The sequence below is a fragment of the Bradyrhizobium sp. HKCCYLRH1034 genome (assembly GCF_051168375.1).
In the GTDB taxonomy this organism is placed as follows: Bacteria; Pseudomonadota; Alphaproteobacteria; order Rhizobiales; family Xanthobacteraceae; genus Bradyrhizobium.
The window spans coordinates 56727-168754 of record NZ_JBNPUW010000002.1 but is presented as its reverse complement, the minus strand read 5'-3'; the positions used below and the strand labels follow the sequence as shown (position 1 = coordinate 168754).

Sequence of the window (112028 nt, the reverse complement as noted above, 5' to 3'; positions counted from 1 at the left end):
ATAACAAAAAACCGCGTGCCGATCCCAGGAGGATAAATGCCCGACCCCCACAGCCGGCACTTGGTGACATTCGAGATAAACGGATCGCGCAAGACGGTTTTCGTTGAAGCGCGAAAGTTGCTGGTCCATCTGATCCGGGAGGATCTTGGCCTCACCGGCACCCATGTCGGCTGCGACACCTCCCAATGCGGTGCCTGCACCGTCGAAATCGATGGACTGGCGGTCAAATCCTGCACGGTACTGGCCGTGACGGCGGACGGCGCGTCGATCACCACAGTCGAGGGATTGACCGATACCGGTGGCGAACTAAGCGCTGTTCAGGCCGCCTTTCACGAACATCACGCGCTGCAATGCGGCTTCTGTACGCCGGGCATGGTGATGAGCGTACGGCAGCTCCTGAGGGATCATCCCAATCCCGGCGAGCACGACATACGCCATGGACTTGCCGGCAATATCTGCCGCTGCACCGGCTATCACAACATTGTCCGCGCTGTCGAAAGCCTCGCAGCGAAGGAGCAGCAGCCTTGAACGACACGCCTGCGATCCGCCATATCGGTCGGCCCTTAAAGCGGCGCGAAGATTTCAAGCTGCTCGCTGGCAAGGGCCGCTACGTCGATGACGTCAGGCTGCCGGGCATGCTGCACATGGCGGTACTGCGATCGCCGCACGCCCACGCCGAGATTAGAAGCGTCGATCTCTCTGCAGCAAAAGCCGCACCAGGGGTTCGCTTGGTCCTTTCCGGGATGGCGCTCGCCGGCAAAATTGGCCCGATTGTTCCGAACTGGGTTCTTCCGGGCAGCAAGGTGCCGTTCCGCCCTGTAGTCGCGACCGACCGCGTCCGCTTTGTCGGCGAATGCGTAGCGCTGGTAGTGGCGGAAACGTTGGCCGAAGCCTACGACGCCGTCGGGCTGATCGACGTCGATTACGAAGTGCTGCCTGCCGTGGTCGACGAAGAGACCGCAATCCGGCAGGACGTGCCGCAACTTCATGACAACGTTCCCGGCAACGTCACTACGATCTACAAGGTGCGCGGCGGCGACTACCAGAAGGCCGCCCACGAGGCCGATCAGGTCATCGGACTGCGCGTCGTCAACAACCGTCTGATCCCGACCTGCATGGAAACGCGCGCGATCGTTGCCACGCCGGAGCCAGACGGGACGCTGACGGTCTATATTGGCAGCCAAGTTCCGCACATGCACCGGCGCTGGATCGCCGAGACGGTTCGCATTCCCGAGCATCAGTTGCGGGTGATCGCACCTGATATCGGAGGTGGGTTTGGCGCCAAAATGCACCTCTACCCCGAAGACTTGCTCTGCCCCTATCTCGCACGCGAGCTCGGCGTGCCAGTCAAATGGTGGGAAAGCCGCTCCGAAAGCCATCAATCGACCAGCCACGGTCGCGCGCACACGGAAAATATCGAGATCGCGTTCAAAAACGACGGCAAGATCCTGGGCCTGAAAGTCGAGACGCTTGGTAATGTCGGCGCCTATCTATCGAACATGGCGAGCGGCGGTCCCACCGTGAACACCGTCAACTTCGGTACCGGAACCTATAAGATCGATAACTACGAGGCGATATCCCGAGTCGTTGTCACCAATACGGTGCCGGTGGATGCCTATCGCGGCTATGGACGGCCAGAGGGCGCCTATATCGCCGAGCGGGCGATCGATGCGGTCGCGCGTCACCTTCATCTCGACCAGGTCGAGGTGCGGCGGAAGAATTTCGTTCAAGCAGCGGAATTTCCGTATCGACCGTATGGCAGCACGGGCGTGATGTACGACAGCGGTAATTATCAGGGACTGCTGGACAAGGCGCTTGCCGCCTTCGACTACGAAGGGCGCCGAAAGGAATGTGATGCCTTGCGGGCCAGCGGTGTCTATCGCGGCGTCGGCATCGCCGCTTATACGCATATGTGTGGCATGGCGCCGTCGCGGCGGCTGGCGCTCAGCGGATTTGATCGCGGCGGCTGGGAAAGTGCGCGGGTCAGCATCGATTCCAGCGGCCGGGCTACGATCTATTCAGGCTCGATGAACCAGGGTCAGGGCCATATCACGTCGCTGTCGCAGATTGCCGCGGACGTGCTGCAGATTCCCGTTGAGGACATCGACATCGTGCAGGGGGACACGCGGCAAGTGCAGGCCGGCCACGGCACGTTCAATTCCCGCTCGATGGCGGTCGGCGGATCCAGTGTGCATGTGTGCTCGCAGCGCGTCGTGGCCAAAGCAAAGAAGATTGCGGCGAGCATGCTGGAAGTGGATGAGAAGGACGTTTCCTATTCCGCCGGTGCGTTCAGCGTGCCTGGCACGGATATCGCGCCGTTAACGTTCTCGAAGGTGGCCCGCATGGCTTATGTCGGCCACAAGCTGCCGGATGGCGTTACACCGGGCCTGGACGAAACGGAGTTTTACGACCCGACCGGTATGGGCTCGCCGTCAGGCGTCCACCTCACCTACGTCGAGGTCGATCCTGAGACTGGCATCGTCGACATTCTCGACTATGTCGCGGTTGACGACGTCGGCACCCTGATCAATCCACGTCTCGCGGCGGGCCAGATTCATGGCGGCGTCGTGCAGGGCATCGCGCAGGCGCTCTATGAAGAGGTCAGCTACGATCCGGACAATGGACAACTCCTGACCGGCTCGCTGCTCGACTATGCCGTTCCGCGCGCCGAGCACGTGCCGAACATCCGCTCGCAGTTCCAGGAGACGCCCTCGCCGACCAATCCGATTGGCGTCAAAGGCATCGGCGAGAGTGGCTCGATCGCGGCGCCGCCCTGCATGGTCCACGCCGTACTCGATGCGTTGTCACCGTTCGGTATCAAACATCTCGATATGCCGCTGACGCCGCCGCGAATCTGGAAGGCGGTACAAGAGGCGCGCTCGGGAGAACTCCAATGATCCCGGCAGCCTTCAACTATGTCCGCGCGGCTTCGCTCGCCCAGGCCATCGATCTGCTGCGGGAAGATCCCGACGGAACGAAGCTCCTGGCCGGTGGCCATACCTTGCTTCCGGCCCTGAAGCTGCGGCTGGCGTCGCCCGAACTTCTGATCGATATCGGAGGCATCACCGAGCTCAAGGGCATCGAGATCGGCAAAACCGGAGTCAGGATCGGCGCGCTGACGCGGCACGCCGACCTGCTTGCATCAGAGACGCTGTTCGAGGAATTGCCCATCTTTCGCCAGGCGGCGAGTCTGATAGCCGATCCCCAGGTGCGCAACCGTGGCACGATCGGCGGCTCGCTTGCGAATGCCGATCCGGCGGCTGACTGGCCGGCGGTCGTCGTCGCGCTGAAGGCAGAGATCGAGATCGCCGGCGCGAACGGCCACAGACGGGTCGCGGCGCAGGATTTCTTTGTCGATATCTTTTCTACCGTGCTGGAACCGGACGAGGTTCTCACCAGCATTCATATCCCGCGGCCGACAACCGGCATGCGCTTCATATACCGAAAGATCCGGCATCCCGCGAGCGGCTTTGCTGTCGTGGGCATTGCGGTCGGCGTGCGCATGCGAGACGGCGTGGTGGCCGAGGTTTCCCTCGGCGTGACAGGCGCGGCGAACCACGCTTTCGCCGGCCAGGCCGCTGCCGATTTCCTGAACGGAAAGACGTTGTCGCGGGAGAATATCGACCAGGCGGCCACATTGCTGAGCGAGACCACCGAATGCCTCTCGGATCGCTACGCTTCGGCGGAGTATCGGGCGAATCTGATCCGGACCGAGACCAGACGCGCGCTACTTGCGCTTTCCTCGTGAGACGGAATCCGTGATGCGCCGAGTCGTCGTTACGGGATTGGGATTGGTATCGCCGGTGGGTTGCGGCAGCGAGCTGGCGTGGTCACGGCTGCTCGCGGCCCGTTCGGGGCTTGCCGCCCTTCCCGAGTGGGCGGCGGCCCTGCCGGCGCGGGTCGCAGGAATGGTGCCGACAAGGGCCAAAGATCAAGAGGGTGGATTCGATCCGGATCTGACCGTCGCGCCTAAGGATCAGCGAAGGATGGATCGCTTCATCCTGTTCGCGCTTGCCGCCGCGGCCGAGGCCATTGCCCAGGCGGAATGGACTCCGTCCGATGCGCATTCGCTCGAGCGCACGGCAACAGTGATCGCTTCCGGCATCGGAGGCTTTCCGGCGATCGTGGAAGCGGTCCGCACCACAGACCAGCGCGGGGTCCGGCGTCTCTCGCCTTTCACCGTGCCGTCCTTTCTCGCAAATCTCGCGGCTGGCCACATCTCGATCCGCTACGGCTTCAAGGGTCCCATCGGCGCGCCGGTCACCGCCTGCGCCGCGAGCGTGCAGGCAATCGGCGATGCCGCACGCCTGATCCGATCTGGAGAAGCCGACGCCGCGGTTTGCGGCGGTTCGGAAGCCTGCATCGATCTCGTGAGCCTGGGCGGGTTCGCCGCTGCGCGTGCGCTTTCGACCGGCTTCAATGAAACGCCCGCCCGCGCTTCCCGTCCCTTCGACCGTGATCGCGATGGCTTTGTCATGGGCGAAGGCGCGGGCGTCCTGGTCATAGAAGAGCTGGAGCATGCGATCCGCCGCGGCGCAAAGCCGATTGCGGAAATCGTCGGCTACGGAACGACGGCAGATGCGTACCACATCACGTCAGGGCCCGAGGACGGCGACGGTGCGCGCCGCGCCATGGAAGGCGCATTGCGGCAGGCCGGCCTCAAACCCGGTGACGTCCAGCACCTCAACGCGCATTCCACGTCAACGCCAGTTGGCGATGTTTCCGAACTGGAGGCGATCAAGGCGGTCTTCGGCCGCGAGGGGCAGATTGCCGTGAGTGCCACCAAATCCGCAACTGGCCATCTGCTCGGAGCGGCCGGCGGAGCGGAAGCAATCTTCACGATTCTGGCGCTGCGCGATCAGGTCGCGCCACCTACTCTCAATCTCGAAACTTGCGATGCCGCCGCGGCAGGTGTCGACCTTGTCGCCGGTCATGCCCGACCCATGACGATGGAGCATGCGATCTCCAACGGTTTCGGCTTTGGAGGCGTCAACGCGAGCATCATCTTTCGGCGCTGGCAGTAGCGGGGCTCAGCTCCGGTAAAAGCGGAGCGGGCCACGGCTGCTGCGTTCCGCCGGCCGCCTTAGCCACATCTTGGCAAGCCGCTACTTCCGCTTTCGTCTTTGGGCGCTTGCCCTCACACCAGCCGAGGCTTCCGCAGAAGCCGTGCCACCAAATCGCTTGCGATTGAAGGGAACGGCGCCCGAGCCCGGCACCACTTCGACGTCCTCGAGCCGCAGAGGCTTGCCGCTGGACGTCCGCAGTACGGGAAATTCAATCGGGCGCCCAGCGACACGATCGCGGAAGACGACCTGCGGTCCCTCAGGCTCTGCGAGCCAATCATCGCCCCACTTCTTGAGAGCCAGGTAGGCCGGAAAGAAAGCGCGCCCCTTCTCGGTCAGCACGTACTCGTATCGTCCGGAATGTTCGGGCAGCGGCACGCGCGTCATCACACCAGCATCGACGAACTTCCTCAAGCGATTGCTCAAGATATTGGGAGCAATGCCAATGTAGTGTTCGAACTCATCGAACCGCTTCACGCCATAATAGGCTTCACGGAGAATCAGGATGGACCAGCGGTCGCCGACCACCTCCATGGCACGGGCCATGGAGCATTCCTTATTGGCAAGACGGCTCTGCTTCGCACCGGACATCGTTTTCCTGAGCTTCGAATTCAGCTCATACCATATTGAGCGGAATCCCAGTATGTCCAGTGCCGGCTAGGGGGTTGCAAACCTTCGCAGCCGAATGGTTCTCTCGTATCTCAGGCCGCACGGCCCGACTCGGCCGGCGGCTTGACGCCAATCTCGGGCTCCAGAGCGCGGGGATGCGTGACCAGCACACCCGCTTCGCTCAAGCGTCTCAGTTCCTCCTGGCTCACGCCCAGTTCGCTGAACACCTCGAAATTGTGCTCTCCCTGGAACGCAGGTGCTCCGATCGGCTTCAACTCCTCCGCCGAGAACCGCCACGGCCGACCCGGCAGTCGATATTCGCCGCCGCTGCGGTCCGGCACGTGCTGCACTGCGCCCCAATAATCGCTCCATTCCGACGCGCTTAGTTCCTTGATCGAGCGGATCTCGCCCATCGCGATCTTGGCTTCGTCGAATTGGGCATCGAGCGTCGCCATGTCGGGGAAGGTCAAGATCCACGACTGGATGATCTGGTGCAGCACACCGAAATTCAAGCGACGCGCGGCCGCGCTCGCAAAGCGCGGGTCGTCCATCAAATCCACGCGACGCATCGCGCGCAGCCAGGATGGGAAGGTCCGGCTGCCGATAATGCTCGTCGCAACCGTGAAATGCTCTCCATTAGGTCCGGTAAAGAATGAGCAGTCCGTCGCGCCGAGCACGGCGGGCTCGGCTCCAATATCATCGTCGGAAAGATCGACATGTGCACGTTCGTTGACCGCGAGCAGTGTCGCAGCCATCGCGACATCGATATATTGGCCCTGACCTGTCCTTTGGCGGCTATTCAGCGCGCCAAGAATCGCGATGGTGGCCTGCAGGCCGGCGTAGACGTCCGCGTGCGAGAGGCTGTCCGTGCGCGGTTCAGTCAACGCCTCTCCATAGTGACGAATGCTGTTTTCGGTGAAGCCGGCCTCGGCCTGCACGGTCGGCGCATAGGCCATCCGGCTGCGCCAGGGTCCGCCCTGGCCATAGCCGGTGATCGAGGCATATACCAATCGCGGATTGCGCTTGGACAGGGTTTCATAATCAAGGCCGAAGAAGCCAAGCGTGCCCGCGCGGAAGTTTTCCACGACGACATCGGCGGTATCGCAGAGCTTCAGTGCGAGTTCATAAGCACCGGGAACATTGAGATTGATGCTGACGTTGCGTTTACCGGCGTTCTGCTGCGCGTAATAGCCCGACATCCCGTCGGTTGAGGGAAACGCGAAGCGTGAGACGTCCGGGCTTGGCGGCTCCACCTTGATGACCTCGGCACCGAGATCCTGCAAGGTTCGCGCGCATAAGGGGCCTGCCAACACACGGGAGAAGTCGACGACACGGATTCCGTTGAGAGGACCGCCCATGTCAGCGCCCCGCGAACTTGGCGAGACCCGGGCCGTTCTTGCGGAATGACGCAAGACCGGTTTTCAGATCTTCCGATGCCCAGATCGGCGCCTGCACTCTTGCCATCGCTTCGTCTGCCGCCACCACACCGTCGTTGACCGCAATATGCACAAGCTCCTTGGTCGCCGCGTGCGCTACCGTCGGCCCCTGCGCGAACTCCTCCGCGATAGACATCGTCGCCTTTTCCAAGGATTCCTCGGGCACGGTAAGATTAATCAGGCCCCACTTCTCCAATGTCGGCGCATCGTAGCGCCGTGCCAGCATCGACATCTCTTTGGCTCGCTGTGCCCCGATCCGCTGAACTTGCCGCTGGATTCCGCCAAGTAGCGGATGCAACCCAAGCGTCGCCTCGACCGAGCCGATCTTTGCTGACGAAGCCGCGATGACATAGTCGCATGACAGCGCGAGCTCGAGCCCGCCGCCGAGGCAAACGCCATGAACGCTGGCGATCAACGGAATCGGCAATAATTCCATGAAGCGGAGGAACTCGACGCCGCTCAGCAGCCGATTTTCACCGCTCTGATCAGATGTGCCCGCCGCTACGCGCTTGTCAAAGATGTCCAGGTCGGCGCCGGCAGAAAAGTGGCGCAATCCGCTTCTGATCACGATGGCACGGCTACCCGCCTTTCGCGATGCTTCCACCTGCTCCACGATAGCGTTGATGAGCTTCGGGCCGAGCAGATTGTACGGCCGGTAAACCATCGTCAAAACGGAGATATTGCCACGCTCCTCGCGCGCAACCATCGCTTCCTCGGACAAAGTTGCCTCCTGTTTTCCGGCCCCGCACCTGCAGATGCACACTCCGGCCCTTGCAGGCACAATACATGATGACTTGCGTTTTGCCAGTCGTCATCGATATCAACCAGTCCGGCGTTCCACGCGGTTCTTCAGGATGCCGATCTTCTCGACTTCGAGCTCAATGCTCTCTCCATGCTCGAGGTACCAGCCGAGTTCGAGGCCGCAGCCATTGCCAACCGTGCCGGACTCGATGAACTCGCCGGGCATCAACGTCTCATCCAGGGTGACGTGTGCAATGATTTCCTCGAACGAGAAAAGCACGCCTTCGCTGGTACCTTGAGAACGAAGTTCTCAGTTCACGCGAGCTTCCATCCTGAGTTTGTAGGAGTCGTCAATTTCGTCAGGCGTGACGATCCAGGGTCCCAGCACATTGCCCCCATCAAAGCTTTTACCCTTGGCCGGCCCGAGCCGGCCTGCCATCTCTATGAGCTGGACATCTCGCGTGGAAAAATCATTGAAAATCGTGTAGCCAAATATGTGATCGCGCGCCTTCGCAGCCATGTTCGCGCCTTTACGCTTAGTGACGAATCCGAACGCCAGTTCGTAGTCCATCACCTTCCTGCACCGTGAAGCGGAGCATAGGCCACGGCTTGCAATTGCACGTCATGACGCTGAGAAATTTCAGGTGCCCACGGGCCCGCCTCCCATGAATGAGGCACCGGCTTGACGGCGATCACCACCTTTCCTGGGAGGTACGGACATCAACTTCAAACGACCATGCTCGCGGTGATTGCCGGTAGAGGAACGCAAATGCGTCGACTATGCCCTCGATACTGACCAGGCTGTTCTCCCGCTGGGCTGCGTCGGGTATGCGCTTGAAGATCTTGTCACCGGCGATGGCTCCGTCGACAACGACGTGCCCTACATGGATCCCTTCGCTGGCATATTCCTTTGCCATGGCCTGCGCGAGAATCCGCAGGCCAGCTTTCGCCGAATTGAACGCGCCATACCCCGCTTTTCCGCGCAGCGAAGCACTGGCGCCGGTAAACAAAAGCGTGCCGGCCTTGTTCGGCAGCATGCGGCGAACGGCCTCGCGGCCAAACAGGAACCCACCGAAGCAGACGACACGCCAGCTTTGCTCGAAGTACCCCGCTTCCATCTCCAGAATACGTCCGGGTGTGTTGTTGCCCGCATTATAGATCGCCAGATCGAGTTCATCGCCGGCTCTGTCGAACATTGCTACTACATCGGCTTCGTTCGTCGCATCCGCCACTATCGGGAGAGCCTGTCCGCCCGATGAGGTAATGTCATTTGCGATCGTCTCGAGCGCGAGTTTCGTACGGCCGGCGACTATCACCCTCAAACCTTCAGCGGCGAATCTCTTGCACAACTGGGCCCCCAGTCCCCGCTCTGGGCCCACTCCGATGACAATTGCTGTCTTCATGGAATGCCTCGAAAATCAGGCGCGCGCTTCTCGATGAACGCCTTTACGGCTTCAGCATGCTGTGCAGTCTCCGCCGCCATGACCATGTTTTTGGCTTCATGGTCCAGCGATGTCACAAAATCTGTCGACAGCGCCAGATCGAGATTGTCTTTGATCGCTGCATACGCATGGGCCGGACCATTCGCGAGTGTTCTTGCGATGACAAACGCTTCGCTTAGCAGATCTGCATCGGGTACTACGCGGTTGACAAGGCCCAACGCCTCGCAGCGGCGGGCATCGATCCGTTCTGACAAATACATCAGCTCTCGCGCGCGCGCCGTTCCGGCCAACCGGGTCAGCAGCCAGGAAATTCCGTAGTCTCCGGTCAATGCAATCTTGGCATAACCAGTAGTCATTAAGGCAGATTCGGAGGCAATCCGGATATCGCAAGCAAGCGCGATGGCAAGGCCGGCGCCGGCGGCCGGCCCCGGAAGCGCCGCGATCGTTGGCTTGCGGACAGAAACAAGCGCCCCGGTCAGCGTCCGCTGCCCTTCCAGCAGGCGTACGACCTTGTCTCCATAGGCCATGGGCCTCGTGGACGACTTTGTGCCCATACCCTTGACATCACCGCCGGAGCAAAACGCGGTGCCGGCGCCGGTGATCAGCAGAGCGCCGACATCAGGATCGCTGCCAGTTTGCCTGATCATCCGGCGCAGCGCCGGCGTCAAGTGGTCCGATAGTGAATTCCGCGCTTCGGGCCGGTTCAGCGTGATAATGGCAACGCGATCTCGGACCGAACAGAGTAGTTCGTTCGTTCCAGTGTCGATCGAAATTGATCCATCGGTCATGATACGCAGCCTCCCGGCCCAGGACCATCAGCAATCCGCCACCTCGTTAGCGGACGTCTGTCGCCTCAAGCCCCCTTTCGGACGGAATTTTCGTCGGCGTCGAGGAAGCCGGTTAGTCGCTGACGGATGATCGCATCCGCATCGGTCATGATGCGATCGATCAGTTCCTTCACCGTTGGAATGTCATGGATGAGGCCGACGACCATGCCGCAGCTCCAGGCCCCGGCATCCATGTCGCCATCGATCATGACCCTGGGGTAGACGCCCGCGACCTGGTCGAGGATGTCCTCGATCTTCAGGCTCTTGCCCTTTTCACGCTCGATCTCCAGCAGGCGATCGACGCCCTTGTTCTTCAACACACGCTCGGTGTTGCGCAAGTTGCGCATTACAAGGCGGGTGTCGAGTTCGGTAGCTTCCAACAGCGCGTTCTTGACGTTGTCGTGCACCGGCGCTTCCTTGGTAGCGATGAAACGCGTGCCCATATTGATGCCTGCCGCGCCCATCGCCAGCGCCGCGACCAGGCTGCGGGCATCCGCCATGCCGCCCGAGGCCACGAATGGGATCGACAACTCATCGGCGGCGCGCGGCAACAGGATCATGTTGGGCATGTCGTCTTCGCCGGGATGACCGCCGCATTCGAAACCGTCGACGCTGACGGCGTCGCACCCGATTTCCTGGGCTTTGAGCGAATGCCGGACGGACGTGCACTTGTGGATCACCTTGATGCCAGCCGCCTTGAGCGCTGGCATGTATTGCTCGGGACTGCGGCCCGCGGTCTCGACGGCCCTGACGCCGCCTTCGGCGATGGCTTGAATGTATTCGGGATAGGGTGGCGCCGAAAAGGTCGGCAGGAAGGTGAGGTTTACGCCGAACGGCTTGTCCGTCATATCGCGGCAGCGCGCGATCTCCTTGGCCAACAGCTCCGGCGTCTTCTGCGTCAAGCCGGTGATGATGCCAAGGCCGCCGGCGTTGGACACCGCTGCAGCCAGTTCGGCAAAGCCGACATAATGCATGCCGCCCTGAATAATCGGATGCTGGATGCCAAATAGTTCAGTGATAGCTGTCTTCACGTAAGCCTCCAGTTTCCGATCAGTGCACGATCTCGAAAAGTCCGGCCGCGCCCATACCGCCGCCGATGCACATCGTCACCACGCCGAATTTCGCTTTGCGGCGCCGGCCCTCGATCAGGATATGGCCGGCCAGTCGCGAGCCCGTCATGCCATAGGGGTGGCCGATGGCGATCGCCCCACCATTGACGTTCAATTTGTCCGGATCAATGCCCAGCTTGTCGCGGCAGTAGATCACCTGAACCGCATAGGCCTCGTTCAGCTCCCACAGATCGATATCGTCGATTCGCAAGCCGTGCCGTTTCAGCAAGCGAGGGATCGCGGCCACCGGCCCGACACCCATCTCGTCGGGCTCGACACCCGCGGCGACGAAGCCGCGGAAAATGCCAAGCGGTTGGATTCCCTTCTTTGCAGCAATCTTGTCGCTCATGATTACGCAAGCCGACGCGCCATCGGAGAGCTGGCTGGCATTGCCGGCGCTGATGGTCTTGCCTTCGAACACCGGCTTGATCTTGGCCAAGCCCTCGGCCGTGGTCTCCGGGCGCGGACCTTCGTCTTGTGCCAGGGTAACCTCGTGGTAGGAGATCTCCTTGGTGTCCTTGTCGACGACAGCCATTTTCGTCGTGATCGGAACGATCTCGTCACTGAAGCGCCCACCCTGCAGCGCGGCTCCGACGCGACGCTGGCATTCGAGCGAATATTCATCCTGGCGGTCGCGCCCGATCTTGTAGCGCTCGGCGACCACTTCGGCGGTCTCCAGCATCGACATGTACATTTCCGGCTTCATCGCCATCAAATCGGCGTCGACAGCGTGAAACTTGTTCATATACTCGTTCTGGACGAGGCTGATGGATTCGATGCCGCCTCCGATGGCGACATCGACGCCGTCAAGCATGATCGAGCGCGCGGCGACCGCGATGGCCTGCAAGCCGGATGCGCATTGCCGATCAATGGTCGTGCCGGCAACCGTCACCGGCAATCCGGCACGGATCGCGCCTTTGCGAGCGACGTTCATAACCATGGTACCCTGCTGCATCGCGCAACCCATCACGATGTCCTCGACTTCGCCGGGCTCGATCTTGGCGCGCCTGACGGCTTCCGCGATCACATGGCCCGCCATGGTCGGTCCGTCGGTGTTGTTCAACGCCCCGCGGTAGGCCTTCCCGACCCCGGTGCGCGCGGTCGATACGATGACTGCTTCTGTCATATTTTGCCTCTGATTTAAGCGGCCGCATCGGTCTGCGCATAGCGCAGAACATGGAATGCGGGATCGCCGTACTGGATGTTGATGGAAGAAATCCGCTTGAAGTAGTGGCCGACATTGAGCTCGTCGCTCATGCCCATGCCGCCATGCAGTTGCACGGCCTGATCGGCCACGAATCTAGCGGCGTAGCCGACCTTTGCCTTGGCTCCCGACGCCAGTCTCGATAGGCCCGATTCGTTTGCCGCCAGACCTAAGTTGAGATGCTGCATCAGGGACACCGCTTCCTGATGCGCGATGAACATGTCTACCATCCGATGCTGCAAAACCTGGAAGGTGCCGAGCGCCACGCCGAACTGCTTTCGCGTCTTGGTGTATTCCAGCGTCGCCGAGTTCAATTCGGCCATCGCGCCGACGGCCTCGGCACACAGCGCGCCAATGACGCGTTCGGAAATCGCCTCTAGCGCGCCAGCGCCCCCTCCTTCTTCGCCTAGCAAGCTATCGTTGCCGACGCGCACGTCCTTGAGGCTGACCTCGGCCGCTCGGCGGCCGTCGATCGTCTTGAAGCCTTGCAGGTGAAGATTGGCGGCGCGACGATCAACGATGAACAGACTGACGCCTTCCGAATCGAGACGGTGGCCCGAGGTGCGTGCTGAGACGATCAGGTAATCCGCCCAGGGGGCCGCGATCGCGACCGCCTTTTCGCCGTTCAGGACATAGTCACTACCTTCGCGGCGCGCCGTTGTGGTGACGTCAGCGAAATCGTAGCGCGAGCCCTTTTCGGCCCAGGCCAGCGCCCAGATTGATTTCCCGGAGATGATGTTGGGAATGAACTGATCCCTCTGTGCAGGCGAGGCTTCACTCTCGATCAGGCCGCCGGCCAGAACGACCGTCTCCAAAAATGGCTCGACCACGAGGTGACGGCCGAATTCCTGCATCACGATCATGGTCGCCAGGGGGCCACCGCCGAGGCCGCCCGCATCCTCCGAAAAAGGTGCGGCAAGCAGGCCGAGTTCGGCGAACGAGGCCCAGTGCTTGCGACTGAAGCCTTCTTCGCTGGCTACGATCTTGCGACGCGCTTCGAAGTCGTATCGATCCCGCAGAAGCCGCTGCACGCTGGACCGCAATAGTTCCTGCTCTTCCGTGAACTGAATATCCATCCGATCCCCCGTACTCCGCTCGGCCTAAAGTCCGAGCACGGCCTTGGCGATGATGTTGCGCTGGATCTCGTTCGATCCGCCGTAGATCGAGAGCTTGCGTGAATTCAGGTACTTCTCGGACGCAGTATGACCGTAGGCCGGGCCCGGCATGAAGTGGTTGGCACTGACGGGATGCTCCCGGATCGCCAGACCGTAATTACCGATTGCCCGGTGCGTCAGCTCGGTGATGTTCTGGAAGATCTCGGTACCCCGAATCTTGAACAACGACGCGGCGGCGCCTGGATCGATCCCGCGGGCCATTTGTGCCACCACGCGAAGCTCGGTTGCTTCCAAGGCCAACACGTCCAGCTCGATCCGTGCGATATCCCGCACGAATTCGAGATACGTCGGATCTTCTTCGGGAATCTCGGTCTTCACGATTTGCTTCAGCCGATCCAGGTAGCGCGTCGAACGGCCGATGCCGGCCATACTGGTGCGCTCGTTTCCGAGCAGGAATTTTGCGTAGGTCCAGCCCTTATTCTCCTCACCGATCAGGTTTTCGATCGGAACGCGGACATTTTCCAGGAAGACGTCATTGACCTCGTGGCTGCCGTCGATGGTGATGATCGGGCGCACGGTCACGCCGGGCGATTTCATATCGATCAGGAGAAAGGATATGCCGGCCTGCGGTTTAGCCGCCGGGTCGGTCCGCACCAGGCAAAAGATCCAGTCGGCGTGCTGCGCCAGCGTCGTCCAGGTCTTGTGGCCGTTGACGACGTAATGGTCGCCATCACGTACGGCCTTGGTTCTGACCGACGCAAGGTCCGATCCTGAGCCGGGCTCCGAATAACCCTGACACCACCAGTCCTCGCCGGAGAGAATGCGCGGCAGGAATTTCTCCTTCTGCGCCTTGCTACCGAAAGTGTAGATGACGGGCCCGACCATGGTGACGCTGAATGCCAAAGGCGGCAGCGTCCCGGCTCGGCTGGTTTCCTGCTCGAAGATGAAGCGCTGCGTGATCGACCAGCCGGGCCCACCATATTCCTTCGGCCACAGCGGCGCGATCCAGCCCTTCTTGTAGAGGATGCGATGCCAAAGGAGCGTCTGCTCCTTGGTCAGGTCGGTCTCCGGGTTCGGCACCCGCATTTCCTGCGGATAGTGCTCCACGATGAATGCACGCACTTCATCGCGGAAAGCAGCATCCTCTTTCGAAAGCTTAAGCTCCATCGAAAGGCCTCGTTACCACTTTTCGCCGAACGGTCGAATTTCCATCTCGAACGTCCACGCGCTGCGGGGCTGTTGATAGAGCTGCCAATACGATTCTGCGACGGAAGCTGGGGGCATCAGCAGGTCGGGATTGTCCAGTGCATTCGGCCCAAGCGCCTCGATCCGTCTCTGGCGAACCCATTCGGTATCGACGCCGGAATCGATGACGAGGTGCGCGACGTGGATGTTCTTGGGGCCCAATTCGCGCGCGATCGCCTGCGCAACCGCGCGAAGGCCAAACTTTGCGCTGGCGAACGCCGCATAGCCCGTTCCGCCGCGGAGACTGGCGGTCGCGCCTGTGAAGAAGATGTTGCCCTTGCCGCGGGGCAGCATCAGCCGCGCGGCTTCGCGCCCCGCGAGAAAACCGGAATAGCACGCCATTTCCCAAACTTTGCGGAACACCCGTTCAGTGGTGTCGAGAATGGGAAAATTGACATTGGCGCCGATGTTGAAGATGCAGACCTCGAGCGGAGCGTGCTTGTCGGCATCGCCGAGGAATGAAACGATCTCATCTTCCTTGCGCGCGTCGAGCGAACGCGCATGAATCTCGCCCCCTGCCTTCTCGATTTCCTTGACCAAGGGCTCCAGCTTGTCGCCGTTGCGGCGACCTGCGAAGACCGTGAAGCCTTCCGAAGCAAATTTCTTCGCGATCTCCGCACCGATATAGTCACCGGCGCCGATCACAGCGACGGTCGCGCTCCGCTTTTGCATGGCTCTTCCTCCGATCAGGCTAGATCTGGCGTCTTTGGCTTAGCGCCGGCAGCCCGCTCAGTCACCGCATCTAACGAGGATTGAACGTTCTTTTTTAGAACTAGTCAATCGACATTTTCAGATTGATTTACCTGGCCTGTGCATCGAAACTAGTTCTTTCACTCGCAGACGCCGTTTACAGCATCGTCGACACAGTCTATTTACACAGTTTCAAATACGAACTTATGGGGGAGGAATTGAGATGGCGAGAGCCCGCGGAGTGGCGATACTTGTCGGCGCTGGCGACGCGATCGGGGCGGCCGTCGCCCGCCGCTTTGCGAAGGGCGGATATACCGTTTGTATCTGCAGGCGAGAGGCAGCAAAATCGCAGGCGCTTGTGGCGGAGCTGAGAGCGGCGGGTCACAGGATTCACGCCTTTAGTGTCGATGCTCGCCAGGAATCCGGGGTTCAGGAAATATTCGCGCGCATCGAGAAGGAGATCGGGCCAATCGAGGTCTGCCTTTTCAACGCCGGATCGAACGTCAACAAGCCTTTACTGGAGACAACCGAGAAGCTGTTCTCTAAAGCGTGGGAACTCGCCTGTTACGCCGGATTTCTGGTCGGCCGCGAGGCCGCACGCTACATGGTATCGCGCGGTCGGGGCAGCATCCTGTTCACCGGCGCGACCGCCAGCCTCCGCGGCGGAGCGGGCTATGCGGCCTTCGCCAGCGCGAAATTCGGTCTACGCGCTGTCGCGCAGTCAATGGCCCGGGAATTGGGCCCAAAAAATATCCACGTGGTGCACCTCATTATCGATGCCGGCGTCGACAGCCCGGCGATCCATGCCCGCATGAAGGCGGCTAAAGGCATGGAGGCGAGCGAGATTCCACCGGACAGCCTGACGAAAACATCATCGATCGCGGAAGCCTATTGGTTCGCGCACGAGCAGACCCGAGATGGCTGGACCCATGAACTCGACCTCCGTCCTTCCGCGGAGAAATGGTGAGATGGACACCATGCCGAATCTGACGCTGTGGGGAGCAGGCACCAGCCGGACCGTACGGGCGCACTGGGCGATGTACGAGCTCGGTCTCGCCTACACGAGCAAGCCGATCGGGCCGCGTACTGGGGAAACCAAGACGGCGGAATATACCGCGCTCAATCCGCGGCAGAAGGTCCCGCTGCTACAGGACGGCGATTTCTGCATCGGCGAGAGTGCCGCTATCGTCGCGTACCTGTCACGCACTTACTCCACGCGGGACCGGGCGCTGATCCCAGAAAAGCAGCGCGACTATGCTGCCTGGCTGGAATGGTGCTTCTTCATCGTTGCAGAGCTTGATTCCACTAGCCTCTATGTAATGCGGCGCCATCGGGCAGATGGGCTTGGCACCATCTACGGCATTGCTCCCGAAGTCGTCGCCAGGGCAGGCGAGTATTTCCGCGAGCAATTGCGCCATGTGGAGGTCGCGCTTGCCGATGGACGCCGATACCTGATGGGCGATCAGTTCACCAGCGCCGATATCCTGCTGACCACGTGTCTCGAATGGGCGATCACCTATGAGGTGGGCGTCTGCGATAACGCCCTGCCCTATCTGGAGCGCATCCACGCCCGGCCTGCCTATCGGCTCGGCCAGGAAGCTAACATTCCGCTCGTTCCAATTACGCCGGTGCTGCCAAAAGCTCCGCCGGCTTAACCCAAGATCCGGACCGATTTTTCGGTCGCCATCTTCTCGATCGCGGCATTGTCATAGCCGAGCGCACCCAGGATCTCGCGCGAATGCTCGCCGATTCGGGGGGCAGGGCCACCGATCGCAGCCGGATTGACTTCGAAGCGAGCGGCCGGCTTGGGCTGTCGAATGCGACCAACACTGGGCTGGTCCAACTCGGCAATGAGATCGCGCGCAATCACCTGCTCGTTGTGAATGATCTCCCCACGGCGCAGGATCGGCGCGCAGGGGACGTCCGCTGCATCGAGCCGTTCCAGCCATTCGGCGGTGTTGTGCTGCGCGATGTATTCAGCCATCTTGTTGATGCGAGCAGTCGCATTGACGGAACGCGCCGCCGGCGTCGCAAAACGTGGGTCGGTGCCAAGCTCCGGATCACCTGTCGCCCGACAAAAGCCCTGCCATTCCGAGTCCGAGATGGTACCGCAAGTGATGTAGCCGTCGCTGGTCTTGAACACGAGGTCGGGGCGATCATTGGGATCGGCCGCAGCAGCCTCGGCGCCCACCACAGTGTATTGCATCATACCTTCTGGCCAGAGGTAGGAGATCATTGCATCCAGCATCGCGACCTGGATGTGATCCCCTTGTCCGCTCTTCTCTCGCGCATAGAGCGCTGCTGCAACCGCTTGTGCCGTCATGACGGCCGTGGTCTTGTCGCAAACGATGGTTCTGATCATCTGTGGCCGGTTGGTCACGGGCTGCGACTGGATGTCGGCGAACCCCGAGAGACCCTGAATGATCGGATCGTAGACGCGCTTCTTGACATAAGGGCCGGTTTCGCCGACGCCGCTGATGGAAACGTAAATCAGCCGCGGATAGCGGCCGCGCAACTCGGCGGCCCCGAGCCCGAGGCGTTCCATCGTGCCGGGCCGAAAATTCTGCACCAGCACGTCGGATTGCGCGACAAGTTTGGCAAGCACCTCGCGACCGGCCTCGCTCTTGACGTCGAGCGCAAGCGAACGCTTGCCACGGTTTGATGAGATGAACAACGCCGAGAACTCACCGCGCTTGTCGATGGTGGCGCGGCTGCGGCGGGTGATGTCGCCACCAATGGGCTCGATCTTGATCACGTCGGCGCCCTGATCGGCCAAAAACATCGTCGCGAACGGACCTGATACCACACCGGTCAGATCGAGCACACGAACTCCGCTAAGCGGCCCTGGCATGACGTTTCCCCTCTCCTGGCTGGTTCTTCCGGCCTTTACGCCAACTCCTTCGGCCAGGCGCATTATCTCGTGCTGCGTTTCGAGTCACGCAATGCTGGCGGCAGGCTGTCGCATCTGCTCGACGATCGATTCCTCGACGTCCCGGAGCTGGTCCTTGCCGAAGAACATCTCCTTGCCGACGAAGAACGTCGGCGAACCGAATGCTCCGCGGTTGACCGCATCCGTGGTCAGGTCGATGAGCCTCTTCTTGACGTCGTCCTGTTGAGCTCGTGCCATCAGCCTGTCGATGTCGAGCCCTGAGGATTTGAAAGCCGCGCGGAACACCTCGACGTCGTCCATCTTCTTCGGATCCTCCCACATGTGATGGTAAGCGGCCCGGAAATACGGCTCGAACATACCCTCGAACTGAGCGGCGACCGCACCGCGCATCAGCATCAGCGTATTCACCGGGAAAAACGGATTTTGCCGAAATGTCGTGATGTTGTGGCGACGGATGAAGCGCTGCGTCTCGAGCGCCATGTATTCGGGCTTGTTCTTGATGCCGTGCAGCGACTCCGCCGGGGACATGTTGCCGGTCGCCTTGTAGATGCCGCCGAGAAGTATCGGCACATAATCAAACTTCACGCCTGTCCGTCGCTCGACGCCAGGTATTGCGCGTTCCGCCAGATAGGCGTTGGGACTGCCGAAATCGAACTGGAATTCAACCTTCAGAGCTGTCACGCCGGCCTCTCCCGCATAGGCATTGTTGAAGTGGTCATGTTTGGTCCGCACGAACCCTATCGCCAACTCTCATACAGTTCTAAAAACGAACTGTCAATAAACTGGCAGTTTCTGCTATTTTGGCCCAGATCGGTTAGAGGTTGTTTGGAACGTAGTCCCTATCTAGAATGGTTCTTGAAAAGACGGTTGCGTCGGCGATTCGAGCGACCCGTCGCTGGAAGAGTGGAGAAGTACGAATGAAGTGGGATGCCCTCGAGGAAGAGCCATGTTCACTGGCGCGAACCATAGGTGTAATTGGCGACCGTTGGACCCTTCTGATTTTACGCGAATGCTTTCTGCGCACCCGACGATTTGAAGGCTTCCAGTCTGCGCTCGGGATCACGCGCCATCTGCTTGCCGAGCGGCTGAAGAAGCTGGTGCGGAACGGCGTGTTGCGGCGAATTCCTTATCAGGATTCACCCAAGCGCCATGAGTACATCCTGACGCAAAAGGGCCTCGATCTCTATCCGATCATGATGGCGCTCGTCCATTGGGGCGACACGCACATGGTCGACGAACGCGGGCGACCTCTGCTGCATGAGCATAAGAAATGCGGCAAGGTCTTCGATCCCGTAATGGTGTGCTCGGAATGCGGCGAACCGCTGTCGGCGAAGGAAGTTCATACCCATCCGGGCCCCGGCGCGCGCGGGAAGCTCGAGAAGGCCTCTCCCGAACAGAAGCCGAGCAAGGCAAGGACGCGCAGACAAGCAGCGTGATCCCGGGCGTTTGCCTTTCGGCGGGGACTGGCGACGGCTCGATGAGGTTCGCATCACGATGCGTTGCTCTGCGCTGAAGTGCCCTGTGGCACTCTTGCACTGTCCCCTCGCGCTGGCGCGGAATAATGCCCTGAGAAGCGTTGGCGTAGCTCCATCTTCTGGATCTTGCCCGTCGCGCCATAGCTGAGCGCGTCAACGAAGACGATATCGTCAGGCATCCACCATTTGGCGATTTTGTTGTCCAGATAGGCCCTGATCGATTGCGCCGTTACGGTCGCTCCGGATGTCGGCACGACGATAAGCAGCGGTCGCTCCTCCCATCTCGGATGAGGAACGCCGATCACGGCCGCCTCCGTGACTCCCGGGCATCCCTTCGCCAGGTTTTCCAGGTCGATGGACGAAATCCATTCACCGCCTGACTTCACAACGTCTTTGGCGCGATCGGTCAGCTGGATGTAATTATCATCATCCATCACAGCGAGATCCCCGGTATTGAACCAGCCGTCCTCCAGCAGGGGCTTGTCCTCCCCGTAGTAACCGCTGATGATCCACGGTCCACGCACCATCAATCGGCCGCTGGATTTTCCGTCGCGTGGCATCTCACTGCCCCGCTCGTCAGCGATCTTGATGTCGACGCCGTAGATCGGCTGCCCCTGGCTGGTCTTGCGTCGAAGCCGATCCTGCGGGGAAAGGCTCGCCGTGCGTCGCGACGGCTGCGAAGACGTACCGCAAGGACTCGTCTCAGTCATGCCCCACAGATGGTTGACCGAGACGCCCAGGCGCTCAAGACCCTCGATCAGGCTAGGCGCGGGCGCCGAACCGGCAACTATGATGCGCTCGAGCGTCCCAGCACCGGTACCCCTGGACTCTAAGTACTGGAGCAGGTTTGAATAGAGTGTCGGGACCCCGGCGGCCATGGTCACGCCTTCCCCGTCGATCAACTCCGCAATGGCGGCGCCGTCCATTTTGGGTCCTGGCAGGACCATCTTGGCACCGACCATGGGAGCTGCATGGGTCAAGCCCCAGGCCCCGTTGGCGTGAAACATCGGGGTCATCGGCAGAAGCGTGTCGCGCGGCGCAATGCCCATTGCGTACGCACCGCAGATGCAGAGGCAATGCAGGATATCCGATCGATGCGAGTAGAGAACGCCCTTGGGATTGCCTGTGGTCCCCGACGTGTAGAACAGGGAGGAGGCCGAAAGTTCGTCGAATACCGGCCATTCAAACTCCTCCTTTCCCAAGTCCACGAATTCCTCGTAGCACAGCAAATTCGGCAGCGTCGTCCTTGGCATGCCGGCTCGATCCGCCATCAGGACAAACATCTTCACGGAGGAAAGCCCGGCCGCCAGCTTCTCCACGAGGGGAAGAAACGAGCTGTCGAAGAACAGGATTTTGTCTTCGGCGTGATTAGCAATGTAGCTGATCTGATCCGGGATAAGCCTCGGGTTGATCGCATGCCATACTGCACCGATTCCCGTGACGCCATGCTCGATCTCGAAATGCCTGAACGTGTTCCAGGCAAGAGTTGCGACACGATCGCCCTGCAAGATGCCATGGCGGGTCAAAGCATCGGCAAGCTTTCTGGTGCGACGCGCCGCATCCCCATACGTATAGCGATGAATCGAGCCCTCCCCGGTGCGCGAAACGATCTCCGTCCGCGAATGGAAGCGCTCCGCATGCTTCAAGAGCGAGGACAGTAGCAAAGGCTGATTCTGCATCAATCCCTTCACGATAACCTCATTTCAGCTGCAGCGATTGACGCCACCGGCGTTAGCGAAACACCACCAACCTCATCACTCCGAGCTGGCATCGAGAACCTCGCTGAATTGATCCCACCGCGTTCCGGTCCAGCGCTGTAGCCTCATTTGCGTGAAATTCATGTTGATCTTGTCGCTTGTATTGACCGTGATCCCAGGCAGCAGCGTGGGAAGCGCGACGTTCTTGAGGTTCTTGGCCTGCCCGATGATGTTTTCGCGCGACAGATCGTCCCCACACTGCTTGAGCAGGCGTTCGAGCAGCATGCCTTGCGTATACCCGAACAGATAGTTCGTGTCGGCGATATCGATTCCGGGCAAATACCGCGCGACAAATGCTCGAAAGTTCTTCATTCCGTCGTTGTTATCCCACTGCGAGTCGGTCGGGTCCATCGCCACCGTTCCAACGATGACGCCTATTGAATTATCGAGACCTGCGGGCTTCAGCGTGGCGCCAACCGAGCTTGATGGGTAGTTCAGTACGATCATCGGTTTCCAACCGATTTCCGCAGCTTTGCGGATTGCCTGCGCCGCGAACTTCGGGGTACCAGCCACCAACAATGCCTCGGCGCCCGAACTCTTGAGACTCACCACCTGCGAATCCACCGTCGGCTCGCTGACCTCGTAGGCAATTGCGACGACCTTCTTGTCGAACTCGTCTTTAAGGACCCCCTTGAAAGCGTTGAGGTAGTCTTTTCCGAGATCATCGTTCTGATACAGGATCGCGTACTTCGCGTTCGGCAGCGTCTTGGTCAGGAACCTGGCGTAGATTTTCCCTTCGGTGTCGAAGCTGACCAGACTGGTCGTCGTCAGCGGAAACTCCGCCACATTCGTGAACTTGTTCGATCCCGAGACGATACCGATCGCCGGCACGCCCCTCGACTTCAGATACTTTGCAGTGGCCGAGTTGCCGGGCGTGCCGAGCTGGCTGAACATGAAGGCCACTTCATCGCTTTCGACGAGCCTTCGTGCATGCTCAACCGCTTTTGGTGGGCTATAGGCATCGTCATACGCAATGTAGTTGACCTTTCGGCCGTTTACTCCGCCGCGGTCGTTAATCGACTGGACATACGCGAGAAGCCCTCGACCAACGAGACCGATCGACGAAGCAGGACCGCTAAAGGGAAAGATGCCCCCGATCCTGATCTCCGTTGGCGTGATCCCCGGCATATCAGCAGCAGAAGCCGATGACCCGAACGCCAGAAGCAGCACCGCGAAAGCAGACCTGAAGAGCCCCAGCATCACTTCCTCCCAAAAATGAGGATTGCATGCCCGAGTGGCACGATCCAACAAAGCGCGGCCTTGATCGACCGTCGTTCCTCGCCGATCTAACGTTCTTTTTTGGAACTAGTCAAGCCACTCGAGTCTTCCCCTCGATCGCCAGAGCGGGACGCATCTGCTCAAGCTCACGACCACCTAGGCGCACGCTCGCTTCGGCTGAAAAAGCACAAAATGAGGTCATTTTTGAACTATTTACTTGTTGCAGCCCGCGACTATGCGTGCGCTGCCCCCTGACCCACCGTACCTCCTGGAGGCTCGCCTTCGAAAGCTGATTTCAATTCTTTTATAGAACTAATTCGGGTCCGACCGGTGGCGAGCAGACGTTCACGCTTTACGCGCCGCAGCCAAGCCACATCTCTCGATCTTGATCGTCCATACCGACTTCGGTTGGCTACTTCGGACGACTAAAGTCGCCGCCGAAAAGCTCGCCCACGATATGAGTTCCCCTCAACGACCATGCGAGGGCTCGGCTCAACTACTACGGACGGGCCGGCGCCGCGCGTTCATCTCCGATCGTGCACGCAACGACCGCCGGCTCTGCTGCTGGGACCTACTGCCGCCGAACGGTTTCGACGCAATATTCGATCCTGTCAGTCCGCCGTCGCATGAATGACAGCCTTGGTCTCGAGGAATTCACTGAAGGCGAGTTCGCCCCATTCACGACCGTTACCGGACATTTTGTATCCGCCGAAAGGAGCTTCGGTATCTTCTGACGCGCCATTAATATAGACCATGCCCGCTTGAAGTCGGTCAGCGACAGCCCGGGCCTTTTCAATGCTCGCCGATTGCACATAAGCGCCGAGCCCGTACACGGTATCGTTGGCGATTGTTACTGCGTCGTCGACGTCCGTGTAGCCGATGATGGCGAGAACAGGTCCGAAAATTTCCTCACGCGCGATGGCCATGGTGTTTTCAACGTCCGCAAACACCGTGGGCTTGACGTAGTATCCGACCTTCATATTTTCCGGGCGCCCCATACCGCCTGTAACGAGCGTGGCGCCCTCATCGATCCCCGTCTTGATCAACCGCTGGATTCGATCCCACTGGCGTTCGGAAACGACGGGACCCATGTACACGTCCGTTTTTGGGTCGCCATAAGTGATCGACGCCACGACCTGTTTTGCAATTTGCTTGGCTCCTTCCATCTGGTTCTGGGGAACCAGCATCCGGGTCGGCGCATGACACGTCTGCCCCGAGTTGAGCATCAGTCGATAAATATTCTCTGTGATCGCGGTTGCGAAATTGGCGTCATCCAAGATGATGTTGGGCGACTTGCCGCCCAACTCCTGATGCACACGCTTCACGGTGTCAGCCGCGCGTTTCGCAACATCAATCCCCGCCGCAGTCGATCCAGTGAAAGAAACCATGTCGACACCGGGATGCGCGGATATGGCGGCTCCGACGGTCGGCCCATCACCGTCGACCAGATTATAGACGCCCTTCGGAACGCCGGCTTCGTGGAAGATCTCCGCGAGGACATGAGCAGTGAACGGGGCAACCTCGGAAGGCTTATGCACGGCGGTGCACCCAGTGGCCAGGGCCGGAACGACCTTGACCATGATTTGGTTGATCGGCCAGTTCCAAGGCGTGATCATTCCGACCACCCCAATAGGCTCACGGCGCACCACTGTGCGCGGTCCCTGCGGATGCTCGAACTCGTAATTCTTCAGGGCATTGATTGCGGTCTGGAGATGCGCAAGGCCAACGCCGGCCTGCAATTCCATCGCGAACTTCGTGGGTGCGCCGAGTTCTTCGGTAAGAGCGGCGCCGAGATCGGCATGGCGCTTCGCGTACACGTTCAAAATGCTGGAAAGGATATCGATCCGCTCCTGGCGGCTGCTGCGGGAGAAGCTGGCAAATGCCGTTCGCGCGGCCTTCACAGCGCGATCGACGTCCGCAGCTGTTCCTAGAGTGATTAATCCTGCCGGCTGCTCGTTGGCGGGATTGATCACGTGGATCGCGTTGCCACCGAGTGGTTCCACCCAGTCACCGTCGATGTAGAATCGGGTATAGTTGCGCATTGAAGACCTTCCCTGATTGACATTTTCGCGTATCGAATCGCCAGCCTCTTGCAGGCAGTCCGAGCGCTATTTGCCGACGGGCTAACCGCGGCACGGGCGTTGCCGCCCTTCTTTCAGTTGCCCTTTGTCTGCGGTCCCACGGATTGCATGAAATCGCGATCCGCTGCCGGCAGATTGGCTGTCCACGCCGGTTCATCGCCGGCCTCTGGCAGTACGCGACCAAATTCGATCATCTGCCGCGCTGGAAGCTCGCCGACATATACCCATACGCTGCGGTGATCCGCGGCAGAGGCGGCAACCGCGACGGCCTCTGCCATCAATTTGATCATTCGTGTCTTGTCGATCGCAGCGCGCCCGCCTCGGATGTGACCGTAGACAAACACCTGGTCATGCGTCAGTGGCGCGCCGCCCATAAAGTAGTTCTCAGCTTTCACGTCTTCGAAAATGACTTGCGCGAAGTAGGTCGGCGCTCCCGTCACCTCCGCATGGATCCGCGTGATCTCAGCCGCAATCGCACTCTTCTGCCTGCCCGAAAGGCGTCCCTCGATGCTGGAGCAATAATAGGTTGGCATTGACATCACTCCTTTTTGTAGGTGGCCTCTCCCATCAGGAGAAACCCTCTGGTTATCGCACCAGTTGGACTCGTGGGGTCGGGCTCCGCACGTCACGGCGCGTGGGCGAGGAGGACTCGTCCCCGCCCTTGATGGCCACCGCGGCTCCGGTTTCAGCGAGCCAGTCTACTTTGGGTTGCTTGTCCATAGGCCGCGTAGATGAAGGCGCCCATTATCGCCACCAACCATTGGCCAGCGAGGGCCAGGCGGAAGATGTGGCCCTCCCTCGCCCACTGCGCGTCAAATCCGGACGCGCCCATAACGGGCAGTAGAAAGTAGAAGGTGGGCGTAGCCGCGATGCAGGCGAGGACGAATACGCCCCATTCCTTGACCCAGGCCACCTCTCCGCGGCGCAAGGCGAAGGCAAGCAGAACCGCGAACAACAGAGTGGCGGCTCCTCCAATCATGTGCATCGAACCGCCTGCAAGGGTAGCGAAGCTCGGCATACCCATCCGCAGGCCCCAGTACATCAATACAATTCCCGCGACGGCGCCGGAGAACGCCAACGCCCAGGACGACGCAACCAGAACACCGTCCGGTTGCCGTCGGACGAAGGCGATCCACAGCAGATGCGCTCCGCTCAACAAACCAACTAACGTCGCCAGAGCAAACGTCGCGCGGCTTACGACATCGCTTGCAATCACGGTGTCATGAAGGTGGATGACACCCGCCGGGACCAGTTCTCGGGCGCTGAAAGCCTGCTCCAGCGCGGGGGTCACCATGTAGTATTGAACAACAATGGCGGCGGCTGCGACGAGGGCGGGGAAACTCACGAGCGCGAGGTTGCGTGCAAGACGCGCGCGCTTTTCGGAAGCCGCAGTCATGCTTGCGGACTCGGCCCGTCGAACCGGCTGCACCCAGCGGTTGATCGTAAACAGAAGGTAGCCGACCGTCAAAGAAAGGGGGATCAGCACCCCTGTGACGGCATAATTTGCTTCGGTAAAGCGGATACCCGGATCCAGCGCGCCAAAAAGCAGCCAGCCGTAACGCTGGATGGGTGTGCTCAGCAAGAGCCCGTAGCTTATGCACATCCAGGCTTGGTGGTTAGCAATCTGCTTGCGCCACAACGCATGTACGGCCATCCAGAGGCTGAACGATATGCCCAGGGCCAGCCCCCACAGTCCCACGTAGAAAAACAGATGATCCAGCGTGTCGGCAACCGACGTGCGCACAAGATGGATCATGGCGGTGATCATCGTGCCCTGCAGTACGACGATATAGATGCCACCGGATATGCGGTGCCACTTGGGAAAGCGGCGGCGAAAAGCGGGCCAGAATTGCAGGCCGCCGAAAAGCATGCATACGCCGCCCAGCAAGGAATGGACCATGAGCATTGCGGCCTTTTCCTTGCTCATGACATTGTAGACGAGGAGATGCTCGGCGATGCTCTCCTTGCCATAAGCATAAGTGGACGAACTGACCGATCCCACCAGCGCGACCGTGCTGCCAGCGTACTCCTCGACTTTTGAGGGAGTATCCACGGCTTGGCCGGCTTCGGCGGCGTTCAGCAGCGCGATGCGCTTTGCAGCAATCTCAGAATTCCCGGCTCCTTTGTAATACGCGATCCCCGCCATAATCGCCGCGAACCCATCAAGGGACGCAGCCAGGAGGAGCGCCAGCGCGATGGCGCGGAGCAGCCAGATGCGCAACGGAATTGCTGGTAGCCGAACAAGCGGCGTCGACCGGCCCTGAGGCGAATCAGGCAGAACTGATACAGCCATACAAATCCTCCCTCTGTTACGAGCGCCAGTTCAGATGCTGGCGTCACTGCTTGAGCAGCTATAACGATGTTATTAACCGACAATAACATCGTTATAGTGCAGACGCAAGGAGTGCTGAATGTCCCTATTCGTTTCAGGGAACGGGCGTAAGGATCAACAGAGAGCGGATGCCCTCACCTGACGCATGGCGTCATGGAGGTGACGGCGCGTTCCGGCGTGTCGCCGAGGCCAACCAACATATTTATTGCCATCGGGAAAAGGATCTGTTCGACGCTGTCATCAAAGCGAGCCAAGAGGCCAGCCAATTCGAGGGTAATGAACCCGTGAACGAAGCCCCACAGCTGTACCGCGATGACATTCGGATCATCGTCGCGGATCCGGCGAGCCTCGATAAGACGAGTCGCGGCTCGAACCACATGGCCAAAGGCTTCTTGAAATGCAGGGGATTCCGAGCGAGACAGCGGAGTAGGATCATACTCGATCGCCCGATAGGCGCCTCGAGTTGATAGCCCGAACATGAGATCGTAGAGGTGCGGGTTCTGCCGGGCCACGTCGCGGTAACACAACGCCAAACGGAAGACGTCTGTAACGGGATCATCGGTCTTCGGCGTCCCCTCAAAGGCAGAGGCCAGATATCGGAACCCTTGATCGGCAACTGCGCGCAATAGCTCCGGCATGCCTCCGAAATGGCTGTAAACAGCCATCGTAGAGACGCCAGCCTCATTGGCCACGGACCGAGCTTGAACGGCCGCCGGACCTTGCTCGGCCAGCAGCTTGATCGTGGTATGAATCAACTTGGTGCGGAGATCAGGAAACGCCGTGCCGGTAGCCATAATTGACAGTATTACCACTATCGTTGCGCGCTACAGAAGCTCAAAAGAAAAACCTCAAAAGTGTTATTCGGCGTGCATCACAACGAACTTCTGGCACACTTCAATCTGTCCCCTCGTATGTCGTCGGGTCCGCCTCGAACGCTTGCTTCCCCTTTGCGGCCCATAGCCGGCTGTTGCTCCTTCCAGGGATCGCAATCGAACGGCTCAGAAGTTGCTACTTGCTGTTCCGCTCTCCGACTACATGCCGCGGAGCCAAAACGCTCAAGGCAAGCGCGATGATAGCGGACGCTGAAGGTGACTGCGCATCAGCTCGGCGGCATCTAGATTACGTCCTGCTTCGAGCAGATTAAGCAGGCGCAAATGCTCCTCGACGTGCCGGCGCATGCCATCTCGATCGGCGAAGCTGCGATAGGCGAACAGGCGGCGGATCGAGTTCACGCGTCGCAGCGACTCGACGAAGAACGGATTGCGGGCGCCGCGCGCGATCTCCTCGTGAAACTCGCAGCCCGACTGATAGACCTCGCCGATCGTCATCTTGTCGAGCTCGCCACCAAGTACGCGCTGCTGATGCTGGCGAAGCTTCGCGATGACGTCCTGCTGAAGCCCGAAGCCGGGCTGCAGAATCGCTGCCGGCTCGATCACGGCCCGGAAGGCCGCAGCCTGGTCCTGGGCTTCTGGGCTCGACAGCGTCTCGGCGAAGCGCCAGCCATAGCCGGGCAGGCGGGCGATCCAGCCCTCGGCCGCGATGCGATCGAGCAGGCGCTGCAGCTCGGTGCGGCTCAGCGCGTAGCGGCGCATCAGCTCGGCCTCGGTGACGTCGGCCTCGATGCGCCGGTCGAGAACGTCGGCCGCGATGTCCACATAGGCCTGCTCGGCGCGGCTCACCGCGGCGAGCGTCGGGCGTGCCGCACCGCTCGTCGGGCTCTGGGTCAGCACGAAGCCGCGATGGGGCTCGCCCCGCGCCAGCCCCGCCGCCTCCAGGGCCTTCAGCCCGAGCCGGATCGGCGCACGCGACACGTCGAGCGCATCGGCCAGCCTTTGCTCGATCAGGCGGTCCCCGGCCTTCATGCCTTCGCGGCGTGCGAACGCCAGGATCAGGCCGGCGAGCTGCTCGGCGCGGTCGGTCGTGCCCGTCCGTGCAGCGGAGGGCGATGCGTCCCAATCGGTCATGATGCCGAGGAAACCTCTTTCAGCTTGACAGATCGTCGATCAGATTGTTCTTTATATGAAAAATATACAATCGAGAAGCGAGCGACGGGGAAGCAACGCCAATGATCCGTGAGCCGGACGTCCATATCTGCGAGGTCGCGCCGCGCGACGGTCTGCAGAACCTCGACATGTTCGTGCCGACCGAAGCGAAGTGCGCGCTGATCGACGCCATCGCGGCCGCAGGGGTGCGCGAGATCGATGCCGGCTCCTTCGTGCCGCCGAAGGTCGTGCCGCAATTCGCTGATGTCGATGCGGTGATGGCCCATGCGCTGTCTCATCAGGCGACGAGGATCGGCGCGTTGGTCCCCAATTTCAAGGGCGCGGAGCGCGCCATCGCCGCAGGCGTGGACACTATCTATTTCGTGATCTCGGCCAGCGAGACCCATAACCGCGCCAATGTCCGCCGCACCGTGGCCGAGCAGGTCGAAGCCTTCCATGCCGTGCGCGCCGCGATCGATGCCCGGCCGGCCGCCGAGCGGCCGCAATTGATGGGCGCGATCTCCACCTCGTTCGGCTGCTCGCTCGAAGGCGATGTCAGCGAGGCGGCGGTCTGTGATCTGGCGCGCCGTTTCGCCGAGGCGGGCGCCGACGAGATCGGGCTCGCCGATACCGTCGGCTACGCGACGCCCATGCTCGTCAAGCAGATCGTTGCGGCCGTCCGGCGCGAGGTCGGGCCGGATGTCACGCTGCGCCTGCACCTGCACGACACGCTCGGCGCCGGCCTCGCCAACGCGGTCGCCGGCCTCGAGGCCGGCATCCGCCGCTTCGATGCCGCGGTCTCCGGGCTCGGCGGCTGTCCGTTCGCGCCGGGCGCACGCGGCAACATCGTCACCGAGGATCTCGTGTTCATGCTCGAGCGTATGGGATTGTCGACCGGGATCGATCTGGACCGGCTGATGCTCACGCGCGAGATCCTGGCCCGTCACATCGCGCCGAAGCACCTCACCGGCCATCTGCACGAGGCCGGCATCCCCAAGGTGCTGCGGAGGGCAGCGTGATGGGCGCGGCCCGAGAGCACGACGCTCCGCTTCGGCCGCTCGAGGGCGTGCGCGTCGTCGAGTTCAGCCAGATGGTGATGGGTCCGAGCTGCGGGCTCATCCTCGCCGATCTCGGCGCCGACGTGATCAAGGTCGAGCCGATCAAGGGCGATCGCACCCGCTCCTTCAAGGGACCGGCGGCCGGCTTTTTCGCCACCTATTGCCGCAACAAGCGCAGCATCGCGCTCGATACCTCGACGGCGCAGGGCCAGAATGTTGCGCGCAGGCTGATCGCGCGCAGCGACGTGCTGATCGAGAATTTCCGCCCCGGGCTGATGAAGCGAATCGGACTCGACTACGAGTCCGTGGCGGCGTTTGCCCCGCAGCTGATCTACTGCTCGCTGAAAGGCTATCTGCCCGGACCTTACGAGAACCGCCTCGCGCTCGACGAGGTCGTGCAGATGATGGGGGGCCTTGCCTACATGACCGGCCTGCCTGATCGTCCGATGCGCGCCGGAGCATCGGTCAACGACATCATGGGCGGCATGTTCGGGGTGATCGCGATCCAGGCCGCGCTGGCCGAGCGTCAGCGCACCGGACGTGGCCGTTACGTGCAGAGCGCGCTGTATGAGAACAACGTGTTCCTGATGGCGCAGGCCATGATGTGCGAGGTCGTCACCGGCCAGCCCTCGATCCCCTATTCGATCAAGGACAGCCCGTGGCCGGTCTACGACCTGTTCGACACCAAGGACGGCTCGAAGCTGTTCGTGACCATCGTCGGCGAGGAGCAATGGGTGGCGTTCTGTCGCGCCTTCGAGCGCACGGAATGGCTGGACGATCCGCGCTTCGCCACCGCGCAGGGCCGGGTCGATCATCGCGGCTGGCTGATCCCCGAGATCGCCGCGATCTTCAGGACGTGGGCGAGGGACGATCTCGCCGCGGTGCTGGAGCGGCTCGAACTGCCCTACGCGCCGGTCAACAAGCCCGGCGACCTGTTCGACGATCCGCATCTCAACGCATCGGGCGGCCTGACCGAGATCCGCATGCCCGACGGCCGTCGCGCCAAGACGCCGGTGCTGCCGGTGTCGCTGGACGGGCAGCGGCTGCCGAACCGCTACGATCCGCCTGATATCGGCGAGCACACGCGCGACGTCCTGGCCGAAATCGGGCTGCTGCCCGACGAGATTGGCGTGCTGGAAGCGGACGGAACGATTTCGCCTACGAAGCCGCCAGGTTGAGCGGTCACGTCGCACATCGTCGAGAACATAAGAACTGCGGGAGGATTCCATGACGATCACACGGCGCCGCGCGCTCGCGTCCGGCGCGGCCTTCGCGGGCGCTTCGCTGCTGCCAGGACGGCTGCTGGCCGAGACGCGGCCTGCGTCGATCGCGTTCGGACCGGTGTCGCCGGTCTACGCGATTGCAATGATCGCGGAGCTGAAGGGCTACTTCAAGGACGAGGGCCTCGATCCCAAGCTCCTCACCGGCAATTCCGGCACCTTCGGCCGCCAGACGCTCGCCGCCGATCAAGCGCTGTTCGCGCATGGCGACGCCAGCCACCCGCTGCAGCTCACGGCACGCGGCAAGCCGTGCAAGATCCTGCTGGCAACCGAGATGGTGTGCTCCTACGCCAACATCGTGGTGCGCCGGGATCTCTACGACAGCGGCATCACCTCGGTCGAGGCGCTCGCCGCCTCCAAGCGCGCCGACGGTGCGAAGCCGATCGTCGCCGCCACGGCGATCGGATCGGGCACCTGGGTCTACGGCACCTATGTGTTCGAGTCGCGCGGCCTGGGCGACAAGGTGAACTGGGTCGCAGGCGGCGGACCGAACACGATGTTTCCATCGCTGCAGACCAAGCAGTTCGACGCCATCATGGCGCCGCCGAGCTGGATCGTCGAGGTCGAGAAGAAGGGTTTTGGCAAGGTGATCTACGACACCTCCAAGCCCGGACTGTTCGAGAAGGATTTCGGCGGCACGGTCCCGGTGCTCGTCATCTACGCCTTGAAGGACACGATCGAGCAGGACAAGGCGCTGGTGCAGGCCTTCGTCAATGCGATCACCCGCGCCATGGCCTGGGTCAAGGCCACGCCGCTCGCCGAGGTGCAGGCGCTGGTGACGCCGAAGTACTTCTCCGGCATCGATCCCGAAGCGGTCAGCGCCGAGCTCGGCTTCGACACTTCAACCTGGGCCTATGATGGCTTTATCGACCAGGCGTCCTATGCGCGCGGCGCCAAGCCCTGGTACCGCAAGGGGACGGACATTCCCGAGATCAAATATGAGGACATCGTCGATCCCAGCTTCCTCGCGGCTGCAAAGGCGAAGACCAAATGATGCCGCCCTCCAATGCAGGCTACGCCACGGTGCGCGGCGCCGAGAGCCCTGCCGCGGAACGCACCCGGATCGCGGTGCAGGGCTTGATGAAGACCTACAGCACCGGCGGAAGCGAATTCGTCGCCGTCGACAACGTGTCCTTCGATGTGCGGGAGGGCGAATTCGTTGCCCTCCTGGGTCCGTCCGGTTGCGGCAAGAGCACGATCCTCAACATGGTCGCCGGGCTGCTGCCGCGCTCGGGCGGGCGCATCCTGATCGACGGCGACACGGTCGAGACCGGCAAGGTGAATCCCAGGGTCGGCTACGTGTTCCAGCGCGACACGCTGTTTCCGTGGCGGACGGTGGAGCAGAACATCGGCTACGGCCTGGAGATCGCCGGCGTGCCGAAGCCGGAGCGCGCGCAGCGCGTCACCGAGGCCATCGGCAAGGCCGGGCTGACCGGCTTCGGCCGCAGCTTTCCGCGCATGCTGTCCGGCGGCATGCGGCAGCGCGTGGCGCTGATGCGCACGCTGATCCTCGCGCCGGAGATCCTGCTGATGGACGAGCCGTTCGGCGCGCTCGATACCCACACCAAGCTCGAGATGCACAAGACCCTGCTCGAGATCTGGGAGCGCGAGCGGCAGACCGTGCTGTTCGTGACCCACGATCTCGGCGAGGCGCTGACGCTCGCCAGCCGCATCATCCTGCTGTCGGCCCGGCCCGGGCGCCTCAAGGACGATTTCGAAGTGTCATTCCCCAGGCCGCGCGATCCCGTGAGCCTGCGTGAGACCGCCGAGTTCGGCCGGCTCTATTCCCATATCTGGCATTCGCTCGGCGAGGAATTCCGCCGCACCAAGGCTGACTGAGAAGGCTGACCGATCATGTCGACCCGTCGCGCCGCCATCCTATTCTGGCAGATCGCCATCCTGGTCATTGTGCTCGTGGTCTGGCAATGGGGCTTCGAGTGGAGCAAGGCGCTGCTGCCGAAGGCCTACGTGCCGAAGATCCTCGATCCCTACTTCGTCGCAAAGCCCTCGCTGATCTGGCAGAGCTTCCTGCGCCTCGGCTGCTTCAGCGATCCCGCCGGAGTCGTCGCCTGCATCGGAGCCACCGACAACAATCTGTGGACCGCGACCCTCGTCACGCTCAAGAACACCTGGTGGGGTTTTCTGTTCGGCGCGCTGACCGGCATCGCCGCCGGCGTGGTGCTCGGGCGGTCGGACTTTCTCGCCCGCGTGTTCGGTCCCTACATCATCGCGCTCAACTCGATCCCGCGCATCGCGCTGGTGCCGCTCGTCATCCTGATCTTCGGTCTCGGCGATCTCTCCAAGATCGCGACCGCATGGCTCGTCGTGTTCTTCGTCGTCTTCTTCAACACCTTCGAGGGCACCCGCGCGGTCGACCGCGACCAGATCGCCGCGGCCCGGCTGATGGGCGCGAGCGAGCTGACCGTGCTGCGCACCGTCGTCGTCCCGTCCGCGCTGGCCTGGGTGTTCGCCTCGCTTCTCCCGGCGGTCTCCTTCGCGCTCGTCGGCGTCATCGTCGGCGAGTTCATCGGCGCCGAGCGCGGGCTCGGCAAGCTGATCATCGAGGCCGAGGCCCGCGCCAATGCGAGCGAGATGATGGTGGCGATCTTCATCATGATGTTCGTCGGCATCCTGCTGGCGCTCGCCGTCCAGTCGCTGCAATCCTACTTGCTCCGCTGGCAGCCGCAGTTCGAGCGCGCGGCCTGACCAAGACGACTGTCCATAGCTCGTCTCGGACTGCTGATCCCGCTCAGCGCACAACCCGAAGGTCAATGAGCTCGCGGCAGAACGTAAGCGCGTAGAGGCCGAGCTTGCACAGATCGCGGCCGGTTCCGACATCGTCACCGTGCACCCGGCGGCGATCGAGCCGGCCGATCATGTCAAGATCTGAGGCCATGTGCAGCGGCCGGACGCTTACATCGGGCGTCTCTCCGCCTTCATCTTCGACGTGATCGTCTCCTCTGTTCGATACTACACGGCTGCACACGAGCGGTCGACAACATAGCATTGGTCCGGCTTCCGTCGTGATCTCGCGGCGATGACATCTGGTGGTCCATCCAGGAGTCCGTGCTCAGCCCCGCCTGGCAAGCGGGCGCACATGTCCTCGTCAGGATCACGGGGCAACACAGACAATTAGCGCGCTCGACGTCTCAATCGAGTTGTCGTCGCCGACAAGATAGCGTGCTCTCCGCATCCGCTTCGATCCACCAAACGTCTCTCCGCCGATCAGCAGAAACTCAGCCAATCTTCTGTCGTCGCACTGTCTGCGAGACGGCGCTCGCCAGAGCGGCGAGCGCCGTCGGGTTGTTCATATTCTGGTCAGCCGCGGGCTCGTCGCTCCGTGCGTCGCAGAAACCTCGCGCGGCGGATCCACCCGCATCGCCACGCCCTTGGGAATCGGGGAGGTCTTCACGACAGCCATTCTCGGCCGAAATCGAACACCCCACCCTTTGCAGATCAATTACTTAGCTCGCCAAAAAATCGCAAAATCCCGATTTGCGAGCGCGCGCCTCTCGCCCGCTCTGCCAAATCTTCGTTGTTCATCGCCGGCCGCGGCCGCCGCCCAGGCCAGGAGGACTGCCGCCGCCCAGGCCGGGAGGACCGCCACCGCCAAGGCCGGGAGGACCGCCACCGCCAAGACCGGGAGGACCACCACCGCCAAGACCGGGAGGACCACCACCGCCAAGGCCGGGAGGACCGCCACCGCCCAGCCCGGGAGGACCGCCGCCGCCCAGCCCGGGAGGACCGCCGCCCGGCACAGTAGCGCCACCGCCCGGGACGTCCGAGCCGCCGGGCGTCGCGCCCGGAGTTTGCTCGGATCTCGTACCTTGGATCGAGTCACCCGGAAATTTGTTGACGGATTGGATGGATTCAACCCGCAAGCCACGGGAACTGTCAAAGGTGGCGTTCACGACCACGCGGGCATTGCCTGAGGATGCGAAGCGACTATCGTCATGCGCGACATAGCCCGAGCCGAATTGCAGATAGCTGCCGATGCGGCGGACATAGCCTTCGATCGACAGACGATTCGCGCCGAAGAAATCAGAAAGGTTGTCAGCCCTTATGCGCGAGATCTGCATCACCCCTTGCGTAACGCGGCCCTCAGCCTGAACACGTTGTCCGACGAGTGCGGCATCGGCGCCGTTGAGTCGCAGCCCGCCTATTCGCAGGCCGCCGCGATCGCGTTCGAGTGGTCCGGAAACCCGCGTTGTCGCGTTAAGGCGTTGCTCGACCAGGCTTGAGACGATCACGCCGTCGATGCGGCGCACCCCGAAGACCGCGACATTGGCGCCCGGATGGCGCCAGCTTTCGTGGCCGGCCGCTATGATCCGCTGGCCCAGCACGGTCATCTCGCCGTCCCTGACGCTTTCGATCGGCCCCATCACCTCACTGACCACGTTGACGCCGCGGGTGATCAGCGAACCGTTCGCCTGCGGCAGCGCCAGCACACGGGCCAGATGTCCGATCTTGAGCGCCTTCGCCGATACCGGTTCGCCATCGATCCGCACCGGAACGTTCGGCGCATAGCTGATGCGTTGGCCGTTGACGAAAATGCTGCCGAAACGCTGAATGACGCCAACAATGCCGGTGCCGCCGATGCCCTGATCGTGGCCACGGGTGATACCGGTGCCGCCGATACCCTGATCGCTGCCGCGGCGCACCTGTGCCCAGGCGGAGGACGATCCGGCAAGCCAGAGTCCCATAAGCAACGAGCGGCGCGAGATGACGGGCTGCCTGGTCATGACGAGCCGCCTTCGTCAGCATCACCATTCGCCGCGTCGTCCGGACCTTCGCTGTAAATGTAGATGCCGAAATTCCAGCGGTGGTCGCCGCCCTTGTCCCTGGCGAGCGCGCGGTTTGCTTCCCGGTTGGCGATCTTCAGGGCGTCCATGGCCAGTTCGCGCGAACGCCCTTCGAGACGTTTTGCGAGCTTGGCCGAAAGACCGTCATAGTGCACCGCGCGTTCGAGGAAACGGGGTGCTGGCCCGGATACGTTTTCGGCGGCTGCCGCGATATGATCATGCAGATTACGGCCGAGATAGTGCCATTTGCGCTCGTCGTCGCCGCGCGGAACGAAGCCGGTGTCCACCAACACGATCTCTTCATCGCCGTTGATGGTCACGAGTTCGCGGTCCAGCCATTCATCCAGCACTGCGCGCGGGCGGACATCCTTCGTGATCGAACTGACGAGCTGCTCGAACGAGGGCGCATCGCCACTGGCCACGCGCGGCAAGGGGAGCGGATCGCCCTTCCCGTCCGTGAACTCCGGAGCGGCGAGCCAGCGTGCCATGATCGCGCTGGTCAGCGACAGAGTGGCAGGCGTTTCATTGACCGGCGCACCGGCGCCGCGCAGCCGCGCAACCTCCTTGCGGTGAATTCCGGTGAGCAGACTCACGCGGCTGTCGGTCTGCTCCTTTCCCTCCAGGGCAAAGTCGTGCTCGGCAACATTGACGAAGAGTTCTCGCAACAGCTGAGCCAGCTCAGGAAATGTCATTCCGCCGCGGATGCATAGCCGAACGAGCGGGCGCAGCAGGCGCGCCAAGGGCGCGCGCAGGCTCGCCGCCGCAATCGGCTGATGTGAAGCCGACTTCGATCTCCGGGATTTGGCGTTCATGGCGAAATTGTAGCGGCGAGTCCCGTGGGATACAATCCCACTTTTCCGTCGAGATCAATTGACGTGTGAAATTTTCCCACATATACAGGAGGCGCTCAGTCATGGAGAGTTCGGCTATGCTCGCTCCCTCTCGGCGCCTCTCGGTGCTTCACATCTTCAATGACTGCTATCCCGACCTGTTCGGCGGAGCCCCGTCGGTGATCCGCGACATATGCGCAGGACTGAAAAACGCGTTCACCGCCTGCGTGCTGGTCTGCTCCAAGTCGAACGGGCAACGGCGCATCGTCGTGAACGGCGTAACGATCGAGCGCGTGCGCTCGTTCGGCGATGTATGTTCGCTTCCGGCCGCGCCGACTTATCCGCTGCGGTTGTGGCGCCAGGTCGCCGATCACGATCTACTCGCGCTTCATGCACCGTTTCCGCTCGCCGATCTCATGCTCGCCCTGGGGTTGGGCCGCGATCGACCTTTGGTCGTGCACTACCATGCGGACATCGCTTCGCATGCTGGACTGAGGTGGTTTGTGAAGCAGCTGTTGCGCCGGACGCTGCGGCGGGCGAACGCAATCATCGTGTCCAATGCCATTCTGCTGTACAACAGCCCGCTGCTGCAGGAATTCGCTGAGAAATGTCACGTCGTTCCGTTCGGCGTCGATGCCTCGAAGTACGATTGGCCAGAGCCGCGCGACAATGACGCTGCCGAACGCGATCGTGGACGGCTCGTGCTGGCTTGCGGGCAACTCGTCCCCTACAAGGGCTTCGATGTGCTGGTGCGAGCGGCGGTCGGCCACCGCTTTGAGGTCTGGATCATCGGCGAGGGTCCAGAACGGGCACGGCTTGAACGAATGATTCATAGCCTCGGCGTCGCGGATCGCGTCCGCCTGCTCGGCTCCGCTCCGAAGGCCAAACTCGCCAGTCTCATGTGTACAGCGGACGTCTTTGTCCTGCCGTCCCTGACCAATGCGGAAACATTTGGCATCGCTCAACTGGAAGCGATGGCGGCGGGACGGCCGATCATCAATACATGGCTTGACACGGCCGTTCCACGCGTGGCGCGCCACGGCATCGAGGCCATTACCGTTCCACCCGGCAATCATGTTCGGTTGGCGGAAGCGATCGAAACATTGCTCCGCGATCCGGAGCGGCGCTGGCGCATGGGCCATGCCGCCCGGCTTCGCGCAACGACGCAATATTCCGTCGACGCCTTCGGGAAAGGAATCGAAACTGTCTATCGCCATGCCGTGACGACTAAGGCATCAAGCCGGTCGACCCTGGCTTCGCGTCCCGGAACAATCGGAACGGGTCCGGAAAATCGATATTGCTGAGACTGATTGTGCTGAAACTCGTCGAGCAGGCTCAGCTCGCGATCACGATCCGTGAATAGTCAGGAAGGAGCTACTTATGTACTCGCAAAGCATACCTCTCGTAGAGAATGCGTGGGACGGGCCTGCGCGCGATCCAAACGCCCGATTCGATCCGCGGATTGGACGGCCCATGAAACCGCCTGGCCGTTCTCCTCGCCCCTCCGGCGTCAACGACGACAATATCGCGAGCGACCGGCCGTCGATTGGCAGGCGAACACTCCACACCCTTGCCCGGTTTGTTATTGCAGTTCTCATCGGTATCGGCGCCACCCTTGCCTGGCAGTCCTACGGTGACGCAGCAAGGGACAAGGTAGTGGCCCGGGTTCCATCGCTGGGCTGGTTGTTATCCGTCTCGACGACGAAGTCGCCAGCCGTTGCTTCAACTGCCCCGGACCCGATGCAGCAGCTTGAGCCCCTGGCGTTCAATCTCGATGTCGTGCGGCGCAGCGTAGAGCAACTCACCGCCAAGCAAGAGCTGATGGCCCAGAACATTGCGACACTGCAAGCTGTCGCAGACGACATCAGACAGAGAATGTCAACAACCCCGCCTTCGTCGCTGTCCCAGCAGCTAGCGGCCCCGATCTCGCAGCATAAACCCTCGCAACCCAGGGCGCAGTCATCGGCTGTGCAGTCGTCAGTGCCTCGTCCGCTGCCCTCTGCCGGACCACCCCTGCTCCCGCGCTGATGGCCCAGATTGCCGGCGGGCTTCTTATTGATGGGACGTAGACGCGCGCGGCATGACGGTGCGTAAGCTGCGCCTCAAGTCGTGTATCGTGAATTTGTCGATACCCGCTTCCCAGCTCTCGGAAAATGCATTGTGTACCAATGATGGCTTCCGGACAACACGAGGTGGCCCCCTGATTGCCAAGTGATCTTAAGGTTTCCTGGAATCGCCCTCTGTTTCAGCCTAGAGAGGATGTTGCCCCCAACGGGCCGCACCAGTCTCGCACCAGAACGATCCGAACAAACCGCAACGAACTCAATCGAAAACGAACGAGAACGCAGCAAAATCAACGAAGCCGATCGATACCTTGCCGCCCATAACGGCCCGGTCGCAGCCCTAGCGTGATAAGGTCTCACGGACGATCAACGCGTTAGCGGGATCAGTACTTACTTCAAATCCTCACGCACCAATATCGAGGCAGTCTGTGAAGCTCCGGCAAACCTGTTCCCGCAATCATACTGGATAATTGAGCTTCTTTTTCTTCGCTGCGGCATCCAGCTCTACGGCTCGAACTTGGCAACCATTCCTCTCTTTTACTCCCGCAGCATAACCATGGGGCATGATCAGCACGATCGATATTTGCGAGGTGTGCTCCGCCGAAAACGACGGAGCTCCTTACGCGTGCAACGTCCTGGAGCACGACCGTGCGGACCCCTGATCGCAAATGGTCCTTGCCGGCGAGTCCAGATAGAGCGATCTTACGTCTCGCACGTGCACTTGCTCGGATAGCAGCGAGGGAAGATCATGAACGCGAGATCGCTTCCCGACGGGAAGAGGAAGACGGCGGCGATTTACGCTCGCTTCTCCACCGACCTGCAAAACGAACGATCGATTGAAGATCAAGTCTCGCTCTGTCAAAGCTACGCGGAGCGCGAGGGCCTCGAGGTCGTCAACATTCACGAAGATCGCGCGCGGTCTGGCGGTTCGGTCATGGGACGCGACGGCCTTCTGCGGTTGCTTGATCAGGCAAGGGACAGATGTTTTGAAGTCGTTATCGTGGAGGCGCTCGATCGCTTGTCACGCGACATGGAGGATCTCGCAGGCATCCACAAGCGCCTCTCGTTTCTCGGTATTGAAATCAGAGCCGTTCATGAGGGTGTCGTGAACACTGTGCTTGTCGGACTGTGGGGATTGGTTGGCCAGCTCCACCGTGAGGACAATGCGCACAAGGTGCGACGCGGTCAGGCTGGCGGAGTTAGTCAAGGTCTCGCCGGCGGCGGCGGAACCTATGGCTACGCGCCTATCGCCGGCAAGAACGGAGAGCGGGCAATCGTGGAGGCCGAAAGCCGAGATCGTGCGGCGGATCTTCCAAGACTATGTCAACGGCCGAACGCCACGCGACATCGCACACGACCTAAACGGAGAACAGGTACCGCCTCCGCGTGGGCGATCATGGAACGCCTCGACTATCAACGGAAACCGCATGCGCTGCTCGGGCATCTTGCAGAACGAGCTCTATGTGGGGGCGTCTCGTCTGGAACAAGGTGCGTATGGTGAAGGATCCGGACACTGGCAGGCGCCTCTTCCGACCAAACCAAAAAGAGCGATTGGAGAACCGTCGAGGTGCCACACCTTGCCATCGTGAGCGCCGACGTGTTTGAGGCGGCACAAAGACGCAAGGGCGAACGCAGTTCCACCCATCCGAGCCATCAGCGCCGTCCCCGCAGGATGCTGTCCGGCCTTCTGCGCTGCGGAGCCTGTGGGTCGGGCCTGTCAACGAATGGCTGCGACAAGTCTGGACGGGTTCGTGTTCGATGCTCGGCAGCCAAGGAAAGCGGTACCTGTCCTGATGCGAAGACTTTCTACCTCGACTCGATCGAGCGGGCGGTTCTTGGCGGTCTGCGTGCCGAAATGCGCTCGCCGAAGGTGATTGCGGAGTATGTGACAACTTACCTGGAGGAAAGGAAGCGGCTAGCAGCCAGCCCTCCGCTCCGCAGCCGATTGCGCTCCACCCCGTCATTCTTAGACGATACGAAGAGCAATTGGCGCGGCTCGAAAATGCGCTCGGCAAAGGTGTGAGCGCAGGCGACGAGGAGGCTGCCGAAGCAATTCGAGATCTTGTGGAGACGGTGACGGTGTCGAGAGATGACAGGCGCCCGGGCGGGGTCTGTGTTGAAATTGCTGGTCGTCTCAACTCGCCGATTGGCGGGGAGGCATACCCAAGCAGAGTAAAGGGAGTGTGAGGAAAGGTGGTAGCGGGGGTCCGCTACATCGTGAAGCCCACTATCGCAGAAGCCCTATTTTGTTACAGGAGAGCAGCCTAATTCGGAAGGTCGGATCTCGAAGACCCGCCCAAAAACCGCCGTTCGTGAGCGATCAGTGGCCGCCAAATGGTCGGCCGGCAAGTCGAGTAGGATAGCGGCCTTAGTCTCCTGGCCAATTGACGGCATGGACCTCGGCCGCAGGACCAAGCGCCGCAGCACCCGATAGGCCGTGAACCGGCTCAAGGCCTTAGCCGTCCGGGGCCTATCGCATTATCAAACATCGATCTTTGCCGCGCCAAGCGGCGAGACCGAGGGTGGCGAGGTAGGCCCTTGGTGAGGATCCGGAGGCGACTTCGGGTGGACGCTAGGGCGCCAGAAGGGTCGCGCTTCGGTCACGACGGAGAAGACGCACAGATTTCCTATCGCGGTACGGAGGCGGTTCAGGTGAAGCCCGTCAGGGCCACGCGTATCAGTTGCCCGAGGTTGTGCAGACGAGATTTACTCTGCATGAGACTTCCGCCCGCGACCCAGAGCCGTCGTTGCGCTTGTCCGGGTTGCCGCTTTGCGATACTTTTAAGGGCGGTGTTCCCGGGCGTGGTGTAACTTGGTAGAGCAAAGCCGTCCGCCCGCGCGCTCTCCCATAGCGCCGTAGCGGGCGGACGGCTTTGCGGTGGTCACCGGTGATTGCCCGGTAGGGTCGGGTTGCTGACACCAACTCGATTCGAGGAACCACCGATGACCGACGAGATGATGAACCTTCGCGCGCTCGTCGAGGAGGCCCCGGACGCGGATCTTCTGCGCGAGATGATCGGCTTTGCCGCCCAGCGGTTGATGGAGATGGAGGTCGCCGGGCTGACTGGAGCCGCCTATGGCGAGAAGAGCAGCTCGCGCGCGCGTGCGACGTTGTCGGTGCAGGCGCCTCGCGCCAGCAGGCCGTAGTGGCGGATGCGGCGGAGGCGAGCACGTGGATGAGGAAGCGGCGAATGAACTCGTCCGTCGCGAGCGTCATCCGCTTTTGACGGTCGCGGCCCTTCGACGCGGTAATCCTTCCATCTGAAGGTGACGCCTTGCTGGCCGCAGGCGAGCAGGCGGCTGTTGGCGATAGCGACGCGGTGGGAATAGCGCGACAGATAGGCCAGCGCTGCCTCGGGGCCACCGAACGGACGCTTGGCATAAACGACCCATTCCATCTTGCCCGACGCTGCCAGCAACGTTGCTAATGATTGTTCTCCGGCGAGGTGGGCGTCGTTGCCGAAGATCAGGCGCCCGGCCTGGTGGAGGGTGGCCAGGCGCTCCAGGAACAGCCGACGGAACAGGCGTGAAAGCGCCCGCACTGGCAGGGAAGAATCCTGGCCGCCAGGACACCCAGCGCTGGCCGTCGGGCGAGATGCCGCCGCCCGGTACGATCATGTGCACGTGCGGGTGGGGTGGGTCATGGCCGCTGGTGGCTGACATCCAACGCTCGGCAAGTTCTCCATGAACCAGCCAATATTGTCGCTGACGGCAATCGTAATGAACACGGAATGTCCTCAGCAATCGCCGAATAACAATGCGCTTGTGGAGACCTCTTCCGCAGGGGCTACAACACGTGCAACGCTCCGGTCTGTCCGCTCGTGCAACAAACTTCGGTGCAGCGGCACAATCAATTGGACTTTTTTGAGAGTACCCGGTTTTCTACCCGGAACAGTTTCCTCTCAATGCTCGCTCATGGTGGGTTTCCTCTCATCGCATCCTTAGAAAACGCTATGGTGCATCTCTACGAGTGTAGATTGCAGCAGCGAGGACAATGACGACGCCCTTGATGATCAATTGGACCTGGACCGGCACGCCGAGCAGCACCACTTCGTTGGCGAGGATGACGATGATGGCGGCTCCCGTGAGGGCGCCAAGGATCGAGCCGCGGCCGCCCCGCAGCGACACCCGTCCGACGACACAGGCTACGATCGAGTCGAGCTCGTACCCCTGCCCGACCCAGTTGTCGACGAGCCCGACATAACCGCTCAGGATCAGCCCGGCGAGCGCCGCAAGGCAGCTCGAGATCAGGTAGCAGCCGATCATGACCGCGTCGGAGCGGATGCCAAACAGGCGCCCCGTCACTGGATTGCCGCCGACAATGAAAATCCTCCTTCCGAAAGCGGAACGGTGCAGGACCCCAGCCAGCAAGACCGCTACGAACAGCAGAACGAGTACGTTATAGGGCACGCCGTGAAATTTTCCGGAGCCGAGCAGCCGCAGTACCGGCGGCACGTTGCCGGACGGCGCGCCCTGCGTGTAGGCGAACCTGAATCCCTGGAGCAGGATCATCGTGGCGAGCGTTGCCAGGAACGGGGACACCTGACGCTTGGTGACGAGAAAGCCGTTGAGCAGGCCAACGCTGACAGCGACCACCAAGGCCGTCGCGACGATGGCGGGGACATTCTGGTCGAGGCCCGAGAAACCGGTCGCGATCACGGCGGCGGTCGCCATCATCGAGGCGACAGAGAGATCGAGGCCGCGAACGATCATCACCAGGCTTTGCCCCATGGCTGCGATCGCGAGCGGCGCGACTTGTAGCAGCAGGTTGGACAAATTACCGGGACTGACGAAGGCCGGTGAGATCACGCCACCAAGCGCGAGCAGCAGCGGCAGAGCGAGGGCTGTGCCATAGCTTTCCATGACGCTGCGGACCGACCAGGACGGGGTGACGGAGCCGGCGATTTCTACGGAGCCTGACATCCTGCTCACCCGATCCTGCGGCGTTCGACATAGATGGAGACGGCAAGGATGATGATGACCGCCTGCGCGACCAATTGATAGTGCTTCGACACGTCCATGAAGTTGAGCAGGTTGTTCAGGAGCGTGATCAGAAAGGCGCCGAACAGCGTGCCGATCACGCCGCCTTTGCCACCGCTCAGCAAGGTACCGCCGAGCACGACCGGAGTGATCGAAGCCAAGGTGTAGTTGACGCCGGTGTAGGGCTGTCCAACGCCGAACCTCGCGGCGAGATAAAGCCCGGTCGCCCCGCAGCAGAAGCCCGAGATGCCGTAGACCAGCATCAGGATGCGCGTCCGCCGCAATCCCACGAGACGCGCGGAATTCGCATCATCGCCAAGGGCGTAGATCTGGCGGCCGAGCGGCAAATATCGCAGCAGCAGCGCGACCAGGATGCCAAGGACGACTGCAAGCGTCGCTCCGATGGGGATGCCCGAGATGCGTCCATAGGCGAGCACGGTGAAGCTGCGCGGCACCCGACCGACCGGTCCCAGTGCGTAGAGCAAGGTCACGCCTTGCAGGACCGCGCCCATGCCGAGCGTCACGATCAGCGGATGAACGCGCAAGGTGACGACCAGGCCGGCGTTGAGCACGCCGACGAATGTCCCGAGCGCGAGCACGCCGAGCACGACCGGAACGACCCGATCCGGATTGCCGTTGATCAGGCCTGATGTCAGGCAGGAGGTGAGGCTGATCAGCGAGCCGACCGAGAGGTCGATGCCGCCGCTGAGAATGGTCAGGGTTTGCCCGATACTGACCAGCGCAAGGTCGGTGGTCTGCTCATAGACATTGAGCAGGTTGCCCAGCGTCAGGAATCGGTCGGAGACCGTTGCGCCAACAAGATATACCGCGCAGATCAGGACGAGCACGCCGGCAAGCCCCGCATTGCTGCGCAGCCACCAAGGCATCGCGAGACGGGCGGCGATCGCGGTCATGCGGCGCGCTCGCTCGTGGCCAGGTACATGATGCTTTCCTCCGTGGCGTCGCATCCCGGCAGCTCGCCGGCGATCCGTCCCTCGCGCATGACAATCACGCGATCGGCCATGCCGATGACCTCGGTCATTTCCGAGCTGATCATCAGGATTGCGAGGCCTGAATCGGCAAGTTCGCGCATGATCCGGTAAATATCGGCCTTGGCGCCGACGTCGACGCCGCGTGTCGGTTCATCGAGGATCAGTATCGACCTGCACAGGCGTGCCCAGCGCGCGATGATCACCTTCTGCTGATTTCCGCCCGACATGGTTGCGACCGGCGTTGCCGGTCCGCGGCAGGCGATGCGGTATCGTTCGATTTCGTGGGCGGCGATCGCCAGTTCGCCCTCGCGATCAATCACTCCGTAGCGGGTGACCTCGCCGAGTGCTGGCCCAGTGATGTTCGCAGCAATGTCGAGCAGCATCGCAAGCCCCTGCGACTTGCGATCCTCGGTGACGAGGCCCATGCCGAGCCCGATCGCCTTGGCGGGCGTCATTGCCGTAAAGCGCTCGCCGGCGATGTGGAGAGTGCCCTTCGAGATAGGAGCTGCGCCGAACAGACCGAGCGCCAGATCGGTGCGTCCGGCGCCGACCATGCCCGCCAGCGCGACGACCTCGCCTGCATGCAGTTCTATCGAGACGTCACGGACCCGGTCGCCGACGCAGATGCCGTCGGTGCGTAGCACGGGTTGATCCGGTCGCGACGCGGTCGAGCGCGGGGGAAACAGCTCGCCGAGATCGCGCCCCACCATCATCGAGATCAGCCGTTCGCGCGTGACGGCGACGGTATCCGTCGTGCCGACCAGACGGCCGTCCTTCAGGATCGTGGCACGATCGCACAGCGCGAAGACTTCGTCGAGCCGATGCGAAATGAAGAGAATGGACACACCGGCCTCGCGCAGCCGGCGCAGGCGCTCGAACAACAGTTCGACCTCGCGCCCGGCAATGACGGCGGTGGGCTCGTCGAGGATCAACAGGCGGACATTGTGCGTCATCGCGCGCGCGATCTCGACCATCTGCTGGTCGGCGACCGAGAGAGAGGCCACCGTCTCGCGAGGGTCAAGGGTGATGCCAAGCTTGCGCATCAGCTCAGCGGCCTCTTTCCGTGTCCGTCCGTGATCGACCAGGCCGAGCGCGTTGCGCCGCTCGTTGCCGAGGAAGATGTTCTCGGCGACGGACAACTGCGAAAACAGCGCGAACTCCTGATAGACGACGTGGACTCCGGCGAGCTTCGCCTCGCGCGGTGACGACCATCTCACGCGTTGACCGGCGAGGGTGATCTCGCCTTCGTCGGGCGCAACCGCGCCGGCGATGATCTTGATCAGGGTGGATTTGCCGGCGCCGTTCTCGCCGAGCAAGCCGTGGATTTCGCCAGGTTTGACGTCTAAGTTTACGCCGTGGAGGGCGCGCACGCCGGGAAAACTCTTGGAAATGGCCTTGAGTGTGAGCATTCGGTCCGTCTTGCCCCTTTGGCGTGCCGGCCTCGCCGGTACGCCATTGTTCCGGGTTCAGTGCGGATAGTCGATCTTGAACGTGCTCGGATTGTAGGTCGGGCCCATGCCGCCGGACACGAGCATGTCGTCGGGACCGTCGGGCACGATGTGCTGCTCCGCATACATGTCAGGCTTCGGAATGGAAGGCGTCTCGTCACCGTGGGTCAGAACGATATTGCTGTTGATGGTATAGACGCAGGGCACCGCGGCGCCGGACAGCACCTTGAGCGCGACGTCGAGCGCCGTGCCCATCATCGCGGGCGGATAGTCGATGTCGAGCAGCGGGAACTTGTTCTTGATAGCCATCTTCATCGGTCCGTTCATGTCGGCCGAGGTGATCGGCGGAATTTCGCTTCCCTTCCAGCCGGCATCGAGAAAGGCCTCGATCGCACCGGGCACCTGCAATCCGTGCGGCGAGAACACGGCATTGATGCTATGGCCGTACTTGGCGATCATGGCCTGCATCACCTGCTTGCCCTTCACCGGGCTCCAGTCGGAGTAGACGGTCTCCAGGATCTTGATACCGGGATAGGCCGAGAACACCTGCATCGCTGGTTTGACACGGTTCTCGTTCGGGCTGGAGCCGGCCTGGCCTCCGAGGATGATCACGTTGCCCTTGCCGTTCAGCTTCTCGACGATCCATTGCGCGAACAGGCGCCCCATCATCGCGTCGGACGCTGTGACGAAGGTGACGAAATTGTCAGAATCCACCCGGCGGTCCACCATCACGACGGGGATGCCGCGTTCGGTCGCCTGGGTGACGGCGGGATCGAGCGCCTGCGACGTGTTGGCGCTGACGATCAGGAGATCGACGCCGCGGGAGACCAGATCCTGGATGTCGGCGACCTGCTTGGCATCGTCATGGCCCGCATCGGTGATCAGCAGCTTCTTCACGACGTCGGCATGGTCGTGCGCAGCTTTCTGAAGCGAGTGCAGGCCAACCACGCGCCAGCTGTCGCCGAGGCCGGCATTGGAGAAGCCGATGGTGTAGGGCGGCGCCTTCTTGAACTTCGCGGTGTCGCGAATGCAGACGTCGAGCGCTGGATTGAACAGGAACGTGCGCGGCGCGCCGGAATATTCCGCCTGGACGGCAATTGGTGTCACCATGGCCAGGCAGGCCAGTGACAGGCAGCTCGCGATAGTCACTCTCATTGGTGTTCCTCCCCTTTGGTTTCACTGATCGTGGCGACTTGAGCGTCGCTCTGGACAATCAACCCTGGTCTTGCCTACGCCGCCTCACGACGGTGCCGCCAGCTGCGTCGACACGAGTATCTTCAGCTTGTCGTTGCTTGGCGCAGTGAGGACGTCGAAGCCTTTCGAGACCACGTCCTCGGCGCGGATACGGCCATCGATGATCTTCGAGATTGGCAGCTTGCCAGACTCGACCAGTCCGATGATGCGCGGCCACATCGTGATCGGGTAACACCAGGTTGCCTCGATGGTGATGTCCTTCAGGGCCCACAACATCGGATCGGTCGAGGCTTTGCCGACGTGCAGGCCGGCCTGCACCACGACACCGCGCCGCCGCACGGCTTCGACGCAGGTGTTCAATGCGCTTTCGTTACCGACGCATTCGATGGCGACGTCGACGCCGACATTCTCTTCGGTCTGCTCCTTGACGCGCGCGACCACGTCCGTCGTCTTGGGATCGTAGACGCCGGCGCAAATACCCCAGCTCTCGATCGTTCGACGCCGCGATGCGTTGGGCTCCGACACGTAGATCCTGGCGGCGCCGGCTGCGTGGGCGCACAGAATGGTCAGCGCGCCGATCGGGCCTGCACCTGCGATCAGCACGGTGCTGCCAGCCTGGACACCGCCGCGGTCGACCGCATAGAGCGCGACCGCCGCCGGCTCGATCATGGCGGCTTCCTCGTCGGTGATGGAGTCGGGCACTTTCGCCGCATTGTAGTCGTTGATGACGGCGAGATCGGACATGCCGCCCCAGGCCCAGCTGAGGCCGATGCAAGCCATCTTTTCGCTGAGATGGTTGAGACCCCGCCGGCTGTAATAGTCGTTCATCGGCATCATCAGCGGCTGCACCGAAATACGGTCGCCGCGCCGCACATGAGTGACGTCGCGCCCGACGTCCAGTACCTCGGCCGAGAACTCATGTCCCAGGATCTGCGGCAAGGTTGCTGCAGTGAACACGTGCGGCGACGCGGGCGTGACGATCGGCCCTGCAATGTATTCGTGGAGGTCCGTGCCGCAGATGCCGGTCCACAGCGGCTTCACCAGGAGCTGGCTGGCGCCCATCTCCTTGGGCTCATCGACGGTTTCGACACGGATGTCCTTCCGTCCGTAATAGCGAACAGCCTTCACGGTGCGCTTCCCCTTCTGCGCGGCAGGTTATTGGCCTCGCACTACCATGTTACCGGTTTGCATTGATCTGATTGAATGGGGAATTTTACTTCCCATGCTGGTGCAGCCAGTTTCAAAAAGGTTAGAATAGGCGCCTTGGAGCCACAATATCCGGTGATTTCCCTTCACTGGGGAACGTATTGCCCCAATGATCGGACCGTTCGTGGCGGATTTGAATGGCCGCGGCTGCAGCTCGGGGCTGTTTCAGGAGGCGCAATGGCTATCGACCGGATGAAGGACATCAGCGTGTTCGTCCATGTCGCCGAAGCCAAGAGCTTCACGGCAGCGGCCGAACGCATCGGCCTTTCGCGATCGGCAGTCGGCAAGAGCATCGTTCGGCTCGAGGACCGGCTCGGGGTCAGGCTGCTCCAGCGCACCACGCGAAGCGTCTCACTGACCGGAGAGGGAGCCGCCTTCCACGAGCGGTGCGTGAGGCTGCTCGCCGATCTCGACGAAGCGGAGATGGCGATGCTCAGTCACTCGCAGGCGCCGCGGGGGCGGTTGCGGCTGGATCTGCCCGTATCCTTCGGCCGGCTGCACGTGCTTCCGGTCCTCAATGAGTTCATTCGCAAATGGCCGGAGATATCCGTCAGCGCCTCCTTCGGCGATCGCTATGTCGATCTCATCGACGAGGGCGTGGATCTCGCGATCAGGATCGGCAGCAGCGAAGATTCTCGGCTGATGAATAGGTTTCTGGCGCGCCATCGCCTGGTGACCTGTGCGTCGCCGGCCTATCTTGCCGAGCGAGGAACGCCGAGAAACATCGACGCGTTGGCGCAGCATAGCTGCCTCGCCTTCGTGCACGGCGGGCGCTCCGTCGACTGGCGATTCAACGAGAACGGACAAGCTCGCGTGATCGCCATCAATGGGCGTTTCGTCGCGACCAACGCTGAAGCCTTGCGCGACGCGACGATTGCGGGTTTCGGCATCGCTCGGCTTGCCACATTCCTGGTCAGCGACGATCTGCGTGCAGGTCGGCTGGTGCCGATCCTCAAAGAGGTCGACGCCGATGGTGCACCCATTCGCGCCGTCTATCCTTCGAGCAGGCACTTGTCGCCGAAGGTGCGTACATTCATCGATGCGTTGATAGAGGCTTGGCGGCCGGAACCGCCCTGGGACAGCGCAGAGACTTCACTGCGCGGACGTCCGACTGAGAGCGACTGACCTGTTTCAACGTCCTTCGGCGGAAATTGCGTGCCGTTCGCGGACGAGGACTGCCAGCAGCGGGAGTACGAATCACGAAAAATCGTAGTTTGGCGCATGAGATAGTAGGATTGGTAGCGAAGTCCGCTGCCAATCCCAAACCAATGGTTCTTCATTCCTATTTTGACGACGGAGCTGCGACATGCAACGGTGAAAGAGTCAGGCTCTTCCAACGACAACTGAGACCGCCATCGCCTCTCGTCTGTCTCCCCTCTGTCGAGAATTTCTTGATTGTAGTGACTAGCGGCAGCTGAAGCTCGAAGGCTGCGTCGCAGGGCCGCGGCCATCCCACGTCGTCCGCTGCGGATAGACGCAGACCGGATAGCTCACGCTGCCATCGCGCGAGGTCAACGTGATCTCGCCCGGCGGCACTCCCTTCTCGACCCAATCCGTCAATGCGGAGAAGAACTGGTCCTTGTCGCGGGTCGGCGTCTGGTTGGCATTGCCCGGCAGTTTCGGCAGCGGCACGGCGTCGTTCTTGCCGGTCACGGTGTACGAGCGGCCCTGCGAGGAATGCGCAGCCCCCGGGACCAGATACATCCGCATGAATTTTGAGACCTCGGCGTCGCCGCCCATCGCAGCAAGCACGCGCTCGTGATAATTGACGTTGCCGGCCGGCGGGATCGCATCATCCGCAAGGCCGCTCCATATGATCACCTTGCGGCCGAGATCGCGCAGCTTCGAGAGATCGGCCTTGTCGGTGATCAGATTGCTGAACAGCGTGGGCTGCAGTTCGACATTCTTGTCGACGCCAGCAGCGAAGGCGGCATAATCGAGCTCGAGCCAGCGGTTGCGCCTTGCGGTCGAGGTGTTGGTGATCGGAATGGCTGAGGTCGCGCTGGCATCAGCGGCGTAGCTGACGTCCTCCATGCCGAGCGCAAAATTGTCAGTCGACGGGCTCGTGATCTGCGTTGAGATCGACGTGCCCTTGGTAAAGGTCCACCACATCTGCTTCACGCCGAGCGCCTTGCCGCTGCGGGCTTCCGCCGTCTGAGCCGGATCGACGCTGCCATCGCGGGTCGCGCCGTACCAGATTTTGTTGAGCGCACCCGCTTCCTTCGAGCTCATGCAAGCTGCCTTGGCGGCGTTGCTTCCGGTGACGCCGTCGCTCGTTTCGCCCGTACAGAGCAGCACCGCGTCGCGGGCGGGATTGTAGTCGCAGGCGAAGGGATCAAGCAGGAAGCCGAGCCCGGCCTTGTCACAGGTTGCAACGGCGCGCTTGTTGGCAGCGTCGACCTTGGCGGCGAACGCGGCAGCCTCCGGCTTGTTGATGGCAGAGAAGCCGAGCTCGGTCTTCATCACGATCTGCGGATAGAGGCTGGTGGTGCCGAACCGCGCGATGTTCGGCGCAGGCTGCGCGATCATGTAGCCGTCATAGAGCTCTGGATATTCCTGCAGGATCTTCAGGCCCTGGCGGCCGCCCTGCGAGTGTCCATCGTAGTAGACGAATTTCGGCGCCTTGCCATAGTAGAGATTGACCAGCGCTTTGGTCTTGATCGCCTGCTCGACCATCGCCCGTACCGAGAAGTCGCGGAGGCCCTCGACGTTAACCTTGCCGTCAGAGAGGAAGGCGAACGAACCGTCCTGATACCACGGCTGGCCGGCATCCGTTGTGCCCGAAGCATAGCCGATATTGGCGTTGACAATTGCCGGCACCTTGCTCCCGATCTTGTCGGCGAAGCGATGGCCGCCGCCGACCCAGCCGCCACCGCCATAGTTACGGATGCGCTCGTTCCAGTTGGCCTGCGTCGGCAGCCAGACCTCGATGCCGATACCTTCTGAATAGGAGCGCGCGTTTTTGTCCTTCTCCGCTGTGACGCCGGGACCGACCAACAGCTTCACGAGGCAAAGATCGGCTGCCGCCGTGATCGGCTTCGGCGCATCGGGCGCCAAAAGCTCCTCACCCTTGTTGACCCGGCGGACCGCGATCACGGTCGTGATCTCGTCGGGATGGAAGGCGGCTTTGATGCCGTCGTCACAAGCCATCGGCTCGGCGAACGCCGATGTCACCTGGCAAGTCGCAGCCACCAGCAGCATTGCCCAAAAAATTCCTCGCGCGATCGGCATCAGTTCTCTCCTCTTGCTTATCGTTCTCTGTTGGCAGCCCGGGGCCGCCTTAGTCTACAATCGGTACCGTCAGCGGCTCATGGGTCTGTGCGGCGCAGCCGAGCCGCGACTCCGGGGGCGCCAACCCGGCGCCTGAACCCGAAGGCAAAATTGTCGCGAATCAGAATCGCCTGCGAACCTCCCGTTGGTCACTCAGACAGCCTCATTCGGTCAGCGAGCGTTCCTGCGCAATCGAGCGCGGCGCACCATGCAAAGACCATGGCGGGGCCGATCATCGTTCCAGGTCCGGGGTACATGCCGCGGAAAATGGAGGATGCATCGGTCCCGACGGCATACAGTCCGGGCAAGACCGTTCCGTTGCGTGACAACACTCTGGCGCGCTCATCCGTAAGTAGACCGCAACTGCTGGCGAGATCCGACGGCCACACGGCGACGGCATAATAGCGCCCCTGACCGATCCGCCGCAGACATGGGTTCGGCTTGGTCTCCGGATCGCCATTGAACCGGTTCAACGCGCTGGACCCTCGGCCGAAGTCTTCGTCGATCCCGCTGTCCGCGTAGCGATTATACTGCTCGACCGTTGCCGCAAGCTGCCCGGCGTCGACGCCGATCCTTCGCGCCAGCTGCTCGATCGTCTCCGCCTCGACCAGATAGCTGGCTTGCACGAACGCCTTCAGGTTTCGCGTCCCCGGACGAACGAGCCCAATGCCGAAATCCTTGATGAACGTCGCATCGCAGATCAGGAAGGCCGGACTTGAAGACGGCGCGTTCGATCGCAGCATCGCGGCGACGAAGTCATGATAGGAATCGGCCTCGTTCACGAAACGGCGGCCTGACCTGTTCACGGCCAGCAATCCAGGCTTGGCGCGATCGAGCATGATGTGCGGGAAGATCGACACATGACCGTCGGCCTGCGTCATCACCGAACTCGGCATCCACAACGCCGGACTGTCGAGGTCTCGGGCGATCGCTGCACTGACGCGCTCCGCCGCCAGGATGCCATCGCCGGTGTTCGAGGTGGGCGCGAGCGAAAGTCGACGCGCCGGCTCGGGGAATAGACGCTCTCTTAGCTCACGGCTCCAGCCGATGCCTCCGCTCGCCAGCACGACGCCCTTGCGGGCCCTTATCCTGAGCTCTCCGCCAGGAGACGAAAGAACCGCACCCATGATGTGATCCCCCTCGCAAACGAGATCGCGAAGTTCGGTCTCGAAGCGCAGGTCGACGGCGACGCGGCGGAGGCTGTCGAGGAGCCTCGCGACGAGCGCGTTTCCCATGACCAGGCGCGTTCCGCGCGTGTGGCTGATCCGGTCCATCGCATGCCGGGCGAGCAGACCCAGGACATGCCTAAGACTGCTCCAGCTGCGGAATGGCGCCAGCAGCGCCGGGATGTCCGCCTTGCTCACCATCATGCCGCCGAGCACCATGAACTCCCGACGCGGCGGCCTGACACGGGCAAAATCCGGTCCGAGCTTTCGGCCCTCGAACGGCATGGCCGTGAGCGCGCGTCCGCCGATCGCAGCGCCCGGAAGCTGCTTGTAGTCGGGGTGGATCGGAGGCGCCGCAAATCGAACGCTCGTCTTCTGCTCGAGATCATCAAGCACGACCCACCCTGCCCGAAGGAACATGTCGACGCGGCGGTCGGCGGCGTGCTCGCCGAGCATTGCAGCGAGATAGGTGCGCGCGGCCTCGACCGTATCAGGCGTCCCCGCAAGGCGGCCCTGCCGGTTGCCCGGGATCCACACCGTGCCGGCGGAGGTTGCGGTGGTGCCGCCCACCATGTCCGACTTCTCGCACAGGACGACGTCGAGCCCTTCGAGCGCGCCCACCAGCGCGGCCGTCATGCCGGCAGCGCCGGTACCGACGACCAGCAGATCGGTCTCAACGTCCCACGGGCGATCGTTGTGCGCCATCACCAGCCTCTTCCGTCACAGCGCCTGCGCCTTTTCGACCACGGCCCTGCCCGCTGCAAGGGCGCGCCGCGCCCGCGTTTCAGCATCGACGGTCTTCGCCAGCACAACGGTCGGCACCTCGATGCTGATGGTCAGGCAGTCCGGCATCGCCCGCGTGAGACCGACGAGATCGATGCCGCCCTCGCCCGGGAACATGCGCTCCTCGCGCGCGGCATGGATCATTTGCTCAGTCGTCGCGGGGCGCTCGGCCGGACCGTCGCAGAGCTGCCAATAGTGCAGCCGATCGGCCGGGATGGAGCGGAGATCCGCGAGCTTGCTTCGCGATCGATCGAAATGCAGCGCATCCACCAGAATGCCGGCCGCGGGATGGTCGACATCGTCAACGATCCGCATCGCGGTTGTCAGATCAGGAACGCTGGTCCAGGGCATGAATTCCAGATCGGCGGTCAGACCGAACGCAGCAGCCGCCTCGCAAAACTGCCGATAACGATCGGAGAACCGCGCCAGGTCGGGGTCATAGCCGGCGACAAGGATGTGCCTGGCGCCGAGGCGTGCGCCTGTCTCGAAGAACGGCATGAACGACGCGACGCTCGTCTCAGGTCTGAAGGCGACGACCTCGAGATCGGCAACGGTTACACCCGTCGACTGCAACTGCTGGAGCGTCGTACGCAGGAGCGCGGCGTCATCCATCAGGCGATAAGCCAGTCCACCGGGCACGGCCGGCAGCAGCCTGAGGCCGACCTTGTCGTAGCCGCAGCGGGCCGCCAGATCGATCATCTCGGGCGGCGCCAAGTCGAGCACGGTCAGCGCAGCGAGCGAAAAGGTCGCCATCAGCAAGCATCCGCGATGCGTGCGTCGAGCGCAAACATGCCCTGATAGAAGTCAGGCTCGCTGGCTCCCTCCATGACATCGGATGCAAGTGTCCGCGCCTGCCGCAAGGCCCTCTGCAACGAAGCGTCATCGAGCGCCTCGATCAACAGAAGCCCCGAGAAGAAGCCCTCGTGCTTCCGCATGCCCTTTTCAGCGGTCGGTACGGATGTCCGCGGCGCGTCGGTCGCCCCGATCTGCACGGCAGCGATCCCGTCGCAGCCAACGAGCGCGGTGGCCAGCCGTTGCGGGTCGGCGGGCAATTTGTCGATCCGCAGCGCCACGATCGTGGCGCCCTCGCCCCGCCCGGCGCGCGCGACGATCACACCGCCGCCACGCATGAAATTGCCGAGCTTCGGCATGATGCGCTGCGACCACGGGGTGGGCGCGTTGAGCCGCGCCAGATAGTCCTTGCCGTCGAGGACCTCGGGCGTTTCGAGCTCGTACAGGATGAAGAAGCGGTTGACGTCGCTGCGCACGGCACGAAACACACGCGACGCCAGGAAGCCCCGCGTCGTCACGCGCTCGGTGGTGTGCTCGCGCGTCAGCCAATGCCGGTAGTCGGTCAGATCATGCGCCTCGACGTCGCTCCAGATGGCGAGAAACCCTGTTCCGCGCATGCTTGTCTCCTGATTACATCTTGCCGGTTAGCGCAAGCCCGTGCAGGGCCGGCGGAATCGTTTCAGGCAATTGCCCGAGCCGCTGGACGACCGCCAGGATCGCAGCGAGATAGCCGTAAGCGCCAAGTCCGCAAATCACCGCTGTGCAGGCCCGCGAGGTGATCGAATGGCGGTGCAGCTCGTCCCGCGCATGGATGTTGGAGATGTGCAGCTCGATCTTCACCCCATCGAAGATGTTCAGCGCATCGATCAGCGCGACCGATGTGAAAGAATAGCCTGCCGGATTGATGATGATCGCATCCGCCTGGCCGTGAGCGGATTGGATCAGACCAACGAGCTCGCCTTCCATGTTCGACTGGTGGAACGAGACGGATACGCCGAGTTGGTCCGCGAGCGCGTGGCAGCTGTCCTCGATCTGCTTCAGCGTCGTCGAGCCGTAGATGTCGGGCTCCCGAATGCCGAGAAAATTGAGATTGGGTCCATTCAAGATCACGATCCGTGCGGCCATGTTCGACTCCTTTGCCAACGCAGCCCGATCAGCCGCCGAACCATCGCGCCGGCACCGTCACCAGGCCGGGAAACAGGACCATCGCGAACAGGACGATCAGCTGCGCGATCATGAAGGGCCAGACCCCCTTGATGATGTCTTCCATGCTGATCTTGGACACGCCGCAGACGACGTTAAGCACGATGCCGACCGGCGGCGTGATCAGGCCGATGGAGTTGTTGATGATGAACAGCACGCCGAAATAGACGGGGTCGATATTTGCCGCCTTGATGATTGGCATCAGGATCGGCGTCAGGATCAGGATGGTGGGCGTCATGTCGAGCGCCGTGCCCACGATCACGACGACCACCATGATCGCGAGCATCAGGATGGTGTTGTTGCTCATGAACGGCTTCAGGAGATCGACGACCTGGTTGGAGATCTCAGACACCGTGATCAGCCAGGACGACACCAAGGCCGCAGCGACCAGGAACATGACGACGCTCGTGGTCACGGCCGACGAGACCAGGACCGCGTAGATCTCGGACCATTTCAGCTCGCGATAGATGCACGTCGCGACGAACATCGAATAGACGGCGACGACGACGCCGGCCTCGGTTGGCGTGAAGATCCCGAAGCGCAGGCCGACGATGATGATGGCGGGGAGCATGAGTGCCCAGAAGCCGTCGGTGATCGCATGCCACACCTCGCGGCGCGCGGCGGCGGCGACAGGTTTTCCTTGCGCACCACCCAGTACCAGGCGGCGCAAAGGCCCAATCCCAGGAAAAGGCCGGGCACGATGCCGGCAAGGAACAGCTTCGAGATCGAGACGTTGGCGGCCACGCCGAAGATCACGAATCCGATGCTGGGCGGAATCACCGGGCCAATCACGCCGCCGGCCGCCACGAGACCCGCCGCATAGGTCTTCTTGTGTCCCGCCGCCACCATCATCGGCACCAGCAGCGCCGCCAGCGCGGCGGCGTCGGCCGCCGCCGACCCCGACAATGACGACAGGATGCAGGCGGCCAGGATCGTGACGTAGCCCAGGCCGCCCCGGAAATGCCCCACCGCCACGAGTGCGACATTGACGATGCGCTTGGCCAGTCCGCCCTTGTTCATGATCTCGCCCGCGAGCATGAAGAACGGGATGGCCATCAGCGGAAAACTGTCGGCGCCGTTGATGACGTTCTGGGCGACGATCTGGGGATCGAACATGTCAATGGTGCTCATCAGGGCGACGCCGCAGATGAGGAGCGCAAAGGCGATCGGCATGCCCAGCGCCATGGCGCCCAGCAGAGAGACGGTGAAGACGACGATCGTCATGGCATGATCCGGGTGACGCGGAGAGAGTGAGAGGGCGCGAAGACGATCGAGGCCATCACTGCTCCTCCGATTCCCTGACCGCCACCATGTCCTCCTCGCTCGCCTGCCCGCTGATCACCCGGTACAGGTCGTAGAGAAGGATAATTGCGGCCGACACACCGAAGATCACGCCGACGGCGTAGAAGATGGCCATCGACAGACCGGTCGCCGGCGCGCGGTCGTCGATGTTGATGAGGGTCTGACGCCAGCTGCCGGAGAGCAGCAGCCAATCGGCGAACAGCATCAGGCCGTAGTTGATGAGGAAGCAGATGCGCTTGCCGGAGGCCGGCAGCTTCCGCACCAGGCTGTCGACGCCGAGATGGGCGTGCTCGCGCAGCGCGACGATGGCTCCGAGGAAGGTCAGCCACACCAGCAGCCAGCGCGACAGCTCCTCGGACACCGTGATGCCGGAGTTGAAGCCATAGCGCAGCACTACGTTGCCGAAGACCAGCACCACCATGGCCGCGAGACACGCGGCAATGACGGCTTTCAGAAACGAGCAATAGAGGTCGAGAAACTGCGCCATGCGTCAGGTCCGAGCAGATGTGGGACGTGAGCCGGCATGGGCCGGCTCCGCCGCCTATCGTGATGGAGAGGCGATTACTTTACGTCCTTGCGGATGCGCTCGACTTCCTCGTTGAACAGCTTCACCGTCTCGGGCCGAAGATTGGCCGAGACCTTGTCCACGACCGGTTGAACCGCCTTGCGCATGCGCTCGGTCTCCTCGGGAGCGATCGCATTGTACTGCATGCCCTTGGCCTGCAATTCCGCCAGCGCCTTTTCGGTCTGGAGGCGCGTCTGCTCCTTCTGATAGTTGCGGCTTTCCTCATAGGCCTCGCGCATCAGGCGCTGCTCGGTCGGCGACAACTTGTCCCAGAACGTCTTGCTCACCAGGATGATGTTGAGGGTGAAGGTGTGGTTGGTGGCCGAGACGTACTTCTGCACCTCGTAGAACTTGTTGGAGAGGATGACGGTGTAGGGATTCTCCTGCCCGTCGACGGTGCGAGTCTCCAGCGCCGAATACAATTCGCCGAACGCCATCGGGACGGGATTGGCCTTGAAAGCGCTGAAACTCTCCAGATAGACCGGGTTCGGAATGACGCGCAGCTTCAGGCCGGCGAAGTCCTCGACCTTGGTGATCGGCCGGGTGCTGTTGGTGACGTTGCGGAAGCCAAGGCCCCAATAACCGAGGCCGATCAGGTTCTTCGACGGCAGGCCCTCAAGCATGGCCTTGCCGAATTTGCCGGTCGCGAGCGCATCGGCCTGCTCGGTCGTGTTGAACAGGAACGGGAAATCGATCAGGCCGAACTCGGGCACGACGGTCGCAAGCGACGTGGTCGAGGCCGACAGCATCTCCTGAGTGCCGCCGCGCAGCGCGGATTGCTGCTGCAATTCGTTGCCGAGCTGCGAGGCCGCGAACTCGCGGACCCTCATCTTACCCCCGCTCTTGGCCAGCAGGATCTCTCCGAACTTCTGCACGCCGAAGCTGACGGGGTGATCGGTGTTGTTCAGGTGCCCCCACCGGATCGTCCGCTCCTGAATGTCATCGGCGGCAGATGCGCCGACCGTCAGCGCCACCGAGATCGCGGCGGCAGACAGCGCCCGTGCGAACAAGCTCATCGTGTCCTCCCTGGTTTCTTCGGGGCACGCGGCGGGTTGAGCGCTTATTTTCCGTACCCTCTGTTTATCGAGAAAACACACATCAATATCGATGTCAAACGACAATCATAATTTCATATGAGATTTCAATGGACATCAGATGCCGCGACTCTGCTATAATGCCGGCGAGTGGCCCGCTCCCACAGGGCGGCGCTCCGGGCGAGCGGGATCAGAAGGCATGACGGATCTTGAGGAACGGCCGCTGTCGGCGGGCGACAGCGGCTATCGGCGCATCCGCTCCGACATCATTTTCGGCGTGCTCACGCCGTCGGGACGCCTCAGGCTCGAGGCGATGAAGGAGGATTACGGCGTCAGCATCTCGACCCTGCGCGAGATCCTCAATCGCCTGGCGTCCGAAGGCTTCGTGGTCGCCGAAGGGCAGCGTGGCTTCGAGGTGGCACCGGTCTCGCTCCAGAACCTGCGCGAGCTCGCCGAGCTGCGCATCCTGCTGGAGCATCACGCCATGGCCGAGTCGTTCCGCGCCGGAGACGTCGAGTGGGAAGGACGCGTGGTGTCAGCGCATCACAAGCTGGCCGCGACCGAGCGCACCATCCTGAAGGAGGGCGACGATCCCGAGTTGCGAAAGCGCTACGACGGCGAATTCCACCAGGCGCTGATCTCGCGTTGCGGGTCGCGCGAGCTGATGCATACGCATTCCATCGTGTTCGACAAATATTTCCGTTACGCACTGCGCTATCGCGGCAGCGAGACGATCAACCAGCACAAGGCGCTGCTGGAATGCGCCCTGAGGCGCGACATCGAGGGCGCAAGGACCGTCCTGAGCGAGCACATCAACAACTGTGTCGCGCATGCCCTGTCCTCCTGGACCGGCAATTGATCGCCCTCACCTTGCCGCCCCCCGGGTGGTCGACGCAGAGAACGATTCATGCGCGCCAACATTCCCTTCTCGACCGCCCGGCTCGACGGCCTGCTCGACGCGGCCGGCATCGACGTCCTGATCTGCACGTCGAAGCACAACATCAGTACCTTCTCGGCGGCTACTACCATTTCCAGTTCGACTTCATGGACGCGATCGGCATCAGCCGGCACCTGCCGATCCTCATCTATGTGAAGGGCGAGCCGGACAAGACGGTCTACACCGCCAACCGGAACGAGCGGGACAGCATCCCCAATAGGACGGACGCCGGATACTGGATGCCGCCGGCCGTGTTCGGATCGTCAACCTCGGTCGAGGCCATGACGCTCGCGCTCGGGCATGTCCGATCCGTCGCGACGCCGGGGCTTGCTGTCGGCGTGGAGTTGTCGTTCCTTCCGCCGACGCCGCGGACCTGCTGCGCAAGGAACTGCCGCTTCGTCCAGGCGATGCGCCCGCTGGAAAAGCTGAGATCGATAGCGCGCGCGGCTGGAACGGGATTCCGACATGACCATTCATTCGATCTCCGCTGATCGGGTCGAGATTGCGGTGGCCAACGCCGATCTCCTCGGCGAGACGCCATTATGGTGCGACCGGACCCGCAAGCTGTGGTGGATCGATATCGACGGCAGGCTGCATCAGTCGTTCGATCCGGAAACTGGCGCGCACCACGCTGTTTCCCATGAGTGTCAATTCCTTGGCAGCCAGGCGCTGACGGCGGACGGCTCGCATCTGCTCGCACGGGATCTGACTCTGTACCGTCGCGCGGCCGATCATCCGGAGCAGTTTGTCGAGGTCGAAAACGGCCTCGACAACCGCCTCAACGACGGCCGGGTTGATGCGCGCGGCCGCTTGTGGATCGGCACCATGGACAACCAGCTGCATCGCCCGAACGGCTCGCTCTATCGCGTGACCGGAGACGGCCAGGTGACGCGCATCTTCGGCGACGTCATCGTGACCAATGGGATCGCGTTCGCGCCGGACAACCGCACGCTCTATTTCACCGATACGCGGCGATACTGCACCTGGTCGTTCGACTTCGATCTCGACGACGGTATCATCAGCAACCGGCGCCTGTTTGCAGATTATAGCACGTCGAAGGAAAGACCGGACGGCGCCTGCGTCGATGCCGCAGGCGGGTTATGGACAGCCTTCTTCTCGGGCGGCCGCGTCGTACGCTACCGCCCGAACGGGCAGATCGACACCATCGTCCCATTGCCGGTGACGAACCCGACCTGCGTGTGCTTTGGAGGCAGCGACCTCAAAACGCTGTTCATCACGACGGCCAGAAAATTCCTGGATCCGAAGCAGTTGAGTGCCGAACCCATGGCGGGACATCTGCTTGCTGTCCGCGGCCTCGCACAAGGCCTCTCCGAACATCGTTTCCCATCGGGCGGTGCTGTGCGACGCCAAAAAGCTGACGACGGTCGCATCAGGCGCGGCAGGTAAACCGCTCTCCCCCGTTTTGTCGACGCACTAGAACTTCACGCTGATGCCGCTGGACAGACTCGATTCGGTGCAGGTGTTGTTGCTCACCCCTGGCGATCTCGTGCAGAGCTTGCTGACATTGTGATCGAGACCGTATTTGTTCTGCCAGTAGCGATAGGCCACCCAGACATCGAGATAGTGCGAGAATTTCGGGCCCCACATCGCTTTGGAGGCATCGAAGGTAAGGCGGATCGGCTCGGAGTTGAGTGAGACTTTGGTCATGGAGTTGGCCGGCGCCGCGACGGGCAGCGGATTATAGGGAAGTGGGCTGTTCTCGGGGCCGAGCGCGCCGAGCAACTGGGCGCGGCCGCTGATGGATAAATAGCGCATGCTCTCGGGTAAGAAGCCGAGGTCCATGTAGTAGTTCGTTTCAATCGCCCAGGTCGGCTGATACCGCCGGTTGCCGTCGGGCAGACAGCTCACGCCGGGCCCCGGAGGGGCAAAGCCACCACCGCACTGCAGGAATCCCATGTGTGCCATGTAGATCCATGTCGCGAGCGGCGCGACGTTGACGTAACCCTTGTAGGGAAGATCGAACTGGAACTGCAGGCCGGCCGATACGGCCTGCGCAGCGGCGGCGCGATAGTAGTTCGACGTGCTCAGGTCCAAACCGACCTCGAAGGAGATGTTGCGGAGCGGGCCGACCGTGAACGCCTTGGTATCGAAGATTTCATTCCAGCCAAATGTCGAACGGCTCTGACCGGTGAAAAAGATTGCACCCGCGCAATTGGCCGGTGTTGCAACACCGGTGCCCGGATTGACCACGACGCCCGCGTTCGTGCAGGGGCTGGCGGGATCGTTATGGTCCGCCTTGAACATCGAAATGTTCAGGAAGTTCGTACCGTACTGCCAGATGTCGAAATGCGTGAACGAGTAGACCTGCATCGCGGTCGTGCTGTTGAGCGACCCGTCCGGATTCCTGGAGAACACGCCGGGGTCCGTCGCCTTGGGGATATAGGAGAAGGTGAGGCGATCATCGATCAGCGAAAAGAATGGCTGACCGGAGGCCGCTGGCTTTGCCTTGACCGGCAAATCCTCCGCGACAGCTGCCGCGCTTGCGCACGACGCAAAAGCCAGTGCCATGAGTAATGGCTGAATATGATGCCTCAAGTCCCCCTCCAATGTCCTCTAAGCCCAGGTCCAAGACATCAGACGCTGTCGTGGTCCGGCGTGTTGTCCCTCGAACCGCCCCGTTCAGTTCGGTGAAACAGCATAGGCAGTGGACGCGGGACAAAAAGTCCGGCAATCGGTACAGTCACGTTCCAGGATTGGAACGACGACCTGCTTGCTGGAGTGCCGCTTTCGATCGTCTCATCGAATCCGGACTTCTGTCTGAGATCTCCGCAGAGGATTACTCATGGGAACGGTCGATGACCTGACACTTCTCGTCGAAATCATCGAGGCCGGCAGCCTGTCGGCGGCGAGCCGCAAGACAGGCATTCCGAAGTCGAGCTTGAGCAGACGGATCGGCGACCTCGAAAGTCAGCTCGGCGTGCATCTCGTTCATCGCGGCCCGCGCAACTTCGCGGCGACTGAAATCGGCCTCTCTATCTACGAGCGGAGCCAGAAGATCAGGGAAGAGCTGGTTGCGATCAAGGCGCTTGCGGAGGACCGCACGAACCGCCCCTCGGGCATGCTGCGCATCTCCTGCCCGGCCGTCCTCTCCGAGATTCTGGTCGCCGATTTTGCCATCCAGTTTGCCGAGACCTATCCGGATGTGCGCCTGACCTTGGACAACACCAAAGGGACGTTCGACCCGAAGATCGATCACTACGACCTCGCAATCCATCCTGTGCGCGAAGATCTGGCGGATTCCGAATTGATCTGCCAGAAGCTCGCGACAGCGCCTTACCGCTTAGTCGCAGCGCCCGCCCTGATGGCGCGCCTCGGCCCGCGCACGACCCCCGCAGACCTCGAAGGCCTCCCGGGCGTCGGATGGGGCGCCGACGGCTTCATGGCGCGCTGGCGTCTGTTAGGCGCAAGCGACGCGACGACGGAGATCAACGTCAAGCTCAACTTTTCAGCCAACAACCTCAACATCATTCGCCAGGCTGCGCTACGCGGCCTCGGTCTCGCGCGACTGCCGATGCCGATGTGCGACGCCGACCTGCTCGATGGCCGGCTCGTTCTGCCGCTTCCCGACTGGGCGCCGCCACCGGTGACGTTCTATGCGCTCTATCCTTCGCGCCGATCCCTGACGGTCGCCGGCCGTTTGTTCCTCGCCGGTCTCGCCAAATTTCTTCAGGACAGGCTGCGCTCGTCCGATAGTCCGCAGCCATCGGGTCCGGCGTCCGCCGTGAGGCGCAAATCCCAACGCGCCGTGAAGAAGCGCAGGCCCAGACCGGCCAGGCGTTGAGAGAACTCCCGGCCGTTCCTGCTCGAGTCAGGCGATGTATCGCGATGCCGTGATGCGGCGATCAAAATGCAGGACCGCCTGATCCGCCGCGTGGGCGGGCCATTCCGGAAGACCGCGCGCGTTCGGGTCTCCCGCTGCCGCGAACGCGGCGATCGAGCCTCTGAAGAGGCGGCTCAGGTCCTGCACTTCGCGCCGGTCCGCGCCTTTGACCATGGCAGCCGACTGCCAGATGTTGAAGTTGCCAAACAGGAAGGGAAGATCGATGCAATGGCAGGCTCCCAGGCCCGGAACGGGCGCCTGCCAGTCGAACAGATAGGTGAAGGCCTTTCGACCGAGGCTGGACTGCGTGGCGGCGATCTCCAGGCTCTGCTTTGTGAACATCCGTTCGCTGTAGAAGTCGCCCAGGAGCATGCGAGGTGTCGCAGGCACGCGCGAGGAACGCAGCCGTGCCAGCGTCGCACTTGCGTCGTCGTCCCCCTGGGATCGGATCACGTCCTCGAGCGCATCATCGGACAGTTCGTCGAGCGACGGATTCGAGATCGAGAACGCGGCATACTCCTCGCGCGTCAAGCCGATCATCATGTCGCACCACCGTGCGCCGCCGCTTCGAATTGACTCGATGGGATCGCGGTGCACGAGGGCATCATCCAGAACCGGCATGAAGGGAGGCGTGATATCTCCCGGGGTCGCCGGCGGCCGCCTTTGCAGCATGCGCAAGCCCTCGAGGGCGCGACCAATCGGGATCGTTCGGAGTTTGTCGACCTCGTCAGCGGCGATGCCGAGAACATCGAGGATTGCATTGGCGACCGGTCGCGACTGTTCGACGGTACGCAGCTTGACGCCGACCGGCGCGCTCATCAGGATCGCCCGGTTGAACAGCCCCGATCCAGCTTCGATGCCGGCAAGGGCCGCGATGCTGAATGCGCCCGCCGATTGGCCGATCACCGTGATCCGCTGCGGATCTCCGCCGAACACGCTGATGGCTTGTGCTATCCAGCGCAACGCTGCGACCTGGTCGTGCAGGCCGAGGTTCAGACCGCCGAGGCCGGGATGCGGGAAGAAGCCGAGAATGCCGAGCCGATAGCTGACGTTGACAACGACGAGGCCATTGTCCTTCGCGAGGATGCCTCCGTCGTAGCAAGGCAGCGATCCGCCTCCGGTCATGAAGGCGCCGCCATGAATGAACACCAGGACCGGAGCGCGGTCGCCTGCCGCATGACCGGTCCAGACGTCCAGATGGAGACAATCCTCGCTTTGCTCGACGTCGTAGGTCCCCATCACCACGTCGAGACGCGACGGATTCTGCGGAGGAATCGGCCCGGCCGCGACGGCGTCGCGAACACCGCCCCATCGCGGCGGCACTGACGGCATCTCAAAGCGCAATGGGCCGACGGGGGCTTCCGCATACGGAACTCTCCGAAACGCGGTCACTCCTTCTGATCGCGCGCCGCGCAGCCGACCAAACGGCGTTTCCAGCTCAACATGCTCCACAGCGGTCATTCCTATTCCGACAAGGCACTTCCCGGCCCCACGGCTTAAGCTCTCTCACCAAATGCAGCCAGCGTCCGAAAATGGCGAGCAGCGTTCCAGATTTGAAACGCCGCATCATGACCGCTCCGTCGTCCGCAAGTGCGGAAGCAGAGCGAAGATCGCAAGCAATGCGGGAAGCGTGGCCGCGAGCAAGATCGCTTTCGGCGCAACACCCTTCGAAACGAGGAGACCTGCGAACGCGGGCCCAACGATCGAGCCGATGCGGCCGGCGGCAGCGGAGAAGCCGACACCGTGGGTGCGAAGCGCTTCGGGATAGATCGCGACAGCGAGAGCGGACTGCCCCACGCTGCAGGAGATCAGACCTGCACCGGTTCCGGCAATCAGCAGCCAGACACCGAGCGGGACCACGTCGTGCGCCGCAAGCCCCGCCGCAGACATGACCCCAAGGGTCACGGCCGACACCAGGATACGCGCAATCGGAAGCCTGCTCACGAGGAGCATCACGAGGACGTTGGCGACCAGGCCGCCGGCGCTGAAGAAGCTGATGCCAAGCTGCGAATATTCGGTCGAGAATCCGAGCTTGACGAGCAGCGCCGGCAGCCAGAACACCAGTGCGTAGCCGTCAGCGAAGATCAGAAAGGAGAATATCCAAAGGCTGACGGTCCGGCTCGCAACGCCAGTGGCGAGCAGATCTCCGATCAGCTTCAAACCGCCCAGGTGCAGGTCGCGTTGATTGGTCGACAACGGATCGCGCGCGGCGGTCAGCCTGGGTAACCAAAACAGCAGAACGAGGGAGAGTCCGAGCGGCAGGGCACCGCCGATGATGAAGATGGACTGCCAACCCAAACGCGCGGTCAGGACTGCACCGAGCACACCGCCCAGGATGCCGCCGGCGGCGAGCCCGGTCCCGACGATGACGGCAGCCGTCTCCTTCAGCCTTGGCGGACATTGCGACGTCGCAATGGCAATCGCCGACGGCAACGCTGCACCGAGCCCAATAGCCGTGATCAGGCGCAGCGCTGCAAGCTGCTCCACGGAACCCGCAAGCGGCGTTGCCAGCGAGAGAACGCCAAACGCCGCCACGCTTGCGATCAGGACAGGACGCGCCTGCCAACGGCTGACCAGCGGGCCGGACGCCAGGTATCCGAGCACGGCGCCGACGCTCGTCAGCACGAACGCAGGTGTGAGCGACGCCGGCGAGACCATGAAGTGGGCTGCGATGACGGGAGCCGCCACGCCGATCGAACTGGTATCAAGCCCGTCGAGCAGGACCGCTGCGAAGCTGAGCGCGATCGCGATCCAGGCTGATCTCGATACACGTTCAGCGGACGTGCTCCCAAGGCGCGTGCTGGTGTCGTTGACGCCGGAGTCGCATTCTTCGCCTTCGCTTCCTAGCGGACTTGCTTGCGCTACGCCCTTCACCCTTTTGCCTCCACACCAATCCCGTTGGGGAAAACTCAAGGGGTTTCCAAACTAGCTGTCCAGCTCCAGGAATGGGATGCTCGGTTCTATAATTGAGACGCGAGCTGTTACGCGCAGCCCGTGATCCTCACTTGGCTTGAAGACATGTTCAAGCATGGCGACGTTGCTGGTGACGAGGTCGTTGCCAATCAGACCGTCGTGGCCCTGATGCAGCCTGAGCAACGATGCGCCGACCACCGTCGCGGCGCAGACCGCGGCCTCGGGGCGACCGCACATGAATCTGGCGGCGGCCTACCAGCAGTTGGGCCGGACCGAGGAGGCGAAGGCGGCCATGCAGGAGGGCCTGAGGTTGCGGCCTGGCACGACGGCCCTCAACGTTGCACCGCCGATGAAGAACACCAGCCCGGTCTTCGTCCAGGCCGCCGATCGGATGATCAAGCTGATGATCGCCGCCGGCTTGCCGGAGCGCTAAGCGGCATTGCTGCCATGCCTCTCGCCGGCTCAAGCTCACACCGCACAGCCGCCAATTGCGCGTCAAGGACACTGGCGATTGGGCAGGCAGAGTTTCAGCTCTTGCTTGGTGTTGAGCCATTTTGATCGTTCTTGTCTGGTGTCGCCGCTTCCGCCTCAAACACCCGCTTCCCCTCTGCCATCCATAGCGCTCGCGCCCGTTCGCGCTGATCACTTTGGAGTTTGTCAGCAACCCAGAGCAGCGCGCCATAGATGATGGCGCGATCATCGCCGGTTTGCTCCACGACACCGGCTTTGACGACGAGGCCACCGAGTTCGATGAGATGGCGGGTGCGCTTTCGGCGCGTGATCTGCCAAGAGCGCATGTCACGCCGTGCCCTTGCGGCTTGTTGCCGGTTGCGCGCCGCTCGGTTGCGTCGAAACCACATTAGCGTCGCGGTCAGTTGCTGGCGCATTCCGCATCGACCGTCCTTGAAAGAACGAGACGCCGCGCTTGGCCCATGCCTCCCTCTTTCCGGCCTCCTTGGTCTCGACCAGCACGATCAGCGCACCAGCGAGTTCGTCTGCGCTAAGCGCGTCAGCTCCCGTGGCAATGACGAGCTCGCCTAGCTGCCGCACCTTGCGGGTTTTAAGCTCGTGCGCTTTGTCGTCGAGTGCCTTCAGGTCCGCATCAAAGTCCCTTGGTTTGCGCATTGTCGTCTCCCTACGTCGGCGGAGAAATGATAACTCGGCTAGCGGCGCCTTGCCGTAAGGTCGTCAGGACGAGCTGAGATGGGATAATCCCTCCCGAGATTTTTTCGAGGGAGGGCGCGCTTATACGTCGTGCCGACGTACGCTTCGCTGTGTAGATGCTCTGCTCGCGATGGCGATCTATCATCTTCACGTCAAGGTCATTGGCCGGAAGGCCGGGAGCAGCGCGGTGGCATCGGCGGCCTACCGCTCGGGCTCGCGGCTGCGCGACGAGCGGTTGGGCCGTGAGCAGGATTTTTCGGCCAAGCGCGGCGTCGTCCATTCCGAGGTGATGCTGCCGGAGAATGCGCCGGAGGCGTGGAGTGACCGCGAGCGGCTCTGGAACGATGTCGAAGCATTCGAAGTCCGCAAGGACGCCCAGCTGGCCCGGGAGATCGAGTTCGCCCTTCCGCGAGAACTGACTGAGGCGCAGGGCATTGAGCTGGCTCGGGACTTCGTTCAGAGCGAGTTCGTCCGTCGCGGCATGATCGCCGATCTTAATGTGCATTGGGACAGGGCCGAAGACGGCCTGCCCAAGCCGCACGCCCATGTCATGCTGACAATGCGCTCGGTCGATCAGAACGGCTTTGGTCAGAAGGTGAGAGAGTGGAACCGCACGGAGATGGTCGAGCGCTGGCGCGAACGCTGGGCGGAGATTGCCAACGAGCGGCTGGCCGAGCTCGACATCGACGCGCGGATTGATCACCGCAGCCTGGAAGCCCAGGGCATTGCGCTCGAGCCGCAAAGCCAGATCGGCGCACCGGCCAAGCGCATTGAGGGGCGGAGAGGCGGAGGCGAGGGCGCTGAGGCTGACCGGGCCGAGATGCACCGCGAGATCGCGCGAAACAACGGCAGGAGGATCATCGCCGATCCCTCCCTTGGACTGGACGCGATCACCCAACAGCAATCGACCTTCACACGCCGTGACCTCGCAAAGTTTGCGCATCGGCACAGTGACGGGCTCGACCAGTTCAATGAAGTGCTGGGCGCAATGCAGGGAGCGCCAGATCTAGTCGACCTCGGCAAGGACGCTCGCGGCGAGGATCGGTTCACCACCCGCGGAATGATCGAAGCAGAACGGCGCCTGCACCGGGCCGCTGAGCTGATGGCAGAACGGGAGCGCCACCAGGTGCGCGACGAGGATCGCCAGGCCGCTTTGGCGCGTGCGGAAGCACGCGGCCTGGTGCTGTCATCCGAGCAGGTTGACGCCTTGGCGCACGTCACGGATGGACGCGGTCTCAGCGTCGTGGTCGGCCATGCCGGGACAGGAAAGAGCGCGCTGCTGGGGGTGGCGCGGGAGGCGTGGGAAGCAGCCGGCTTCGAGGTCCGGGGCGTGGCGCTGTCCGGCATTGCAGCAGAAAACCTCGAAGGCGGGTCGGGCATTGCGTCGCGCACGATTGCCAGTCTGGAGCATGGCTGGGAGCAGGGCCGTGATCTACTCAAATCGAGCGAGGTGCTCGTCATCGACGAGGCGGGCATGGTCGGCACGCGCCAGCTCGAGCGCGTGATGTCTCGTGCTGCCGAGGCGGGCGCCAAGGTCGTGCTGGTCGGCGATCCGCAGCAGCTGCAGGCCATCGAGGCGGGCGCAGCTTTCCGGTCGATCCATGAGCGTCACGGCGGGGCGGAGATCGGCGAAATACGCCGTCAGCGCGAAGACTGGCAGCGCGACGCCACGCGCAATCTGGCGACCGGCAAGGTCGGCCATGCGCTAGAAGCCTATCGGGCCAACGGCATGGTGCATGAGGCGATGACCCGCGAGCAGGCGCGGGGCGATCTGATCGCGCGCTGGGACCGCGACCGGCAGGTATCGCCGGACCGGAGCCGGATCATCCTGACCCATACCAATGACGAGGTGCGCGCGCTGAACGAGGCGGCGCGCGGACGGATGCGGGCCGCCGGCGCTCTGGGCAATGAGGTGGGTGTAACGGTCGAGCGCGGCGCGAGAAGCTTCGCCGGCGGAGACCGCATCATGTTCCTGCGGAACGAGCGTGGGCTTGGTGTCAAGAACGGCACACTCGGGACCATTGAACTGGTCAGCGCGCAATCCATGACCGTGCAGATCGACGATGGCCGGTCCGTGCGCTTTGACCTCAAGGATTACAACCGGATCGACCACGGTTATGCCGCGACGATCCACAAGGCGCAGGGTATGACGGTCGACCGGGTCCATGTACTGGCAACGCCCGGCATGGACGCCCACAGCAGCTATGTCGCACTGTCGCGGCATCGCGACAGCGTGGACCTGCATTATGGCCGCAACGATTTTACCGATGCGGATCGGCTCAACCGTGCTCTGTCGCGCGACCGGTCGAAGGACATGGCCTTGGATTACGACCGTGCCGATCCCGTCCAGAGCTACGCCGAGCGGCGCGGGATCACGTTCCGCGAGCGCGTGGCCGAGATCGTGCGCAAGGCCGTGCCAGAGACGCTGCGCGGCATGTTCGACGGCCTTAGCGTTTCTGGAGAGGTGCTCGACCGGGATGGCGGACGACGGCCCGAGCGGGGATCCCCCGAAAAAGAAAACAGCGGCACGGCAGCCGACCGGCGCGAAGCCGAAGTGCCGGCAAGGACCGTGGCGCAAGATCCCGAAGCGGAAGCCCGTCGTGTGCGGACCCGAGCGCTGGTGCGCCATGCTCGCGCCGTGGATGCGATCTTCGCAGCGCATGAGATGGGCGGCAGAGCGAGCCCCGAACAGGTCAAAGAGCTACAGACCGCCCGCCAGGCCTTCGAAAAGGTGCGCCCCTATGGCTCCCACGACGCTGAGGCCGCCTACAAGAAGAACCCCGAGCTGGCCCGCGAGGCCGCTGGCGGACGCCTCAACCGCGCCATCCGCGCGCTCCAGCTCGAGACTGAACTGCGCACCGATCCGAGCCGCCGCGCCGATCGCTTCGTAGAGCGCTGGCAGAAGCTCGAGCACACCAGTCAGCGACAATATCAGGCCGGGGACATGTCCGGTTACAAGGCCACGCGGTCCGCGATGGGCGACATGGCGAAAAGTCTCGAACGCGACCCGCAATTGGAATCCATTCTCGCCGGTCGCAAGAACGATCTCGGCATTGCATTCGAATCAGGCCGCCGGCTCGGCCAGGATCTGGCCTTCGTCCATGGCATCGATCTCGGCAGAGGCCGAAGCCTTGGAATTTGACCCATCCCGTTTGCCGCCGGCTCTACGCCACGCTTGGCAACGCGCGAACTCTTATTGTCCGCCTGCATCTGTTTGGCCTCTCTGGTCTCACAACACCTCAGAATCGACCAGCGAAGGGCATCACGGCCATGCGCGAACCAGATCATCAGGTTGAAGACCATCCTCACCAGGACCGGGCTGTCCCGGTCCACAATCTACCGCAAGATCGCCGAGGGCACGTTCCCGGCCCAGCTCAAAATCAGCAGCAACGGTTCGGGCTGGCATGAATCCGATATAAACCGATGGATCGCAGATCCAGCCGGATGGCGTGCGGAAGGTCGATTCGAGGAAGCCGCGGTGAGCTCGATTTCCGATCCTTCAACCGGCCGCAGAACGTAAAGACTCGTGCTCTCGTATCCTCACTTCATACACCGCCCACTTTCGATCCCGGACCCTTTCCTTCGCCAGCGCATCCTAAACGGCGAGCGCGTCTCCGATCCTCTTCCGTTTCCGGACACCCCTCTTTTGACTGTGCCGACGGCAGGCACAGTGCCCAAGGTCAAAGCGATCCGCATCCAAACGACGTTTCTGTTCTCGATTCTATCCAATGCTACGCTTCATCGTTCCCCGATCTCGCCTCGGCTCTCCCCGCGCAGCATCCTGTTGAGATGGCGCGACAAAAGACCGGACAGGGATCGCATCGGGCAACAGGCTGTGTTGCCGAAACTGACAATGCCCTGGCCAAATTCGTTGAAGCGCTTGCGATTGCCGATGCGAGGCGCGATCATCTGCGGGAAAGAGAGCCGCTGACAAAATGCCATCTTGATGCGGTCAACTCTCGGTGCCGCAGCAATGGTGTTCATGATGAAGCGCGCAGCCATTTACGCCAGATTCTCGACCGAGCTCCAAAGCGAAAGATCGACTGAAGATCAGATCGCTTTGTGTCGGACCTATGCGGCGCGTCATCAGCTCTCAGTCGTCGCTACGTTCGAGGACAAGGCCCGGTCTGGGGCCTCGGTTTTTGGACGCGATGGCTTGATGCAGCTGATGGATGCTGCACGCCTGCACACATTCGATGTCGTAGTCGTGGAGGCGTTGGATCGGCTCTCGCGCGACATGGAGGATCTCGCCGGAATTCACAAGAGGCTGTCCTTTCAGGGGATCCAGATCCAAGCGGTGCATGACGGCACGGCAGACTCCATCCTGATAGGGATTCGCGGTCTCGTCGGACAGATGCAACGCGAGGATGGCGCGAAGAAAGTCCGGCGCGGTATGGCCGGCGTGATACGCGATGGCCGCCACGCTGGCGGGCGCGCCTATGGCTATCGTGCGGTCGCCGGCAAACCCGGCGAGCTCGAAATCGTCGAGCAGGAGGCCGCCGTCGTTCGGCGCATCTTCGCCGCTTATGCCGACGGACGAACACCTCGCGACATTGCGCGGGATCTCAATCGCGAGGAAATTCGTCCGCCGCGAGGCCCGCGGTGGAATGCATCGACGATCAACGGCAACGCGCAGCGCGGGAACGGCCTCATTTTCAATGAGCTGTATGCGGGTCGCATCGTCTGGAACAAGGTCCGGATGGTCAAAGATCCCGACACCGGAAAGCGGCTGTCTCGGCCCAATCCGCCGGACGAGTGGCAGCGCATCGAAGCCCCCCATTTGCGGATCGTCGAACAGTCCATTTGGGAACAGGCTCATCTGTTGAAGTCGCAGAAGAGCCGTCTCGCCAGCCACGTCAAGCGCCGAACGCCACATCTGCTTTCCGGACTTCTTCGCTGCGGTTGCTGCGGATCCGGCCTGTCGGTGCATGACCGGGACAAAACGGGCAAGACCCGCGTCCGCTGCTCGGCCGTGCGCGAAAGCGGCAGCTGTTCGAACCGCAGAATCTTGTACCTTCGCGACGTCGAAAATCTGGTCCTCAGCGGCATGGCCGAAGAACTGAAGGATCCTCGGCTGATCGAGACCTATGTGCGCAACTATAATCGTGAACGAGAGCGCCTTGCCGGAGACGCCGCCGCAACACGCACGCGCCTGGAGGCGAAGCGCGATCGGATCGAGGGCGAGCGGCAGCGCAACATCGATCTTGTCGTCCGATACGTCATTTCGGAGGACGACGCTCGGCAACGCATCGCCGAGCTCAAAGAGGAGCGAGAGCGGGTAGAGGCGGAACTGGCCGCGCTCGAGGAAGCGCCTGTTCCGGTTGCCCTTCACCCGGCAACCTTGGACCGATATGTCGCAACCGTCGATGCGCTAGCGGAAACCTTGGCGGACCACGCCATTGCCGAGGACGACCGAGGCACGCTCATCGACGATTTCCGGGCTCTCGTGCACAGCGTCACGATTTACCCGAAGGGACCCAGGGAAGGATTTGAGATCGAAGTGAAGGGAAAGCTAGCTGCTTTACTCGGGAAAGGAGTGTTCCCAGACGGCAGCTACAATAGTGGGTCACGCGTGGTAGCGGGGGAGGGACTCGAACCCCCGACCCCAGGATTATGATTCCCGTGCTCTAACCAGCTGAGCTACCCCGCCACGATGTTCGATCAAGGCAAGACCGGTCGAAGCGGGCGCCGGGCCTTGTGAACGGGCGGCATATAAGGAGGCGTCTCCGCCCCTGTCAAGCAAAGCTCGCGGGCAGCAGCGGTTTTCACACCAGGGGATTTCCGGACGACTCTCCAAGGCCTTGCGCATGTATCCGCCGCTCGTCGAGGGCCACAGGCCGATGTGTGCGCCAAGAGCGACGGCTCGGCAATGCAGATCACAAGAGGCTCATTTCGGCTGCACGTTCGGATTGCCGCCGGGGCTGCCGGGCGGCGGGATCACCGGCGTCGTGCCGCCCTCCGGGGTCGGCGCGTGCATCTCCGGATCGACCCCGCTCGGCGGACACAACACACCGTTGGTCTTCGCCAGCTTGTCGCCGAGCGGCTCGCCGGCACTGCCGGTGGTGATGCCGTCGGGCGTCGCCGTCGCGCGGGCATTCGGCGCACAGGCGGCATTCGCGTCGGGGGCCGGCGCCGTCGCCTGCGGAGGTGTGGCCGCCGTCGGCGGCGCCTGGGCGTGGGCCGCAGCCGCGGCCGCGGCCGAGACCAGTGCCAAGGAGAGGAACAAGGATTGCCTGATGCTCATGGCGGGGCAACGCAAACCCCGCGTTCGCGTTCCGCGCGGATGGCGTGGCAAAGCGCACGGCCAGAGGATCTGGCGGTCAGCCCTTGCGGTAGCGAATGAGCGAGAAGTGTCCGAGCGGTGGCATCGGCCGGCGCTCGGCCAGCGTGACGCCGCCATGCTTTGCGGCCCAGTTCACCAGCCGGGCCCAGGGGAACTCCGGCCGCCAGCCGAGCCGGCGCGCGATCGGCGCGAAGGCGAGCTCGAAGATGCGGCGCGGGCCGCTCTCGGCGCCGATATGGTTGACCAGGATCAGCTCGCCGCCCGGCTTCAGCACGCGGATGAAATCATCGAGCGTCGCTTCGGGATCCGGCACCGCGGTGATGACGTATTGCGCGACCACCGCGTCGAAGAAATTGTCGGGAAACGCGAGATGCTTCGCGTCCATCACCGCGAGCGTCTCGACGTTGAAGAGCTTCAGCTCGCGCACGCGGGCCTGCGCCCGCCGCAGCATCGGCTCGGAGATATCGACGCCGCAGATCTTCGTGGTCCGGGCATAGTCCGACAAGGACAGACCGGTGCCGACGCCGACGTCGAGAATGCGGCCGCCGATGCGATCGGCTTCCGCGATGGTCGATTGGCGGCCCTGATCGAAGACCTTGCCGAACACCAGATCGTAGATCGGCGCCCAGCGCTCATAGGCCTTTTCGACCCCCGCGCGGTCGATGTCCCCCATGCCCCTGCCCCGAATGATGGATGCTGATCAGCCGCGGACCGGCTCGGCCACGCGCTGCGGCCTGATCACGTTGCCGCCCAAGCTGCTGCTTTCCGCAACGGCGCTCTGGATGAAGCCGCCACCGAGCACGCGGGCGCGGCCGGACGCGGCATCGTAGAACACGCAGGCCTGGCCCGGCGAGACGCCCTCTTCGCCGGCGACCAGCTCGACCTCGTAACGGCCGTCCGCACCGCGCAGCCAAGCCGGCTGCGGCGGCCGCGTCGAGCGCACCCGCACGAACAATTCGAGGCCCTCGCGCGCGGCGGCGTCGAGCGCGCCGTCACCGATCCAGTTGACCTCGCGCAGCGTGATGCGATGCGTGCGCAGCGCCTCGCGCGGGCCGACCACGACGCGGCGGGTGGCGACGTCCAGCTTGACGACGTAGAGCGGCGCGCCGGCAGCGATGCCGAGGCCCTTGCGCTGACCGATCGTGTAGTTCGCGATGCCCTGATGCACGCCGAGAACGCGGCCATTGAGATCGACGATCTCGCCCGGCTCCATCGCGTTCGGGCGCAGCTTGCCGATGATGTCGGTGTAGCGGCCGGTCGGCACGAAGCAGATGTCCTGACTGTCGTGCTTGTCGGCGACCTCCAGTCCGAAGCGGCGCGCGAGCTCGCGCACCTCCGGCTTGGTCATGTCGCCGAGCGGAAAGCGCAGATAATCGAGCTGCTCGCGCGTGGTCGCGAACAGGAAGTAGCTCTGGTCGCGATCGCTGTCCGCCGCGCAAGTGAGCGCGCGCGATCCGTCCGCCAGCCGCCGCGAGGCGACGTAGTGGCCGGTGGCGAGCACGGAGGCGCCGAGCTCGCGCGCGGTCTTCAGGAGATCGCCGAACTTGATGGCGCGATTGCACTCGATGCACGGCACCGGCGTTTCGCCCGAAGCGTAGCTGGCGGCGAAATTGTCGATCACCGACTCGCGGAAGCGGTCTTCGTAGTCCAGCACGTAATGCGGGATGCCGAGGCGCTCGGCGACGTTGCGGGCATCGTGGATGTCCTGGCCGGCGCAGCACGCGCCCTTGCGGTGCGTCGCCGCGCCGTGATCGTAGAGCTGCAGGGTGATGCCGACGACGTCGTAGCCTTCCGACTTCAGCAGCGCGGCCGTCACCGAGGAGTCCACGCCGCCGGACATGGCGACGACGACCCTGGTGTCTTCAGGACGGCCTTCGAGATCGAGACTGTTGAGCATGATCCGGTCACTGCGATCGCGGCGTCAGGCAACGGGTTCCCGGCGCGGGAACGCCTCGCATGCGCCGTCTTTGCGGATGGCTTGCTTCGGGCGATCTCCGGACAGGATGTCCTGATCGGAAACAACACGAAAGCATCTGTCTCTAATATAGGCGCACTTCCTGCGAAGCAATTGCGCCGGTCGCAGATGCCGGCGGCAAATCTTGCCGGCCGGGCAGAAATGGCGAGGACGCGGCGGGGGATCCGCGCCGCGATCGATTCCATAAGAAATTGAATTTATTGACTATTTTCAGTTGCGCCGGCTTGGCCCGCTCCTTGCTGAACTGCTTGGTCGAGTTCATCGCGAGAGGGTCCAAGGTGTTCAGCGTCACGTCAGACATCCAGGCAGGCACGGTTCTCAAGACCACGGCGCCGAGACAGTCCCGTCAGGACGCTCCGCAGCCGTCCGACAGCTTCTCGGCGCTGGTCGACGCCGCGACTCCGGATCCGTCGACAGCGTCGCCGCCCACCTCCGCGTCGCCGTCACCGCGCGCCGGCAGCGCTTCCACCCCGAGCCGCGAGCCGGCGCGGGCCGGCGACGCCGATCGCACCACCCAGGCCAAGTCGCAGGACAAGCCGGCGGACAAGGCCGACGGCAGCACTGCGGGCGCCGACGCCAGCGGTCCCGATACCACGGCTGACGCGACCACCGGCACGCCGACCAAGACCGATGCGGCCGGGACCGCCGACGGAAAGACCAGCGACGGCAAGACGGGCGACAAGAAGGACGGCGATCAGGCCAGCACGGATGCGAGCGCTGCGACGACCGCTATAGCCGAGCAGACCGTGGCCGTGCCGACGCCGGTCGCCGTCGTCATCCAGCCCGACATCACCCTCACCAACCCCGCCACCGGCGATGGCACGGCGGGCGGCGACGGCAAAACCAATGCGCCCGGCGCGACCGCGCCCGTCGGAGCGGCCGGTGTTGGCCCGCAGGGCTCGGTCGATGCCGCGGCAGGTCTGCTGGCGGCCGCAGCCAAATCCACCGGGGCGGCCAAGGATGCCGACGGCGCCGGATCAACCGCGACGGCGCCCGAGACGGCAGCGGCGACCTCCGGCGACGCTGCCGCATCTGCCGATCAGACCTTCACCGCCGCGCTCGATGCGGCCGTTCCCGGCAGCACCAAGACGACGGGCAAGCCGGGCACCCAGACCAAGACGGGGCTCGCCGACGGCGCAGCCGGCAAGGTCACCGAACCGGGCAATGGCAACGTCCAGTCCACTCAGCAGCCGGGCCAGGACGCGCTCGCGCAACAGCCCGCTGTTGCAGCCAAGCCGGACTCCGTCGAGGCCGGCGACGGGAAGGCGAACGGCAATTTGCAGGCACCGGCCTCACATGATCGCAACGCCGCGCCGACGACCAGCCAGACCAACGCGCCGGCGCCCGATCCGAGCGCACAGGCCACGGCCGCCGCGCAGCCCCAGCTGTCCACGCCGGCCGCATCGACCAGCCAGATCACCGCGGCCAACCTGACCGCGACCGCCGCCACGGCGGCCGCTGTGCCGCTTCATGGGCTTGCCGTCGAGATCGCAGCCTCGGCGCTCAACGGCAAGAGCCGCTTCGAGATCCGACTGGATCCGGCCGAGCTCGGCCGCATCGACGTCCGCATCGACGTCGACCGCAATGGCCAGGTGACCTCGCATCTGCGGGTCGAGAAGCCGGAGACGCTGGCGATGCTGCAGCAGACGGCGCCGCAGCTCCAGCAGGCGCTGCAGGACGCCGGCCTCAAGAGCAACAACAGCGGATTGCAGTTCTCGCTGCGCGACCAGAACTCGTCCGGCCAGAATGGCGGCGATTATCAACAGAATGGCAACGCACAACGCCTGATCGTGACCGAGGACGAAAACGTCCCGGTCCAGCTCGCCGGACGGTCCTATGGACGGATGTTCGGCACGCAAGGCGGCGTGGATATCAGGGTTTAACAGGAGGCTTCCATGGCAATCGGCGACGCGATCACGTCAAGCCCGCCAGTCTCGGGCACGACCAACACCAATTCGTCAACCGGCAACAACAGCCTCGGCTCGAGCACAGGCTCGACGATTGCCGGCAATTTCCAGACCTTCCTGACGCTGCTGACGACGCAGTTGCAGAACCAGAATCCGTTGGATCCGCTGGACACCAATCAGTTCACCCAGCAGCTCGTGCAGTTTGCCGGCGTCGAGCAGCAGCTCAAGACCAACGACCAGCTCGCATCGCTGCTCACGATGCAGCAGGCGACGCAGGCGACCCAGGCGCTGGCCTTCGTCGGCAAGACCGCCGTGGTCAGCGGCTCCACGACGACCATGGCCAGCGGAAAGGCGAGTTGGGACCTCAGCATCCCCAAGGACTGCAACCTCACCGTCAACATCACCAACAGCGTTGGCCAGACCGTCTTCACCGGCAAATATACCGCCAGCGCCGGCAACAATCAGACCTACAACTGGAACGGCCAGGGCAATGACGGCACCCAATGGCCGGACGGGCAGTACAAGATCACGACGGTCGCGACCGATGTGACCAATGGCAGTCCGGTGGCGATCTCGACCCAGGTCCAGGGCACCGTGTCCTCGGTCGACCTGACCCAGCAGCCGCCGTTGCTGACGATCGGCGGCCAGACCTACACGGTGAACCAGATCCAGCGGATCGTGAGCTAGCTCCCACCCCATCTGAACCGATCCCGGCTGGACTTGAACAAGCTCAGCCGCCGCGGCGACCTGTCAGCGTAAGCGCCGGAAATTCTTAACCAATCATTCACCACGATTCCGCTCCCGGGGCGCAGCGCCACCGGAAGTGGCGGCGTTCGCGCGCAACGCCGGATTCGCGCCCTCGGCTTAGGCAAATTTTAAGCGAGGCGGCGTAGGGTCTTACCGTGAGTTCAGTGGTTAAGAGTTTGTGAGTACGCCATGACAGAACCCCATCGCCCGAGGGTGAAATACGTCATCGGGCCTGACGGCAGCCCACTCACCATCGCGGATTTGCCTGCGCCAGGCACCAAGAGGTGGGTCATTCGCCGAAAGGCTGAAGTCGTTGCCGCCGTTCGCGGCGGCTTGCTGTCCCTCGAGGAAGCGTGCAGCCGCTACACCCTGACCGTCGACGAATTCCTGTCGTGGCAGTTCTCGATCGACCAGCACGGTCTCGCCGGCCTGCGCACCACCCGAATTCAGCAATATCGCCAATAGATCGTTGCCGACGCGACGGGATTTCTTCGAAAATCGGCTTGGCCCTGCCAAGCCGATTTTTTGCATGTCTACACTTTGTTAGGACCCTTTAACCACCGTTAACCATATCGAAACCTTCCCATAGGCAATAATTGCCCAGTGGTTCGATTCAACCTCCGCGCCCCGTCCCGCGAATGGCGGGGCAGCGGCCGACATCGGATCGCCACCTGGAATGCGGGTGCTGGTGAAGGTTAAGGATTGAATTTCGCGATCGATGCAACCGGCCGTAAAGGCCCGCGAAGCTCAAATCACCTTTCAGCGGCCACCCGTCGAATGCCGAACTATGGGGCAGTTGCTTGCAAGGTCTCTTGGACTTCCTGAAGGGTTTGGGCGCCGCGCGGCTCACCGCCATGATCGCAGTCACCGCTGCCTTAATCGGCTTCTTCGGCTTCGTCATCATGCGCGTGACCGCGCCGCAGATGACCACCCTCTTCACCGACCTGACGATGGAAGACTCCTCCAGCATCATCAAGGATCTGGAGCGGCAGGGCATTCCCTTCGAGATGCGCAATGAAGGCAGCGTGATCCTGGTGCCCAAGGACAAGGTGACCCGGCTGCGCATGAAGCTCGCCGAGGGCGGCCTGCCCAAGGGCGGCGGCGTCGGCTACGAGATCTTCGACAAGTCGGACGCGCTGGGCACCACGAGCTTCGTCCAGAACATCAACCATCTCCGCGCGCTCGAGGGCGAACTCGCCCGCACCATCCGCGCCATCGACCGTGTCCAGGCGGCGCGCGTCCATCTCGTCCTGCCGGAGCGGCCGCTGTTTTCGCGTGAGACCCCGGAGCCGTCCGCCTCGATCGTCGTGCGCGTGCGCGGCACCCTCGAGCCGGCGCAGATCCGCGCCATCCGCCACCTCGTCGCCTCCGCCGTCAACGGCCTGAAGCCGCAGCGGGTGTCGATCGTCGACGAGGCCGGCCAGCTGCTTGCCGACGGCACCCAGACCGACATCGACCAGCAGGTCGGCGACGAGCGCCGCAACGCCTTCGAGAAGCGGATGCGCAAGCAGGTCGAGGACATCGTCTCCTCGGTGGTCGGAGCGGGCCGCGCCCGCGTCCAGCTGTCCGCCGACTTCGACTACAACCGCATCACCCAGACCTCCGACCGCTACGATCCGGAAGGCCGCGTGCTGCGCTCGAGCCAGACCCGCGAAGAGCAGTCGGCGACCAACGAGAACAACGGCCAGGTCACGGTCAACAACGAGCTGCCGGGCAACCAGCAGAACGCGCCGCCGCAACAGCCGCGGGACCAGAGCAAGAAGACCGAAGAGACCAACAATTACGAGATCTCCCGGACCACCAAGACCGAAGTCACCGAGGCCGGACGGGTCAACCGCATCTCGGTCGCGGTTCTGGTCGACGGCGCCTACTCGAAGAACGAAAAGGGCGAGCTGGTCTATCAAGAGCGCAGCAAGGACGAGCTCGACCGCATCGCCGCACTGGTCCGCTCCGCCATCGGCTTCGACCAGAAGCGCGGCGACCAGGTCGAGGTGGTCAACCTGAAATTCGCCGACGCTCCCGCCGTGCCGCAGATCAACGAGCCCACCGGCTTCCTCGGCATGCTCCACTTCACCAAGGATGACGTCATGTACGTCATCGAGCTCGCGGTGATGATGCTGCTCGGCATCGTGGTCGTGTTCATGGTGGTGCGGCCGCTGGTGAAGAAGATCATCGCCAGCGAGGAGATCGCCGCCCCGGGCGGCGGCCTGCCGGCCCTCACCGACGAAACCATCCAGGCAGCCGCTCACGCCCAGCAGACCGCCAACATGATCGACGTCGCCCAGGTCCAGGGCCAGGTCCACGCTCAGTCCGTCCACCGGGTGGGCGAGCTGGCCGACCGCAACCCGGGCGAAGCCGCCGCCATCATCCGCCAGTGGCTCGCCGAGCCGCAGAGCTGACCCGATCGACGTGAACCGCCTGAACTGAAAAGAACGTAGACGCCATGTCGCTGCCGCAGACCCAGAACGCCAACGCCAACAACAACGACATTTCCACGGTCATCGCGACCTTGGCGAGCCGCCAGGCGCAGCGCGAGAAGACCGAGCCCTTGAGCGGCCCACGGCGCGCCGCCGTGATGATGCTCGCGCTCGGCGAGCAGTATGGCGGCAAGATCTGGCAGCAGCTCGATGACGACGAGGTGCGCGAACTGTCGCTGGCGATGTCGACGCTGGGAACCATCGAAGCCGACGTGGTCGAGGACCTGATGCTCGAATTCGTCTCGCGCATGTCGGCCTCCGGCGCGCTGATGGGCAATTTCGACGCCACCGAGCGCCTGCTGCAGCAATACCTGCCGCCGGAGCGCGTCAACGGCATCATGGACGAGATCCGCGGCCCCGCCGGCCGCAACATGTGGGAGAAGCTCTCCAACGTCCAGGAAGAGGTGCTCGCCAACTACCTCAAGAACGAATATCCGCAGACCATCGCGGTCGTGCTGTCCAAGCTGAAGCCGGAGCATGCCGCCCGCGTGCTCGCGATCCTGCCCGAGGACATGGCGCTCGACGTCATCGGCCGCATGCTGCGCATGGAAGCGGTGCAGAAGGAGGTCATCGAGCGCGTCGAGCAGACCCTGCGCGTCGAGTTCATGTCGAACCTGTCGCAGACCCGCCGCCGTGACGCCCACGAGGTGATGGCCGAAATCTTCAACAATTTCGACCGCCAGACCGAGACCCGCTTCATCACGTCGCTCGAGGAAGAGAACCGCGAATCGGCCGAGCGCATCAAGGCGCTGATGTTCACCTTCGACGACCTGATCAAGCTCGATTCCGCCTCGGCGCAGACCCTGCTGCGCAATGTCGACAAGGACAAGCTCGGCGTGGCGCTCAAGAGCGCCAACGAGGAGGTCCGCAACTTCTTCTTCGGCAACATGTCGTCGCGCGCCGCCAAGATGCTGCAGGACGACATGGCCGCCATGGGGCCGGTGCGGCTGCGCGACGTCGACGAGGCGCAGGCCCTGCTCGTCAATCTCGCCAAGGACCTCGCCGCAAAGGGCGAGATCATGCTCAGCAAGAACCGCGCCGACGACGAACTGGTGTATTGATGGCTCAGCCTGCGAAATTCCTGTTCGATACCGACTTCGCCGCGCCGGAGAAGACGACGCGGGAGCGTGCGGCAACGTCCGCGGAAATCGCACAGAAGGTCGCGGCCGCCGAAGCCGCCGCCTATCGCAACGGCTACGAGGCGGCGCAGCGCGAAGCCAAGGTCGAGGCCGACCGCCGCGTCGCCTCGGCGCTGGAGCAGATCAACATCCAATTGCAGGGCATCTCCGCCCGCTTCGAAGGCATCGAGCAGCGGATGGAAACCGAGGCCGTCGATGTCGCGGTCGCCGTCGCCCGCAAGCTGTGCGCGGCGCTGGTCGAGGCGGAGCCGCTCGGCGAGATCATTGGACTCGTGCACGACTGCTTCGCGCATCTGGTTGCCACGCCGCACCTCGTGCTGCGCATCAACGAGACGCTGTACGAGCTCGCCCGCGAGAAGATCGAGAAGCTCGCCAAGCAGAGCGGCTTCGAGGGGCGCCTCGTGATACTCGCCGAGCCGGAGATCGCGACCGGCGACTGCCGTATCGAATGGGCCGATGGCGGCGTCGTGCTGGAGCGCGCTGCGATCGACGCCAAGATCAACGAGCTGGTCGGACGCTACATGGCGTCCAAGAAGAACTAGGCCGCTGTGGTGGCCGAGGGAGTTAAGTCATGAGCGACAACGAGATCCCGCTTCCCGACCTCAATGCGGCGGACGCGCCTCCGCTGGGTGGGGACGTCGGCTACAACGAGGAAGAGCATGCCGCGCGCATCGCGGCCGACCTCGAGGCGGTGTTCGACGTCCCGGTTCAGGTCTCGGCCGTGCTCGGCCGCTCCAAGATGGATGTCGGCGAGCTCCTGAAGCTCGGGCCCGGCACCGTGCTCGAGCTCGACCGCAAGGTCGGCGAGGCGATCGACATCTACGTCAACAACCGGCTCGTGGCACGCGGCGAGGTGGTTCTGGTCGAAGACAAGCTCGGCGTGACGATGACCGAAATCATCAAGTCCGACCGCAACTGACAGACATGACCTGCGTGCCGATCGAGAGCGGCACGACCGAATAGGAGACCAACATGCGGCTTCTCATCGTCGGAACGCTGAAGGGCCAGCTGACGACGGCCACCAAGATCGCCATGGAGAACGGCGCCACCGTCACCCATGCCGAGGACAACGAGCAGGCGATGCGGGTGCTGCGCGGCGGCAAGGGCGCCGACCTGCTCCTCGTCGACGTCGCGCTCGACATCCGCGACCTGGTGATGCGGCTCGATGCAGAGCACATCCACGTGCCGATCGTCGCCTGCGGCATCACCAGCGATGCACGCGCCGCGGTCGCCGCCATCCATGCCGGCGCCAAGGAATACATTCCGCTGCCGCCGGATCCCGAACTGATCGCCGCCGTGCTCGCCGCCGTCGCCAATGACAGCCGCGACCTCGTCTATCGCGACGAGGCGATGGCGAAGGTGATCAAGCTCGCCCAGCAGATCGCCGGCTCCGATGCCTCGGTGATGATCACCGGCGAGTCCGGCACCGGCAAGGAGGTGCTGGCGCGCTACGTCCACACCCGCTCGGCCCGCGCCAAGCGTCCCTTCATCTCGATCAACTGCGCCGCAATCCCTGAGCACCTCCTGGAGTCCGAGCTGTTCGGCCATGAGAAGGGCGCCTTCACCGGGGCCGTCGCCCGCCGCATCGGCAAGTTCGAGGAGGCCAATGGCGGCACGCTCCTGCTGGACGAAATCTCGGAAATGGACGTGCGGCTTCAGTCGAAGCTCTTGCGCGCCATCCAGGAGCGCGTGATCGACCGCGTCGGCGGCACCCGCCCCGTCCCCGTCGACATCCGCATCATCGCGACCTCCAACCGCAACCTGGCCGACGCCGTGCGCGAGGGCTCGTTCCGCGAGGACCTCTTGTTCCGGCTCAACGTCGTGAACCTGAAGATCCCTCCCCTGCGCGAGCGCCCCGCCGACATTCTCGAGCTGGCGCAGCATTTCGCGCGCAAATATTCCGAGGCCAATGCCGTACCGCTGCGGCCGATCTCGGCGGAGGCCAAGCGCATCCTCACCACCAACCGCTGGCCGGGCAACGTGCGCGAGCTGGAGAACACGATGCATCGCGCGGTGCTGATGGCGCAGGGCGACGAGATCGGGCCGGATGCCATCCTCACGCCCGACGGCACCCGCCTCGACATCGGCAAGACCCAACCCGCCGTAGCGCATGCTACGATGGCGGCGGAGCAGGTCACGCGCGCCTTGGTCGGCCGCACGGTCGCCGATGTCGAACGTGACCTGATCCTGGAGACCCTGAAGCACTGCCTAGGCAATCGGACACATGCGGCCAATATCTTGGGCATCTCGATCCGCACGTTGCGCAACAAGCTCAACGAATATGCCGACGGCGGCGTGCCGATCCCGCCGCCGGGCTCCGGCGATACGCCGCGCATGCCGAGCCCCGTATAATCTGCCTATCCGGTTCGTTCTCGGCGGCGCGCTGGCCCTCGGCGCGCCGCTTGCCGTTTCGCCGGCTGATGCCGCAACGCGCGGCGTGCTGTCAGGCTGCTGGGAGCAGACGTCGCACGCGCCGCTCGTCAATCCGTCGTCGGGTCAGGAATGGGGCGCCCGGAGCTGGTGCTTCGCAGGCAAGGGCAAGCTGATCTCGCGAACGGTTGCCTGTGGCAGGGAGGGCTGCGACGGTTGGGACAACGAACGCAGCTATCGCTGGCGGCCGCCCACCCTGTCGCTGTCCGATGTCGAGACGTCGCCGGATGGCGGACACATCAAAGTGTGGCGCCGCTGCCGCGTGCAGTTTCTGACCGACGATTGGATGCAGCTACAGGACTGTGAACAGTCCCCGGATCCATGGGTTCGCGAGAATACGCCGGCGCGTCGTCGCCGGGCACAGCCTTACGAATAGTTCGGCGCCTCGGGATTGCGGAAGATGTGAATGGGATCGCCGGGCGTGAACTCGCGTTGCGTCAGCACGGCATAGGCATAGAGCGCGAGATACAGGATCGCGGCCGTGCCGATCACATAGAGCGCCCAGGTTCCGATCCGTTTCATCAGCTCCGCCGCAAACACCGCCTCAAGGCCGCGGTGCTTTTACGGCGTCCAGCTTCGGGACGCCACCCTGCGGCCAACCGCCGCTCACCGCCTATGGCTCGTCCTGCGGATCGGGCCCGCCGAGGGGGGCGAGCCGGGCCACGTCCGCGTCGCGGTCGACGTGCACATAGCCGCCATGCCAATATGCCAGGGCTGCCGATTGCGGCGCCACCTCGACATGCACCACGCGGCCGATCACGATGCCATGAGAGTGCCGCTCGATGATCTCCTCGACCTCGCAGTCCAGCGCGGCGAGTGCCCCGACCAGGAGCGGCACGCCGGTCACGTGCTTGCGCCACTCGGCGCCGGCGAACCGCTCGGCGCCTCTGAGACCGCCTTTACCCGAGAACCGCTCGGCCACGCCGATCTGGCCCGCGGCGAGCAGATTGGCGCCGAAAACGCGCTCCCGCTGCAGGATCGGCCATGACGAGGCGTTCCGATTGAGGCTCACGATCACGGACGCCGGCTCGATGGAGAGCGATGACAGCGAACTCACCGTCATGCCGGTGACCTCATCGCCGCGCCCGACGGTGATCACGCTCACGCCGCCGACCAGCTGGCGCATCGCGGAGCGGAAATCGGGCTGAAGCGCGGTGGCGTCGGGCATGAGGCGGACGATGGAGTTCATTGCGATATTCTCTCCTAACCCGCCGCGCCCGGTCCAAGCAACTGGCCCAGGATCGAGCCTTCCTGCGCCGCAAGCTCCGCAGAGCCACGCTGGCGCGGGCGCGGCAGATCGACCACGATATCCTCGGCGATCCGGCCATTCTCGATGACCAGAACCCGGTCGGCCAGGGCCACGGCTTCCGCCACGTCATGGGTGACCAGGATTGCGGTGAAGGTTTGATCGGCCCAGACCCGCTCCAGCAGCCGCTGCATCGCGATCCGCGTCAGCGCATCGAGGGCGCCGAGCGGCTCGTCGAACGCCAGCAGGCGCGGACCGCTGACGAGCGCGCGCGCCAGCGCGACGCGCTGCTTCTGGCCGCCGGACAGCACCGCCGGCCATTGGTCGCGCTTGTCGGCGAGACCCACTTCCTCCAGCGCCTGCCGCGCGCGCTCATGGGCGCCGGCGGCCTTGCGCTCGCGGCCGAGGCCGACCTCGACATTGCCGAGCACCCGCGCCCACGGCAGCAGCCGCGGTTCCTGGAACATGACGCGGACGTCCTCGGGCCGCGCCGCGGCTTCACCGAAGCTGATGCTGCCCGACGTCGGCTTGTCCAGACCTGCGATCAGGCGGAGCAGCGTGCTCTTGCCGCAGCCACTCTGACCGACGATCGCCACGAACTGACCGCCCGGAATCTCGAGATCGATGCCGCGCAGCACCTCGTTGTCGCCGAACGCCTTGCGAAGGTCGCGGATCACCAGCGGCAGGCCGCGCGTCGCGGGTTTGGCCGGGGTCACGCCGGGCTTCCTCGCGTGGCGGAAGGCCTCGGCATGCCCGATCACGTCAGTGCCGTCGATCGCCTCGACGCCGGACACGGGAATTCGGAGCGCTTGCTGCATTTACGAACCTCAATGTTTGCTGAAGGCCGGATGCCAGGACAGCGTCGTCCGTTCCAGCACCCGCGAAGCGCTGTCGGCGACCTTGCCCAGCAGGGCGTAGATCAGGATGGAAAGCACGACGACGTCGATCTGCATGAACTCGCGCGCCTGCATCGCCATGTAGCCGAGGCCCGAAGAAGCCGCGATCGTCTCGGCGACAATCAAGGTGAGCCACATGATGCCGAGCGCGAAGCGCAGACCGACGAAGATCGACGGCAACGCACCGGGGAAGATCACGCGGCGAAACAGTTCGCCGTCGGTCATGCCGTAGACGCGACCCATTTCAATGAGTTGCGGATCGACGGTGCGAATCCCGTGCAGCGTGTTGAGGTAGACGGGGAAGAACACGCCGAGGGCCACCAGGAACAGTTTTGCGCTCTCGTCGATGCCGAACCACAGGATGACCAGCGGGATCAGCGCCAGATGTGGCACGTTGCGCACCATCTGCAGCGTGGTGTCCGTCAGTTTCGCCGACAGCTGCGACAGGCCATTGGCGAGCCCGAAGGCGAAGCCGATGCCGCCACCGATCAAGAAGCCGATCGAGGCGCGCCAGAAGCTGACCCAGATGTTGCGGCCGAGTTCGCCTGATAGCAGCAGCTTCCATCCGGCGCGTGCGACGTCGGTCGGCGCCGGCAGTACCCGCGGCGACACCAGGCCGGCGACCGAGGCCGCCTGCCAGATCAGGATGATCGCGAGCGGCACCAGCCAGGGGATCAGCGCATCCGCGCGCGGCACCACGAGCTTGCGGACCTTGGGAAGACTTTCGATCAGGCTCATGACTGCGAGGCTCTCTGCAACGGACGATGCTCGTTGGCGATGGTCTCACCGAATGGGCCGGTGTTGGTGCGCAGTTTGGTCACGTTGCCGGCCTGCTCGGACACGTTCAGCCCAAGCTTGGGAAACACCAGCTCGGCGAAGCGGTAGGCTTCTTCGAGATGCGGGTAGCCGGACAGGATGAAGGTGTCGATGCCGAGCTCCTGGTACTCGCGGATGCGCGCCGCGACCGTGTCGGGATCGCCGACCAGCGCGGTGCCGGCGCCGCCGCGGACGAGGCCCACGCCAGCCCACAGGTTCGGGCTGATCTCGAGCTTGTCGCGCCGGCCGCCGTGCAGCTGCGACATGCGCTGCTGGCCGACCGAATCCATCCGCGCAAAAATCTTCTGTGCCGAGGCGATGGTGTCGTCGGTGACGTGCTTGATGAGGTCGTCGGCGGCGACCCACGCCTCCGCGTTGGTCTCGCGCACGATCACATGCAGGCGGATGCCGAACGACAGCCTGCGGCCACGGCTGTCGGCGACTGCTCTCACCTTGGCGATCTTCGCCGCGACATCTGCCGGCGGCTCGCCCCAGGTAAGATACTTCTCGACCGTATCGACGGCGACGTCGATGCCGGCATCCGACGAGCCTCCGAAGAACAGCGGCGGGCGTGGCGACTGCACCGGTGGGAACAGCAGCCGGCCATCCTCGACCTTGATGTGCTTGCCGGCGAAGTTGACGGATTCGCCTTCGAGCAGCGCGTTGTAGACGGTGAGAAACTCGCGGGTGACCTCGTAGCGCTCCTCATGCGACAGGAAGATGCCGTCGCCCTTGTTCTCGACCGGATCGCCGCCGGTGACGACGTTGACCAGCAGGCGACCGTTGGTGACGCGGTCGAGTGTCGCGGTCATGCGCGCGGCCACGGCCGGCGATTGCAGACCCGGACGCACCGCGACGAGATAGCGCAGCTTCTCGGTGAATGGCGCCACGGCCGACGCCACGATCCAGGAATCCTCGCAGCTGCGTCCCGTCGGGATCAGCACACCGTAATAGCCGAGCTGATCGGCGGCCTGCGCCACCTGGCGCAGATAGTTGAAGTTGACCTCGCGGCCGCCTTGCGAGGTGCCGAGATAGCGGCCGTCGCCATGGGTCGGCAGGAACCATAGCACATTGGGCTTCGACGAAGCGTTGCTCATGTCGTTCTCTTTCGGATTTGAGTGGCGGGACAGCCGTCAGGTGGACGGCGTCCATTTCCAGACGATGTCGGCGACGTTGACGGCTTTGGGAATGAGGCCGACACGGGCGAAGCGGTCGGCGACGGCCTGCTGGCTCTTGATCACTTCGTCGTCGATCGGCACGACGCTATAGACCGAGCGGTCGACGAAGCGCTTGACCGCCTCAAGATCGACGCCGGTGGCCTCGGCCTGCGCCTTGGCGACCTCCTCGTGATGGCTGTTGGCCCACACGCCTTCGGCGGCGAAAGCCGCGTTCAGCCTGGCGACGACGGCAGGATACTTTTCGACGAAGTCGGAGCCGACGATGTAGAATGAGTTCGGCTTGTGGACATCCTTGTCCCACACGATCACGCGCGCATTCTCCTTGAGCTCGGCAAGCGCGAGATACGGATCCCAGATCGACCAGGCATCGACCGAGCCTTTGACGAAGGCGGCGGTGGCATCGGCGGGCGCGAGCGGCGCCGGCGTGATGTCGGTCCAGGACAGGCCCGCCTTCTCCAGCGCGGCGACCAGGAGATTGTGCGCGCTCGAGCCCTTGCCGAAGGCGACGCGCTTGCCTTTGAGATCGGCGAGCGACTTGATCGGCGAGTCCTTGGGCACGATGATCGCCTGGCTGCTGCCGTTCTGCTTGACGGCCGCCGCGTAGCGGATCTTGGCACCGGCGGCCTGCGCGAAGATCGGCGGCGCGTCGCCGACATAGCCGAAATCGACGCTGCCGACATTGATGGCCTCCAGCAGCGGCGGGCCGAACTGGAAGTCGACCCAGACGATGTCGATGCCGACGGGCTTGAACGTATCCTCGATGGTGCGGCGCGCCTTCACCGCCGGGAAGAAGCCGCCCTTCTGGGTGCCGATGCGGATCTCCTTCGGCTTGTCCTCGGCGCGCAGCGGCGCCGCTGAGGCCATCACCGCAGCCGATGCCAACGACAATTTCAGAAAATCACGACGCTTCATTGCCCTCTCCGACCAAGACTGCATCCGCATTGATGCGATGCACGGAATGATGGTGGCAGGCGCAACGCGTGTCGAGCGTCCCGGAAAAATAGCGATGCGGGTCCTATCGGCTTACGGCCGGAGGGGATGTTCGTATCGAGACCGCGGCGCAGAGCAGCGAGAATTTCTCGCAAGCAAAGCTGCGATCACGCGTCTTCACAGCCCGTCAACCAAGAGCTCAGTGGGGACCGGCGCGACTCCGCTCTGGCGGTGCGCCGGTGTGCGCGGGGTTCCGCCCGCTTGATCCAGGTCAACGCCGGTTTCCGGAGCCTTCTTAAACATAAGATCAGGCGCGGCCCGGATGCCGCAATCCCTCCTGAACTGAACCTCCCCTAGCAGAGAATTCTCTCATGTCGCTCGTTGGCGGCGATGCGAACGCGCGTGCGCGTCGCAGACGCATGGAAATTGTTGCCTTCCTGTTTCTCACCGCTGTGCTGATGCCCGCGCTCGCGGTCGCCACCGTCGGCTCCTACGGGCTCACGGTCTGGGTTTACCAGATGATGGCCGGGCCACCCGGGCCGCCCGCGGCGCACTGATCGGAAGGACCCCGCCATGCTCTCACACCGCACCTCCCTCGACCGCCGTGCTCTGATCACCGGCCGAGTCCTCACCGCCGATCCCGTCGTCGCACCGGCCAAGGGCGAGATCGCCAGCATCATCGTGCAGACCCGGCCCGAGCAGCTCGACCGCGTCGAAGCCGACATCCTCGCGCTGTCCGGCTGCGAGATTCACGGCCGCGACGCACGCGGCAAGCTGATCGTCGTCGTCGATGCGCCCGATGCCGGCGCGCTCGGCGCCACCATGAACCGGATCGGCCTGCTGCCGCACGTGCACTCCGCCTGCCTCGTCTTCCACGCCATCGACGCCGGCTAATCACACGAGACACCAATGACCGACATGAAGATCGATCGTCGCCAGATGCTGAAGCTGGAAGCCGCCGCGATTGCCGCGGCCGCCGCCGGCATGCCCGGCAGCTCGCTTGCGGCGAACCTCGTCACCGAGCGCGAAGCCAGCGAGCTGAAATGGGACAAGGCCGCCTGCCGCTTCTGCGGCACCGGCTGCAGCGTGATGGTCGCGACCAAGGACAACCGCGTCGTCGCCACCCATGGCGACATCAAGGCCGAGGTCAATCGCGGCCTCAACTGCGTCAAGGGCTACTTCCTCTCGAAGATCATGTACGGCCATGACCGCCTGACGCATCCGATGCTGCGCAAGACGAACGGCAAGTACGACAAGAACGGCGAGTTCACCCCCGTCTCCTGGGACGAAGCGTTCGACGTCATGGCCGCGAAGTACAAAGACGCGCTGAAGAAGCGCGGTCCCTCCGGCGTCGGCATGTTCGGCTCGGGACAGTGGACGATCTGGGAAGGCTACGCTGCGTCAAAGCTGTTCAAGGCCGGCTTCCGCTCCAACAACATCGATCCGAATGCGCGGCACTGCATGGCCTCGGCCGTCGCCGGCATGATGCGCACCTTCGGCATCGACGAGCCGGCCGGCTGCTATGACGACATCGAGGCGACGGATGCGTTCGTGCTGTGGGGCTCCAACATGGCGGAGATGCATCCGATCCTGTGGAGCCGCGTCACCGACCGGCGCCTGTCGGCGCCGCATGTCAAGGTCGCTGTGCTCTCGACCTTCGAGCATCGCTCGTTCGACCTCGCCGACATCGGCATGGTGTTCAAGCCGCAGACCGATCTCTATCTCCTCAACGCGATCGCCAACCACATCATCAGGACCGGCCGCGTCAACAAGGAGTTCGTCCAGGCGCATACGGTGTTCAAGAAGGGCCAGACCGACATCGGCTACGGCCTGCGCCCGGAGCATCCGCTGCAGAAGAAGGCCACCGGCGCAGCCAAGGCCAACGACGCCACCGACATCTCGTTCGACGAGTATGCCAAGTTCGTCTCCGACTATACGCTGGAGAAGGCCGCCGAGATGTCCGGCGTGCCGCTGAATCGGCTCGAGGCGCTGGCCGAGCTCTATGCCGATCCGAAGACCAAGGTGGTCTCGTTCTGGACCATGGGCTTCAACCAGCACACCCGCGGTGTCTGGTGCAACAACCTCGTCTACAACATCCATCTCCTGACCGGGAAGATCGCAGAGCCCGGCAACAGCCCGTTCTCGCTGACCGGCCAGCCCTCGGCCTGCGGCACCGCGCGCGAGGTCGGCACCTTCTCGCACCGCCTGCCCGCCGACATGGTCGTCACCAACAAGGAGCACCGAACCAAGGCCGAGCACATCTGGCAGTTGCCGGAAGGCACGATCCCCGACAAGCCGGGCTATCACGCCGTGCTGCAGAGCCGGATGCTGAAGGACGGCCTGCTGAACGCCTATTGGGTGCAGGTCAACAACAACCTGCAGGCCGGCCCCAACGCGAACGAAGAGACCTATCCGGGCTTCCGCAATCCGGACAATTTCATCGTCGTCTCCGACGCCTATCCGTCGGTCACCGCGCTCGCCGCCGATCTCATTTTGCCGACGGCAATGTGGGTGGAAAAGGAAGGCGCCTATGGCAATGCCGAGCGCCGCACCCAGTTCTGGCACCAGCTCGTGTCGGCACCGGGCGAGGCACGCTCGGATCTCTGGCAGTTGATGGAGTTCTCCAAGCGCTTCAAGATCGAGGAGGTCTGGCCTGAGGAGCTGATCGCCAAGAAGCCCGACGTGCGCGGCAAGACGCTGTTCGACGTGCTCTACAGGAACGGCCAGGTCGACAAGTTTCCGCTCGACCAGATCGAGCCGGGCTATGCCAACGACGAGTCCAAGGCGTTCGGCTTCTACGTCCACAAGGGCCTGTTCGAGGAATACGCCTCGTTCGGCCGCGGCCATGGCCATGACCTGGCGCCGTTCGAGGCCTATCACCGGGAGCGCGGCCTGCGCTGGCCGGTGGTCGACGGCAAGGAGACGCGCTGGCGGTTTCGCGAGGGCTCTGATCCTTACGTCAAGGCCGGCACCGGCGTGCAGTTCTACGGCTTCCCCGACGGCAAGGCGCGCATCTTCGCTTTGCCCTACGAGCCGCCGGCGGAATCGCCCGACAAGGACTATCCGTTCTGGCTGTCGACGGGACGCGTGGTCGAGCATTGGCATTCCGGCACGATGACGCGCCGCGTGCCCGAGCTCTACAAGGCGTTCCCCGAAGCCGTCTGCTTCATGCATCCGGACGATGCCGAGGCCGCGAACTTGAGGCGCGGTGACGAGGTCAAGGTCGCCTCGCGCCGCGGCTTCATCCGCGCCCGCGTCGAGACCCGCGGCCGCGACAAGCCGCCGCGCGGCCTCGTCTTCGTGCCGTGGTTCGACGAGTCGAAGCTGATCAACAAGGTGACGCTCGACGCCACCGATCCGATCTCGCTGCAGACCGACTACAAGAAATGCGCCGTGCGCATCGAGCGGGTGTGACCATCATGATGAGAAAAATCGCTGTCATGCTGATCGCGGCCAGCGTTGCGGCCGGATCGAGCGCCCTGCTCGCCCAGAGCGTCTCGTCCTCGCTGCGCGGTCCTGCGCCGCTCAACGACGAGGGTCCTGCGCCGCCGATGCAGCCGATGAAGAACACCGCCGAGAAGGAGGTGCGCAACTATCCGGAGCAGCCACCGGTGATTCCGCATGCCATCGACGGCTATCAGGTCGACATGCAGGGCAACAAATGCCTGTCCTGCCACGCCCGGGCGCGCACGGCGGAGTCGAAGGCGCCGATGCTGTCGATCACCCATTTCATGGATCGCGACGGCCAGTTCCTGGCGTCGGTGTCGCCGCGGCGCTACTTCTGCACCCAGTGCCACGTGCCGCAGAGCGTCGCCAATCCGCCGGTCAGCAACGACTTCGTCGACATCGACACGCTGCTGGCGCACGACAGGCCGGGGGGCAAGCGATGAGCAGCGCCGACATCCCGGAGGGCGCCAAAGCGCCCGTCCCCGAAAAGCGGCTCGGCCTTGCCGGCCGCGCCTGGCAGTTCATTCTCGACCTCATCGACGTGCTGCTGAAGCCGAGCTCCGTGTTCGGGCTCGGCGTGCTGGTGCTCGCCGGCTTCCTCGCCGGCGTCATCTTCTGGGGCGGCTTCAACACCGCGCTGGAGATCACCAACACCGAGAAGTTCTGTACCGGCTGTCACGAGATGCGCGACAACGTGTTCGCCGAGCTGAAGACGACCGTCCACTTCTCCAACCGCTCCGGTGTGCGCGCCAGCTGCCCGGACTGCCATGTGCCGCACAACTGGACCGACAAGATCGCGCGCAAGATGCAGGCCTCCAAGGAGGTCTGGGGCCATCTGTTCGGCTCGATCGACACCCGCGAGAAGTTCACCGACCGAAGGCTGGAACTGGCGTTGCACGAATGGGCGCGCTTCAAGGCGAACGACTCGCTCGAATGCCGCAACTGCCACAGCGCGCAGTCGATGGACATCACCAAGCAGTCGCCGCGCGCCGTCGAAGCCCACCAGCGCTTCCTCTTCACCGGCGAGAAGACCTGCATCGACTGCCACAAGGGCATCGCGCATCACCTGCCGGACATGCGCGGCGTCCCGGGCTGGCAGTAGGCCTCCTCTGGAGGGGAACGAGCGATCGCCGCAGGCACGCTGTGCCCCCTCCCCCGCTTGCGGGGGAGGGCTGGGGGTGGGGGGCGCCACACGGGCAGTCCCGCCGGAGCGTTCCCCCACCCGCATCGCATCTTCCGATGCGGTGCGACCTCCCCCGCAAACGGGGGAGGCGTGGACCCATTCACATCGAGCGCTTGATCTCTCCCCGTCAGCCCTTAGGTTCACGGAATGTCCCCGAGTCGCCGCGCGGCTCCATTTCGTTGAGCCATGACCACCTTCTCCCCGCATCAGGATTCCGCCCTCAAGGCCGTCGGCGACTGGCTGAAAGCCAAGCCAGGCAAGAACGGCACGCCGCAGGTGTTCCGGCTGTTCGGCTATGCCGGAACCGGCAAGACCACGCTGGCCCGCCACATCGCCGAAGACGTCGACGGCGAGGTCAAGTTCGCGGCCTTCACCGGCAAGGCGGCGCTGGTGATGCGCAGCAAGGGCTGCGACAATGCCTCCACCATCCACTCGCTGATCTATCGCGCGCAGGAGAGCGGCGAGGAGCAGCCGAACTTCGAATTGTGGGACGACGCGCCGGCGTCCAAGGCCAAGCTGATCATCATCGACGAATGCTCGATGGTCGACGCCGATCTTGGCCGTGATCTCCTGTCCTTCGACTGCCCGTTGCTGGTGCTCGGCGATCCCGCGCAGCTGCCGCCGGTCAAGGGCGGCGGCTTCTTCACCGAGAGCGAGCCCGACGTGATGCTCACCGAGGTGCATCGCCAGGCCAAGGACGATCCGATCGTGCGGATGTCGATGGACGTGCGCGAAGGCAACACGCTCGACATCGGCCGCTACGGCGAGAGCGAGGTGGTGGAGCGCCGCGAGCTCGATCCGTCGCGCGTGATGGAGGCCGACCAGGTGCTGGTCGGCCGCAACGCCACCCGCCGCGCCTACAACAACCGCTTTCGACAGCGCCTCGACATCGAGGACGCCCTCCCCGTCGCCGGCGACAAGCTGGTCTGCCTGCGCAACAACCGCAAGAAGGGCCTGTTCAATGGCGGGCTATGGCGGGTGAAGTCGCGCGCGACCTCGAAATCCAAGATCGTGACGATGCGGGTCGCGCCCGACGAGGATCTCGGACGCAAGGTGACGAAAGTCTCGGTGCGCGGCGAATGCTTCGGCGGCGGCATCGAGGACATCCCGTGGGAGCAGCGCAAGCCTTACGACGAGTTCGACTACGGCTACGTGCTGACCGTGCACAAGTCGCAGGGCTCGCAATGGGACGACGTGGTGCTGTTCGACGAGAGCTTTGCCTTCCAGGAGAGCCGCGCCCGCTGGCTCTACACCGGAATCACACGGGCCGCGAAGCGGCTGTCGATCGTGGTGTAACGCCGGCTTTACCGCGCGAGACGATTTCGCTCGCCTCGCTGGTACCCACCTGCGGCCGGTTGATCCACGTCAACCTGACGCAGGGTCCTTGGCGGATAAAAATCGATTCACATCTCTGTTAAGCCAACAGCAGGCAGCGGAATCGCATGGCAAAGTCCAGGACCACGAAAGCCAAGGCCTCCAATGGCCGACGCATGAAGCGCGCAGCCGCCACCGTGCACGCCCCGCGCCTGCAATCAGCTGCGGGGCTCGATCCGATCGCCCAGTCGCTGGTCGACGAACAGATGCAGGCTGCGCAGATCACCGGGCTGTCGGCGTTCGAGACCGTGCTGAACGGACCGCCGGCGCTCGACGCCGACAGCGCACCGATCAGGGCCATGCTGGACGGCGCAGCACCCGACGATGCCAAGCTGATGAAGGCGCTGATCGAAGGCAAACAAGCCAAGCGCGACAGGCGCCACACCTCCGACGAGCTCGCCGACAATTGGCGCCAGGGCGGCTACCCCTACAAATACCGGATGTATCGCAAGGACTATGAGGAGCAGAAATTCATCCTGCAGACCGAACTGCTGAAGCTGCAGAACTGGATGAAGGATGCGCGGCAACGCCTGGTGCTGCTGTTCGAGGGCCGCGATGCCGCCGGCAAGGGCGGCACCATCAAGCGCTTCATGGAGCATCTCAATCCGCGCGGCGCCCGCGTCGTGGCGCTGGACAAGCCGAGCGACGTCGAGCGCGGCCAATGGTACTTCCAGCGCTATGTCGAGCACCTGCCGACCGCCGGCGAGATCGTGCTGTTCGACCGCTCCTGGTACAACCGCGCCGGCGTCGAGCGCGTGATGGGATTCTGCTCGCAGGCCGAATATGACGAGTTCCTGCGCCAGGTGCCGGAGTTCGAGCGCAACCTCGTGCGCAGCGGCATGCACCTGATCAAGTTCTGGTTCTCGGTCAGCCGCGAGGAGCAGCGCCGCCGCTTCAAGGAGCGCGAGGCGCATCCGTTGAAGCAATGGAAGCTGTCGCCGATCGACACCGCCTCGCTCGACAAATGGGACGACTACACCCGCGCCAAGGAGGCGATGTTCTTCTCCACCGACACCGCCGACTGCCCGTGGACCGTGATCAAGTCCGACGACAAGAAGCGGGCGCGGCTGAACGCGATGCGCTGCGTGCTGCATTCGCTGCCCTATGCGGGCAAGGACGTCTCACGCATCGGCCAGGTCGACGATCTCATCGTCGGCCGCGCCAGCGTCATCCACGAGCGCGAGGAGCACGCCAACTGAGGCGACGCGCTCAGCGCCGATGACGTCGATGCGGCCCCACGCGATCGGCCGGCGGCATCGCTGCATTTGCATTCGGAAAGGCCGACGTGCCACGGCGGGCCAGTTCCGCCTGCGCCGCCGGCGTCAGCGCGCCGCCATTGAGCACGTCGCGTTCGGGATGCATGGCCGCATAGGCCGCCGGCTCGGAGAATTGGGCCGATGCCGCGGTGGCCGCCAGCGTCGACATCAGCAGAGCTGCCGCCAGGCTCCTGAATGCGATCATGATTGGTCTTCCCTGTTGCGCACCAGTTCGCGCAGGCGATGATGTAGGCAGGCGAAAGCGGCATCCCAATCACGACCGCGCGAGCCGACGGCCGTTCGTGATCGCGCCCATCGCTCAGACGTAGCGCGGCAGCCGCTGTCCGGGCAGCAGATCATAGGGGCGCCTTCCGGGCGACGCGTCATCGCCGCTGCGGCAGCCGATCATACGGGCGGAGATGAGCCGGCGGCGGAAACACGAGCACCGCGCCGGAGGCGCGCACCAGGCCCATTCGTCCCGCCGGCGTCAGTGCGCCGCCGTTGAGCACGTCGCGATCGGGATACATCGCCTGAAACGCCCCCGGCTCCTGCTCGCCGTAGAACCAACCCTGCGCCGATGCAGGCGCGGCAGTCGCCATCGACAGCAGCACGGCTGCCGCCTTCGATTTCCACATTGTCATGATTGTTCTCCAGGTTCTCAAGGGGCGGAGAGCGCGCACTCGATTGATCGATGCCCTGGTCAGGGCCCTGCCGGTCGAGGCGCGACCGCCTCTGTATTGACCATCGGATGGAGGAAATATTCGCGGCGTCCCGCCGCGCCGGCATCACGACCGCGACAATGGAATGACATCATGGTTCGAGGATCGGCGAAGCGTGATGGGATCGTGACCTGGCGGGTTGGACGTCGCGCGTCGCGCCGTCGACGATATCGCCCTTGGTCGCGAACTTGGTAGCTACCCGCCAAGGCATGGATGACGGCACCTTCCTCGCATTCGGCAGCACCGCTCAAATCGGCCAACGACGACACAAGTCGTCAAGGCGCGATGGTCTACGGACGAACGGCATGGTGCGGACGGCGAAGGCGTGTGGTCCTGGCCTCCGACGCTGAGGCCAAATCGGCTGTGATTATTCGCCGGCGATTCGGGCAAGACAGCCGGTCCCCGGGGAGAGGACGTATAGGGGTTAAAACCATCGTGCAGGGAGAGTTCGACGATAAAAGCCGAATGAAAACAACGTGAGAGGCACTTTTCTAGCCGCCGCCCGCTCACGATCCGCTGAGCCATCAATAGCTGTGTAAAACGCGGCCGCCCCACTTTCTTCCGATTTTCACACACCAAGTTTCTCGAGGCTTTTCGTCGTATTGTGGACTGTAGAAGCCAACCGCATTGCGCTTGTTTTCTTTCCGGTACAATCTCCTCGCGAGTGCGGGAAGGGGGATATTATGCGATTGGTCAGATTTCAGGTCACCAATTTTCGATCCGTTGTCGATAGTGGCTGGATCGACGCAGAGCGAGTTACAGCGCTCATCGGCGTCAATGAGTCGGGCAAAACCAATCTGTTGCTTCCGCTGTGGAAATTGAACCCGGCCCGTGAGGGTGAGATTAAGCCAACCTCGGATTATCCAAAGGGCAACTACGCTGCCGTGCGGGCGGCTCCAGGTTCATTTCCGTTCATACGTGCGGAATTCGCACCGAGTGACGCGATCAAGACGAAGCTGATCGAGCTTACGGGATTGGATGAGGCCTCGGTCGACCTTGTTTGCGTCCATCGATTTTTCGATGGGAGATACGCGGTTACGTTTCCGAAATTCAAGAAGGTGAATACGCTCAGCAGCGCGGACTTAGTTGCAATCCTAACGACCGCCGAAACTGAGATCACCGCAATGAACCAGCTCAACAAGGAGGGGAGCTTAAAGGCCGACATTCAAGCAGCCTTGGCGTCTACAAAACAGAGCGACGGACCAGTCTCGTCTTATAACACCAAAGCGCTACACGAGTTAATTGAACCATTCTTGGCGCTCATTCCTGATGTACCAGCGCCAACAAGCTCGATCGTGCCGCGCTTAAAACTACTGATTCAAGACCTGCAGGCCGCCGAGCAAAAATTATCGACTCCTGCGCCGAATGAAATCGATGCAGTGAAGCAACTAATCATCGAGAGCCTACCGCGATTCGTATATTACTCGAACTACGGAAACCTCGATTCCGAAATCTACTTGCCACACGTCGTTCAAAACCTGGCACGTGAAGACCTTGGCGCAAAAGAGGCGGCAAAGGCTAGGACACTTCGGGTCCTATTCAATTTTGTCCAACTGCAGCCACAGCAGATCTTGGAGCTCGGACGCGACTTCAAAGATCCAAACCGCCAACCGAATGAGCAGGAGATTGCAGAAATCGCGACTAAGAAGCGTGAACGCACGATCTTGTTGAACTCAGCCGGAACGGATTTGACAAAGAAGTTCCGCGAATGGTGGAAGCAAGGAAATTATACATTCGAATTTCAAGCGGACGGCGACCATTTTCGGATTTGGGTGAGCGATTCAAGGCGACCTGAAAAGATCGAACTTGAAGATCGCAGCAGTGGACTACAATGGTTTCTGAGCTTCTACCTTATTTTCCTGGTGGAAAGCAGCGGTGTTCATGCCGATGCGATCTTGCTCCTGGACGAGCCAGGACTCTCCCTCCATCCGCTGGCTCAACGCGATTTGTCGACCTTCTTCGAGAGCCTTGCGTCAACTAATCAAATTTTTTACACGACACATTCACCCTTCCTCGTCGATGCTGACATGCTCGACCGCGTTCGGAAGGTCTTCGTCTCGGAGGACGGCTCAACTAAATGCTCCCCGGATTTACGGCTGGGCACCGATGATCCTCGACGAGCGGGGGCTACGTATGCGATTTACTCGGCACTCAACATGAGCCTCGCCGAAAGCATCCTATACGGCTGTCATCCGGTGATCGTGGAGGGCCCGTCGGACCAGCATTACCTAGCTCTTATAAAAACTGTCCTGATCGCGAACAAGAAGATAAGCCCAAAGCGAGAGATGGTCTTCCCGCCCTCGCACGGCGCGAACAACGCCAAGGTGATTGCGAGCATCCTTGGCGATAAAGATGAGGTCTTGCCAAATGTATTTCTTGATGGGGACGACGCCGGCAAAAGGATGGCCCGAGATCTGCAAAATGGCTTGTATCAAAGCGCAAAAGGCAAGGTAAAAACGACGGAGAAGTATGTCATCTTCGCTAATTCAGAGATCGAAGACCTTTTCCCACAGGGCTTCCTTGTCGGAGCCATTGATCGCTGGGGACGCAAAGCAGATGTGCCATTTGCCGACGTAGTGAAGCCGGGAGAGCCTATTGTTCCGCAGATCGAGGCATGGGCGAAGGTACAAGGCGTTGCGCTTCACGATGGATGGAAGGTGGACGTGGCTCGCGAGGCCAAGAGGCGAGCCTTGGAGTCGACCAAACCTCTTTTCGATGAAGCCACCTTGGATACCTGGAAAAAGCTTTTTGAGGATCTGCAGAGCGAGAGCTAATATTCAGCTCGCGTGCTCGGCGTTTTCTCGTTCGCCCGCCCCCTTGCGCGACCTTAGAGCTAGGATGCACCCAAATGACCGAATCCAAGGAGAAGCGAAAAGTATATCTTGCCCGTCGCGCCGAGATGCTGGCAGCGATGGTGGTTACACGCGCTCAACTCAACAAGAAGAAGAATCGGAAGGCCGCGGGTCACGAAAGACATCCCGAGGCCGACCCCGACTTGGTCGACGTTTGGGATGACGTTATCGACACCTCGCGACCGGCCACCGGCGATGAAGCGGAGGCGATCAAAAAGATCAACAAGGGATGGGTTTCGAATGCCTGGGGCCGGCTGCAGGGCAGCCCAACGCAGGGTGGCCTGCCATCGCTCGGAAAACGTCGATAATCCAGTTGAAAATCCAATGTCCTCCCTATTTTGGAACTTGTTCAAATACAGAGACGGAGAAATGAGATCTCCTCGCGAGGATTATCTCACAGAGTGCTTTGCCAATGTCTTCAATCGATTGCCACCGTCTGCGCAGCGATACCTAGTTTCGGAACTACTTATCCCGGAATCTTTGAAGCAGGCGTTCGATCAGATACTAGAAACAGCCGCACCGCTGAAGATGGAGACTCAGCATTACATCGAGGGCGGGCGGATTGACCTGGTACTTTACGCAGGCGGTCATCCGTTGGTTGCGATCGAAAACAAGATCAATGCGCCCGTTTTAGACCAACAACTCGTACGATACGGACAATGGATCCGAAGCGAAGCGGCCGGTCCGATAGCGGTAGTTTGCTTTCTTACCCATCTTACCCAACCGCCGAGTGGCTTTCTTTCCGGCAGAGCATCAAGTGGCCATGCCGTTCCTCACATCACCACGTGGGCCGGAGTCGCTGACTTGCTCATGCGTCTTTTAAGGAACAAAGAGCTGGACGCAGCAGCGATGCTGCTATGCAACGAACTAAGATATTTCTTGGAGGAGAACGATATGAGCACCGAGTACGCAGGGCGCGACGAATTTGCTGCCGCTCTCCTTTATCTCCGGGCTGGCTCCTTAATGGACCGCACATTTAGTGACATCTACTCACATATCAAATCGCTCGACGGTCATTTCAGAAGGAACGAGTCATCGAGAGAGTATAGCTTGCAATTTAGGACTGAGCTGAAGCTGATTTGGGGCTGGGCCTATTTGACGCACCCGAACTTCAACGAGTTGTTCTTTGGCTACGGCATCGCACTAGAGCCGCAGACGGTCTTCAAGGGCGGAACTATTCCCTCCTCAGATTCCGTTTTCATCTGCTTAGGCGCAGACGACAGGCGAGGCACTAGCGCGTTGCGCGCAGCAAGAGACATACCGGAGAAGCCCTGGACGTGGGCGGACATCACCGATTGGTTTGCTCTCGTCTGCTTCAAGCCTCTCCACGAATTCCTTCGGAATCCAACCGAATTCGCGCCCAAGATGATTTCGTGGATCGACGATGAGCAAGCGGACGTAGATAAGTTCGTGACCAATCTGAAATAGCGATGCGGTCCGTCTGTCCCGCCTGAACGTGGCCAGTTGTCCCGCCGGGCAAATCACCCTGTTTCGACAAAAGCTGTCAAGGTCTTCTGAAAAACATAAATCATTTCGCGCCGTGCCCAAATCAGGCTTATGATGTCTGCGTTTCGTTGCACGGCAGGGGACGTATCGCGATCGTCACGGACGTTGGCAGCGAAATGCGATGGATGCGGCATGTTGCAGCGGGCGAAGCGCCTGCGGACGAACGGCATGGCGCGGACGGCGAAAGCGTGTGGTCCTGGCCTCCCGACGCTGAGGCCAAGCTGGCGGTGATGATCCGCCGGCGACGGGGGCAAGACAGCCGGTCCCCGGGGAGAGCACGTATAAGCGTTAAAACCATCGCGCAGGGAGGGCCGGATCTGTCCGGCTGAACCTGTGGTACCTGCCGCCTGCATTTTTTCCGCAGGCGGGCCACGGGCCTCAGTCGAGGTCCGGCCTTCCCTGCGCCCTCCGCTTTCGGAGGGCCAATGAACCGGCATCCCTCGGGCAATTCGGGCCGCGAGAACAGATCACCATGCCTGGAACGCTCTCGCCACAACTCCCAGCGCCGTCCCGGCACCCATTGGGCGATAGCGCACGCCTCGCGCCACCCGCCTGTTCACGCAGTCGTGTCACGTCCCCCGTAACGCCGGCCGGGCACCGACGTATCTTGCAGCAGAGGCCGGACCGGGCCAGTGTTTCCGGCCGGCGAGACGAGACAAGCCCCCCTCACGAGGATCCGAAGATGCGCCTCACCCGCTCCCTTTTCGTCAAGACAGCCGTGCTCGGTGCGATGGCGGCCGGCATCCTGGCCTGGCAGCCGCTGCACGCCGCCGAGCAGGCCGTTGTGATCCCGCCGCCGGCCCAGGACCAGCCGGCCTCCGACGCGCTGGAAACCGCTGTCGTCGCCGGCGGCTGCTTCTGGGGCGTCCAGGGCGTCTACCAGCACACGGCCGGCGTGGTCAGCGCGGTGTCCGGCTATGCCGGCGGCACCAAGGCCACGGCCGATTACCGCACGGTCTCGAGCGGCACGACGGGCCACGCGGAATCGGTCCAGATCAAGTACGACCCGAAGAAGATCTCCTATGGCAAGATTCTGCAGATCTTCTTTTCGGTCGTGCACGATCCGACCCAGTTGAACCGACAGGGCCCGGACTCGGGACCGCAATATCGCTCGGCGATCTTCACCACCTCGGAGGCGCAGAGGAAGGTCGCGGAGGCCTATGTCGCCCAGCTCGACAAGGCCAAGGTGTTCGGCAAGCCGATCGTCACCAAGATCGGCAAGCTCGACGCGTTCTATCCGGCCGAGGCCTATCATCAGGACTACCTGACGCTGCACCCGAGCCAGCCCTATATTGCCTATAACGACCTGCCGAAGATCGAGAATCTGAAGAAGATCTTCGCGGAGAACTATGTCGAGAAGCCGACGCTGGTCGGCGAGGCCAAGGCAATGAACTAAGGCAACGAACTGAGGCGACGAACTAACTGGGTAACGAACTGAGGCGACGACCTGCGGCCGCGACCGAGGCCGATCAGCGCAATGACAGGGAGCGGACCAGTTCGGTCCGCCCGGAGGACAACAGGATGAGCGACACCAAGACGAGCGACAAGGTCATCAAGAGCGAGGCGGAATGGCGCGAGGAGCTGACGCCGATGCAGTACGCCGTGCTGCGCGAGAAGGCGACCGAGCGCCCGTTCTCGGGCGAATACGAGCATGAGCATCGCGCCGGGACCTACGTGTGCGCCGGCTGCGGCCAGACCCTGTTCGAGTCCGACGCCAAATTCGACTCCGGCTGCGGCTGGCCGAGCTTCACCCAGCCGGCGACGGAGAGCCACATCGACGAGGAGACCGACCATACCCACGGCATGGTCCGCACCGAGGTGCTGTGCTCGAAATGCTCCGGCCATCTCGGCCATGTCTTTCCCGACGGCCCGGGGCCGACCGGCCTGCGCTATTGCATCAACTCGGCGGCCCTGAAGCTGAAGCCGCGCTGACGTTTCCATCGGCCTCGGTTCCGTCACGGACGGTATTCGGGGCCGCTGGGCTGGCGGCCGGCGCGGCGCCGGGGGCCAAAACCGGCCACCAGGGGCGAGATTTTAGCCGTGCAGATCGGGCTCTCCTGCATTCACAAGTTGTGGATCGATTAAACCATTGAAAAAATAGGATATTTCAGTAGGCCCCGAACCAGGCCGGATTTACGATGTGAGCGTGCAGGATTCGCATTTCTGCCAAATCGGCCTATATTAGAGACCGTAACTGACTATGCAGGGCCGGGCCGCCTGGAGCGGCAAATCCCGCCCTCCACCCCCGCAATCGCTGGCGTCATTGCCAAGCTGAATGTTTTGAAAGCTCGCGTCAGCGCTTCCAGCCGACAAGAAGAGGTCTCAGACCATGCGTCCACTGCGTCCGTTCAACTTCAACACCTCTGCCGAACTGTTTCCCGCCGCCATCCGCAAGAAGAAGCGGGCGGGCTTCGCCTACCGGCGGTTCGGCACCGCGGCTGAAGCCGTGCGCTTCGCCATGGAGGAGTTGCCTGCGGATTCGCTGAATGGCGCCTACCTGCAGGTCGAGGAAGCCCGCTTCGACCAGAACGGCATCCGCACCTTGTATGAGAGCGAGGCGTTTCCGTTGCCGCGCCGGGGGGTCGACAAGGCGCAGGACGCCGATGCGGCCTGACGGCTGCCAGACCAGTCTTCAACACCCTGCCCCGCCTCGCGCGGGGCAGTTTTTTTATGGGGGTCGGTTTGCGAGGTTTTGGCCCGGTCTCGCAGCGCCTCAACGCGACTGGGTATCCAGCCACCGCCGCAGGATCTTGGCGTTGCGCATGTTGGCGCGGAACAGCACGTCGAAGGCGTCGCCCGCGACGGGGACCATGCCGATCACCCCCTCGACCGCGACATTGCCCAGCATCCGCGTAATGACGTGCCAGGGCGCGCCCAGCGCACGGGCCTCGCGCACCAGCCACAGCGACAGCGCGGTCGCGATGAGGTCGCCGACCACCGGGATCAGGCCGATGATGCCGTCGATGCCATAGCGGATGTTGGTGCCGGGCAGGACGAAGGCGACGTCGAGCAGCTTCGCCACGGCCTCCAGCCGCGCGATGCGCTGCTCACGGGTCAGATTGCCGAAGGGATTGGCGGTGTTGAAATCGAAGCGCACACCGTCCGGACCGACGAAGGCGCCGTTGAACGAGGACCGGAAGGAGCCCTGCGGGATCTCACGTCCGTCCTGGTCGATGATCGGTCCGCGCGCCTCATTGGCGTCGAAGTGCGCCTGCGAGGCGCGTCCGCGGCGGGGCGAGGGAGCCATGTGGTCTTGCATACCCATGAGATGGCAACGCGCGGGGCTCGGCACAAGTTGCGTCGAACCGCCGCCTTGTCTCGCCTAGCGGCCCCGGGCGCCGGTCGGCGTCAGCCCGAAGCGGCGCCGGAAGCAGCGGTTGAAATAGGACAGGTCGTTGAAGCCGCAGGCAAACGCGATGTCGCTGATGCGGCGTCCGCCGCCGGCCAGCAGGTCCATGGCCTTGCGCAGGCGCAGCTCGTTCAGCCGGGCCGAGAAGCCGGCGCCGGCCTCATGCAGCAGGTCATTGACGTAGCGCTCGGACAGCCCGGCCGCGACGGCGAGCTTCTGCGCCGAAAAATCCGGCTCGGTGAAGCGGCTGTTCAGAATGGTCAGCAGCCCCGCCAGGCGAACGCTGCGCAGGCCGCCGCGGCCGGCCTTGCGCATCGCGTCGCCGCGCACACCGAGCCCGAGCGCCACCAGATCGAGCAGATGCTGCGCGATCGCCGGGCCGGCCTCGTCGGCCGCGGCGGGATGGGCGAGCAGCAGCTCGCTGTAATCCATCGCCAGCGACAGCGCGCCGCCCGGCGCCAATTCGCGTCCGACCAGATCATCGACACCGGAGACCATCGAGCGCAGCGTCATCATCGGCAGATGCACGTTGACGAAGCGCTTGTGGCTGGCGCCGTCGGCGCTGAAGAAAGGCTCATCGAGCTTGAGCAGCACCATTGCGCCGGGGCGCAGAACGAACTCGCGTCCGCGATGGACGACCATCGCCTCGCGGCTGCCGGCGTTGCGCGCCAGGCAATAGCGGTCGTCATTGGTCGCGAGCACTTGGCGCCGTTCGCGCCTGACACGGGTGAAGGTGCCGTCGCAGCGCCCGAGCAGGGTGGTCCCGATGTGGATCGCGTTCATTGCGGCGCGAAACGGCACGTCCTCGGCCGGATCGAGCTCACCCGTGTTGGAGAAGTGCTCGAACAATTCCGCAAAGCACAAGAAGCGCTGCCTGTCGTCGAGCCCTTTCGGCAGCATGTCGGTCGACAGCATTTTCCTGACGATGGTCATCGAAATCGGACCCGAGGCAAAGGAATTTCCGAAGCAACGCGATCAATGTGGCAGCGGCGGGATGAACGGCCGCTGAAGTCGGCAGAGCTCATCGAGACGGGATCGGGAGCGCCGATCAGTCCAAGTCGCGCGACCGTTCATGCCGATGAGTCCAAGACAGCGGCAACGGGTTCAACTAGCGATGCCGATGGACGCACGCGGACATGCGTTGCGGCCTGCACCCTTCAAGTCGAACAGCCATGAGTACGAGGAGAGATTGAAATGACCATGTCTTCCGCGGCCCGCAAGCTCTGCCTCGGCGCCGCCCTCGCGGGTTGCATCGGGATCGGCTACGCGCTCGGCGCGCAGCCGCACATGACCGCGACTATCACCATGCTGCAATCGGCGCGGGCCGAGCTGGCTCAGGCGACACCGAACAAGGGCGGCCATCGCGAGCGCGCGCTGGGGCTGATCGATCAGGCCATCACCGAGGTGCGTGCCGGCATCGCCTTCGCTGCCGGCGGCTGACCCTTTCGCAAATCACACCAGGGAGACCATCGATGCGAACCATCCTCACCAGCGCGCTCCTGTTGGGAGTTCTCACCGTCGGCGCATCTGCGATGCCGCTGGCTCCGATCGACGCCGGATCCAAGCCTGAGGTGATCCAGGTCGCCGGTGGCTGCGGCCCGGGCTGGCACCGCGGTCCCTATGGCGGATGCCTGCGCAACTACGCCAATCCGGCGGCGCACGCCTGCCCGCGCGGCTTTCACATCGGCCCCGGCGGCCGCTGCCGCGGCAACGGCAGGTAGGGCTGATCGGCTCGTGCGATCGGCTTACGCAGTCGGCGGCTCAGTAACGACCGCCGGCTGCGGCTCCTCAACGAATCTGTGCACCAGCCACGATGACACCGTCGCCGGGATGAAGCCGACCAGCCCGTACAGGATCCACTGCACGATGCCGTATTCGGAGCCATGCGAGGCGTAGTTGAAGGCCGCGAGCAGGAAGGCGATGCCGCCCACCAGCAGCATCCGCAACGTCGGCCCGATGCGCCTGACGTGGAACAGGATGTCGTCGATCGCGCACATCATCAGCGCCGGCAAGAAGCCGAACAGGTAGCTGTATTGCAGCGAGGTGACGAAGACCTTGAACAGCTTGGCCACTTCGCCCGGATTGGTGTTGGTCCAATAACCGGACATGTAGGTCGTGACCAGGAGCAGCGCGAAGCCGCCCAGCGCCGGGCCTACGGCAACGAAGATGAGATATCGCTTCATGCCCAATCTCCTGCCTCGGCGATTCGCCGAACGCGCGAGGCGCGTGCGGCCTGCTCAGTCACCCCACAGCGCGAAGGCGTCGTTGAACGCGCGCTCGCCCGGCGCGCCCTTCTCGATCGCGATGATGGCCCGGCGCTGATTGGTGTAGACCAAGGGAACGTCGAACCAGGAGCGCTCCTTCAGGAGCTGCACGTTGCGGGTCCGGTCGGCGTCGACGTTGGACAGGCCGACCAGGAAGAAGCCGTCGGTGACCTTCACCGCAAGGCCCGCCAGCGGCGTTCCGCGTGACTGTTCGTTGGACTTCATCAGGATGCCCGGCACGTTGCCGACGCCGCCGCCCGAGAAGTCCTGCGGCAGGATGAAGGTGAGCTCGGCGGTGTGGCTCGCCGGCAGCGACGTGTCGGTGTTGCGGCGGAACGACATCGTCATCTTGAACTTGCGATCGGGAATCTCGATGTCGGCGCGCACCGCGATATCGGCCTTCTGCGTGCCCGTCGCCTTGATCTGCTCGGTACGCCAGACCACCGAGCCGATGTACTGCTTGCCCTTCGGATCGGCGGGATCCTCGTCATACAGCACGACGCGCTGTGCGACCGGCGCGATCTGGTCCGAGGACGGCGACTGGCCGACGCGGTCGGTGATCTTCGGCTTGCTCAGCGGCGCGCCGGTGTCCTTGGGCGCCTCGACCGTCGAGGACGATTTGAACAGGCCGTTGACCATCCCGACCAGCGGCCGGCCCCACAGAATTCCGGCGCCGATCAGGATCAGCACGATCCCGGCGGCGATGGCGGCCTTGAACGGAAAGGTCGAGCCGCTGCGCTCCGGCTTCTTCTTGCCCTCGCGATCCGGAGCGGCGCCACGCTGGCGGGTCGAGGTGGCCGGCAGCGCGTAGCGCTCGGCCTCCTGGACCGACTCGTCATAGGAGTACGGCGCCTCGGGCAGCGGCGGCCGGTCATCGTCGTCGCCCTCGAGCCGATCGAGATCGGTGGCCGGAACGTTGGCGTAGGTCTTGCGCGCCGCGCGGTTGGCCTGCGCGGTGGCCTTGCCGAGATCGTCGACATCAGCGGTGATGTCGCGGAAGCCGCGCATGGCGGGCGGCGTTGCCGGATTGCCGTTGTCCTGAGCACCGCGGCGGGCGGCAGCCGGACGTTCGCGCACGGGAGGCGCCGCCCCATCCTGTGGAGGCGTTTGAGGCGGCTGGGGCCGCGGTGGCACAGCTGGTGCGCCAGCGGCAGCCGGCGGCGCTTCCGGTCGCGGATTGCGCGCCGGACGCAGCTCGGCCGTCTCGGCGCCGAGCGGCGGCCGCTCGGCCCGGGCAGCAGCCGGGCCCGCCGGTCGTGGCCGGGGGGCGGCAGTGGCGGCCTGGTCTGGAGTCGGAGTGGGCTGAGCCGAGGGGGCTGCCGGAGCATCCGAATTGCGCGCACCGGCCCGCCGGAGGGCATCGCCTGGGCGGGCAGCGCCACTGGACGCCCGCTGCGCCTCGCGGGCACGCTGGGCTGCTTCCGCCTCGACCTTGCGAACGGCCTCCTCGAGCGACAGCCGCTCGCGCGTGATCTCGGACTCGCTGAGCGGCGGCTGGACGCTGCGCAACTGTGCGATCAACGCCGCCCGGGCCCGCTCGTAAAGCGCACGCCGGCTTTCCCCGGGAGCGTTGGGGTCCAATCCGGCAATGGCACGGGCTATCAGCGGGTAGTAGTCGGCCATATCAACTCAATTCGCGCGCTCAGCTGTCGGGTCCCGTCACGCCTCGAAGGGATTCTGGACCAGAATAGTATCCTCGCGTTCGGGGCTGGTGGAAAGCAGCGCGATCGGGCAACCCACCAGTTCCTCGATGCGCCGGACGTATTTGATGGCCTGTGCCGGCAGATCGGCCCAGGAGCGCGCGTTCGCCGTCGGCTGTTTCCAGCCTTCGATCGTCTCGTAGATCGGTTCGACCCTGGACTGCGCGCCCTCACCTGCCGGGAAATGATCGATCTCCTTGCCGTCCAGCCTGTAGCCGGTGCAGACATCGATGGTGTCGAAACCATCGAGAATGTCCAGCTTGGTCAGCGCAAGACCGTTAATGCCGCAGGTCCGGACCGCCTGACGGACCAGGACCGCATCGAACCAGCCGCAACGACGCGGCCGGCCGGTATTCGTTCCGAATTCGCGGCCACGCTCGCCGATCTTGCGGCCGGTCTCGTTGTCCTGCTCGGTCGGAAACGGCCCCTGCCCGACCCGGGTCGTGTAGGCCTTGCACAGGCCGAGCACGTAGCCGATCGCGCCCGGCCCGAGGCCGGCGCCGGTGGCCGCCTGCGCCGCCACCGTGTTGGACGAGGTCACGTAGGGATAGGTGCCGTGGTCCACGTCGAGCAGCGCACCCTGCGCGCCCTCGAACAGCATGCGCTTGCCTTCGCGGCGCTTGATGTCGAGCAGCCGCCAGACCGTCTCCGCATAGGGCAGCAGCTTCGGCGCGAAGGCGGTCAGCTCGCGCAGGATCTGCTGGCCGTCGATCGGCTCGAGGCCGAGGCCGCGGCGGAGCGCATTATGGTGCGCGAGCAGGCGGTCGATCTTGTGCGGCAGCGTATCGAGATCGGCGAGGTCCATCAGCCGGATCGCGCGCCGGCCGACCTTGTCCTCATAGGCCGGGCCGATGCCGCGGCGGGTGGTGCCGATCGCGGTCGCCGCGCTCGCGGATTCCCGCAGCGCGTCGAGTTCACGGTGCAGCGGCAGGATCAGCGTGACGTTCTCGGCAACGCGCAGATTGTCCGGGCTGATGGCGACGCCCTGCGACTGGAGCTTGCCGACCTCGTCCAGGAAGGCCTGCGGATCGAACACGACGCCATTGCCGATCACCGACAGCTTGCCGGTGCGCAGCACGCCCGACGGCAGCAGCGCCAGCTTGTACGTCGCGCCGTTGATGACAAGCGTATGACCGGCGTTGTGGCCGCCCTGGAAGCGAACGACGATGTCGGCCTGCTCCGACAGCCAGTCGACGATCTTGCCCTTCCCCTCGTCACCCCATTGGGCGCCGACGACGACGACGTTAGCCATTCGCAGCTCTTTCCTCTGCCAAGATCCAAAACAGCACGATCGGTTCGGACGAAATCGCTTCCGATGAGGGGCCAGCCTGGCCAACCATGCGCCCAGCCCAAATCGCGGCCAGGACCGCTCGCTTGCGAGGCGACCCACCGGATAAAGGAAGCCGCCGGGCTAGGCAAGCGAGAACGGGCCTTCGGAGCACACAAGAGCGCCACCAAGCCTTTGATAAGCCCCAAAATTTCAAGCCGCCCCGGCTGCGGATCGGGCGACCCGGCCGTGCGCTTCTGGCGGCGCATCGACCCGGGCAGTTCCATTAAGCCTCCGAACGGCGGCGAATCTACGATCGAAGCGGCCCGCCCTCAGCTCTGGATGCGGCCGTCGACAACCTCGATGATGCGATCGCAGCGCCGGGCCAGATCAAGGTTGTGGGTGACGAGCAGGAAGCTCGTGCCGACCTCCCGATTGACGTCGCGCATCAGGCCAAAGACCGCTTCGGCAGACTTGGTGTCGAGGTTGCCGGTCGGCTCGTCCGCCAGGACCAGATCGGGGTTCATCGCCAGCGCCCGCGCCACCGCGACCCGCTGCTGCTGGCCGCCCGACATGTTGCTCGCGAGATGGTCGGCGAATTTCGCCAGCCCAACCTGGTCGAGCAGCTTCGACGCCTGCGCCTCGATCTCGGGGCCCGGGAAGCCGCGATCGACCAGCAGCGGCATCATCACGTTCTCCTTGGCCGTGAAGGCAGAGATCAGGAGATGAGACTGAAAGATGAAACCGATGGTATGGCCGCGCAGATGGGTGAGCTCGGTATCACTGAGCGACGCAGTATCCTGGCCCTTGATCGTCAACCGGCCGGAGGTCGGCCGGTCCAAGAGACCGACGATGTTCAGCAGAGTGCTCTTGCCGGAGCCGGACGGACCGATCAGCGCGACGAACTCGCCGCGGTCGACCTCGATGTCGATGTCGTGCAGCACCTCGGTCTCGGTCGGCAGCCCGACATTGTAGGCCTTGCAGACCTTCTCCAGTCGCAGCAGGACCTCAGCCACGGATCGCCACCACCGGATCGAGCTTGGCCGCG

109 protein-coding genes, 1 tRNA gene and 5 pseudogenes (1 of these 115 only partly in view) are annotated in these 112028 nt (G+C 63.1%); 52 read left to right on the top strand and 63 right to left on the bottom strand.

Annotated elements, in window-relative coordinates; genetic code table 11:
• Positions 1-36 precede the first annotated feature (36 nt).
• From ACQR0W_RS04615 to fabF, 4 genes are read left to right on the top strand one after another with little or no spacing between them, the layout of a single operon-like run.
• The gene (locus ACQR0W_RS04615) at positions 37-528 is read left to right on the top strand and encodes a (2Fe-2S)-binding protein (protein WP_316169275.1); all 492 of its coding nucleotides are present in this window, start codon (positions 37-39) and stop codon (positions 526-528) included.
• A complete protein-coding gene (locus ACQR0W_RS04610) occupies positions 525-2897 on the top strand; it encodes a xanthine dehydrogenase family protein molybdopterin-binding subunit (protein WP_316169276.1) in 2373 nt (790 codons plus the stop codon). The genes ACQR0W_RS04615 and ACQR0W_RS04610 overlap by 4 nt, the downstream gene beginning before the upstream one ends.
• Entirely contained in the window at positions 2894-3748 is an 855-nt protein-coding gene (locus ACQR0W_RS04605) for an FAD binding domain-containing protein (protein WP_316169277.1), read from the top strand. The genes ACQR0W_RS04610 and ACQR0W_RS04605 overlap by 4 nt, the downstream gene beginning before the upstream one ends.
• Positions 3749-3761: 13 nt before the next feature.
• Positions 3762-5024 (top strand): beta-ketoacyl-ACP synthase II, encoded by a 1263-nt coding sequence (gene fabF / locus ACQR0W_RS04600; protein WP_316169279.1) that lies wholly within the window; start codon positions 3762-3764, stop codon positions 5022-5024.
• 81 nt (positions 5025-5105) lie between these two features.
• On the opposite strand, the gene ACQR0W_RS04595 is transcribed toward fabF, so the two are convergent.
• From ACQR0W_RS04595 to ACQR0W_RS04545, 11 genes and pseudogenes are all read right to left on the bottom strand, one after another.
• Positions 5106-5654 carry a winged helix-turn-helix transcriptional regulator gene (locus tag ACQR0W_RS04595; RefSeq protein ID WP_316169280.1) on the bottom strand — a complete coding sequence of 183 codons (549 nt, stop codon included), beginning with the start codon at positions 5652-5654 and terminating at the stop codon, positions 5106-5108.
• Positions 5655-5764: 110 nt separating this feature from the next.
• On the bottom strand, positions 5765-7030 hold the full coding sequence (locus tag ACQR0W_RS04590; RefSeq protein ID WP_315750119.1) for a CaiB/BaiF CoA transferase family protein: 1266 nt from the start codon (positions 7028-7030) through the stop codon (positions 5765-5767).
• A 1-nt stretch (position 7031) separates the two neighbouring features.
• A complete protein-coding gene (locus ACQR0W_RS04585) occupies positions 7032-7829 on the bottom strand; it encodes an enoyl-CoA hydratase/isomerase family protein (protein WP_316169281.1) in 798 nt (265 codons plus the stop codon).
• A gap of 99 nt (positions 7830-7928) precedes the next feature.
• Positions 7929-8435: pseudogene (locus tag ACQR0W_RS04580) on the bottom strand (fumarylacetoacetate hydrolase family protein); the annotation flags it as partial.
• Between the two features lie 106 nt (positions 8436-8541).
• Positions 8542-9252: an SDR family NAD(P)-dependent oxidoreductase gene (locus ACQR0W_RS04575; RefSeq protein WP_316169282.1), complete on the bottom strand. Its 711-nt coding sequence runs from the start codon at positions 9250-9252 to the stop codon at positions 8542-8544.
• On the bottom strand, positions 9249-10079 hold the full coding sequence (locus tag ACQR0W_RS04570) for an enoyl-CoA hydratase-related protein (protein ID WP_315827682.1): 831 nt from the start codon (positions 10077-10079) through the stop codon (positions 9249-9251). The genes ACQR0W_RS04575 and ACQR0W_RS04570 overlap by 4 nt, the downstream gene beginning before the upstream one ends.
• A 65-nt stretch (positions 10080-10144) precedes the next feature.
• Positions 10145-11149, bottom strand: coding sequence for an NAD(P)H-dependent flavin oxidoreductase (locus ACQR0W_RS04565; protein WP_316172582.1), 1005 nt, complete (start codon positions 11147-11149; stop codon positions 10145-10147).
• A 19-nt stretch (positions 11150-11168) separates the two neighbouring features.
• Positions 11169-12353, bottom strand: coding sequence for an acetyl-CoA C-acyltransferase (locus tag ACQR0W_RS04560; RefSeq protein ID WP_316235235.1), 1185 nt, complete (start codon positions 12351-12353; stop codon positions 11169-11171).
• A 14-nt stretch (positions 12354-12367) separates the two neighbouring features.
• Complete coding sequence (locus tag ACQR0W_RS04555; protein ID WP_316235236.1) at positions 12368-13507, bottom strand: acyl-CoA dehydrogenase family protein; 1140 nt, start codon at positions 13505-13507, stop codon at positions 12368-12370.
• Between the two features lie 24 nt (positions 13508-13531).
• Positions 13532-14713, bottom strand: coding sequence for an acyl-CoA dehydrogenase family protein (locus ACQR0W_RS04550; RefSeq protein ID WP_316235237.1), 1182 nt, complete (start codon positions 14711-14713; stop codon positions 13532-13534).
• A gap of 12 nt (positions 14714-14725) precedes the next feature.
• Positions 14726-15463, bottom strand: coding sequence for an SDR family oxidoreductase (locus tag ACQR0W_RS04545; RefSeq protein ID WP_315714199.1), 738 nt, complete (start codon positions 15461-15463; stop codon positions 14726-14728).
• 241 nt (positions 15464-15704) lie between these two features.
• Here ACQR0W_RS04545 and ACQR0W_RS04540 point away from each other — a divergent pair, with 241 nt between their 5' ends.
• Together ACQR0W_RS04540 and ACQR0W_RS04535 are read left to right on the top strand one after the other, a co-directional pair.
• Complete coding sequence (locus ACQR0W_RS04540; protein ID WP_434840582.1) at positions 15705-16448, top strand: SDR family NAD(P)-dependent oxidoreductase; 744 nt, start codon at positions 15705-15707, stop codon at positions 16446-16448.
• A gap of 10 nt (positions 16449-16458) precedes the next feature.
• Positions 16459-17136 carry a glutathione S-transferase family protein gene (locus tag ACQR0W_RS04535; RefSeq protein WP_316169625.1) on the top strand — a complete coding sequence of 226 codons (678 nt, stop codon included), beginning with the start codon at positions 16459-16461 and terminating at the stop codon, positions 17134-17136.
• On the opposite strand, the gene ACQR0W_RS04530 is transcribed toward ACQR0W_RS04535, so the two are convergent.
• Both ACQR0W_RS04530 and ACQR0W_RS04525 read right to left on the bottom strand, forming a co-directional pair.
• On the bottom strand, positions 17133-18332 hold the full coding sequence (locus ACQR0W_RS04530; protein ID WP_434840581.1) for a CaiB/BaiF CoA transferase family protein: 1200 nt from the start codon (positions 18330-18332) through the stop codon (positions 17133-17135). The genes ACQR0W_RS04535 and ACQR0W_RS04530 overlap by 4 nt on opposite strands.
• An 84-nt stretch (positions 18333-18416) precedes the next feature.
• Positions 18417-19043 carry a 2-hydroxychromene-2-carboxylate isomerase gene (locus ACQR0W_RS04525; protein ID WP_315714388.1) on the bottom strand — a complete coding sequence of 209 codons (627 nt, stop codon included), beginning with the start codon at positions 19041-19043 and terminating at the stop codon, positions 18417-18419.
• A gap of 245 nt (positions 19044-19288) precedes the next feature.
• On the opposite strand from ACQR0W_RS04525, the gene ACQR0W_RS04520 reads away from it, so the two are divergent.
• A complete protein-coding gene (locus ACQR0W_RS04520) occupies positions 19289-19807 on the top strand; it encodes a winged helix-turn-helix transcriptional regulator (protein ID WP_315714197.1) in 519 nt (172 codons plus the stop codon).
• A 53-nt stretch (positions 19808-19860) separates the two neighbouring features.
• Here ACQR0W_RS04520 and ACQR0W_RS04515 read toward each other — a convergent pair whose 3' ends face one another.
• The 7 genes from ACQR0W_RS04515 to ACQR0W_RS04485 all read right to left on the bottom strand — a co-directional run bounded on the left by ACQR0W_RS04515 (position 19861) and on the right by ACQR0W_RS04485 (position 29198).
• Positions 19861-21537 (bottom strand): long-chain fatty acid--CoA ligase, encoded by a 1677-nt coding sequence (locus tag ACQR0W_RS04515; protein ID WP_434840580.1) that lies wholly within the window; start codon positions 21535-21537, stop codon positions 19861-19863.
• A 63-nt stretch (positions 21538-21600) separates the two neighbouring features.
• Complete coding sequence (locus ACQR0W_RS04510; RefSeq protein ID WP_434840579.1) at positions 21601-22803, bottom strand: ABC transporter substrate-binding protein; 1203 nt, start codon at positions 22801-22803, stop codon at positions 21601-21603.
• A 629-nt stretch (positions 22804-23432) separates the two neighbouring features.
• Positions 23433-24863: an aldehyde dehydrogenase family protein gene (locus tag ACQR0W_RS04505; protein ID WP_316235238.1), complete on the bottom strand. Its 1431-nt coding sequence runs from the start codon at positions 24861-24863 to the stop codon at positions 23433-23435.
• 113 nt (positions 24864-24976) lie between these two features.
• Positions 24977-25435 carry a tautomerase family protein gene (locus ACQR0W_RS04500; protein WP_434840578.1) on the bottom strand — a complete coding sequence of 153 codons (459 nt, stop codon included), beginning with the start codon at positions 25433-25435 and terminating at the stop codon, positions 24977-24979.
• A gap of 152 nt (positions 25436-25587) precedes the next feature.
• The gene (locus ACQR0W_RS04495; RefSeq protein WP_316169289.1) at positions 25588-27195 is read right to left on the bottom strand and encodes a DUF2306 domain-containing protein; all 1608 of its coding nucleotides are present in this window, start codon (positions 27193-27195) and stop codon (positions 25588-25590) included.
• Between the two features lie 173 nt (positions 27196-27368).
• Entirely contained in the window at positions 27369-28028 is a 660-nt protein-coding gene (locus ACQR0W_RS04490) for a TetR/AcrR family transcriptional regulator (protein ID WP_316169290.1), read from the bottom strand.
• Positions 28029-28289: 261 nt separating this feature from the next.
• On the bottom strand, positions 28290-29198 hold the full coding sequence (locus ACQR0W_RS04485; protein ID WP_316169291.1) for a GntR family transcriptional regulator: 909 nt from the start codon (positions 29196-29198) through the stop codon (positions 28290-28292).
• 101 nt (positions 29199-29299) lie between these two features.
• Here ACQR0W_RS04485 and ACQR0W_RS04480 point away from each other — a divergent pair, with 101 nt between their 5' ends.
• Genes ACQR0W_RS04480 through ACQR0W_RS04460 form a run of 5 tightly spaced genes read left to right on the top strand, consistent with a single transcriptional unit; the run spans position 29300 to position 34260 of the window.
• Positions 29300-30235 carry a hydroxymethylglutaryl-CoA lyase gene (locus tag ACQR0W_RS04480; RefSeq protein ID WP_316169292.1) on the top strand — a complete coding sequence of 312 codons (936 nt, stop codon included), beginning with the start codon at positions 29300-29302 and terminating at the stop codon, positions 30233-30235.
• Entirely contained in the window at positions 30235-31452 is a 1218-nt protein-coding gene (locus tag ACQR0W_RS04475) for a CaiB/BaiF CoA transferase family protein (RefSeq protein ID WP_316169293.1), read from the top strand. The genes ACQR0W_RS04480 and ACQR0W_RS04475 overlap by 1 nt, the downstream gene beginning before the upstream one ends.
• Positions 31453-31501: 49 nt before the next feature.
• Entirely contained in the window at positions 31502-32548 is a 1047-nt protein-coding gene (locus ACQR0W_RS04470) for an ABC transporter substrate-binding protein (protein WP_316169294.1), read from the top strand.
• Positions 32545-33393: an ABC transporter ATP-binding protein gene (locus ACQR0W_RS04465; RefSeq protein WP_410051250.1), complete on the top strand. Its 849-nt coding sequence runs from the start codon at positions 32545-32547 to the stop codon at positions 33391-33393. The genes ACQR0W_RS04470 and ACQR0W_RS04465 overlap by 4 nt, the downstream gene beginning before the upstream one ends.
• Before the next feature lie 15 nt (positions 33394-33408).
• Positions 33409-34260, top strand: a complete 852-nt coding sequence (locus ACQR0W_RS04460; RefSeq protein ID WP_316169295.1) for an ABC transporter permease — start codon at positions 33409-33411, stop codon at positions 34258-34260.
• Between the two features lie 43 nt (positions 34261-34303).
• Here ACQR0W_RS04460 and ACQR0W_RS04455 read toward each other — a convergent pair whose 3' ends face one another.
• The 3 genes from ACQR0W_RS04455 to ACQR0W_RS04445 all read right to left on the bottom strand — a co-directional run bounded on the left by ACQR0W_RS04455 (position 34304) and on the right by ACQR0W_RS04445 (position 37168).
• Positions 34304-34432: a hypothetical protein gene (locus ACQR0W_RS04455; RefSeq protein ID WP_316169296.1), complete on the bottom strand. Its 129-nt coding sequence runs from the start codon at positions 34430-34432 to the stop codon at positions 34304-34306.
• A 661-nt stretch (positions 34433-35093) separates the two neighbouring features.
• Positions 35094-36296 (bottom strand): hypothetical protein, encoded by a 1203-nt coding sequence (locus ACQR0W_RS04450; protein ID WP_316169297.1) that lies wholly within the window; start codon positions 36294-36296, stop codon positions 35094-35096.
• Positions 36293-37168, bottom strand: coding sequence for a DUF6502 family protein (locus ACQR0W_RS04445; protein WP_316169298.1), 876 nt, complete (start codon positions 37166-37168; stop codon positions 36293-36295). Before ACQR0W_RS04445 ends, ACQR0W_RS04450 begins: the two co-directional genes overlap by 4 nt.
• A gap of 116 nt (positions 37169-37284) precedes the next feature.
• On the opposite strand from ACQR0W_RS04445, the gene ACQR0W_RS04440 reads away from it, so the two are divergent.
• The 6 genes and pseudogenes from ACQR0W_RS04440 to ACQR0W_RS04415 form a co-directional block, all read left to right on the top strand.
• The gene (locus ACQR0W_RS04440) at positions 37285-38490 is read left to right on the top strand and encodes a glycosyltransferase (RefSeq protein WP_316169299.1); all 1206 of its coding nucleotides are present in this window, start codon (positions 37285-37287) and stop codon (positions 38488-38490) included.
• 169 nt (positions 38491-38659) lie between these two features.
• Positions 38660-39214, top strand: a complete 555-nt coding sequence (locus tag ACQR0W_RS04435) for a hypothetical protein (protein ID WP_316186734.1) — start codon at positions 38660-38662, stop codon at positions 39212-39214.
• A gap of 783 nt (positions 39215-39997) precedes the next feature.
• Positions 39998-40399 (top strand): annotated as a pseudogene (locus tag ACQR0W_RS04430) (recombinase family protein); the annotation flags it as partial.
• 13 nt (positions 40400-40412) lie between these two features.
• Positions 40413-40838: a recombinase family protein gene (locus tag ACQR0W_RS04425; RefSeq protein ID WP_316186805.1), complete on the top strand. Its 426-nt coding sequence runs from the start codon at positions 40413-40415 to the stop codon at positions 40836-40838.
• 83 nt (positions 40839-40921) lie between these two features.
• Entirely contained in the window at positions 40922-41272 is a 351-nt protein-coding gene (locus ACQR0W_RS04420; protein ID WP_316186804.1) for a zinc ribbon domain-containing protein, read from the top strand.
• A 920-nt stretch (positions 41273-42192) separates the two neighbouring features.
• Positions 42193-42348 (top strand): annotated as a pseudogene (locus tag ACQR0W_RS04415) (IS256 family transposase); the annotation flags it as partial.
• Here the strand turns inward: ACQR0W_RS04415 and ACQR0W_RS04410 are convergent.
• The 6 genes from ACQR0W_RS04410 to ACQR0W_RS04385 all read right to left on the bottom strand — a co-directional run bounded on the left by ACQR0W_RS04410 (position 42324) and on the right by ACQR0W_RS04385 (position 48991).
• Entirely contained in the window at positions 42324-42791 is a 468-nt protein-coding gene (locus ACQR0W_RS04410) for a transposase (RefSeq protein WP_315706495.1), read from the bottom strand. The pseudogene ACQR0W_RS04415 and the gene ACQR0W_RS04410 overlap by 25 nt on opposite strands.
• A 409-nt stretch (positions 42792-43200) precedes the next feature.
• On the bottom strand, positions 43201-44025 hold the full coding sequence (locus ACQR0W_RS04405) for an ABC transporter permease (protein WP_315750107.1): 825 nt from the start codon (positions 44023-44025) through the stop codon (positions 43201-43203).
• 152 nt (positions 44026-44177) lie between these two features.
• Positions 44178-45143 (bottom strand): ABC transporter permease, encoded by a 966-nt coding sequence (locus tag ACQR0W_RS04400; RefSeq protein WP_315706497.1) that lies wholly within the window; start codon positions 45141-45143, stop codon positions 44178-44180.
• On the bottom strand, positions 45140-46630 hold the full coding sequence (locus tag ACQR0W_RS04395; RefSeq protein ID WP_315706498.1) for a sugar ABC transporter ATP-binding protein: 1491 nt from the start codon (positions 46628-46630) through the stop codon (positions 45140-45142). Before ACQR0W_RS04395 ends, ACQR0W_RS04400 begins: the two co-directional genes overlap by 4 nt.
• A gap of 57 nt (positions 46631-46687) precedes the next feature.
• The gene (locus ACQR0W_RS04390; RefSeq protein WP_315706499.1) at positions 46688-47824 is read right to left on the bottom strand and encodes an ABC transporter substrate-binding protein; all 1137 of its coding nucleotides are present in this window, start codon (positions 47822-47824) and stop codon (positions 46688-46690) included.
• A gap of 84 nt (positions 47825-47908) precedes the next feature.
• Entirely contained in the window at positions 47909-48991 is a 1083-nt protein-coding gene (locus tag ACQR0W_RS04385) for a 2,3-butanediol dehydrogenase (RefSeq protein WP_315706500.1), read from the bottom strand.
• A 75-nt stretch (positions 48992-49066) separates the two neighbouring features.
• On the opposite strand from ACQR0W_RS04385, the gene ACQR0W_RS04380 reads away from it, so the two are divergent.
• Positions 49067-50194, top strand: coding sequence for a LysR family transcriptional regulator (locus tag ACQR0W_RS04380; protein ID WP_315714177.1), 1128 nt, complete (start codon positions 49067-49069; stop codon positions 50192-50194).
• A 279-nt stretch (positions 50195-50473) separates the two neighbouring features.
• On the opposite strand, the gene ACQR0W_RS04375 is transcribed toward ACQR0W_RS04380, so the two are convergent.
• Positions 50474-52300, bottom strand: a complete 1827-nt coding sequence (locus ACQR0W_RS04375; protein WP_316201290.1) for a tannase/feruloyl esterase family alpha/beta hydrolase — start codon at positions 52298-52300, stop codon at positions 50474-50476.
• Between the two features lie 59 nt (positions 52301-52359).
• Between ACQR0W_RS04375 and ACQR0W_RS04370 the strand changes: the two are divergent.
• Positions 52360-52488 (top strand): annotated as a pseudogene (locus tag ACQR0W_RS04370) (hypothetical protein); the annotation flags it as partial.
• Here the strand turns inward: ACQR0W_RS04370 and ACQR0W_RS04365 are convergent.
• The 7 genes and pseudogenes from ACQR0W_RS04365 to ACQR0W_RS04335 form a co-directional block, all read right to left on the bottom strand.
• Complete coding sequence (locus ACQR0W_RS04365; RefSeq protein ID WP_315706503.1) at positions 52489-54210, bottom strand: FAD-dependent oxidoreductase; 1722 nt, start codon at positions 54208-54210, stop codon at positions 52489-52491.
• A gap of 15 nt (positions 54211-54225) precedes the next feature.
• Positions 54226-55041 (bottom strand): sugar phosphate isomerase/epimerase family protein, encoded by an 816-nt coding sequence (locus ACQR0W_RS04360; RefSeq protein WP_315706504.1) that lies wholly within the window; start codon positions 55039-55041, stop codon positions 54226-54228.
• Complete coding sequence (locus ACQR0W_RS04355; RefSeq protein ID WP_315706505.1) at positions 55041-55697, bottom strand: hypothetical protein; 657 nt, start codon at positions 55695-55697, stop codon at positions 55041-55043. The genes ACQR0W_RS04360 and ACQR0W_RS04355 overlap by 1 nt, the downstream gene beginning before the upstream one ends.
• 13 nt (positions 55698-55710) lie before the next feature.
• Entirely contained in the window at positions 55711-56205 is a 495-nt protein-coding gene (locus ACQR0W_RS04350) for a type II 3-dehydroquinate dehydratase (protein ID WP_315706506.1), read from the bottom strand.
• Between the two features lie 28 nt (positions 56206-56233).
• A pseudogene (locus ACQR0W_RS04345) lies at positions 56234-57507 on the bottom strand (TRAP transporter large permease).
• A 55-nt stretch (positions 57508-57562) separates the two neighbouring features.
• Positions 57563-58072: a TRAP transporter small permease gene (locus ACQR0W_RS04340; RefSeq protein WP_315706507.1), complete on the bottom strand. Its 510-nt coding sequence runs from the start codon at positions 58070-58072 to the stop codon at positions 57563-57565.
• Positions 58073-58146: 74 nt separating this feature from the next.
• Complete coding sequence (locus ACQR0W_RS04335; RefSeq protein WP_315706508.1) at positions 58147-59166, bottom strand: TRAP transporter substrate-binding protein; 1020 nt, start codon at positions 59164-59166, stop codon at positions 58147-58149.
• A gap of 217 nt (positions 59167-59383) precedes the next feature.
• Between ACQR0W_RS04335 and ACQR0W_RS04330 the strand changes: the two genes are divergently transcribed.
• Genes ACQR0W_RS04330 through ACQR0W_RS04320 form a run of 3 tightly spaced genes read left to right on the top strand, consistent with a single transcriptional unit; the run spans position 59384 to position 61528 of the window.
• A complete protein-coding gene (locus tag ACQR0W_RS04330; RefSeq protein ID WP_315706509.1) occupies positions 59384-60043 on the top strand; it encodes a GntR family transcriptional regulator in 660 nt (219 codons plus the stop codon).
• Entirely contained in the window at positions 60040-60612 is a 573-nt protein-coding gene (locus tag ACQR0W_RS04325; RefSeq protein ID WP_315706510.1) for a hypothetical protein, read from the top strand. Before ACQR0W_RS04330 ends, ACQR0W_RS04325 begins: the two co-directional genes overlap by 4 nt.
• A complete protein-coding gene (locus tag ACQR0W_RS04320) occupies positions 60587-61528 on the top strand; it encodes an SMP-30/gluconolactonase/LRE family protein (protein ID WP_315706511.1) in 942 nt (313 codons plus the stop codon). The genes ACQR0W_RS04325 and ACQR0W_RS04320 overlap by 26 nt, the downstream gene beginning before the upstream one ends.
• Positions 61529-61555: 27 nt before the next feature.
• Here the strand turns inward: ACQR0W_RS04320 and ACQR0W_RS04315 are convergent, their stop codons facing one another.
• Complete coding sequence (locus ACQR0W_RS04315) at positions 61556-62650, bottom strand: hypothetical protein (protein ID WP_315706512.1); 1095 nt, start codon at positions 62648-62650, stop codon at positions 61556-61558.
• Between the two features lie 274 nt (positions 62651-62924).
• Here ACQR0W_RS04315 and ACQR0W_RS04310 point away from each other — a divergent pair, with 274 nt between their 5' ends.
• Positions 62925-63923 carry a LysR substrate-binding domain-containing protein gene (locus ACQR0W_RS04310; protein ID WP_315706513.1) on the top strand — a complete coding sequence of 333 codons (999 nt, stop codon included), beginning with the start codon at positions 62925-62927 and terminating at the stop codon, positions 63921-63923.
• Positions 63924-63950: 27 nt separating this feature from the next.
• Here the strand turns inward: ACQR0W_RS04310 and ACQR0W_RS04305 are convergent, their stop codons facing one another.
• Together ACQR0W_RS04305 and ACQR0W_RS04300 are read right to left on the bottom strand one after the other, a co-directional pair.
• Positions 63951-65423, bottom strand: a complete 1473-nt coding sequence (locus tag ACQR0W_RS04305; RefSeq protein ID WP_315706514.1) for a carboxylesterase/lipase family protein — start codon at positions 65421-65423, stop codon at positions 63951-63953.
• A gap of 105 nt (positions 65424-65528) precedes the next feature.
• Complete coding sequence (locus ACQR0W_RS04300) at positions 65529-66836, bottom strand: MFS transporter (protein WP_315706515.1); 1308 nt, start codon at positions 66834-66836, stop codon at positions 65529-65531.
• A 274-nt stretch (positions 66837-67110) separates the two neighbouring features.
• Here ACQR0W_RS04300 and ACQR0W_RS04295 point away from each other — a divergent pair, with 274 nt between their 5' ends.
• Positions 67111-67308 (top strand): tetratricopeptide repeat protein, encoded by a 198-nt coding sequence (locus ACQR0W_RS04295; RefSeq protein WP_315706516.1) that lies wholly within the window; start codon positions 67111-67113, stop codon positions 67306-67308.
• Between the two features lie 94 nt (positions 67309-67402).
• Here ACQR0W_RS04295 and ACQR0W_RS04290 read toward each other — a convergent pair whose 3' ends face one another.
• Both ACQR0W_RS04290 and ACQR0W_RS04285 read right to left on the bottom strand, forming a co-directional pair.
• Positions 67403-67672 (bottom strand): conjugal transfer protein TraD, encoded by a 270-nt coding sequence (locus ACQR0W_RS04290; RefSeq protein ID WP_315706517.1) that lies wholly within the window; start codon positions 67670-67672, stop codon positions 67403-67405.
• Between the two features lies 1 nt (position 67673).
• Complete coding sequence (locus ACQR0W_RS04285; protein ID WP_315706518.1) at positions 67674-68000, bottom strand: conjugal transfer protein TraD; 327 nt, start codon at positions 67998-68000, stop codon at positions 67674-67676.
• A gap of 169 nt (positions 68001-68169) precedes the next feature.
• Between ACQR0W_RS04285 and traA the strand changes: the two genes are divergently transcribed.
• Both traA and ACQR0W_RS04275 read left to right on the top strand, forming a co-directional pair.
• The gene (gene traA, locus ACQR0W_RS04280) at positions 68170-71181 is read left to right on the top strand and encodes a Ti-type conjugative transfer relaxase TraA (RefSeq protein ID WP_315714175.1); all 3012 of its coding nucleotides are present in this window, start codon (positions 68170-68172) and stop codon (positions 71179-71181) included.
• Positions 71182-71283: 102 nt separating this feature from the next.
• A complete protein-coding gene (locus ACQR0W_RS04275) occupies positions 71284-71559 on the top strand; it encodes a helix-turn-helix transcriptional regulator (RefSeq protein WP_315707353.1) in 276 nt (91 codons plus the stop codon).
• 218 nt (positions 71560-71777) lie between these two features.
• On the opposite strand, the gene ACQR0W_RS04270 is transcribed toward ACQR0W_RS04275, so the two are convergent.
• Positions 71778-72041, bottom strand: a complete 264-nt coding sequence (locus ACQR0W_RS04270) for a hypothetical protein (RefSeq protein WP_315707331.1) — start codon at positions 72039-72041, stop codon at positions 71778-71780.
• On the opposite strand from ACQR0W_RS04270, the gene ACQR0W_RS04265 reads away from it, so the two are divergent.
• Entirely contained in the window at positions 71986-73656 is a 1671-nt protein-coding gene (locus ACQR0W_RS04265; protein WP_315714387.1) for a recombinase family protein, read from the top strand. The two genes, ACQR0W_RS04270 and ACQR0W_RS04265, sit on opposite strands and share 56 nt — an antisense overlap.
• On the opposite strand, the gene ACQR0W_RS04260 is transcribed toward ACQR0W_RS04265, so the two are convergent.
• The 5 genes from ACQR0W_RS04260 to ACQR0W_RS04240 all read right to left on the bottom strand — a co-directional run bounded on the left by ACQR0W_RS04260 (position 73613) and on the right by ACQR0W_RS04240 (position 76589).
• Positions 73613-73689, bottom strand: a tRNA-Met gene (locus ACQR0W_RS04260). The genes ACQR0W_RS04265 and ACQR0W_RS04260 overlap by 44 nt on opposite strands.
• 237 nt (positions 73690-73926) lie before the next feature.
• On the bottom strand, positions 73927-74283 hold the full coding sequence (locus ACQR0W_RS04255; protein WP_316186733.1) for a hypothetical protein: 357 nt from the start codon (positions 74281-74283) through the stop codon (positions 73927-73929).
• Between the two features lie 76 nt (positions 74284-74359).
• Complete coding sequence (locus tag ACQR0W_RS04250) at positions 74360-74995, bottom strand: class I SAM-dependent methyltransferase (protein WP_316172598.1); 636 nt, start codon at positions 74993-74995, stop codon at positions 74360-74362.
• 27 nt (positions 74996-75022) lie between these two features.
• Entirely contained in the window at positions 75023-76219 is a 1197-nt protein-coding gene (mnmA, locus tag ACQR0W_RS04245) for a tRNA 2-thiouridine(34) synthase MnmA (protein WP_315714172.1), read from the bottom strand.
• A 142-nt stretch (positions 76220-76361) separates the two neighbouring features.
• Positions 76362-76589, bottom strand: a complete 228-nt coding sequence (locus ACQR0W_RS04240; RefSeq protein ID WP_316176096.1) for a hypothetical protein — start codon at positions 76587-76589, stop codon at positions 76362-76364.
• Here ACQR0W_RS04240 and ACQR0W_RS04235 point away from each other — a divergent pair.
• The 9 genes from ACQR0W_RS04235 (at position 76576) to ACQR0W_RS04195 (ending at position 85373) form a co-directional block, all read left to right on the top strand.
• Complete coding sequence (locus ACQR0W_RS04235; protein ID WP_316176095.1) at positions 76576-78180, top strand: flagellar hook-length control protein FliK; 1605 nt, start codon at positions 76576-76578, stop codon at positions 78178-78180. The two genes, ACQR0W_RS04240 and ACQR0W_RS04235, sit on opposite strands and share 14 nt — an antisense overlap.
• A gap of 12 nt (positions 78181-78192) precedes the next feature.
• On the top strand, positions 78193-78891 hold the full coding sequence (locus tag ACQR0W_RS04230; RefSeq protein WP_315750102.1) for a flagellar hook assembly protein FlgD: 699 nt from the start codon (positions 78193-78195) through the stop codon (positions 78889-78891).
• A gap of 249 nt (positions 78892-79140) precedes the next feature.
• Positions 79141-79416, top strand: a complete 276-nt coding sequence (locus tag ACQR0W_RS04225) for a DUF1153 domain-containing protein (RefSeq protein WP_002714638.1) — start codon at positions 79141-79143, stop codon at positions 79414-79416.
• A 335-nt stretch (positions 79417-79751) separates the two neighbouring features.
• Complete coding sequence (gene fliF, locus ACQR0W_RS04220) at positions 79752-81350, top strand: flagellar basal-body MS-ring/collar protein FliF (protein ID WP_315750101.1); 1599 nt, start codon at positions 79752-79754, stop codon at positions 81348-81350.
• A gap of 44 nt (positions 81351-81394) precedes the next feature.
• Entirely contained in the window at positions 81395-82489 is a 1095-nt protein-coding gene (fliG, locus tag ACQR0W_RS04215) for a flagellar motor switch protein FliG (RefSeq protein ID WP_315714167.1), read from the top strand.
• Positions 82489-83109, top strand: coding sequence for a FliH/SctL family protein (locus ACQR0W_RS04210; protein WP_315714166.1), 621 nt, complete (start codon positions 82489-82491; stop codon positions 83107-83109). Before fliG ends, ACQR0W_RS04210 begins: the two co-directional genes overlap by 1 nt.
• 29 nt (positions 83110-83138) lie before the next feature.
• Positions 83139-83486, top strand: coding sequence for a flagellar motor switch protein FliN (gene fliN / locus ACQR0W_RS04205; protein ID WP_015669138.1), 348 nt, complete (start codon positions 83139-83141; stop codon positions 83484-83486).
• 53 nt (positions 83487-83539) lie between these two features.
• Positions 83540-84919 (top strand): sigma-54-dependent transcriptional regulator FlbD, encoded by a 1380-nt coding sequence (gene flbD, locus ACQR0W_RS04200; protein ID WP_315714165.1) that lies wholly within the window; start codon positions 83540-83542, stop codon positions 84917-84919.
• Between the two features lie 85 nt (positions 84920-85004).
• On the top strand, positions 85005-85373 hold the full coding sequence (locus ACQR0W_RS04195) for a hypothetical protein (protein ID WP_316186732.1): 369 nt from the start codon (positions 85005-85007) through the stop codon (positions 85371-85373).
• Here ACQR0W_RS04195 and ACQR0W_RS04190 read toward each other — a convergent pair.
• The 6 genes from ACQR0W_RS04190 to ACQR0W_RS04165 form a co-directional block, all read right to left on the bottom strand.
• The gene (locus tag ACQR0W_RS04190; RefSeq protein ID WP_315714164.1) at positions 85364-85519 is read right to left on the bottom strand and encodes a hypothetical protein; all 156 of its coding nucleotides are present in this window, start codon (positions 85517-85519) and stop codon (positions 85364-85366) included. The genes ACQR0W_RS04195 and ACQR0W_RS04190 overlap by 10 nt on opposite strands.
• Positions 85520-85610: 91 nt before the next feature.
• Positions 85611-86186 carry a flavin reductase family protein gene (locus ACQR0W_RS04185; protein WP_315750098.1) on the bottom strand — a complete coding sequence of 192 codons (576 nt, stop codon included), beginning with the start codon at positions 86184-86186 and terminating at the stop codon, positions 85611-85613.
• 14 nt (positions 86187-86200) lie between these two features.
• Complete coding sequence (locus ACQR0W_RS04180; protein WP_315750097.1) at positions 86201-87061, bottom strand: ATP-binding cassette domain-containing protein; 861 nt, start codon at positions 87059-87061, stop codon at positions 86201-86203.
• Between the two features lie 9 nt (positions 87062-87070).
• Positions 87071-87877: an ABC transporter permease subunit gene (locus ACQR0W_RS04175; protein WP_315750096.1), complete on the bottom strand. Its 807-nt coding sequence runs from the start codon at positions 87875-87877 to the stop codon at positions 87071-87073.
• Positions 87874-89052: an FMNH2-dependent alkanesulfonate monooxygenase gene (gene ssuD, locus ACQR0W_RS04170; protein ID WP_315750095.1), complete on the bottom strand. Its 1179-nt coding sequence runs from the start codon at positions 89050-89052 to the stop codon at positions 87874-87876. The genes ACQR0W_RS04175 and ssuD overlap by 4 nt, the downstream gene beginning before the upstream one ends.
• Positions 89053-89088: 36 nt before the next feature.
• The gene (locus ACQR0W_RS04165; protein WP_315714159.1) at positions 89089-90045 is read right to left on the bottom strand and encodes an aliphatic sulfonate ABC transporter substrate-binding protein; all 957 of its coding nucleotides are present in this window, start codon (positions 90043-90045) and stop codon (positions 89089-89091) included.
• Positions 90046-90434: 389 nt separating this feature from the next.
• Between ACQR0W_RS04165 and napE the strand changes: the two genes are divergently transcribed.
• The 7 genes from napE to ppk2 all read left to right on the top strand — a co-directional run bounded on the left by napE (position 90435) and on the right by ppk2 (position 97266).
• Positions 90435-90620, top strand: coding sequence for a periplasmic nitrate reductase, NapE protein (gene napE, locus ACQR0W_RS04160; RefSeq protein ID WP_315714158.1), 186 nt, complete (start codon positions 90435-90437; stop codon positions 90618-90620).
• Positions 90621-90636: 16 nt separating this feature from the next.
• Positions 90637-90957 carry a chaperone NapD gene (locus ACQR0W_RS04155; protein WP_315750094.1) on the top strand — a complete coding sequence of 107 codons (321 nt, stop codon included), beginning with the start codon at positions 90637-90639 and terminating at the stop codon, positions 90955-90957.
• 15 nt (positions 90958-90972) lie between these two features.
• The gene (napA, locus tag ACQR0W_RS04150) at positions 90973-93477 is read left to right on the top strand and encodes a nitrate reductase catalytic subunit NapA (RefSeq protein WP_316186731.1); all 2505 of its coding nucleotides are present in this window, start codon (positions 90973-90975) and stop codon (positions 93475-93477) included.
• Positions 93478-93482: 5 nt separating this feature from the next.
• Positions 93483-93953: a nitrate reductase cytochrome c-type subunit gene (locus ACQR0W_RS04145; protein ID WP_315714155.1), complete on the top strand. Its 471-nt coding sequence runs from the start codon at positions 93483-93485 to the stop codon at positions 93951-93953.
• Entirely contained in the window at positions 93950-94612 is a 663-nt protein-coding gene (locus ACQR0W_RS04140) for a NapC/NirT family cytochrome c (RefSeq protein WP_315714154.1), read from the top strand. The genes ACQR0W_RS04145 and ACQR0W_RS04140 overlap by 4 nt, the downstream gene beginning before the upstream one ends.
• A 267-nt stretch (positions 94613-94879) precedes the next feature.
• Entirely contained in the window at positions 94880-95989 is a 1110-nt protein-coding gene (locus ACQR0W_RS04135; RefSeq protein WP_315733892.1) for an ATP-dependent DNA helicase, read from the top strand.
• A 146-nt stretch (positions 95990-96135) separates the two neighbouring features.
• Complete coding sequence (gene ppk2, locus ACQR0W_RS04130) at positions 96136-97266, top strand: polyphosphate kinase 2 (RefSeq protein WP_316169313.1); 1131 nt, start codon at positions 96136-96138, stop codon at positions 97264-97266.
• Between the two features lie 10 nt (positions 97267-97276).
• On the opposite strand, the gene ACQR0W_RS04125 is transcribed toward ppk2, so the two are convergent.
• On the bottom strand, positions 97277-97528 hold the full coding sequence (locus ACQR0W_RS04125; RefSeq protein ID WP_315750090.1) for a hypothetical protein: 252 nt from the start codon (positions 97526-97528) through the stop codon (positions 97277-97279).
• A gap of 178 nt (positions 97529-97706) precedes the next feature.
• Positions 97707-97964 carry a hypothetical protein gene (locus ACQR0W_RS04120; RefSeq protein WP_315750089.1) on the bottom strand — a complete coding sequence of 86 codons (258 nt, stop codon included), beginning with the start codon at positions 97962-97964 and terminating at the stop codon, positions 97707-97709.
• Positions 97965-98725: 761 nt separating this feature from the next.
• Here ACQR0W_RS04120 and ACQR0W_RS04115 point away from each other — a divergent pair.
• The 6 genes from ACQR0W_RS04115 to ACQR0W_RS04090 all read left to right on the top strand — a co-directional run bounded on the left by ACQR0W_RS04115 (position 98726) and on the right by ACQR0W_RS04090 (position 105014).
• Positions 98726-100816, top strand: a complete 2091-nt coding sequence (locus tag ACQR0W_RS04115; RefSeq protein ID WP_434840577.1) for an AAA family ATPase — start codon at positions 98726-98728, stop codon at positions 100814-100816.
• A gap of 74 nt (positions 100817-100890) precedes the next feature.
• The gene (locus ACQR0W_RS04110; RefSeq protein ID WP_316169315.1) at positions 100891-101202 is read left to right on the top strand and encodes a hypothetical protein; all 312 of its coding nucleotides are present in this window, start codon (positions 100891-100893) and stop codon (positions 101200-101202) included.
• A 16-nt stretch (positions 101203-101218) separates the two neighbouring features.
• Complete coding sequence (locus tag ACQR0W_RS04105; protein ID WP_316169316.1) at positions 101219-102322, top strand: PD-(D/E)XK nuclease family protein; 1104 nt, start codon at positions 101219-101221, stop codon at positions 102320-102322.
• A gap of 760 nt (positions 102323-103082) precedes the next feature.
• Complete coding sequence (msrA, locus tag ACQR0W_RS04100) at positions 103083-103796, top strand: peptide-methionine (S)-S-oxide reductase MsrA (protein ID WP_315827654.1); 714 nt, start codon at positions 103083-103085, stop codon at positions 103794-103796.
• A gap of 125 nt (positions 103797-103921) precedes the next feature.
• The gene (gene msrB / locus ACQR0W_RS04095) at positions 103922-104332 is read left to right on the top strand and encodes a peptide-methionine (R)-S-oxide reductase MsrB (protein ID WP_315750087.1); all 411 of its coding nucleotides are present in this window, start codon (positions 103922-103924) and stop codon (positions 104330-104332) included.
• Positions 104333-104729: 397 nt separating this feature from the next.
• The gene (locus ACQR0W_RS04090; protein ID WP_315714146.1) at positions 104730-105014 is read left to right on the top strand and encodes a hypothetical protein; all 285 of its coding nucleotides are present in this window, start codon (positions 104730-104732) and stop codon (positions 105012-105014) included.
• 99 nt (positions 105015-105113) lie between these two features.
• Here the strand turns inward: ACQR0W_RS04090 and ACQR0W_RS04085 are convergent, their stop codons facing one another.
• Both ACQR0W_RS04085 and ACQR0W_RS04080 read right to left on the bottom strand, forming a co-directional pair.
• Positions 105114-105647, bottom strand: coding sequence for a DUF4112 domain-containing protein (locus ACQR0W_RS04085; protein WP_315750086.1), 534 nt, complete (start codon positions 105645-105647; stop codon positions 105114-105116).
• 75 nt (positions 105648-105722) lie between these two features.
• A complete protein-coding gene (locus tag ACQR0W_RS04080; RefSeq protein ID WP_315714144.1) occupies positions 105723-106682 on the bottom strand; it encodes a helix-turn-helix transcriptional regulator in 960 nt (319 codons plus the stop codon).
• 261 nt (positions 106683-106943) lie between these two features.
• On the opposite strand from ACQR0W_RS04080, the gene ACQR0W_RS04075 reads away from it, so the two are divergent.
• Together ACQR0W_RS04075 and ACQR0W_RS04070 are read left to right on the top strand one after the other, a co-directional pair.
• Positions 106944-107189, top strand: a complete 246-nt coding sequence (locus tag ACQR0W_RS04075) for a hypothetical protein (protein WP_315714143.1) — start codon at positions 106944-106946, stop codon at positions 107187-107189.
• A gap of 32 nt (positions 107190-107221) precedes the next feature.
• Positions 107222-107470, top strand: a complete 249-nt coding sequence (locus tag ACQR0W_RS04070; RefSeq protein WP_315714142.1) for a GCG_CRPN prefix-to-repeats domain-containing protein — start codon at positions 107222-107224, stop codon at positions 107468-107470.
• A 24-nt stretch (positions 107471-107494) separates the two neighbouring features.
• Here ACQR0W_RS04070 and ACQR0W_RS04065 read toward each other — a convergent pair whose 3' ends face one another.
• The 5 genes from ACQR0W_RS04065 to ACQR0W_RS04045 all read right to left on the bottom strand — a co-directional run.
• A complete protein-coding gene (locus ACQR0W_RS04065; RefSeq protein WP_315714141.1) occupies positions 107495-107932 on the bottom strand; it encodes a DUF5413 family protein in 438 nt (145 codons plus the stop codon).
• A gap of 54 nt (positions 107933-107986) precedes the next feature.
• Entirely contained in the window at positions 107987-109636 is a 1650-nt protein-coding gene (locus ACQR0W_RS04060) for a hypothetical protein (protein WP_315714140.1), read from the bottom strand.
• Positions 109637-109672: 36 nt separating this feature from the next.
• Positions 109673-110965 carry an adenylosuccinate synthase gene (locus ACQR0W_RS04055; protein ID WP_315714139.1) on the bottom strand — a complete coding sequence of 431 codons (1293 nt, stop codon included), beginning with the start codon at positions 110963-110965 and terminating at the stop codon, positions 109673-109675.
• A 347-nt stretch (positions 110966-111312) separates the two neighbouring features.
• Positions 111313-111996 (bottom strand): ABC transporter ATP-binding protein, encoded by a 684-nt coding sequence (locus tag ACQR0W_RS04050; RefSeq protein ID WP_315714138.1) that lies wholly within the window; start codon positions 111994-111996, stop codon positions 111313-111315.
• Positions 111989-112028, bottom strand: partial view of an ABC transporter permease gene (locus tag ACQR0W_RS04045; RefSeq protein WP_315750080.1) — the 3' portion only. Its footprint extends 1187 nt past the window's final position; only the last 40 of its 1227 coding nucleotides appear in the window; the start codon falls outside the window, past its right edge; the stop codon is at positions 111989-111991. The genes ACQR0W_RS04050 and ACQR0W_RS04045 overlap by 8 nt, the downstream gene beginning before the upstream one ends.

Excerpts from the sequence above, each read along its gene's own strand:
- ACQR0W_RS04615 (WP_316169275.1), top strand. The coding sequence starts at position 37 with ATGCCCGACCCCCACAGCCGGCACTTGGTGACATTCGAGATAAACGGA.
- ACQR0W_RS04605 (WP_316169277.1), top strand. The coding sequence starts at position 2,894 with ATGATCCCGGCAGCCTTCAACTATGTCCGCGCGGCTTCGCTCGCCCAG.
- fabF (WP_316169279.1), top strand. The coding sequence starts at position 3,762 with ATGCGCCGAGTCGTCGTTACGGGATTGGGATTGGTATCGCCGGTGGGT.
- ACQR0W_RS04595 (WP_316169280.1), bottom strand. The coding sequence starts at position 5,654 with ATGTCCGGTGCGAAGCAGAGCCGTCTTGCCAATAAGGAATGCTCCATG.
- ACQR0W_RS04590 (WP_315750119.1), bottom strand. The coding sequence starts at position 7,030 with ATGGGCGGTCCTCTCAACGGAATCCGTGTCGTCGACTTCTCCCGTGTG.
- ACQR0W_RS04575 (WP_316169282.1), bottom strand. The coding sequence starts at position 9,252 with ATGAAGACAGCAATTGTCATCGGAGTGGGCCCAGAGCGGGGACTGGGG.
- ACQR0W_RS04570 (WP_315827682.1), bottom strand. The coding sequence starts at position 10,079 with ATGACCGATGGATCAATTTCGATCGACACTGGAACGAACGAACTACTC.
- ACQR0W_RS04560 (WP_316235235.1), bottom strand. The coding sequence starts at position 12,353 with ATGACAGAAGCAGTCATCGTATCGACCGCGCGCACCGGGGTCGGGAAG.
- ACQR0W_RS04555 (WP_316235236.1), bottom strand. The coding sequence starts at position 13,507 with ATGGATATTCAGTTCACGGAAGAGCAGGAACTATTGCGGTCCAGCGTG.
- ACQR0W_RS04550 (WP_316235237.1), bottom strand. The coding sequence starts at position 14,713 with ATGGAGCTTAAGCTTTCGAAAGAGGATGCTGCTTTCCGCGATGAAGTG.
- ACQR0W_RS04545 (WP_315714199.1), bottom strand. The coding sequence starts at position 15,463 with ATGCAAAAGCGGAGCGCGACCGTCGCTGTGATCGGCGCCGGTGACTAT.
- ACQR0W_RS04540 (WP_434840582.1), top strand. The coding sequence starts at position 15,705 with ATGGCGAGAGCCCGCGGAGTGGCGATACTTGTCGGCGCTGGCGACGCG.
- ACQR0W_RS04535 (WP_316169625.1), top strand. The coding sequence starts at position 16,459 with ATGCCGAATCTGACGCTGTGGGGAGCAGGCACCAGCCGGACCGTACGG.
- ACQR0W_RS04530 (WP_434840581.1), bottom strand. The coding sequence starts at position 18,332 with ATGCCAGGGCCGCTTAGCGGAGTTCGTGTGCTCGATCTGACCGGTGTG.
- ACQR0W_RS04520 (WP_315714197.1), top strand. The coding sequence starts at position 19,289 with ATGAAGTGGGATGCCCTCGAGGAAGAGCCATGTTCACTGGCGCGAACC.
- ACQR0W_RS04510 (WP_434840579.1), bottom strand. The coding sequence starts at position 22,803 with ATGCTGGGGCTCTTCAGGTCTGCTTTCGCGGTGCTGCTTCTGGCGTTC.
- ACQR0W_RS04505 (WP_316235238.1), bottom strand. The coding sequence starts at position 24,863 with ATGCGCAACTATACCCGATTCTACATCGACGGTGACTGGGTGGAACCA.
- ACQR0W_RS04500 (WP_434840578.1), bottom strand. The coding sequence starts at position 25,435 with ATGCCAACCTATTATTGCTCCAGCATCGAGGGACGCCTTTCGGGCAGG.
- ACQR0W_RS04495 (WP_316169289.1), bottom strand. The coding sequence starts at position 27,195 with ATGGCTGTATCAGTTCTGCCTGATTCGCCTCAGGGCCGGTCGACGCCG.
- ACQR0W_RS04490 (WP_316169290.1), bottom strand. The coding sequence starts at position 28,028 with ATGGCTACCGGCACGGCGTTTCCTGATCTCCGCACCAAGTTGATTCAT.
- ACQR0W_RS04485 (WP_316169291.1), bottom strand. The coding sequence starts at position 29,198 with ATGACCGATTGGGACGCATCGCCCTCCGCTGCACGGACGGGCACGACC.
- ACQR0W_RS04480 (WP_316169292.1), top strand. The coding sequence starts at position 29,300 with ATGATCCGTGAGCCGGACGTCCATATCTGCGAGGTCGCGCCGCGCGAC.
- ACQR0W_RS04475 (WP_316169293.1), top strand. The coding sequence starts at position 30,235 with ATGGGCGCGGCCCGAGAGCACGACGCTCCGCTTCGGCCGCTCGAGGGC.
- ACQR0W_RS04470 (WP_316169294.1), top strand. The coding sequence starts at position 31,502 with ATGACGATCACACGGCGCCGCGCGCTCGCGTCCGGCGCGGCCTTCGCG.
- ACQR0W_RS04465 (WP_410051250.1), top strand. The coding sequence starts at position 32,545 with ATGATGCCGCCCTCCAATGCAGGCTACGCCACGGTGCGCGGCGCCGAG.
- ACQR0W_RS04460 (WP_316169295.1), top strand. The coding sequence starts at position 33,409 with ATGTCGACCCGTCGCGCCGCCATCCTATTCTGGCAGATCGCCATCCTG.
- ACQR0W_RS04455 (WP_316169296.1), bottom strand. The coding sequence starts at position 34,432 with ATGATCGGCCGGCTCGATCGCCGCCGGGTGCACGGTGACGATGTCGGA.
- ACQR0W_RS04450 (WP_316169297.1), bottom strand. The coding sequence starts at position 36,296 with ATGACCAGGCAGCCCGTCATCTCGCGCCGCTCGTTGCTTATGGGACTC.
- ACQR0W_RS04445 (WP_316169298.1), bottom strand. The coding sequence starts at position 37,168 with ATGAACGCCAAATCCCGGAGATCGAAGTCGGCTTCACATCAGCCGATT.
- ACQR0W_RS04440 (WP_316169299.1), top strand. The coding sequence starts at position 37,285 with ATGCTCGCTCCCTCTCGGCGCCTCTCGGTGCTTCACATCTTCAATGAC.
- ACQR0W_RS04435 (WP_316186734.1), top strand. The coding sequence starts at position 38,660 with ATGAAACCGCCTGGCCGTTCTCCTCGCCCCTCCGGCGTCAACGACGAC.
- ACQR0W_RS04425 (WP_316186805.1), top strand. The coding sequence starts at position 40,413 with ATGCGCACAAGGTGCGACGCGGTCAGGCTGGCGGAGTTAGTCAAGGTC.
- ACQR0W_RS04420 (WP_316186804.1), top strand. The coding sequence starts at position 40,922 with ATGCTGTCCGGCCTTCTGCGCTGCGGAGCCTGTGGGTCGGGCCTGTCA.
- ACQR0W_RS04400 (WP_315706497.1), bottom strand. The coding sequence starts at position 45,143 with ATGACCGCGATCGCCGCCCGTCTCGCGATGCCTTGGTGGCTGCGCAGC.
- ACQR0W_RS04395 (WP_315706498.1), bottom strand. The coding sequence starts at position 46,630 with ATGCTCACACTCAAGGCCATTTCCAAGAGTTTTCCCGGCGTGCGCGCC.
- ACQR0W_RS04390 (WP_315706499.1), bottom strand. The coding sequence starts at position 47,824 with ATGAGAGTGACTATCGCGAGCTGCCTGTCACTGGCCTGCCTGGCCATG.
- ACQR0W_RS04380 (WP_315714177.1), top strand. The coding sequence starts at position 49,067 with ATGGGGAATTTTACTTCCCATGCTGGTGCAGCCAGTTTCAAAAAGGTT.
- ACQR0W_RS04375 (WP_316201290.1), bottom strand. The coding sequence starts at position 52,300 with ATGCCGATCGCGCGAGGAATTTTTTGGGCAATGCTGCTGGTGGCTGCG.
- ACQR0W_RS04365 (WP_315706503.1), bottom strand. The coding sequence starts at position 54,210 with ATGGCGCACAACGATCGCCCGTGGGACGTTGAGACCGATCTGCTGGTC.
- ACQR0W_RS04360 (WP_315706504.1), bottom strand. The coding sequence starts at position 55,041 with ATGGCGACCTTTTCGCTCGCTGCGCTGACCGTGCTCGACTTGGCGCCG.
- ACQR0W_RS04355 (WP_315706505.1), bottom strand. The coding sequence starts at position 55,697 with ATGCGCGGAACAGGGTTTCTCGCCATCTGGAGCGACGTCGAGGCGCAT.
- ACQR0W_RS04350 (WP_315706506.1), bottom strand. The coding sequence starts at position 56,205 with ATGGCCGCACGGATCGTGATCTTGAATGGACCCAATCTCAATTTTCTC.
- ACQR0W_RS04340 (WP_315706507.1), bottom strand. The coding sequence starts at position 58,072 with ATGGCGCAGTTTCTCGACCTCTATTGCTCGTTTCTGAAAGCCGTCATT.
- ACQR0W_RS04335 (WP_315706508.1), bottom strand. The coding sequence starts at position 59,166 with ATGAGCTTGTTCGCACGGGCGCTGTCTGCCGCCGCGATCTCGGTGGCG.
- ACQR0W_RS04330 (WP_315706509.1), top strand. The coding sequence starts at position 59,384 with ATGACGGATCTTGAGGAACGGCCGCTGTCGGCGGGCGACAGCGGCTAT.
- ACQR0W_RS04320 (WP_315706511.1), top strand. The coding sequence starts at position 60,587 with ATGACCATTCATTCGATCTCCGCTGATCGGGTCGAGATTGCGGTGGCC.
- ACQR0W_RS04315 (WP_315706512.1), bottom strand. The coding sequence starts at position 62,650 with ATGGCACTGGCTTTTGCGTCGTGCGCAAGCGCGGCAGCTGTCGCGGAG.
- ACQR0W_RS04310 (WP_315706513.1), top strand. The coding sequence starts at position 62,925 with ATGGGAACGGTCGATGACCTGACACTTCTCGTCGAAATCATCGAGGCC.
- ACQR0W_RS04305 (WP_315706514.1), bottom strand. The coding sequence starts at position 65,423 with ATGACCGCTGTGGAGCATGTTGAGCTGGAAACGCCGTTTGGTCGGCTG.
- ACQR0W_RS04295 (WP_315706516.1), top strand. The coding sequence starts at position 67,111 with ATGAATCTGGCGGCGGCCTACCAGCAGTTGGGCCGGACCGAGGAGGCG.
- ACQR0W_RS04290 (WP_315706517.1), bottom strand. The coding sequence starts at position 67,672 with ATGCGCTCTTGGCAGATCACGCGCCGAAAGCGCACCCGCCATCTCATC.
- ACQR0W_RS04285 (WP_315706518.1), bottom strand. The coding sequence starts at position 68,000 with ATGCGCAAACCAAGGGACTTTGATGCGGACCTGAAGGCACTCGACGAC.
- traA (WP_315714175.1), top strand. The coding sequence starts at position 68,170 with ATGGCGATCTATCATCTTCACGTCAAGGTCATTGGCCGGAAGGCCGGG.
- ACQR0W_RS04265 (WP_315714387.1), top strand. The coding sequence starts at position 71,986 with ATGCGGTCAACTCTCGGTGCCGCAGCAATGGTGTTCATGATGAAGCGC.
- ACQR0W_RS04270 (WP_315707331.1), bottom strand. The coding sequence starts at position 72,041 with ATGGCTGCGCGCTTCATCATGAACACCATTGCTGCGGCACCGAGAGTT.
- ACQR0W_RS04255 (WP_316186733.1), bottom strand. The coding sequence starts at position 74,283 with ATGAGCATCAGGCAATCCTTGTTCCTCTCCTTGGCACTGGTCTCGGCC.
- ACQR0W_RS04250 (WP_316172598.1), bottom strand. The coding sequence starts at position 74,995 with ATGGGGGACATCGACCGCGCGGGGGTCGAAAAGGCCTATGAGCGCTGG.
- mnmA (WP_315714172.1), bottom strand. The coding sequence starts at position 76,219 with ATGCTCAACAGTCTCGATCTCGAAGGCCGTCCTGAAGACACCAGGGTC.
- ACQR0W_RS04230 (WP_315750102.1), top strand. The coding sequence starts at position 78,193 with ATGGCAATCGGCGACGCGATCACGTCAAGCCCGCCAGTCTCGGGCACG.
- ACQR0W_RS04225 (WP_002714638.1), top strand. The coding sequence starts at position 79,141 with ATGACAGAACCCCATCGCCCGAGGGTGAAATACGTCATCGGGCCTGAC.
- fliG (WP_315714167.1), top strand. The coding sequence starts at position 81,395 with ATGTCGCTGCCGCAGACCCAGAACGCCAACGCCAACAACAACGACATT.
- ACQR0W_RS04210 (WP_315714166.1), top strand. The coding sequence starts at position 82,489 with ATGGCTCAGCCTGCGAAATTCCTGTTCGATACCGACTTCGCCGCGCCG.
- fliN (WP_015669138.1), top strand. The coding sequence starts at position 83,139 with ATGAGCGACAACGAGATCCCGCTTCCCGACCTCAATGCGGCGGACGCG.
- flbD (WP_315714165.1), top strand. The coding sequence starts at position 83,540 with ATGCGGCTTCTCATCGTCGGAACGCTGAAGGGCCAGCTGACGACGGCC.
- ACQR0W_RS04190 (WP_315714164.1), bottom strand. The coding sequence starts at position 85,519 with ATGAAACGGATCGGAACCTGGGCGCTCTATGTGATCGGCACGGCCGCG.
- ACQR0W_RS04185 (WP_315750098.1), bottom strand. The coding sequence starts at position 86,186 with ATGAACTCCATCGTCCGCCTCATGCCCGACGCCACCGCGCTTCAGCCC.
- ACQR0W_RS04180 (WP_315750097.1), bottom strand. The coding sequence starts at position 87,061 with ATGCAGCAAGCGCTCCGAATTCCCGTGTCCGGCGTCGAGGCGATCGAC.
- ACQR0W_RS04175 (WP_315750096.1), bottom strand. The coding sequence starts at position 87,877 with ATGAGCCTGATCGAAAGTCTTCCCAAGGTCCGCAAGCTCGTGGTGCCG.
- ssuD (WP_315750095.1), bottom strand. The coding sequence starts at position 89,052 with ATGAGCAACGCTTCGTCGAAGCCCAATGTGCTATGGTTCCTGCCGACC.
- ACQR0W_RS04165 (WP_315714159.1), bottom strand. The coding sequence starts at position 90,045 with ATGAAGCGTCGTGATTTTCTGAAATTGTCGTTGGCATCGGCTGCGGTG.
- napE (WP_315714158.1), top strand. The coding sequence starts at position 90,435 with ATGTCGCTCGTTGGCGGCGATGCGAACGCGCGTGCGCGTCGCAGACGC.
- ACQR0W_RS04155 (WP_315750094.1), top strand. The coding sequence starts at position 90,637 with ATGCTCTCACACCGCACCTCCCTCGACCGCCGTGCTCTGATCACCGGC.
- napA (WP_316186731.1), top strand. The coding sequence starts at position 90,973 with ATGACCGACATGAAGATCGATCGTCGCCAGATGCTGAAGCTGGAAGCC.
- ACQR0W_RS04145 (WP_315714155.1), top strand. The coding sequence starts at position 93,483 with ATGATGAGAAAAATCGCTGTCATGCTGATCGCGGCCAGCGTTGCGGCC.
- ACQR0W_RS04140 (WP_315714154.1), top strand. The coding sequence starts at position 93,950 with ATGAGCAGCGCCGACATCCCGGAGGGCGCCAAAGCGCCCGTCCCCGAA.
- ACQR0W_RS04135 (WP_315733892.1), top strand. The coding sequence starts at position 94,880 with ATGACCACCTTCTCCCCGCATCAGGATTCCGCCCTCAAGGCCGTCGGC.
- ppk2 (WP_316169313.1), top strand. The coding sequence starts at position 96,136 with ATGGCAAAGTCCAGGACCACGAAAGCCAAGGCCTCCAATGGCCGACGC.
- ACQR0W_RS04125 (WP_315750090.1), bottom strand. The coding sequence starts at position 97,528 with ATGATCGCATTCAGGAGCCTGGCGGCAGCTCTGCTGATGTCGACGCTG.
- ACQR0W_RS04120 (WP_315750089.1), bottom strand. The coding sequence starts at position 97,964 with ATGACAATGTGGAAATCGAAGGCGGCAGCCGTGCTGCTGTCGATGGCG.
- ACQR0W_RS04115 (WP_434840577.1), top strand. The coding sequence starts at position 98,726 with ATGCGATTGGTCAGATTTCAGGTCACCAATTTTCGATCCGTTGTCGAT.
- ACQR0W_RS04110 (WP_316169315.1), top strand. The coding sequence starts at position 100,891 with ATGACCGAATCCAAGGAGAAGCGAAAAGTATATCTTGCCCGTCGCGCC.
- ACQR0W_RS04105 (WP_316169316.1), top strand. The coding sequence starts at position 101,219 with ATGTCCTCCCTATTTTGGAACTTGTTCAAATACAGAGACGGAGAAATG.
- msrA (WP_315827654.1), top strand. The coding sequence starts at position 103,083 with ATGCGCCTCACCCGCTCCCTTTTCGTCAAGACAGCCGTGCTCGGTGCG.
- msrB (WP_315750087.1), top strand. The coding sequence starts at position 103,922 with ATGAGCGACACCAAGACGAGCGACAAGGTCATCAAGAGCGAGGCGGAA.
- ACQR0W_RS04090 (WP_315714146.1), top strand. The coding sequence starts at position 104,730 with ATGCGTCCACTGCGTCCGTTCAACTTCAACACCTCTGCCGAACTGTTT.
- ACQR0W_RS04085 (WP_315750086.1), bottom strand. The coding sequence starts at position 105,647 with ATGGCTCCCTCGCCCCGCCGCGGACGCGCCTCGCAGGCGCACTTCGAC.
- ACQR0W_RS04080 (WP_315714144.1), bottom strand. The coding sequence starts at position 106,682 with ATGACCATCGTCAGGAAAATGCTGTCGACCGACATGCTGCCGAAAGGG.
- ACQR0W_RS04075 (WP_315714143.1), top strand. The coding sequence starts at position 106,944 with ATGACCATGTCTTCCGCGGCCCGCAAGCTCTGCCTCGGCGCCGCCCTC.
- ACQR0W_RS04070 (WP_315714142.1), top strand. The coding sequence starts at position 107,222 with ATGCGAACCATCCTCACCAGCGCGCTCCTGTTGGGAGTTCTCACCGTC.
- ACQR0W_RS04065 (WP_315714141.1), bottom strand. The coding sequence starts at position 107,932 with ATGAAGCGATATCTCATCTTCGTTGCCGTAGGCCCGGCGCTGGGCGGC.
- ACQR0W_RS04060 (WP_315714140.1), bottom strand. The coding sequence starts at position 109,636 with ATGGCCGACTACTACCCGCTGATAGCCCGTGCCATTGCCGGATTGGAC.
- ACQR0W_RS04055 (WP_315714139.1), bottom strand. The coding sequence starts at position 110,965 with ATGGCTAACGTCGTCGTCGTCGGCGCCCAATGGGGTGACGAGGGGAAG.